94 protein-coding genes, 2 tRNA genes, 1 other RNA gene and 2 pseudogenes (1 of these 99 running past the window's edge) are annotated in these 115,343 nt (G+C 60.7%); 35 read left to right on the top strand and 64 right to left on the bottom strand.

All coding sequences use genetic code 11. The annotated features are described in order from the left end of the window. On the top strand, positions 1 to 355 hold a 355-nt coding region (locus tag N5D53_RS12620; protein WP_279840394.1), incomplete at its 5' end, for a hypothetical protein. Positions 356 to 717: 362 nt separating this feature from the next. Here N5D53_RS12620 and msrQ read toward each other — a convergent pair. From msrQ to mrcB, 9 genes are all read right to left on the bottom strand, one after another. After that, on the bottom strand, positions 718 to 1,329 hold the full coding sequence (gene msrQ / locus N5D53_RS12625; RefSeq protein ID WP_064491452.1) for a protein-methionine-sulfoxide reductase heme-binding subunit MsrQ: 612 nt from the start codon (positions 1,327 to 1,329) through the stop codon (positions 718 to 720). After that, the gene (gene msrP / locus N5D53_RS12630) at positions 1,329 to 2,342 is read right to left on the bottom strand and encodes a protein-methionine-sulfoxide reductase catalytic subunit MsrP (RefSeq protein WP_003250049.1); all 1,014 of its coding nucleotides are present in this window, start codon (positions 2,340 to 2,342) and stop codon (positions 1,329 to 1,331) included. The genes msrQ and msrP overlap by 1 nt, the downstream gene beginning before the upstream one ends. 79 nt (positions 2,343 to 2,421) lie before the next feature. Beyond that, positions 2,422 to 3,273 (bottom strand): CDP-diacylglycerol--serine O-phosphatidyltransferase, encoded by an 852-nt coding sequence (gene pssA / locus N5D53_RS12635; protein ID WP_003250045.1) that lies wholly within the window; start codon positions 3,271 to 3,273, stop codon positions 2,422 to 2,424. Between the two features lie 150 nt (positions 3,274 to 3,423). Then, complete coding sequence (gene ilvC, locus N5D53_RS12640) at positions 3,424 to 4,440, bottom strand: ketol-acid reductoisomerase (protein ID WP_003250043.1); 1,017 nt, start codon at positions 4,438 to 4,440, stop codon at positions 3,424 to 3,426. A 56-nt stretch (positions 4,441 to 4,496) separates the two neighbouring features. Continuing rightward, complete coding sequence (gene ilvN, locus N5D53_RS12645; RefSeq protein WP_003250040.1) at positions 4,497 to 4,988, bottom strand: acetolactate synthase small subunit; 492 nt, start codon at positions 4,986 to 4,988, stop codon at positions 4,497 to 4,499. 1 nt (position 4,989) lies between these two features. Continuing rightward, a complete protein-coding gene (locus tag N5D53_RS12650; RefSeq protein WP_064491454.1) occupies positions 4,990 to 6,714 on the bottom strand; it encodes an acetolactate synthase 3 large subunit in 1,725 nt (574 codons plus the stop codon). Between the two features lie 408 nt (positions 6,715 to 7,122). Further along, positions 7,123 to 7,455: a YqcC family protein gene (locus N5D53_RS12655; protein WP_003250034.1), complete on the bottom strand. Its 333-nt coding sequence runs from the start codon at positions 7,453 to 7,455 to the stop codon at positions 7,123 to 7,125. After that, the gene (locus N5D53_RS12660) at positions 7,455 to 8,255 is read right to left on the bottom strand and encodes a tetratricopeptide repeat protein (protein ID WP_010955334.1); all 801 of its coding nucleotides are present in this window, start codon (positions 8,253 to 8,255) and stop codon (positions 7,455 to 7,457) included. Before N5D53_RS12660 ends, N5D53_RS12655 begins: the two co-directional genes overlap by 1 nt. A gap of 15 nt (positions 8,256 to 8,270) precedes the next feature. Then, on the bottom strand, positions 8,271 to 10,592 hold the full coding sequence (gene mrcB, locus N5D53_RS12665; protein WP_010955335.1) for a penicillin-binding protein 1B: 2,322 nt from the start codon (positions 10,590 to 10,592) through the stop codon (positions 8,271 to 8,273). Positions 10,593 to 10,707: 115 nt separating this feature from the next. Between mrcB and N5D53_RS12670 the strand changes: the two genes are divergently transcribed. Together N5D53_RS12670 and N5D53_RS12675 are read left to right on the top strand one after the other, a co-directional pair. Beyond that, the gene (locus N5D53_RS12670) at positions 10,708 to 12,270 is read left to right on the top strand and encodes a bifunctional aminoglycoside phosphotransferase/ATP-binding protein (protein WP_190869977.1); all 1,563 of its coding nucleotides are present in this window, start codon (positions 10,708 to 10,710) and stop codon (positions 12,268 to 12,270) included. Positions 12,271 to 12,428: 158 nt separating this feature from the next. Then, positions 12,429 to 12,707 (top strand): TfoX/Sxy family protein, encoded by a 279-nt coding sequence (locus N5D53_RS12675; RefSeq protein ID WP_010955337.1) that lies wholly within the window; start codon positions 12,429 to 12,431, stop codon positions 12,705 to 12,707. Positions 12,708 to 12,887: 180 nt separating this feature from the next. Here N5D53_RS12675 and N5D53_RS12680 read toward each other — a convergent pair whose 3' ends face one another. The 4 genes from N5D53_RS12680 to N5D53_RS12695 all read right to left on the bottom strand — a co-directional run bounded on the left by N5D53_RS12680 (position 12,888) and on the right by N5D53_RS12695 (position 16,560). Next, positions 12,888 to 13,772, bottom strand: coding sequence for a ChaN family lipoprotein (locus tag N5D53_RS12680; protein WP_190869976.1), 885 nt, complete (start codon positions 13,770 to 13,772; stop codon positions 12,888 to 12,890). Between the two features lie 102 nt (positions 13,773 to 13,874). After that, positions 13,875 to 14,642, bottom strand: a complete 768-nt coding sequence (locus tag N5D53_RS12685; RefSeq protein WP_010955339.1) for a heme ABC transporter ATP-binding protein — start codon at positions 14,640 to 14,642, stop codon at positions 13,875 to 13,877. Continuing rightward, positions 14,642 to 15,625, bottom strand: coding sequence for an iron ABC transporter permease (locus tag N5D53_RS12690; protein WP_162490572.1), 984 nt, complete (start codon positions 15,623 to 15,625; stop codon positions 14,642 to 14,644). Before N5D53_RS12690 ends, N5D53_RS12685 begins: the two co-directional genes overlap by 1 nt. A 50-nt stretch (positions 15,626 to 15,675) precedes the next feature. Beyond that, on the bottom strand, positions 15,676 to 16,560 hold the full coding sequence (locus N5D53_RS12695) for an ABC transporter substrate-binding protein (protein ID WP_104962580.1): 885 nt from the start codon (positions 16,558 to 16,560) through the stop codon (positions 15,676 to 15,678). Positions 16,561 to 16,708: 148 nt separating this feature from the next. On the opposite strand from N5D53_RS12695, the gene N5D53_RS12700 reads away from it, so the two are divergent. After that, positions 16,709 to 17,026 (top strand): Rieske (2Fe-2S) protein, encoded by a 318-nt coding sequence (locus N5D53_RS12700; protein ID WP_190869975.1) that lies wholly within the window; start codon positions 16,709 to 16,711, stop codon positions 17,024 to 17,026. On the opposite strand, the gene sfsA is transcribed toward N5D53_RS12700, so the two are convergent. Both sfsA and N5D53_RS12710 read right to left on the bottom strand, forming a co-directional pair. Beyond that, positions 17,016 to 17,729 (bottom strand): DNA/RNA nuclease SfsA, encoded by a 714-nt coding sequence (gene sfsA, locus N5D53_RS12705; RefSeq protein WP_004575787.1) that lies wholly within the window; start codon positions 17,727 to 17,729, stop codon positions 17,016 to 17,018. The genes N5D53_RS12700 and sfsA overlap by 11 nt on opposite strands. After that, a complete protein-coding gene (locus N5D53_RS12710) occupies positions 17,729 to 18,901 on the bottom strand; it encodes a pyridoxal phosphate-dependent aminotransferase (RefSeq protein WP_010955343.1) in 1,173 nt (390 codons plus the stop codon). Before N5D53_RS12710 ends, sfsA begins: the two co-directional genes overlap by 1 nt. 210 nt (positions 18,902 to 19,111) lie before the next feature. Here N5D53_RS12710 and dksA point away from each other — a divergent pair, with 210 nt between their 5' ends. The 13 genes from dksA (at position 19,112) to N5D53_RS12775 (ending at position 38,000) form a co-directional block, all read left to right on the top strand. Next, positions 19,112 to 19,558 carry an RNA polymerase-binding protein DksA gene (gene dksA / locus N5D53_RS12715; RefSeq protein WP_003250009.1) on the top strand — a complete coding sequence of 149 codons (447 nt, stop codon included), beginning with the start codon at positions 19,112 to 19,114 and terminating at the stop codon, positions 19,556 to 19,558. A 63-nt stretch (positions 19,559 to 19,621) separates the two neighbouring features. Next, complete coding sequence (gene gluQRS / locus N5D53_RS12720; protein ID WP_266024993.1) at positions 19,622 to 20,509, top strand: tRNA glutamyl-Q(34) synthetase GluQRS; 888 nt, start codon at positions 19,622 to 19,624, stop codon at positions 20,507 to 20,509. Between the two features lie 245 nt (positions 20,510 to 20,754). Beyond that, a complete protein-coding gene (locus N5D53_RS12725) occupies positions 20,755 to 20,931 on the top strand; it encodes a hypothetical protein (RefSeq protein WP_003250005.1) in 177 nt (58 codons plus the stop codon). Next, positions 20,915 to 23,890: a sensor histidine kinase gene (locus N5D53_RS12730; protein ID WP_010955345.1), complete on the top strand. Its 2,976-nt coding sequence runs from the start codon at positions 20,915 to 20,917 to the stop codon at positions 23,888 to 23,890. The genes N5D53_RS12725 and N5D53_RS12730 overlap by 17 nt, the downstream gene beginning before the upstream one ends. 4 nt (positions 23,891 to 23,894) lie before the next feature. Continuing rightward, entirely contained in the window at positions 23,895 to 25,337 is a 1,443-nt protein-coding gene (locus N5D53_RS12735; RefSeq protein ID WP_003249998.1) for a sigma-54 dependent transcriptional regulator, read from the top strand. A 968-nt stretch (positions 25,338 to 26,305) separates the two neighbouring features. Then, positions 26,306 to 27,688, top strand: a complete 1,383-nt coding sequence (locus N5D53_RS12740; RefSeq protein ID WP_020191715.1) for a polynucleotide adenylyltransferase PcnB — start codon at positions 26,306 to 26,308, stop codon at positions 27,686 to 27,688. Next, positions 27,685 to 28,164: a 2-amino-4-hydroxy-6-hydroxymethyldihydropteridine diphosphokinase gene (gene folK / locus N5D53_RS12745; protein WP_104887044.1), complete on the top strand. Its 480-nt coding sequence runs from the start codon at positions 27,685 to 27,687 to the stop codon at positions 28,162 to 28,164. Before N5D53_RS12740 ends, folK begins: the two co-directional genes overlap by 4 nt. 262 nt (positions 28,165 to 28,426) lie before the next feature. Continuing rightward, a complete protein-coding gene (gene panB / locus N5D53_RS12750) occupies positions 28,427 to 29,227 on the top strand; it encodes a 3-methyl-2-oxobutanoate hydroxymethyltransferase (RefSeq protein WP_003249992.1) in 801 nt (266 codons plus the stop codon). Continuing rightward, entirely contained in the window at positions 29,224 to 30,087 is an 864-nt protein-coding gene (gene panC / locus N5D53_RS12755; RefSeq protein WP_104962583.1) for a pantoate--beta-alanine ligase, read from the top strand. Before panB ends, panC begins: the two co-directional genes overlap by 4 nt. 208 nt (positions 30,088 to 30,295) lie before the next feature. Continuing rightward, complete coding sequence (gene pgi, locus N5D53_RS12760) at positions 30,296 to 31,960, top strand: glucose-6-phosphate isomerase (protein WP_104887043.1); 1,665 nt, start codon at positions 30,296 to 30,298, stop codon at positions 31,958 to 31,960. A 178-nt stretch (positions 31,961 to 32,138) separates the two neighbouring features. Further along, positions 32,139 to 34,073 (top strand): acetate--CoA ligase, encoded by a 1,935-nt coding sequence (acs, locus tag N5D53_RS12765; protein ID WP_104887042.1) that lies wholly within the window; start codon positions 32,139 to 32,141, stop codon positions 34,071 to 34,073. A gap of 42 nt (positions 34,074 to 34,115) precedes the next feature. Continuing rightward, entirely contained in the window at positions 34,116 to 34,985 is an 870-nt protein-coding gene (locus N5D53_RS12770) for an oxygenase MpaB family protein (RefSeq protein WP_010955352.1), read from the top strand. 78 nt (positions 34,986 to 35,063) lie between these two features. Next, positions 35,064 to 38,000: a DUF748 domain-containing protein gene (locus tag N5D53_RS12775; RefSeq protein ID WP_279840395.1), complete on the top strand. Its 2,937-nt coding sequence runs from the start codon at positions 35,064 to 35,066 to the stop codon at positions 37,998 to 38,000. A 102-nt stretch (positions 38,001 to 38,102) separates the two neighbouring features. On the opposite strand, the gene N5D53_RS12780 is transcribed toward N5D53_RS12775, so the two are convergent. Continuing rightward, on the bottom strand, positions 38,103 to 38,516 hold the full coding sequence (locus N5D53_RS12780) for a VOC family protein (protein ID WP_010955354.1): 414 nt from the start codon (positions 38,514 to 38,516) through the stop codon (positions 38,103 to 38,105). A 60-nt stretch (positions 38,517 to 38,576) separates the two neighbouring features. Between N5D53_RS12780 and N5D53_RS12785 the strand changes: the two genes are divergently transcribed. Beyond that, entirely contained in the window at positions 38,577 to 38,879 is a 303-nt protein-coding gene (locus N5D53_RS12785; RefSeq protein ID WP_279840396.1) for a putative quinol monooxygenase, read from the top strand. 75 nt (positions 38,880 to 38,954) lie between these two features. On the opposite strand, the gene N5D53_RS12790 is transcribed toward N5D53_RS12785, so the two are convergent. From N5D53_RS12790 to rlmE, 16 genes are all read right to left on the bottom strand, one after another. Next, positions 38,955 to 39,305 (bottom strand): BON domain-containing protein, encoded by a 351-nt coding sequence (locus tag N5D53_RS12790; protein WP_003249976.1) that lies wholly within the window; start codon positions 39,303 to 39,305, stop codon positions 38,955 to 38,957. A 261-nt stretch (positions 39,306 to 39,566) separates the two neighbouring features. Then, positions 39,567 to 41,672, bottom strand: a complete 2,106-nt coding sequence (pnp, locus tag N5D53_RS12795; protein WP_064493341.1) for a polyribonucleotide nucleotidyltransferase — start codon at positions 41,670 to 41,672, stop codon at positions 39,567 to 39,569. A 250-nt stretch (positions 41,673 to 41,922) separates the two neighbouring features. After that, entirely contained in the window at positions 41,923 to 42,192 is a 270-nt protein-coding gene (gene rpsO / locus N5D53_RS12800; RefSeq protein WP_003249971.1) for a 30S ribosomal protein S15, read from the bottom strand. A gap of 147 nt (positions 42,193 to 42,339) precedes the next feature. Further along, positions 42,340 to 43,257, bottom strand: a complete 918-nt coding sequence (gene truB / locus N5D53_RS12805) for a tRNA pseudouridine(55) synthase TruB (RefSeq protein ID WP_104962587.1) — start codon at positions 43,255 to 43,257, stop codon at positions 42,340 to 42,342. A 3-nt stretch (positions 43,258 to 43,260) separates the two neighbouring features. Next, positions 43,261 to 43,659, bottom strand: a complete 399-nt coding sequence (gene rbfA / locus N5D53_RS12810; protein WP_003249967.1) for a 30S ribosome-binding factor RbfA — start codon at positions 43,657 to 43,659, stop codon at positions 43,261 to 43,263. Between the two features lie 116 nt (positions 43,660 to 43,775). Beyond that, positions 43,776 to 46,316: a translation initiation factor IF-2 gene (infB, locus tag N5D53_RS12815; RefSeq protein WP_003249965.1), complete on the bottom strand. Its 2,541-nt coding sequence runs from the start codon at positions 46,314 to 46,316 to the stop codon at positions 43,776 to 43,778. A gap of 27 nt (positions 46,317 to 46,343) precedes the next feature. Next, entirely contained in the window at positions 46,344 to 47,825 is a 1,482-nt protein-coding gene (nusA, locus tag N5D53_RS12820) for a transcription termination factor NusA (protein ID WP_003249963.1), read from the bottom strand. A 59-nt stretch (positions 47,826 to 47,884) separates the two neighbouring features. Continuing rightward, positions 47,885 to 48,343, bottom strand: a complete 459-nt coding sequence (gene rimP, locus N5D53_RS12825; RefSeq protein ID WP_003249960.1) for a ribosome maturation factor RimP — start codon at positions 48,341 to 48,343, stop codon at positions 47,885 to 47,887. A 129-nt stretch (positions 48,344 to 48,472) separates the two neighbouring features. Next, positions 48,473 to 48,549: transfer RNA gene (locus N5D53_RS12830), tRNA-Met, on the bottom strand. A 100-nt stretch (positions 48,550 to 48,649) separates the two neighbouring features. Then, positions 48,650 to 48,735: transfer RNA gene (locus N5D53_RS12835), tRNA-Leu, on the bottom strand. Between the two features lie 21 nt (positions 48,736 to 48,756). Further along, complete coding sequence (gene secG / locus N5D53_RS12840; protein ID WP_020193781.1) at positions 48,757 to 49,155, bottom strand: preprotein translocase subunit SecG; 399 nt, start codon at positions 49,153 to 49,155, stop codon at positions 48,757 to 48,759. 4 nt (positions 49,156 to 49,159) lie between these two features. After that, positions 49,160 to 49,915 carry a triose-phosphate isomerase gene (gene tpiA / locus N5D53_RS12845; RefSeq protein ID WP_003249956.1) on the bottom strand — a complete coding sequence of 252 codons (756 nt, stop codon included), beginning with the start codon at positions 49,913 to 49,915 and terminating at the stop codon, positions 49,160 to 49,162. A gap of 65 nt (positions 49,916 to 49,980) precedes the next feature. Then, the gene (gene glmM, locus N5D53_RS12850; RefSeq protein WP_014592408.1) at positions 49,981 to 51,321 is read right to left on the bottom strand and encodes a phosphoglucosamine mutase; all 1,341 of its coding nucleotides are present in this window, start codon (positions 51,319 to 51,321) and stop codon (positions 49,981 to 49,983) included. A gap of 16 nt (positions 51,322 to 51,337) precedes the next feature. Next, complete coding sequence (folP, locus tag N5D53_RS12855; protein ID WP_010955359.1) at positions 51,338 to 52,189, bottom strand: dihydropteroate synthase; 852 nt, start codon at positions 52,187 to 52,189, stop codon at positions 51,338 to 51,340. Positions 52,190 to 52,197: 8 nt separating this feature from the next. Further along, positions 52,198 to 54,102, bottom strand: coding sequence for an ATP-dependent zinc metalloprotease FtsH (gene ftsH, locus N5D53_RS12860; protein ID WP_012053749.1), 1,905 nt, complete (start codon positions 54,100 to 54,102; stop codon positions 52,198 to 52,200). A gap of 206 nt (positions 54,103 to 54,308) precedes the next feature. Further along, on the bottom strand, positions 54,309 to 54,932 hold the full coding sequence (rlmE, locus tag N5D53_RS12865) for a 23S rRNA (uridine(2552)-2'-O)-methyltransferase RlmE (protein ID WP_003249947.1): 624 nt from the start codon (positions 54,930 to 54,932) through the stop codon (positions 54,309 to 54,311). Between the two features lie 102 nt (positions 54,933 to 55,034). Here rlmE and yhbY point away from each other — a divergent pair, with 102 nt between their 5' ends. Beyond that, a complete protein-coding gene (yhbY, locus tag N5D53_RS12870) occupies positions 55,035 to 55,343 on the top strand; it encodes a ribosome assembly RNA-binding protein YhbY (protein ID WP_003249945.1) in 309 nt (102 codons plus the stop codon). 12 nt (positions 55,344 to 55,355) lie between these two features. On the opposite strand, the gene N5D53_RS12875 is transcribed toward yhbY, so the two are convergent. From N5D53_RS12875 to grpE, 8 genes are all read right to left on the bottom strand, one after another. Next, positions 55,356 to 55,805 carry a hypothetical protein gene (locus N5D53_RS12875; protein ID WP_012053750.1) on the bottom strand — a complete coding sequence of 150 codons (450 nt, stop codon included), beginning with the start codon at positions 55,803 to 55,805 and terminating at the stop codon, positions 55,356 to 55,358. Beyond that, the gene (greA, locus tag N5D53_RS12880) at positions 55,783 to 56,265 is read right to left on the bottom strand and encodes a transcription elongation factor GreA (protein WP_003249939.1); all 483 of its coding nucleotides are present in this window, start codon (positions 56,263 to 56,265) and stop codon (positions 55,783 to 55,785) included. Before greA ends, N5D53_RS12875 begins: the two co-directional genes overlap by 23 nt. Further along, positions 56,262 to 59,483 (bottom strand): carbamoyl-phosphate synthase large subunit, encoded by a 3,222-nt coding sequence (gene carB / locus N5D53_RS12885; protein ID WP_010955363.1) that lies wholly within the window; start codon positions 59,481 to 59,483, stop codon positions 56,262 to 56,264. Before carB ends, greA begins: the two co-directional genes overlap by 4 nt. A 105-nt stretch (positions 59,484 to 59,588) precedes the next feature. After that, positions 59,589 to 60,725 (bottom strand): glutamine-hydrolyzing carbamoyl-phosphate synthase small subunit, encoded by a 1,137-nt coding sequence (gene carA / locus N5D53_RS12890; protein WP_003249935.1) that lies wholly within the window; start codon positions 60,723 to 60,725, stop codon positions 59,589 to 59,591. Positions 60,726 to 61,051: 326 nt separating this feature from the next. Continuing rightward, a complete protein-coding gene (gene dapB / locus N5D53_RS12895; RefSeq protein WP_003249933.1) occupies positions 61,052 to 61,855 on the bottom strand; it encodes a 4-hydroxy-tetrahydrodipicolinate reductase in 804 nt (267 codons plus the stop codon). A 13-nt stretch (positions 61,856 to 61,868) separates the two neighbouring features. After that, entirely contained in the window at positions 61,869 to 62,996 is a 1,128-nt protein-coding gene (dnaJ, locus tag N5D53_RS12900; RefSeq protein WP_010955365.1) for a molecular chaperone DnaJ, read from the bottom strand. 198 nt (positions 62,997 to 63,194) lie between these two features. Next, positions 63,195 to 65,120, bottom strand: coding sequence for a molecular chaperone DnaK (dnaK, locus tag N5D53_RS12905; RefSeq protein WP_010955366.1), 1,926 nt, complete (start codon positions 65,118 to 65,120; stop codon positions 63,195 to 63,197). 101 nt (positions 65,121 to 65,221) lie between these two features. Next, on the bottom strand, positions 65,222 to 65,779 hold the full coding sequence (gene grpE / locus N5D53_RS12910; RefSeq protein WP_010955367.1) for a nucleotide exchange factor GrpE: 558 nt from the start codon (positions 65,777 to 65,779) through the stop codon (positions 65,222 to 65,224). A gap of 192 nt (positions 65,780 to 65,971) precedes the next feature. Between grpE and recN the strand changes: the two genes are divergently transcribed. Continuing rightward, positions 65,972 to 67,645: a DNA repair protein RecN gene (gene recN / locus N5D53_RS12915; RefSeq protein ID WP_190869972.1), complete on the top strand. Its 1,674-nt coding sequence runs from the start codon at positions 65,972 to 65,974 to the stop codon at positions 67,643 to 67,645. Positions 67,646 to 67,834: 189 nt separating this feature from the next. On the opposite strand, the gene fur is transcribed toward recN, so the two are convergent. Continuing rightward, a complete protein-coding gene (gene fur, locus N5D53_RS12920) occupies positions 67,835 to 68,239 on the bottom strand; it encodes a ferric iron uptake transcriptional regulator (protein ID WP_003249922.1) in 405 nt (134 codons plus the stop codon). 97 nt (positions 68,240 to 68,336) lie between these two features. Between fur and bamE the strand changes: the two genes are divergently transcribed. Continuing rightward, positions 68,337 to 68,873 carry an outer membrane protein assembly factor BamE gene (gene bamE / locus N5D53_RS12925; RefSeq protein ID WP_010955369.1) on the top strand — a complete coding sequence of 179 codons (537 nt, stop codon included), beginning with the start codon at positions 68,337 to 68,339 and terminating at the stop codon, positions 68,871 to 68,873. A gap of 63 nt (positions 68,874 to 68,936) precedes the next feature. On the opposite strand, the gene N5D53_RS12930 is transcribed toward bamE, so the two are convergent. Then, complete coding sequence (locus tag N5D53_RS12930) at positions 68,937 to 69,371, bottom strand: type II toxin-antitoxin system RatA family toxin (RefSeq protein WP_014592414.1); 435 nt, start codon at positions 69,369 to 69,371, stop codon at positions 68,937 to 68,939. A 163-nt stretch (positions 69,372 to 69,534) separates the two neighbouring features. On the opposite strand from N5D53_RS12930, the gene smpB reads away from it, so the two are divergent. Continuing rightward, positions 69,535 to 70,017: an SsrA-binding protein SmpB gene (gene smpB, locus N5D53_RS12935; protein ID WP_003249914.1), complete on the top strand. Its 483-nt coding sequence runs from the start codon at positions 69,535 to 69,537 to the stop codon at positions 70,015 to 70,017. A gap of 204 nt (positions 70,018 to 70,221) precedes the next feature. Here the strand turns inward: smpB and N5D53_RS12940 are convergent, their stop codons facing one another. Then, positions 70,222 to 70,989, bottom strand: a complete 768-nt coding sequence (locus tag N5D53_RS12940; RefSeq protein WP_010955371.1) for an FCD domain-containing protein — start codon at positions 70,987 to 70,989, stop codon at positions 70,222 to 70,224. Positions 70,990 to 71,245: 256 nt separating this feature from the next. Between N5D53_RS12940 and N5D53_RS12945 the strand changes: the two genes are divergently transcribed. The 9 genes and pseudogenes from N5D53_RS12945 to N5D53_RS12985 form a co-directional block, all read left to right on the top strand. Further along, on the top strand, positions 71,246 to 72,916 hold the full coding sequence (locus N5D53_RS12945) for a lactate permease LctP family transporter (RefSeq protein ID WP_003249910.1): 1,671 nt from the start codon (positions 71,246 to 71,248) through the stop codon (positions 72,914 to 72,916). A gap of 62 nt (positions 72,917 to 72,978) precedes the next feature. Continuing rightward, a complete protein-coding gene (gene lldD, locus N5D53_RS12950; RefSeq protein WP_021784340.1) occupies positions 72,979 to 74,124 on the top strand; it encodes an FMN-dependent L-lactate dehydrogenase LldD in 1,146 nt (381 codons plus the stop codon). A gap of 75 nt (positions 74,125 to 74,199) precedes the next feature. Next, positions 74,200 to 77,010 (top strand): FAD-binding and (Fe-S)-binding domain-containing protein, encoded by a 2,811-nt coding sequence (locus N5D53_RS12955; RefSeq protein ID WP_014754484.1) that lies wholly within the window; start codon positions 74,200 to 74,202, stop codon positions 77,008 to 77,010. 473 nt (positions 77,011 to 77,483) lie between these two features. After that, positions 77,484 to 77,771, top strand: coding sequence for a hypothetical protein (locus N5D53_RS12960; protein ID WP_279840407.1), 288 nt, complete (start codon positions 77,484 to 77,486; stop codon positions 77,769 to 77,771). A gap of 99 nt (positions 77,772 to 77,870) precedes the next feature. Beyond that, positions 77,871 to 78,262: a transfer-messenger RNA gene (gene ssrA / locus N5D53_RS12965) on the top strand. A gap of 188 nt (positions 78,263 to 78,450) precedes the next feature. Further along, the gene (locus N5D53_RS12970; protein ID WP_019438965.1) at positions 78,451 to 79,707 is read left to right on the top strand and encodes an integrase domain-containing protein; all 1,257 of its coding nucleotides are present in this window, start codon (positions 78,451 to 78,453) and stop codon (positions 79,705 to 79,707) included. A 945-nt stretch (positions 79,708 to 80,652) separates the two neighbouring features. After that, positions 80,653 to 81,633, top strand: a complete 981-nt coding sequence (locus N5D53_RS12975) for an integrase domain-containing protein (protein ID WP_019438964.1) — start codon at positions 80,653 to 80,655, stop codon at positions 81,631 to 81,633. Next, positions 81,630 to 81,904 (top strand): annotated as a pseudogene (locus tag N5D53_RS12980) (hypothetical protein). Before N5D53_RS12975 ends, N5D53_RS12980 begins: the two are co-directional and overlap by 4 nt. Before the next feature lie 173 nt (positions 81,905 to 82,077). Further along, positions 82,078 to 82,323, top strand: a pseudogene (locus tag N5D53_RS12985) (hypothetical protein); the annotation flags it as partial. Here the strand turns inward: N5D53_RS12985 and N5D53_RS12990 are convergent. Next, complete coding sequence (locus tag N5D53_RS12990; protein WP_279840408.1) at positions 82,259 to 83,365, bottom strand: endonuclease NucS domain-containing protein; 1,107 nt, start codon at positions 83,363 to 83,365, stop codon at positions 82,259 to 82,261. The pseudogene N5D53_RS12985 and the gene N5D53_RS12990 sit on opposite strands and share 65 nt — an antisense overlap. A gap of 357 nt (positions 83,366 to 83,722) precedes the next feature. Between N5D53_RS12990 and N5D53_RS12995 the strand changes: the two genes are divergently transcribed. Continuing rightward, positions 83,723 to 84,292, top strand: a complete 570-nt coding sequence (locus N5D53_RS12995) for a hypothetical protein (RefSeq protein WP_279840409.1) — start codon at positions 83,723 to 83,725, stop codon at positions 84,290 to 84,292. A gap of 211 nt (positions 84,293 to 84,503) precedes the next feature. Here N5D53_RS12995 and N5D53_RS13000 read toward each other — a convergent pair whose 3' ends face one another. The 12 genes from N5D53_RS13000 to N5D53_RS13055 all read right to left on the bottom strand — a co-directional run bounded on the left by N5D53_RS13000 (position 84,504) and on the right by N5D53_RS13055 (position 101,399). Further along, on the bottom strand, positions 84,504 to 85,382 hold the full coding sequence (locus tag N5D53_RS13000) for a hypothetical protein (protein WP_174369812.1): 879 nt from the start codon (positions 85,380 to 85,382) through the stop codon (positions 84,504 to 84,506). Then, positions 85,379 to 87,130, bottom strand: coding sequence for an AAA family ATPase (locus tag N5D53_RS13005; protein ID WP_019438959.1), 1,752 nt, complete (start codon positions 87,128 to 87,130; stop codon positions 85,379 to 85,381). The genes N5D53_RS13000 and N5D53_RS13005 overlap by 4 nt, the downstream gene beginning before the upstream one ends. Position 87,131: 1 nt before the next feature. Further along, on the bottom strand, positions 87,132 to 89,087 hold the full coding sequence (locus tag N5D53_RS13010) for a restriction endonuclease subunit S (protein ID WP_279840410.1): 1,956 nt from the start codon (positions 89,085 to 89,087) through the stop codon (positions 87,132 to 87,134). Next, entirely contained in the window at positions 89,087 to 90,865 is a 1,779-nt protein-coding gene (locus N5D53_RS13015; RefSeq protein WP_019438957.1) for a type I restriction-modification system subunit M, read from the bottom strand. The genes N5D53_RS13010 and N5D53_RS13015 overlap by 1 nt, the downstream gene beginning before the upstream one ends. A 34-nt stretch (positions 90,866 to 90,899) precedes the next feature. Next, complete coding sequence (locus N5D53_RS13020; protein ID WP_019438956.1) at positions 90,900 to 93,308, bottom strand: DEAD/DEAH box helicase family protein; 2,409 nt, start codon at positions 93,306 to 93,308, stop codon at positions 90,900 to 90,902. A gap of 443 nt (positions 93,309 to 93,751) precedes the next feature. After that, positions 93,752 to 94,789: an Ldh family oxidoreductase gene (locus N5D53_RS13025; RefSeq protein WP_279840411.1), complete on the bottom strand. Its 1,038-nt coding sequence runs from the start codon at positions 94,787 to 94,789 to the stop codon at positions 93,752 to 93,754. 153 nt (positions 94,790 to 94,942) lie between these two features. Next, entirely contained in the window at positions 94,943 to 95,776 is an 834-nt protein-coding gene (locus tag N5D53_RS13030; protein ID WP_004576158.1) for a transporter substrate-binding domain-containing protein, read from the bottom strand. A 57-nt stretch (positions 95,777 to 95,833) separates the two neighbouring features. After that, positions 95,834 to 96,493, bottom strand: a complete 660-nt coding sequence (locus N5D53_RS13035; protein ID WP_004576157.1) for an amino acid ABC transporter permease — start codon at positions 96,491 to 96,493, stop codon at positions 95,834 to 95,836. Further along, complete coding sequence (locus tag N5D53_RS13040) at positions 96,490 to 97,131, bottom strand: amino acid ABC transporter permease (RefSeq protein ID WP_004576156.1); 642 nt, start codon at positions 97,129 to 97,131, stop codon at positions 96,490 to 96,492. The genes N5D53_RS13035 and N5D53_RS13040 overlap by 4 nt, the downstream gene beginning before the upstream one ends. Continuing rightward, positions 97,131 to 97,940: an amino acid ABC transporter ATP-binding protein gene (locus N5D53_RS13045; RefSeq protein ID WP_192907650.1), complete on the bottom strand. Its 810-nt coding sequence runs from the start codon at positions 97,938 to 97,940 to the stop codon at positions 97,131 to 97,133. The genes N5D53_RS13040 and N5D53_RS13045 overlap by 1 nt, the downstream gene beginning before the upstream one ends. A 13-nt stretch (positions 97,941 to 97,953) precedes the next feature. Then, the gene (locus N5D53_RS13050) at positions 97,954 to 99,261 is read right to left on the bottom strand and encodes a Xaa-Pro peptidase family protein (RefSeq protein WP_279840413.1); all 1,308 of its coding nucleotides are present in this window, start codon (positions 99,259 to 99,261) and stop codon (positions 97,954 to 97,956) included. A 101-nt stretch (positions 99,262 to 99,362) separates the two neighbouring features. Beyond that, complete coding sequence (locus N5D53_RS13055) at positions 99,363 to 101,399, bottom strand: NADH:flavin oxidoreductase (protein WP_279840414.1); 2,037 nt, start codon at positions 101,397 to 101,399, stop codon at positions 99,363 to 99,365. A gap of 123 nt (positions 101,400 to 101,522) precedes the next feature. On the opposite strand from N5D53_RS13055, the gene N5D53_RS13060 reads away from it, so the two are divergent. After that, on the top strand, positions 101,523 to 102,170 hold the full coding sequence (locus N5D53_RS13060) for a TetR/AcrR family transcriptional regulator (protein WP_004576152.1): 648 nt from the start codon (positions 101,523 to 101,525) through the stop codon (positions 102,168 to 102,170). Positions 102,171 to 102,298: 128 nt separating this feature from the next. On the opposite strand, the gene N5D53_RS13065 is transcribed toward N5D53_RS13060, so the two are convergent. From N5D53_RS13065 to N5D53_RS13075, 3 genes are all read right to left on the bottom strand, one after another. Next, positions 102,299 to 104,692, bottom strand: coding sequence for a TonB-dependent siderophore receptor (locus N5D53_RS13065; RefSeq protein WP_279840417.1), 2,394 nt, complete (start codon positions 104,690 to 104,692; stop codon positions 102,299 to 102,301). A 138-nt stretch (positions 104,693 to 104,830) separates the two neighbouring features. Next, on the bottom strand, positions 104,831 to 105,316 hold the full coding sequence (locus N5D53_RS13070; RefSeq protein WP_279840419.1) for a hypothetical protein: 486 nt from the start codon (positions 105,314 to 105,316) through the stop codon (positions 104,831 to 104,833). 189 nt (positions 105,317 to 105,505) lie between these two features. Next, a complete protein-coding gene (locus tag N5D53_RS13075) occupies positions 105,506 to 107,047 on the bottom strand; it encodes an MFS transporter (protein ID WP_190869957.1) in 1,542 nt (513 codons plus the stop codon). A 239-nt stretch (positions 107,048 to 107,286) separates the two neighbouring features. On the opposite strand from N5D53_RS13075, the gene N5D53_RS13080 reads away from it, so the two are divergent. Further along, on the top strand, positions 107,287 to 108,156 hold the full coding sequence (locus N5D53_RS13080; RefSeq protein WP_104962597.1) for a LysR family transcriptional regulator: 870 nt from the start codon (positions 107,287 to 107,289) through the stop codon (positions 108,154 to 108,156). A 200-nt stretch (positions 108,157 to 108,356) separates the two neighbouring features. Here N5D53_RS13080 and N5D53_RS13085 read toward each other — a convergent pair whose 3' ends face one another. The 3 genes from N5D53_RS13085 to N5D53_RS13095 all read right to left on the bottom strand — a co-directional run bounded on the left by N5D53_RS13085 (position 108,357) and on the right by N5D53_RS13095 (position 112,993). Next, positions 108,357 to 109,748: an amino acid permease gene (locus N5D53_RS13085; protein WP_014592477.1), complete on the bottom strand. Its 1,392-nt coding sequence runs from the start codon at positions 109,746 to 109,748 to the stop codon at positions 108,357 to 108,359. Between the two features lie 526 nt (positions 109,749 to 110,274). Next, positions 110,275 to 111,621: a glucarate dehydratase gene (gudD, locus tag N5D53_RS13090; protein ID WP_279840420.1), complete on the bottom strand. Its 1,347-nt coding sequence runs from the start codon at positions 111,619 to 111,621 to the stop codon at positions 110,275 to 110,277. A 19-nt stretch (positions 111,622 to 111,640) separates the two neighbouring features. Further along, complete coding sequence (locus N5D53_RS13095; RefSeq protein ID WP_104962599.1) at positions 111,641 to 112,993, bottom strand: MFS transporter; 1,353 nt, start codon at positions 112,991 to 112,993, stop codon at positions 111,641 to 111,643. Positions 112,994 to 113,252: 259 nt separating this feature from the next. Between N5D53_RS13095 and N5D53_RS13100 the strand changes: the two genes are divergently transcribed. Further along, positions 113,253 to 113,954 (top strand): FadR/GntR family transcriptional regulator, encoded by a 702-nt coding sequence (locus N5D53_RS13100; protein ID WP_047603370.1) that lies wholly within the window; start codon positions 113,253 to 113,255, stop codon positions 113,952 to 113,954. A 71-nt stretch (positions 113,955 to 114,025) separates the two neighbouring features. Here N5D53_RS13100 and N5D53_RS13105 read toward each other — a convergent pair whose 3' ends face one another. Then, positions 114,026 to 115,036 (bottom strand): NAD(P)-dependent alcohol dehydrogenase, encoded by a 1,011-nt coding sequence (locus tag N5D53_RS13105; protein ID WP_064491234.1) that lies wholly within the window; start codon positions 115,034 to 115,036, stop codon positions 114,026 to 114,028. A 158-nt stretch (positions 115,037 to 115,194) separates the two neighbouring features. Further along, positions 115,195 to 115,343: the 3' portion of an HAD family hydrolase gene (locus tag N5D53_RS13110; RefSeq protein ID WP_021784364.1), read on the bottom strand. 442 nt of this gene lie beyond the right edge of the window; 149 of the gene's 591 nt are visible here — the last part of the coding sequence; its start codon lies beyond the right edge, outside the window; it ends in the stop codon at positions 115,195 to 115,197.

Here is a 115,343-nt window from a genome sequence, read left to right on the forward strand (position 1 = left end):
GCGAGAAACTCGTTTAGCTTCAAACACTTGGCTCGCTGCGATCTCTCGTAGCGGGAGGCGAATCATACAGCACTTGGAAGCGCTGTCAACCATCATCTCAACCGCTTTCGATCATTTGATCGTAGCCCTTACAGCACCTTCAGGATTGTCTAACTCATTGAATTTCAAGGAGTTTGTCGTTCCGTTGTCGCTGGAAGTGGGGCGCATTATAAGGGGATTCGAGAGGGCGTCAACCTTTAATTTCAAGAAAGTGAAATATAAGGGGGAAAGACCGTATCAGGGCTGCCAAGTGTTCGCCACAACAGTTTCAGCGCCTGTGAGATCGAGCGCCGCCCGCGCGGCGCTTCGCGGGTAAACCCGCTCCTACGTTTGTTTCGGGCCAATTATGCCTGTGGGATTCGCGCGCGAACGCCTTGGTGCCTGTCTCGATATCGCGTCGTACCAACAAGGCGGTCGCGCGCGCCAGGCACAGGAGGGACTGGCCCGAAACAAACGTAGGAGCGGGTTTACCCGCGAAGCGCCGCGCGGGCGGCGCTCGGTCTCATAGGCGGTGAATGTCTCAAGCCGGACGCGGGCGGCGCTCGGTCTCACAGGCGATGGATGTCTCGAGCCGGACGCGCGCGGCGCTCGATCTCACAGACGCCAGAGAAACAAAGGCGGGCCCTCTCCACAGCCATTGCTATCTCAAGGCAGACCCTTGGCAGCCCCACCCCACTCTCAAACCGCCCTACCCTGCTTCCTGGCAACCCTGGGAAGAGCCCGCGCAACAGCAGGTATCCGCAATACCATCAACACAGCCCCAATAAACGCATAGATGGCCCATTCCCGAAGGTCCGAGCGCACGATCCAAAGGAAATGCAACAAGCCCAACCCAAGCACCGCATACACCAACCTGTGCAGCTTCTTCCACCGCGCCCCAAGCCGCCGTTGGCTATACCGGTTCGAAGTGACCGCCAACACCAGCAAACCCAGGAACCCCAGCGCCCCCACGATAATGTAGGGCCGCTTGCGCAGCTCCACCGCCAACTGCCCCCAATCCAGCCCAAGAATAAAGAACAGGTAACAGAGGATGTGCAGCACTATATAAGCGAACACCCACAACCCCAGCTGCCGGCGAACCACGATCCAGCCAGACCAGCCCGTCAGCTTCTGCAGTGGGGTCATGCTCAAGGTCACCAACAAGAAGGTAAGCGCCCCAAGCCCAAGGCGATCCATCATGATCTTCCCGGGATCAGGCCCCAGCAGGTTCATCGCCGCTTCATATAGCCACCACACCGGGAACAGGCAGCCTACGATGAAGATGGCCAAGCGAAACCAGGGGTAACGCATCAGTAGTTCTTCCGCAGATCGAGCCCGGTATACAGCGACGCCACTTCATCGGCATAGCCATTGAACATCTGTGTCTCCCGCACGTTGGGGCTGAACAACCCGCTGGGCAAACGACGTTCGCGCGCCTGGCTCCAGCGCGGGTGGTCGACTGTCGGGTTCACATTGGCATAGAAACCATATTCATCCGGCGCCAGCCCTTCCCAGGTAGTGCCGGGCTGCTCCGCTACCAGGCTGATGCGCACAATCGACTTGATGCTCTTGAAGCCATACTTCCAAGGCACCACCAAACGCAACGGCGCACCGTTCTGGTTGGGCAGTTCCCGGCCGTACATACCCACCGCGAGAATTGCCAACGGATGCATCGCCTCATCCAGGCGCAACCCTTCTCTATAAGGCCAGTCGATCAAGGCGAAGCCAGAACGCTGCCCAGGCATATGCTGCGGATCCTTCAGCGTTTCGAAACGCACATAACGCGCACTGGAAGTCGGCTCGACCTGCTTGAGCACCTGAGCCAAAGGGAACCCCAGCCACGGAATGACCATCGACCACGCCTCTACGCAGCGCAGCCGATAGATCCGCTCCTCAAGCTGATAGGGTTTGACGAAGTCCTCCAGTGCATAGCGTCCGGGCTTGCCCACCTCACCATCCACCACAATGGACCACGGTTCGGTCTTCAGGCTGTCGCCATTGGCCGCCGGGTCGCCCTTGTCGGGCCCGAACTCGTAGAAGTTGTTGTAGTGAGTGGCATCCTTGAACGGCGTGATCGCCTCGTCCTTCACCGTCACCGCCTGCCAGCGCGTGGCCGCGAGCTTGTCAGTGAACCAGGCCGGCGCGGCCCCAGCCTGCACATCGGCATAACGCGACATTTGCGCCGCGCCCACCCCGCCCGGCAATGCGCCTAGCGCCAAGCCAGCCAATGAGCCACCCAGCAGGGTACGACGGGAAAGGTAAATGCCTTCGGGGGTGATCTCCGACGCTTTGCACTCGGAAGACCTGGGAAGCTTGATAAGCATGAACGGCTCCATAGCACTGAGTAACGGATGTACCAGTAAGACTATGGAGCCGTGAGGTTATTCCAGCGTTAAGTGATTTTCACGCTTTGCGACGGCGCGCCTTCAGCAGGAACTGGATCGGCCCCGATGCTGCATAGGCGAGGAAGATCAACAGAAGGATACGCGGTGGGTCGCTGAACACGACGGCAAATACCAGCACCACCGCCAGGATCGCCACGAACGGCACGCGCCCCTTGAGGTCCAGCTCCTTGAAACTGTTGTACTTGATGTTGCTGACCATCAGCATGCCAGCAGCAGCCACCAGCAGCGCGACCAGGAACGACAGCTTGGAGCCCTGGATGCCATAGTCACTGAACGCCCATACGGTGCCCGCCACCACACCTGCGGCAGCCGGGCTGGCCAGGCCGATGAAGTAGCGCTTGTCGGCGGTACCGACCTGGGTATTGAAGCGCGCCAGGCGCAACGCGGCACCGGCCACATAGATGAAGGCAACCATCCAGCCGACCTTGCCCATGTCACCCAGCGCCCAGCCGAAGGCCAGCAAAGCCGGGGCCACGCCGAAGGCGACCATATCCGACAGCGAGTCATACTCGGCACCGAAGGCACTCTGGGTATTGGTCATGCGCGCAACGCGGCCGTCCAGGCCGTCGAGCACCATGGCCACGAAGATGGCGATAGCGGCAAAAGCGAAGTACTTGCTCGCCTCGCGCGGGTCGCCGGCACTCAGGGCGCTCTGTGCGCTCATCGAGCTGATGATGGAATAGAAACCGGCAAACAGGTTGGCGGTGGTAAACAGGTTGGGCAACAGGTAGATGCCGCGGTGGCGCACCTTGCGGCCTTCGGCGTCATGCCCTTCTTCAACGTGCTCATCGACAGGTAGCAGGCTTTCGGCGTCGGAGGGCTTGTTCGGCTCTTCGGGACGTTCGCTCATGGAGGGTACCTTGCAACAGGATGGAAAATGTTCGACACGGGCCCGCGAAACAGGTTCTGACAGCGAGCCACTGGTCTGCTTTATACCAGAAGCTGGATGCCAGAACGAAAAAACGCGGCCGAAGCCGCGTTTTTCATCTATCGATAAGACTTAGTTCTTGGTCTTGTCGACGATTTTGTTAGCCGAGATCCACGGCATCATCGAGCGCAGCTGCTCGCCGATGATTTCGATGCCGTGAGCGGCGTTGTTGCGACGCTTGGCGGTCATCGATGGGTAGTTGGTAGCACCTTCGGAGATGAACATCTTCGCGTACTCGCCGTCCTGGATGCGCTTCAGGGCATTGCGCATGGCCTTGCGGGATTCTTCGTTGATGACTTCCGGGCCAGTGACGTACTCACCGTATTCGGCGTTGTTGGAGATCGAGTAGTTCATGTTGGCGATGCCGCCTTCGTACATGAGGTCGACGATCAGCTTCAGCTCGTGCAGGCACTCGAAGTAGGCCATTTCCGGCGCGTAGCCAGCTTCGACCAGGGTTTCGAAACCGGCTTTGACCAGCTCGACGGTACCGCCACACAGAACAGCCTGCTCACCGAACAGGTCGGTTTCGGTTTCGTCCTTGAAGGTGGTTTCGATGATACCGGTACGGCCACCACCTACGCCCGAAGCGTAGGACAGTGCGACGTTCTTGGCGTTGCCGGAAGCGTCCTGGTAGATAGCGATCAGGTCAGGGATGCCGCCGCCTTTGACGAACTCGGAGCGAACGGTGTGGCCCGGGGCTTTCGGCGCGATCATGATCACGTCGAGGTCGGCACGCGGAACAACCTGGTTGTAGTGGATCGAGAAACCGTGAGAGAAGGCCAGGGTAGCGCCCTTCTTGATGTTCGGCTCGATTTCGTTCTTGTACAGAGCGCCCTGGAACTCGTCCGGGGTCAGGATCATGACCAGGTCAGCCGCAGCGACAGCGGTAGCAACGTCGGCAACTTTCAGGCCGTGGGCTTCAGCCTTGGCAACGGTAGCCGAACCTTTACGCAGACCGACGGTAACGTCTACACCGGAGTCTTTCAGGTTGCACGCCTGAGCGTGGCCCTGGGAGCCGTAACCGATGATGGCGACTTTCTTACCCTGGATGATGGAAAGGTCGCAGTCTTTATCGTAGAAAACTTTCATGAAAATACCCCTGGTTATATCTCGGCCCCTGCGGAGCCATCGCTAATTTTTTGGATTTAGATGCTGAGCACTTTGTCGCCACGGGCAATGCCGGTAACGCCGCTGCGCACGGTTTCCAGAATCGATGCAGTGCCGATCGCCTGGATGAAGCTGTCCAGTTTGTCGCTGGTACCGCTCAGCTGCACGGTGTACACGCTGGCGGTCACGTCGACGATCTGGCCACGGAAGATATCCGTGGTGCGCTTGATCTCGGCACGCTGGGCACCGGTGGCCTTGACCTTGACCAACATCAGTTCACGCTCGATGTGAGCGCTTTCCGACAGGTCGACAAGCTTGACCACTTCGACCAGCTTGTTCAGGTTCTTGGTGATCTGTTCGATCACTTCGTCATGGCCAACGGTGGTCAGCGTCAGACGCGACAGGGTCGGGTCTTCGGTTGGCGCTACAGTCAGGCTTTCAATGTTGTAGTTGCGCTGGGAGAACAGGCCGACCACGCGGGACAACGCACCTGGTTCGTTTTCCAGCAGCAGGGAAATGATGTGCCGCATATCAGGTACGCTCCGTCTTGCTCAGCCACATGTCACGCATCGAGCCATCCTTGATCTGCATCGGATAGACGTGCTCACTGCGGTCAACCGCGATGTCGATGAACACCAGACGGTCCTTCATCGCAAACGCTTCTTCCAGCTTCGGCTTGAGGTCCTTCAGGCTGGTAATGCGGATACCCACATGGCCATAGGCCTCGGCCAGCTTGATGAAGTCAGGCAGCGACTCGACGTACGAGTGCGAGTGACGACCGTTGTAGGCCATGTCCTGCCACTGGCGGACCATGCCCAACACACCGTTGTTCAGGTTGACGATCTTCACCGGCAGGCCGTATTGCATGCAGGTGGACAGCTCCTGGATGTTCATCTGGATGCTGCCTTCGCCGGTCACACAGGCCACGTCCTGATCCGGGAAGTTGAGCTTGACGCCCATCGCCGCCGGGAAGCCGAAGCCCATGGTGCCCAGGCCACCGGAGTTGATCCAGCGGTTTGGCTTGTTGAAGCGGTAGTACTGCGCGGCAAACATCTGGTGCTGGCCCACATCGGAAGTGACGAAGGCGTCGCCATTGGTCACTTCACACAGTGTCTCGATCACTTTTTGCGGTTTGATGACGTTGCCATCGCCCTTGTCGTAAGGGAACAACTCGCCATTGCCACGCCATTCGTCAATCTGCTTCCACCAGGCATCCAGCGCCGCCTTGTCAGGCTGCTCGCCGATTTCCTTGAGGATGCCGAGCATTTCGTTGAGCACGCTGTCGACCGGGCCGACGATTGGCACGTCGGCCTTGATCATCTTCGAGATCGACGCCGGGTCGATGTCGATGTGAATGATCTTGGCGTTCGGGCAGAACTTGGCCGGGCCGTTTACAACGCGGTCGTCGAAACGCGCACCGACGGCAAAGATGACATCGGCATGATGCATGGCCATGTTGGCGGTGTAGCTGCCATGCATGCCGAGCATGCCGAGGAACTGGCGGTCGGTACCCGGGAAGCCACCCAACCCCATCAGGGTATTGGTGACCGGCAGGTTCAGCGACTTGGCGATTTCAGTCAGGGCTTCGGAGCCACCGCCGAGGATCACACCGCCACCGGAGTAGACGACCGGCCGCTTGGCCGCCAGAAGCATCTCGGCAGCCTTGCGGATCTGGCCGGAGTGACCGCGGACCGCCGGGCTGTAGGAGCGCAGCTTGACCTTTTTCGGGTAGACGTACTCGAACTTCTCAGCCGGGTTGGTCATGTCTTTTGGAATGTCGACCACGACTGGACCTGGACGACCGGATTGCGCCAGGTAGAAAGCTTTTTTCAGAACTTCAGGGATCTCGGTCGGATTCTTGATCATGAAGCTGTGCTTCACGATCGGCCGCGAGATACCGATCATGTCGGTTTCCTGGAAGGCATCGGTGCCCACCATGGTGCTAGGCACCTGGCCGGACAGGATGACCATCGGAATCGAGTCCATGTAGGCGGTGGCAATGCCGGTAATGGCATTGGTCGCGCCAGGACCGGAGGTTACCAGCACCACACCGGCCTTGCCGGTGGCGCGAGCGTAGCCGTCCGCCATATGGGTGGCCGCCTGCTCGTGACGAACCAGGATGTGTTCCACTTCCGGTTCTTTGAACAGTGCGTCGTAAACATGCAGGAGAGCACCACCAGGGTACCCGTAGATGTGCTTAACGCCTTCGTCACGCAAGAAGCGGACGACCATCTCAGCGCCAGATAAAAGCTCCACGTTGTTCACCTCTAAAACGCCAGAATACCGCCCTCACTGGACGGGTCTTAATAGGTTTACTGCCAAGCAGAGCATGAGCGAACGTCAGCACTGACTGAGCAAGTATTGGGAGATCCCCAGAGTGTTGCGGGGGTTTCCCACCCAGCGCGAGGTAACGCGTTGCGGGGTGTAACAGGTCGGCGCGGGTGTGCACCTCATGATCTGCTTAGCGGGTCTGCTTCTGGCAGTCCCTCTACAGCGGAAGTTGGATTCTTGTGATTCGGCGCCAACAAGTCAAGAAAAATTATTGCCAATTTTTCCTCAAGATGAATTCCTGCCGCCACTAAAAATCGCTTCAGCAGCAGAATTAAGAAGATTTCCAAAAAAAAGGGCCACAATCTGCGGCCCTTGACGGAAAAACTGAAGAAATCAGGCGGAAGGAGCGATCAATTGATCAAAAGCTGCCAACAGGCGGCGTAGCTCACGACTTTGCTCCGGCCGGTCGGTAAACACCGTTTCGGCCATGACAAGGATGCTCGATGCATTGGGCAGCGGGTGGCCCAGCTCGATGATGATCTTCATGCGGGGCAGGAAGATCCATTGCAGCCACTGCTCAAAACTGAGGGTATCCACGGCGAACGGCACCGTACTGGCCAGTGCCTCGTCGCTTGGCGGCTCGTCATCCCACCAGCCTTGCACCTGCAGCTCGCGCTCGATCAAGAGCAGGTGGTCGGCAATATCCAGCACGCGTTGCTCGATCATCACGAATTGACCCGCGCCTTTTGCCGGGCCAGCGCAGCCCCAGCGCTGTCACCCTGCTTTTCACGGGCCTGGGCGATCGTGTTCCAAAGCTCTGCCTGCAGGCTTGGGCGGCCGTTGGCGTAGGTCAGGGCGCGGCGCGCCAACTGCTCGGCCTGCGCCGCATCACCTTGCGAAAGGCGCACCTGGGCCAGGCGATACAGCACCTGAGGCTCACGCGGAGCAATACGCTGGGCACGCTCCAGGCTCGAAGCGGCACCGTTGAAGTCGCCGCTGCCCTGCTGCGTCTGCGCAGTGGTCAACAGTGCCAGCACAGGACCGTCCAGCTGCTCGTCGGCCGACAGGCCACCGGCGGCGGCGCTGCGCGGAATACCGGTTGGCGCACTGGCGCTTTGCGGGGTGCTGTTCATCGCAGCAATGTCGAAGGGTTCATCGGCAATCGGGTTGGGATTGGTGGTCATCGGCGCCGAACTGACAGGCCCTGTACTGATCGGCCCTGGCGTGATCGGCGAGGTACTGATCGGCGCGGCGCCATTGGACGCCGGGAACGTCTGGATGCCCGATGCGCCTGCGCCCTGCGGGATCATCACGGTGACACCGGAATCCTCCGGCAGCGTCTGCGCCTGGGCGGTGCCGGCGTTATAGCCACCCGCCGAGCGGTTGGCCGTCACGCGTTCGCTGTTGGACACGCGGGTGCTCGAATCGACCACCGGAATATTGCCACGCGGGACGCTGGAGCACCCCTGGAGCACAGCCAACGCCGTCACGGCAGGAAACAGCCACTTGTTCACATCACACCTCATCAATGCAGCCTGTGCTTAATTCATCCAGCCTTTGACCCAGTCCATTACCGATTCTACTGGGTCCTGCTCGCCGCCACAGGCTGCGCCGGCCGGCGGCTCACTCCCGCGAATATACGGCATCTGCACCGCTCCCGGACAGCTGGCATCAGACCCATGGCCACTGTAGGGGTCGATCCAGGCCTGCACCACGTTGTCCGGTTGCGGCATGTCCAGCGGCAGCGGGTCGGCCTTCTTCATGAAGCTGGTCCACACCTGCAAGGCGCCGGTGGCGCCGGTAAACGGTGTCTTGCCGTTATCGTCACGCCCCATCCACACCACGGCCAGCAGATCCTGACTGAAGCCGGAGAACCAGCTGTCACGCGAGTCGTTACTGGTACCGGTCTTGCCCGCCAGGGTCAGCGAGCGTGGCAAGGTGTTGTACACCGAGCGCCCTGTACCTTCGCGCATTACGCGCTGCATGGCGTTCTGCACCAGGTAAATGGCACCTGGGTCGAAGGTTTGCTGGATCTGGAACGGGTAGCGCTTGAGCGGCTCGCCCTCGGCGGTGAGCACACTGCGGATGCCGCGCATCGGCGTGTTGAAGCCGCCGTTGGCGATGGTCTGATACATGGTTGCCACCTGCATCGGCGACATGCCACCTGCCCCCAGCAACATGGCCGGGAATGCAGGCCAGTCGACATTCACGCCCAAGCGACCAATGGTCTTGATCACGTTCGGCACACCCACTTCCAGGCCGAGCTTGGCGGTCGACAGGTTGTAGGAGTTGGCCAGCCCCTGGTACAGGTAGATAGTGCCATGCGGGCGGCGGTCATAGTTTTGCGGGCGCCAGACTTGGCCGTCAGCCCCCTTGACCGAAAATGGCTCGTCCTGCACCCAACTGGTCAGGGTGTACTTGCTCGGCTGCTCCAGCGCAGTCAGGTATACCGACGGCTTGACCAACGAGCCGATCGGCCGCACAGCATCGATGGCCCGGTTGAAGCCGGCGAAGCCTGCCTGGCGGCTACCGATCAGCGCCTGTACTTCACCGGTCTCAGGGTTGGTCACGACCATCGCCGCTTCCACATCGTCTGCCCCCTTGCGGCCCGCCAGGCGCTTGAAGGTCTCGCTCATCGAGGTTTCGGCCTTCATCTGCAGGATCGGGTCGAAGCTGGTAAAGATGCGCAGGCCTTCTTCGGTCAAGTCTTCGTCGCGGTAATCCTGGCGCAACTGTCGCTTGACCAGGTCGAGGAAGGCCGGGAACGAGCTGTCCGCCAGGCTGCCACGCTTGGTCACGCCCAACGGCATTTTCTTCGCCGCATCGACTTCTGCCTGGCTGGCCACGCCCTGTTCGGCCACCAGGTCGAGCACCAGGTTGCGGCGAGCCAGGGCCCGCTCGGGATGACGCCGCGGGTTGTAGTAGGACGGGCCTTTGACCATGCCCACCAGCAGGGCGATCTGATGCAGTTTCAGCTCGGACAGCGGCTGGCTGAAGAAGAACTGGCTAGCCAGACCAAAGCCGTGCACCGCGCGCTGACCGTCCTGGCCGACGAACACCTCGTTGAGGTAGGCCTCAAGGATTTCGCGTTTGTCGTAGTGCAGTTCGAGCAGGACCGCCATCATCGCCTCGGTCAGCTTGCGGCTGAGGCTGCGCTCGCTGCTGAGGTAGAAGTTCTTCACCAACTGCTGGGTCAGGGTACTGCCACCCTGGCGCATCGAGCCGGACGACGTGTTGACCCACATGGCCCGGACGATGGACTTTGGCGACACGCCGAAGTGGCTGTAGAACTCGCGGTCCTCCGTTGCCACCAGGGTTTCGAGCAGATATTTGGGTACCTGATCAATCTTGATCAGGATGCGGTCTTCGAGATTTTTCGGATAGATGCCGCCGATCATCAGCGGCTCCAGCCGCACCACGTCAAGCGCCTTGCCGTTGGCACCGGAAAGGCCCGCAACGTAATCGCCAGAGAAGCGCACGCGGACGAACTGCGCCGGTTCCATGCCCTCGTAGAACTGGAAGCCACGGGTATTGAGGTCGACGGTATTGCCGTTGACGGACGCAGCGCCCGGGCCGTTGGCCGCGCTTTCGCGACGGTAGCCGAGCGCATCGAGCTCGGTGAGGAAGTCGTTCTTGCTCAACTTCTGGCCGGTGAACAGCTCCAGCGGTCGGGCATACACTTTGGCCGGGATGGTCCAGCGCTTGCCGGAGAACTTTTCCTGGACGACGGCATCGAGGTAAACCGCGAAGCCGGCAACGATCACCAGGCCAACCAGGCTGAGCTTCAAAGCCCAGCCCAGCCAGGCGCGGGAGCGGCCGGTCGGGCGTTTCTGAGGGGTGCGGGGATTTCGGGTTCGGGTCATGGCGGCGGATTATACGCACTTTATAAAGGCTGGGCAGACGGCCCGGCGGTAGGCAGGGACGGCACCATTGACCATAATGGCGCATTCGAATTCCCTTGCCCCGGAAGGATTTGCCGTGAGCCAAGCTCTTATTACTGCGTTGCAGAACCCTGCCCTGTACCCTCACCCCGTGGAGGGGTTTCAGCTCATCGAGACGCATATCTCCTGGGTCCTGCTCACTGGCGAATACGCCTACAAGATCAAGAAACCGATGAATTTCGGCTTCCTGGACTTCACCGGACTGGACCAGCGCCAGCATTTCTGTAACGAAGAATTGCGCCTGAACCAACGCCTGACCGAAGGCCTGTACCTGGAAGTGTTGCCGATCACCGGTAGCGTCGACGCACCGCAGATCGGTGGCGAAGGTGAAGCCATCGAGTATGTGCTGAAGATGCGCCAGTTCCCCCAGGGCCAGATGCTCAACACCCTGCAGGCCAATGGCGAACTGAACGCCACGCACATCGACCAGATGGCCCGGCAGATTGCCGAGTTTCATCTGCAGGCCCCACGTGTGCCGATGGAACACCCGCTGGGCACGCCAGACAGCGTGATGGCCCCGGTGGAGCAGAACTTCGAGCAGATTCGCCCATTCCTCAGCGACAAAGCCGATCTGCAGCAAGTCGACGCCCTGCAGGCCTGGGCCCGCAGCAGCTTCGAGCGCCTGCATGGCCTGCTGGAAAAGCGCAAGGCCAAGGGCTTCATCCGTGAGTGCCACGGTGACATCCACCTGGGCAATGCCACCTTGATCGATGGCAAGGTGGTGATCTTCGATTGCATCGAGTTCAACGAGCCTTTCCGACTGACCGACGTCTACGCCGACACCGCCTTCCTGGCCATGGACCTGGAAGACCGCGGCCTGAAGTGCCTGGCCCGACGCTTCATCAGCCAGTACCTGGAACTGACAGGGGACTACGAAGGCCTGGAACTGCTCAACTTCTACAAAGCCTACCGCGCGCTGGTGCGGGCCAAGGTCGCACTGTTCAGCATGCCGGCCGACGCTGATGGCGTTCAGCGTGCCACCACCCTGCGCACCTACCGCAACTACGCCAACCTGGCCGAAAGCTACAGCGCCATCCCGTCGCGCCTGCTGGCCATCACCCATGGCGTTTCGGCGGTGGGCAAAAGTCACGTGGCCATGCGCCTGGTCGAGGCCCTGGGTGCAGTGCGCGTGCGTTCGGACGTAGAGCGTAAGCGCCTGTTCGGCGAACAACCGCAGGCCGACGCCGGCCAGCTGAGTACCGGCATATACGACCAGGACGCCAGCGCAGCGACCTATCAGCGCCTGCACGAGGTAGCAGCGACCGTGCTGCGCGCCGGCTTCCCGGTGGTGCTGGACGCCACCTACCTCAAGCGTGAACAACGCCAGGCTGCGGCAGACGTTGCCAGCCAGACCGGCGTGCCGTTCCTCATCCTCGACTGCCACGCGCCAGAGGCGGTCATCGCCAGTTGGCTGGAGCAGCGCCAGGCCGAAAACAGCGACCCGTCGGATGCCACGCTGGAGGTGATCAAGGCCCAACAGGCCAGCCGTGAGGCGCTGGATGCGCAGGAGCTGGTGCACAGCACCCGCGTCGATACCCAGGCTGCCGGCAGCATGGATCAGGTGATCGAGCAGATTCGCCAGCGGTTGCCTGGCCTGTAAGTTCGTCACCTTCCTGTGCCTGCCCGCCAAGGGGCAGGCACAGGCCGCTCACCCTCCGATGGCAAAAAGCCGCATATTTCCCAACGCCCGCTACACTCCTCTCAGACCTGCTCGCGATTTATCCCCCCATTCCCGTTCAGCCATCGCAAGGAGGCTCGATGAACGATGAATTGCAGCATCTGAAGAACCTTGGCAAGACTTCTGCGCAGTGGCTGCATGCGGCCGGCATCCACAGTGCATCGGATTTGCGCCGCCTGGGCGCGGTGGGTGCGTACCAGGCCGTGAAGACACGAGGGTTCCGTGCATCGAAGGTGCTGTTGTATGCCATTGAAGGCGCCCTGCTGGACATGCACTGGAACGATTTGCCGCTCGAACGCAAGGAAGCACTCAACCAACAATTGGACGCGAAAAACCCTACGCAAAAAAAACCCAAATAATCGGGGTAAAGGGATTGACGGCTAAATGAGAATTGTTATGATTATCGCAACTGGTCGCGAGACTGGTTGGATAAGCTAAGAGCCCCTGGTTCGGACTCTCAGATTATCTCCTCATCAGGCTAATCACGGTTATTGACCCGGCAATTTGCCGGGTCTTTTTTTGCCTGTGCCTTTTCAGGATCAGCGCCGCAGCTGCGCACAATAATCCTGCTCCGGCATCGCTGCCGTGTACCACACATAATCAGCCTCGCCAGGCTCGATTCGCTCGCCCACCTCAGCCAGCAGCAATACCTTGCTCTCCCCCGATGCCCCCAGGTCAGCCAGATGCAAGGGTATGCCCAGGTCCTTGCGCACATGGTAAGCCCCGGCAAACAGCAGTGCCGGTTGCGGTGCCGCCTGCAAGCGCTCGGCCATGCGCCGGTCGCGCTGCTGCTGAACGGCCAGCATCGCCGGTAACCGGTTTTCTGGCAGCATCCCGCAATGCCCGGCGCGCACGTGTTCCAGCAAGGCAGCCTTTACCGCAGGTGCATTGGACTTTTCGCCCTGCACCGGAGCCGGCTGTCGATAGGCCTGACGCATCTCGGCGGGCGAAAGGTTGGCGGCCAGCAACGTCACCCGATGTTGCAAGGCTTCGGTGACAATCGGCCCGTACAACTGCCAATCCCAGCCCTCCTGCCAGGCCAGCGCCTTGGGCAAGTCTTCCGGCAAAGGCTGCCCCGCCAGCTTGTCCACCCGTGATTGCTGTTCGGGCTGCAGCATCTCCAGCAGCAGGCTGCCCTGCGTACGCTGGCCTTGCAGAGCGCGCAACAGCCACAGTTGCAGCGCGTGATGGTCAGGGTTGTCGTGCTTCTCGCCGACAAGCACTCGGGGTGCGTCAGCCAGGCGCTCCACCAGCGTTTCAGGGCTTATGATCTGCTCACTGGCCAGGTCGACAATCGTTCCCAGCTCGGCGTGCGTGCGACCGTTACTGCTCTGCCAGGCGGGCAACGGCGGCAGGCTGGCCTGACAGCCGCCTATCGCCAGTACCAGGCACAGCGAGAAACCGGACAGCAGCGGGTGTCGCATCGTCAGTTACTCCATGTCATCCACAATTTGAATGGCCTGCCCCGGGGGCGGACCTGTCGCGAGACAAGGTCGCTTCCACAAAGGCCGTGCACGGTTCGAGAATCAACGGGTGATGATCAGCGGATGCCCACGCTCGGGGTGCGCCTGCACCAGTACGTCGATACCGTACACCGCCTTCAGGGCCGCTGGGGTCAGTGCCGCTTCGGGCGTGGCAAACGCATGGCAGCGCCCCTGCTCCAGCAACAGGATACGGTCACAGTAACGCGCCGCCAGGTTCAGGTCATGCAGGATCACCAACACTGCAGCACCGCAGTCGGCGAAACGGCGTACGGCTTCCAGGGTGGTGTGCTGATGCAGCGGGTCGAGCATCGAAGTCGGTTCGTCGAGCAGCAACGTGCTGCCCTCCTCGCCCGGCCATAGCTGCGCCAGCACGCGGGCCAGGTGCACCCGTTGCCGCTCGCCACCGGAAAGCGCCAGGTAACTGCGCGCCACCAGGTGCCAGGCATCTGCCGCCCGCAACGCTGCTTCGACAATTTCCGCATCGCGCCGCTGACCGGTGCCATGAGGCATGCGCCCCATGCCCACCACTTCCTCCACCCGAAACGAGAAACCCAAACTGGACACCTGTGGCAACACTGCCAGGCGCCTTGCCCGTTCCTGCCCGGCCCAATCGGCCAGGGGGCGGCCCTGCAGCGTTACCCGCCCGCGGTCGGGCGCCAGTTCACCGCACAGCACACTCAGCAGGCTGCTCTTGCCGGCACCGTTTGGGCCAAGCACACCCACGACCTGCCCCGGAGGCAACTGCAGGTGAATGTCGTGCAGCACCTCATTGCTGCCCCTGCACAGATACAGGCCCTCGACTTGCAACATCAGCCGCGCCCTCGCATCAGCAGGAACAGGAAGAACGGCGCACCGATGAAGGCCGTGACGATACCAATCGGCAGCTCGGCAGGCGCCAGCAGCAGCCGCGCCGCCAGGTCGGCGAACAACATCAGCACACCGCCGGCAAGCAGCGAGGCTGGCAGCACCACACGGTGATCGGGCCCGGCCAGCAGGCGAACCAGGTGCGGCACTACCAGGCCGATGAAGCCGATCAACCCGGCTGCTGCCACTGCCGCCCCCACCCCCAGCGCCGTGCAGAACACCAATTCACGCTTGAGCCGCTCCACGTCAACGCCCAGGTGGCGCGCCTCCGACTCCCCCAGCAACAGGGCATTCAGTGCCTTGGCCCGGCGCGGCAACCACACCGCTACCCCTGTCGCCACCAGCAATAATGGCCACAGCCGCTCATAGCTGGCGCCATTGAGGCTGCCAAGGTTCCAGAACGTTAGCGTGCGCAAGGTGGCATCATCGGCCAGGTAAGAGAACAGCCCCACGGCCGCGCCACCTAGCGCGGTCATGGCCACGCCAGCCAATAGCATCGTGGCGACGTTGGTCTGGCCATCGCGGCGCCCCAGGCGGTAGACCAGCGCAGTTACCCCAAGCCCGCCGACAAAAGCGCAGAACGACAGCAGATAAGGTGCGAAAGCATCCGGCATGCCGCCAAACCAGGCGCCGCCGACAATGGCAACCGCCGCCCCCACTGCGGCGCCAGCGGCAACCCCTACCAGCCCGGGGTCGGCCAGCGGGTTGCGGAACAGCCCCTGCATGGCCACCCCGGACAGCGCCAGCACCGCGCCCACCGCCAACCCCAACAGGGTGCGCGGCAGGCGGATCTGACCAAGGATCATCTCGGCCTGCTGCAGGCCATCCTCGGAAACGGGCAGCCCCAACAGGCGCAGGCCAGCGCGCAGCGTATCGAACATCGGCAGGCTGACTGGCCCCAGCGCCAGTGACAGCCAGATTGCCAACAGGCACAGCAGGCTCAGGCTAATGAACAACGTACGTGACTGGACCCGTTGTTTCATTGTGCGAAGCTGGCCTGAGCAGCCGGGTAGAAGGTGGCTGCCAGCGACTGCAAGGTCGCCGGTAGCCGAGGCCCGAGCCCGCCGACCAGCAGCGTTGGGTCCAGTGAGACCAGGCGTTTCTCACGCACGGCCCGCGAGGCAGCCAGCGCGGGGTTTTCTTTCAACAGCGCCTGCAAGGCCTGCTCATCGGCCAGCGCCCGGTCGGAAAACACGATCACATCCGGGTCAAGCGCCGCCAAGGCTTCGTTGGAGAAGTTCTTGTAGCCTGGGTGCGCGGCCAGGTTACGCCCACCCGCATGTTCCAGCAGCCAGTCACCGGCAGTGCCTTGCCCGGCGATCAGCGGCTTGGCCCCGGCATGGCCGACCAGCAGCAACACCCCAGGAGCCTGCTGCCCGGCCTGGGCCAGCTTGACGTTGGCATGCAACGCATCGAGCCGCTGGCGGTAGTCCGCTGCAAGCGCGGACGCTTGCTGCTCTGCACCGAGCAACTGCCCCAGGTGCCTGAGGTTTTCATCCACTGCCGGCAGCTCGGCCTTGCTGGAGAACAACTCGACCCGCACGCCGGCCTTGCGGATTTGCGCCAGTACCGGTGGCGGCCCCATTTCCTCGGTGCCCACCAGCACATCCGGGCGCAGGCTGAGGATGCCTTCGGCCGACAGTTGCCGCTGATACCCCACACTGGGCAAGGCTTTCAACGAGGCCGGGTGCTGACTGGTAGTGTCCACACCGACCAGGCGCGCTTCACCTCCCAATGCGGTTATCCACTCACTCAAGGCGCCACCCGCGCTGACCCAGCGTTGCGGCAGCTCGGCTGCCAAGGCTTGGGTAGAGAGCACAAGGCTTGCACACAGAGCGAGAAAAGCAGCTGGACGGCGCATCATCGGGTTCCTTCTGAAGACGGGCTACACGCCTTGTGGCGAGCGGCGGAACTGCGCACCATAGGCAGCCGGGCGCAGCGAATACGATCAATTTGATAATTATTCGCATTGGAGCGTCAAGCCATCACGTGTCTCACGAGCCATCCTTGCCATGCACTTCCTTTGTACATCCCTCAGCCTGGCCGAGGGCCAAAGCCGCGCCTTCAGCGTAGACGGCCTCGAACTGTTCGGCGTGCGTCGCCAAGGCCAGGTGTACCTGTACCGCAACCGCTGCCCGCACCGGGACATCCCGCTGAACTGGGCAGAGGACGCGTTTCTGGATGACAGCGCCAGCCTCATCCACTGCGCCCATCACGGAGCCCTGTTCCTGATAGAAAGCGGCGAATGCGTGGCAGGCCCCTGTGAGGGTGAGCAGCTGCAGCCCCTGGGCTGCCACGAAGACAGCCAGGGCATCTGGTTCAAGGGGTAAGCAGCACCGGCAAGCGGCGATCGATGACGATACCCTCGGCGTCCAGCCGAGTGCCATAGGCCAGCACCTCCACCCCGTCCGCTACGGCAGCGCGCAGCGCTTGGGCGTAGGCCGTATCGATTTCTTCAGCCGGGCGCACAGCGTCGATACCGGTCAGGTTCACGCAATACAGCTGCACGGCCCGCACGCCCTGCCGGGCCAGCTTTGCCAGCTCACGCAGGTGTTTCGCACCGCGTTGAGTCACCGCATCAGGGAAGGCCGCAACTGCAGTGTCGGGGTAGCCCAGCGTCACACTCTTGACCTCGACATAGGCCGGGGCACCCTCGAATTCCAGGCGAAAGTCGATACGGCTGCCTTCCTCGCCATAGGCCACTTCGCGCTTGAGTGCAGTGAAACCGGCCAGTTCAGTGATTGTGCCGGCGCGCAGGGCCTCTTCGACCAACGCATTGGCCCGCCCGGTATTCACGCAGGCCAACCGCCCCTGGGGGGTTTCGCTGATTTCCCAGGTCCCTGGCAGCTTGCGCTTGGGGTCGTTGGAGCGGCTGAACCACACCTGCCCACCTTCACGCATGCAGTTGAGCATGGAGCCGGTATTCGGGCAGTGGATAGTCATCTGCTCGCCGCTGGCCAGTTCGATATCGGCCAGAAAGCGCTTGTAGCGACGCAACAGGCGCCCCTGCTCGAGTGAAGGAGAGAAACGCATCAGCCTTGCCAGCTCTGCAGGCCACGGGCAATACGCTGCACCGCTTCTTCCAGGCGCGGCAGGCTCTGGGTGTAAGCGAAGCGCACATGGTGCCCGGCCAGGTGGCGACCGAAGTCCAGGCCCGGCGTGAACGCCACGTGCTGGGTTTCCAGGAAGTGCCGGCAGAATGCGAACGCGTCCCCGCCAAAAGCGCTGATATCGGCATACAGGTAGAACGCACCTTGCGGCTCGACGGCAATGCGGAAGCCCAGTTCACGCAGGGCGGGCAGCAGGTAGTCGCGACGGCGGGCGAATTCGGCGCGGCGCTCCTCGAAAATGGCCAGCGCCTCGGGCTGGAAACAGGCCAGCGCGGCATGCTGCGCCATGCTCGGCGCACTGATGTACAGGTTCTGCGCCAGTTTCTCCAGGTCGGCGACCGCGCCGGGCGGGGCCACCAGCCAGCCAAGGCGCCAACCGGTCATGCCGAAATACTTGGAAAAACTATTCAGGACGAATGCCGAGTCGTCGACTTCCAGCACGCTCGGCGCGTCCATGCCATAGGTGAGGCCGTGGTAGATCTCGTCCACCACCAGATGGCCATGCCGCTCGTGGGTGGTTCTGGCCAGGCAGGCCAACGCCTCGCGCCCCAGCACGGTACCGGTCGGGTTGGCCGGCGAAGCGACCAGGGCTCCGACGGTGTCCTTGTCCCAGTAGCGCTCAACCAGATCGGCAGTCAGCTGATAGTTCACATCCGGGCCCACCGGCACCAATTGGGCCCCGCCCTCGACCAGGCGCAGGAAGTGGCGATTGCACGGGTAACCCGGATCGGCCAGCAGCCAATGCTTGCCCGGGTCCACCAGCAGGCTGCTGGCCAGCAGCAGCGCGCCGGAGCCACCTGGGGTAATAAGGATGCGTTCCGGGTCGATGTTCAGGCCATAGCGCTGCCCATAAAAACCGGCAATTGCCTCACGCAGGGCCGGCAGACCGCGTGCGGCGGTGTAGCGAGTGTGCCCGGCGGCCAGCGCGGCCTGGCCAGCCGCGACGATGGGTGCGGCCGTGGTGAAGTCCGGCTCGCCGATTTCCAGGTGGATCACGTCGTGCCCGGCCGCCTGCAGCTCGTTGGCCCGGGCCAGCAGCGCCATGACGTGGAAAGGTTCGATGGCGCGGCTGCGCGCACTGTAGGGTTGGGCCATGACCTTCTCTCAATTGGGTCTAAACTGGAGATTCTACCTCTGCACACCACCGAACGTACCGCTCAGGCCGGTGTCAACTAGCAGGATCGGGCGGGGTAGCGCACCCCCGATCTATCTGGTAAGTTCGGCGGCTCGCAGTCGCAGGGCCGGCGGTCGCCGGAGATGGAGCATCCTGCGCATTGGATCAGATGAGTGAGAGGCGGTCTATTCATGTCCACCCTAGAAAAGCAAAAAGCCAACCAGAATCTTTATGGGGTTGCACCCTATCAGGAGACCAAGGGTGAGGAGTACATGGGTGAGCCCATGCGCAAGCACTTCACCAAGATCCTCACTGGCTGGAAGCAAGAGCTGATGGTCGGCGTCGACAAGACCGTTGACCATATGAAAGAAGAAGCAGCCAACTTTGCAGATCCCGCAGACCGCGCATCCCAGGAAGAGGAATTCGCCCTCGAACTGCGCAACCGCGACCGCGAGCGCAAGTTGATCAAGAAAATCGATAAAACCCTGCAGAAGATTCAGGACGAAGAGTACGGCTGGTGCGAGTCGTGCGGCATCGAGATCGGCCTGCGCCGCCTGGAAGCCCGCCCTACCGCCGACCTGTGCTTCGACTGCAAGGAAATTGCCGAGAAAAAGGAAAAAACGGTCGGCAAAGGCTGATCTTTCTTCCACCTGAACGGGGCGCATCATGCGCCCCGTTTCATTTATATGCCCAGCCTGACCATGACCGACTCCAGCTACATCGGGCGCTTCGCCCCCACCCCCAGCGGCTTCCTGCACTTCGGCTCGCTGGTCGCCGCCCTCGCCTCCTGGCTCGATGCCCGCGCCGTCAACGGCCGCTGGCTGCTGCGAATGGAAGACACCGACCCGCCCCGGGAGATGCCCGGCGCCCGCGATGCCATCCTTCAGACGCTGGAACGTTACGGCCTGCACTGGGATGGCGAGGTGGTATTCCAGAGCCAGCGCCACGATGCCTATGCTGCCGTGGTAGACCGCCTGTTCAACATGGGCCTGGCGTACGCATGCACCTGCTCGCGCAAGCAGCTGGAAAGCTACAACGGCATCTACCCAGGCTTTTGCCGCAACGCCGGGCATGCCCGTGAAGGGGCAGCCATCCGCTTGCGGGTGCCGGAGCTGATCTACCGCTTTACCGACCGAGTGCAGGGTGAGTACCAGCAACACCTGGGGCGTGAGGTGGGCGACTTCGTCATCCAGCGTCGTGACGGGCTGTACGCCTACCAGCTGGCCGTGGTGCTGGACGATGCCTGGCAGGGTGTTACCGACATCGTGCGTGGTGCCGACCTGCTCGACAACACCCCGCGCCAGCTGTACCTGCAGGAACTGCTGGGCTTCTCACAGCCGCGTTACCTGCATATTCCGCTGATCGTGCAGCCGGATGGGCACAAGCTGGGCAAGTCTTACCGTTCGCCGCCACTGCAGGCGGAGCATGCTACCCCTCTGCTGCTGCGGGCATTGCGGGCGCTGGGGCAGGAGACAGACCCGGAACTGCTGTTGGCGACGCCGGCAGAGGTGCTGGCAGTCGCGCGCAGGCAATGGCGGCCGGAAGCGATCGCGCAGCGGACCACCGTGCCAGAGGCTGATCTGCGCTGAAACTTTACCGGTCTCTTCGCGGGCGCGCCCGCTCCCACAGGGTCCTCAATAAACCTAGAGGCAACGCTTTACCTGTAGGAGCGGGTTCACCCGCGAAGAGGCCGGCACATTCATTCCACCTCTCAAAAACAAAAGCCCAGTAAATTCAAACCCTTGGCGAACGCTGTGGATTCCCGCTAGCATCCCCCCTGCCATTTGCGCCAATAATAAGTTCAAGCCCGTAGCGCCCAACCATCGAGGCCAGCATGTACATCTATCGTTTGGTCCTGCTTCTGGTCGTGGGGATCTACCTGTTCTCCCCGGCCATCATGGACTGGTGGATCGAACCGACCGGAGCCTGGTACCGCCCCTACCTGCTCTGGCTGATCCTGATCGTCGTCACCTTCATCCTGCAGAGCCAACGAGATGCCGATGAGCTTTAGCCTGACCCAGATGATCCTGATCAGCGCCGGGTACCTCATGGTGCTTTTCGGCGTGGCCTGGATCAGCGAGCGCGGGCTGATCCCGCGTTCGATCATTCGCCACCCACTTACCTACACCCTGTCGCTGGGCGTTTACGCCAGTGCCTGGGCCTTCTATGGCTCGGTTGGCCTGGCCTACCAGTACGGCTACGGTTTCCTTGCCTGTTACCTGGGGGTGTCTGGCGCATTCCTGCTAGCGCCGGTGCTGCTCTACCCGATCCTCAAGATCACCCGCACCTATCAGCTGTCATCGCTGGCCGACCTGCTGGCCTTCCGCTTCCGCAGTACCTGGGCCGGGGCCTTGACCACCATCATCATGCTGATTGGCGTGCTGCCATTGCTGGCCTTGCAGATCCAGGCGGTGGCCGATTCGATCAGCATCCTTACCGGTGAACCGGTCAAGGCCCGGGTGGCCTTTGCCTTTTGCACGCTGATCATTCTGTTCACCATCTTCTTCGGCTCGCGGCACATCGCCACGCGCGAGAAACATGAGGGGTTGGTATTCGCCATCGCCTTCGAGTCGGTGATCAAGCTGCTGGCCCTGGGCGGTATCGGCCTGTATGCCTTGTATGGCGTATTCGGCGGCCCGCACGAGCTGGAAGTCTGGCTGCTGCAGAACCAGACCGCCCTCGCCGCCCTGCACACCCCACTGCAGGAAGGCCCATGGCGCACCCTGCTGCTGGTGTTCTTCGCCTCGGCCATCGTCATGCCGCACATGTACCACATGGCCTTTACCGAAAACCTCAACCCGCGCTCGCTGGTCAGCGCCAGCTGGGGCCTGCCGCTGTTCCTGCTGCTGATGAGTCTTGCCGTGCCGCTGGTGCTGTGGGCCGGCCTGCGCCTGGGCGCCAGCACCAACCCCGAGTACTTCACCCTGGGCCTGGGCATCGCCGCCAACAACCAGGCATTGGCACTGCTGGCCTACATTGGCGGCCTGTCGGCAGCCAGCGGCCTGATCATCGTCACCACCCTGGCGCTGTCGGGCATGGCCCTGAACCACCTGGTGCTGCCGCTTTACCAGCCGCCGGCCGAGGGCAACATCTACCGTTGGCTGAAGTGGACCCGCCGTGCACTGATCGTCGCCATCATCACCGCCGGCTTCATGTTCTACCTGAGCCAGAACTACCACCAGAGCCTGGCCAACCTGGGCATCGTCGCCTTCGTCGCCACCTTGCAGTTCCTGCCCGGGGTGCTGTCGGTACTCTACTGGCCGACCGCCAACCGCCGCGGTTTCATCGCCGGGCTGCTGGCCGGCACCCTGGTGTGGATGGTGACCATGCTGCTGCCGCTTCTCGGCAACTTGCAGGGCTTCTACATCCCGCTGCTGGACATGATCTATGTGCTGGACGATACCAGCTGGCACATGGCAGCCATCGCCTCGCTGGCGGCCAACGTGCTGCTGTTCACCCTGATCTCACTGTTCACCAACGCCAGCACCGAAGAAGTCAGCGCGGCAGAAGCCTGTGCCGTGGATAACGTGCGCCGCCCACAGCGCCGCGAGCTGCACGCCGCCTCGCCGCAGGAATTCGCCACCCAGCTGGCCAAGCCGCTGGGCGCCAAGGCCGCGCAAAAGGAAGTCGAGCAAGCGCTGCGCGACCTCTACCTGCCGTTCGACGAACGCCGCCCCTATGCCCTGCGCCGCCTGCGCGACCGCATCGAAGCCAACCTGTCCGGCCTGATGGGGCCGAGCGTGGCCCAGGACATGGTCGAGACTTTCCTGCCGTACAAGTCCGGTAACGAAAACTACGTGACCGAAGACATCCACTTCATCGAAAGCCGCCTGGAAGACTACCACTCGCGCCTGACCGGGCTGGCCGCCGAACTCGATGCCTTGCGCCGCTACCATCGCCAGACCCTGCAGGAATTGCCCATGGGCGTCTGCTCACTGGCCAAGGACCAGGAAATCCTGATGTGGAACAAGGCCATGGAAGAGCTCACCGGCATCGCCGCCAAGCATGTGGTCGGCTCGCGCCTGGTCACCATCGACGAGCCTTGGCGCGGCCTGCTGCAAGGCTTCATCAACGTGCCCGACGAGCACCTGCACAAGCAGCGCCTGGCGCTGGACGGCCAGCCGCGCTGGCTGAACCTGCACAAGGCAGCCATCGACGAGCCACTGGCCCCCGGTAACAGCGGGCTGGTACTGCTGGTGGAAGACCTTACCGAAACCCAGGCACTGGAAGACAAGCTGGTGCACTCCGAGCGCCTGGCCAGCATCGGCCGCCTGGCCGCCGGCGTGGCCCACGAGATCGGCAACCCGATCACCGGCATCGCCTGCCTGGCGCAAAACCTGCGCGAGGAACGCGAAGACGATGGCGAAATCATCGAGTTGTCCAGCCAGATCCTTGACCAGACCAAGCGCGTATCGCGCATCGTCCAGTCGCTGATGAGCTTCGCCCATGCCGGCGGCAGCCACCAGAACAGCGAGGAGCCCGTGTGCCTGGCTGAAGTGGCACAAGATGCCATCGGTCTGCTGGCGTTGAACCGGCGCAATTTCGAAGTACAGTTCTTCAACCTTTGCGACCCGGACCATTGGGCCGAAGGTGACCCGCAGCGCCTGGCCCAGGTGCTGATCAACCTGCTCTCCAACGCCCGCGATGCCTCGCCGCCCGGCAGCGCCGTGCGCGTGCGCAGCGAGGTTAACGAGCACACCGTCGACCTGATCGTCGAAGACGAAGGCAGCGGGATTCCGAAGAACATCATGGACCGCCTGTTCGAACCCTTCTTCACCACCAAGGACCCGGGCGAAGGAACCGGACTGGGGCTCGCTCTGGTCTATTCCATCGTGGAAGAGCATTATGGGCAAATCACCATCGACAGCCCGGCCGATATCGAACGGCAACGTGGCACCCGGATCCGCGTGACCCTGCCCCGGCATGTCGTAGCGACGTCCCCTGAAATTCGAGACCGTCGAGAGAATTGAATCAATGCCGCACATTCTGATCGTCGAAGACGAAACCATCATCCGCTCGGCCCTGCGTCGCCTGCTTGAGCGGAACCAGTACCAGGTCAGCGAGGCCGGCTCGGTGCAGGAAGCCCAGGAACGCTTCAGCATTGCCACTTTCGACCTCATTGTCAGCGACCTGCGCCTGCCAGGCGCGCCCGGCACCGAGCTGATCAAGCTCGGCCAGGGCACCCCGGTGCTGATCATGACCAGTTACGCCAGCCTGCGCTCAGCGGTGGACTCGATGAAAATGGGCGCGGTGGACTACATCGCCAAGCCCTTCGACCACGACGAGATGCTGCAGGCAGTAGCGCGTATTCTGCGTGACCGGCAGAACGCCCCCGCTGCTGCACCGCCTGCCGAGCCACGCGCCAGCAATGGCAAGGCTACAGCGCCCGACAAAGGCAGCGCGGCAACGGCCAATGGCGAGATCGGCATCATCGGCTCGTGCCAGCCCATGCAGGACATGTACAGCAAGATCCGCAAGGTCGCGCCTACCGACTCCAATGTGCTGATCCAGGGCGAGTCGGGCACCGGTAAAGAGCTGGTGGCCCGCGCCCTGCACAACCTGTCTCGCCGGGCCAAGGCACCGATGATCTCGGTGAACTGCGCGGCCATCCCCGAAACGCTGATCGAATCCGAACTGTTCGGCCACGAAAAAGGCGCGTTCACCGGCGCCAGCGCCGGGCGCGCCGGCTTGGTGGAGGCCGCCGATGGCGGTACGCTGTTCCTCGATGAAATTGGCGAACTGCCGCTCGAAGCCCAGGCTCGCCTGCTGCGTGTGCTGCAGGAAGGCGAGATACGCCGGGTAGGTTCGGTGCAGTCGCAAAAGGTCGATGTGCGCCTGATCGCCGCGACCCACCGCGACCTGAAAAACCTGGCCAAGGCCGGCCAGTTCCGTGAAGACTTGTATTACCGACTGCACGTCATCGCCCTGAAGCTGCCGGCTCTGCGCGAGCGTGGCAGCGACGTCAACGAGATCGCCAACGTCTTCCTCGCCCGCCAGAGCGCTCGCATCGGCCGCGACGACCTGCACTTCTCGGCCGAGGCCGAGCAAGCCATTCGTCACTACAGCTGGCCCGGTAACGTGCGTGAACTGGAAAACGCCGTGGAGCGCGCGGTGATTCTCAGCGAGAGCGCAGAAATTTCCGCCGAGCTGCTGGGCATCGACATCGAGCTGAGCGACCTGGAAGAGGATGACATCCTCGACAATGCCCTGGTGGTGGCCAACGCGGGCAATGCCAGCCACGAGCCGACCGAAGACCTGTCGCTGGAAGACTACTTCCAGCACTTCGTGCTTGAACACCAGGACCACATGACCGAGACCGAACTGGCACGCAAGCTCGGCGTCAGCCGCAAGTGCCTGTGGGAACGCCGTCAGCGCCTGGGCATCCCACGGCGCAAGAGCAACGCTACCAGCGAATAACCCACCTGCGCACCGCACGCCGCAGCCTATGCGGCGTCGGTGAGATCGAGCGCCGCCCGCGCGGCGCTTCGCGGCTAAAGCCGCTCCTACATTTGTTTCGGGCCAGTCCCTCCTGCGCCACACGCGCGCGACCGCCTTGTTGTACGACGCAATCTCGAGCCATGCGCCAAGGCGCTCGCGCGCAAATCCCACAGAAAAAATTGGCCCGAACAAATGTAGGAGCGGCTTTAGCCGCGAAGCGCCGCGCGGGCGGCGCTCGGTCTCACAGGCGCTGAACGTGTCACGGCGCGCCCCCCAGGTAACACCTCACCTCCCGTAAAAATCTGTTACCCAAGCTTTCCGCCGTAACAGTCCCCGAGGCGTACGGTAACGAAATTGCGACATTTTCGACCTGCCAAAAACTGCAGAACCCGCTCAACCCCTTGATTTTATTGAGTTTTGAAAAGTTGGCACGGCACCTGCTATATGTTTGGTACAAGAACAATAACAAGCACTGCAACTCAGAATAAGAACAAGACGAAACGGCTCACGCACAATAAAAACAAGATGGCGGAGGCGCAGCTAACTGATTCTTTTGGAGAGGATGCGTGTTTGGGGCTTGCCCCACAACCAGGCAGAGAACAACAAAAACTGCACTAAAAGCAGCGCCTGAACTGGTTGGATCGACAGATCAACGTGTCATCAGCGGCCAAAGCAATCCGTTTGCTCTTTACCCCCGGTTTGGGGGTCGTCCACAAGTTTCGAGATTTGTGGGCAGGGCACTCAACAAAAACAAGAAGCCCAGCAAAAAAACAATAAGAGCACGCAACGACTTCTTGGGGAGCTTAGGCTCCCCTTGTCGTTTCTACCCTTCTGGCAGGCATCCTGCTACCCGCCTACACCATTCCCCGAGTAAATGCTAGAATCCCCGCCCATCATGCGGCCATTCTCCTATTCTTGGCCGAACATTCCTTCACACAGTGCATCCCATGCTGAAGAAGCTGTTCCAGTCTTTCCGCCCGCCCGTACCGGGCCCGCACCACAGGCGCACCACGCCCGAGGTGATCAACAAGAGCCAGCACTCGCTGCAGCGCCACCAGTTCAGCCGTCATGCGGTGAACATCGTGGAGCGGCTGCAAAGCGCCGGCTACCAGGCTTACCTGGTCGGTGGCTGTGTCCGCGACCTGATGCTGGGCATCACGCCCAAGGACTTCGACGTCGCCACCAGCGCCACCCCCGAACAGGTCCGTGCCGAGTTCCGCAACGCCCGCATCATTGGTCGTCGCTTCAAATTGGTCCATGTGCATTTCGGCCGTGAGATCATTGAAGTCGCCACCTTCCGCGCCCACCACTCCGAGGACGACCAGGGCGATGCCCACCGTTCGTCGCATAACGCCAGTGGCCGCATTCTGCGAGACAACGTGTACGGCACCCTGGAAGAGGACGCGCAACGCCGCGACTTCACCATCAACGCCCTGTACTACGATCCGGTCAGCGAGCGCATTCTCGATTACGCCAACGGTGTGCACGACGTGCGCAATCGCCTGCTGCGGCTGATCGGAGACCCGACCCACCGCTACCAGGAAGACCCGGTGCGCATGCTGCGCGCGGTGCGCTTTGCCGCCAAGCTCGACTTTGGCATCGAAAAGCACACTTACCTGCCGATTCGCGGCCTGGCCCCGATGCTGCGCGAGATTCCACCCGCGCGCCTGTTCGAGGAATGCCTCAAGCTGTTCCTCAGCGGCCAAGGTGCCATCGCCTTCGAAATGCTGGTTGACCTGGAGTTGTTCGAACCGCTGTTCCCGGCCAGTGCCCACGCGCTGGACGAGCGGCCGACCTACACCCACACGCTGATCAGCCAGGCATTGAACAACACCGACCTGCGCGTGAAGCAGGGCAAGCCGGTGACGCCAGCCTTCCTGTTTGCTGCTTTGCTCTGGCCAGCCCTGCCGGCCCGTGTGCTGCACCTGCAGAACCAGGGCGTGCCGCCGATCCCGGCCATGAACGGTGCGGCCCACGACCTGATCGCCGAGCAGTGCGCGCGCATTGCCATCCCCAAGCGTTTTACCCTGCCGATCCGCGAGATCTGGGACATGCAGGAGCGCCTGCCGCGCCGCAGCGGCAAGCGCGCCGACATGCTGCTGGACAACCCGCGTTTCCGCGCCGGTTACGACTTCCTGCTGCTGCGTGAAAGCGCCGGGGAAGAAACCGACGACCTGGGCCAGTGGTGGACCGATTACCAGGACGCAAACGACAGCGAGCGCCGCGAGATGATCCGCGAGCTTGGCAGCCGTGATGAAAGCGCCGGCCCGCGCAAGCGCAAGCGCAGCAGCAGCAAACGCAAGCGCAGTGGCGACGAGGCGTTCGAGTGACCATTCGCGCCTACGTAGGTCTGGGCAGCAACCTGGACGCACCTGCCGAGCAGCTGCGTAGCGCCTTTCAGGCGCTGGACCAGGTCGAAGCCACGCGCCTGGTAGCCGCCTCGGCCCTGTACACCAGCGATTCGCTGCTGCCCGGCCAACCGCGCTACACCAATGCTGTCGCCGCCCTGGACACCGCCTTGGCACCACTGGCACTGCTCGATGCGCTGCAGGCCATCGAAAACGACCAGGGCCGCGTGCGCAAAGAGCGCTGGGGCCCACGCACGCTGGACCTGGACATCCTGCTGTTCGGTGACCAGGTACTCGACCAGCCACGCCTGAAAGTGCCGCATTACCACATGCATGCCCGCCCGTTCGTGCTGTATCCGTTGGCCGAACTGGTACCGGGGGATTTCCGCCTGGCCGATGGCCGCGCCCTCGCGCAACTGCTCGACGAATGCCCGTTCGTCGGCCTGGAACGCCTGTAGACCGGGCGTTCCAGCCTGCATCGCCACCTCGGTAACGCCAGTAACACCCTGATCGTAACAATGCGGTAACAGGGTGATTGACTTCCCACACCTCGCTCACGACTATAGGCGTCCCGTGTGGCACCAAAGTGCCGCATACCCGTATTTAGGCCCGGACGGACCTGTGCCCGAACATCACGCGCGATGATGTGCCGCTCCGGAAGATGACTACACGCGTTGAATGCAGTCGTTTTTTACAGCGCCTGAACGAGGAATTTCCTACATGCCTGAAGTAACCCTTACCACCCTTAACGGCCTCAAGGCCAAGGGTGAAAAAATCACCATGCTGACCTGCTACGACGCGACCTTCGCCAAGGCCGCCAGCCAGGCCGGCGTTGAAGTGTTGCTGGTGGGCGACTCGCTGGGGATGGTCCTGCAGGGCCACGACAGCACCTTGCCGGTCACCACGGCGGAGATGGCCTACCACACCGCCAGCGTCAAACGCGGCAACGACGGCGCGCTGATCCTCACCGACCTGCCGTTCATGGCCCACGCCACCCCCGAGCAGGCCTTTGCCAACAGCGCCACACTGATGCAGGCCGGCGCCCACATGGTCAAGATCGAAGGCGCAGCCTGGCTGGCCGAAACCATCCGCTTGCTGGCCGAACGTGGTGTGCCGGTGTGCGCGCACATGGGCCTGACCCCGCAAACCGTCAACGTGTTGGGCGGCTACAAAGTGCAGGGCCGCCAGGAGGCCCAGGCCCGGCAGATGCGCGCCGACGCCATTGCCCTGGAACAGGCCGGTGCGGCCATGCTGCTGCTCGAGTGCGTACCCAGCGAACTGGCGGCGGAAATCACCAATGCCGTTGGCATCCCGGTAATCGGCATTGGCGCCGGCAGCGCCACCGATGGCCAGGTACTGGTACTGCACGACATGCTCGGCCTGTCGCTGAGCGGCCGGGTACCGAAGTTCGTGAAGAACTTCATGCAGGGCCAGCCGGATATCCATAGCGCCCTCGTCGCTTACGTCGAGGCGGTCAAGCAAGTCAGTTTCCCAGGCAGCGAACACGGGTTCAGTGCATGAATACAGTCAAGACCGTCCGCGAACTGCGCGCGGCAGTGGCCCGCGCGCGCGGTGAGGGCAAACGCATCGGTTTCGTGCCGACCATGGGCAACCTGCACAGCGGCCATGCGGCCTTGGTGGCCAAGGCTGCCCAGCGCGCCGATTTCGTGGTCGCCAGTATCTTCGTCAACCCGCTGCAGTTCGGCGCCAACGAAGACCTCGACAAATACCCACGCACCCTGGCAGCCGACCAGGAGCGCCTGGTGCAGGCCGGCTGCAACCTGCTGTTCGCGCCCACGGTGGAAGAGATGTACCCCGACGGCATGAGCGTGCAAACCCGCGTCAGCGTGCCCCAGCTTTCCGAAGGCCTGTGCGGCGCCAGCCGGCCTGGGCATTTCGAGGGTGTGGCCACCGTGGTGAACAAGCTGTTCAACATGGTCCAGCCAGACCTTGCCGTGTTCGGCGAGAAGGATTATCAGCAGTTGGCGGTGATCCGCGCCATGGTGCGCGACCTGAACATGCCGATCCAGATCATCGGCGAACCCACCGTGCGTGCCGAAGATGGCTTGGCGCTGTCGTCGCGCAATGGCTACCTCACGCCAGAGCAGCGTACTGCTGCGCCAGCGCTGTACCGCACACTGCAGCACATTGCAGCGGGCATCGGCCGTGGCCAGCGGGATTTTGCCGCGCTGGTCGCTGAAGGCCAGGCGCAACTGAGCGCAGCGGGTTTCCGTCCGGATTACCTGGAAGTACGCCATGCCGTAAGTTTGCGCCCGGCAGTGATCGATGATCGAGACCTGGTGGTGATTGCGGCGGCTTACCTGGGTAACACACGGTTGATCGACAATCTCTACCTGCATTTGGAAGAGAAGACCGCATAACGGTCTTGGGCTGCCTTGCAGCCCATTCGCGGGCAAGCCCGCTCCTGCGCGTTTATCTGTAGGGGCGGGCTTGCTTGCAATGCCCCACCAAAATCCCCCTGCCATACCCATTCCCAGCACGTGGCCTTTGCCTATAATGGTGCCAGCCTGAACCCGGCATCGACTGCCGTGTCCAAGCCCTCACCACGCACCAAGGGAACCCCGCGCAATGGCGTATTACCGTACACCCCACGATGTGACGGCCCTGCCCGCCTGGCAGGCGCTTCAGAAACACCGCGACGCCATGCAAAGCTTCAGCATGCGCGAAGCCTTCGCCGCCGATGCCAAGCGCTTCGACCAGTTTTCCCTCAGCGCTTGCGGCCTGTTCCTCGACTACTCGAAAAACCTGATCACCGAGCAAAGCCGCGATCTGCTGGTCAACCTGGCCAATGAAGTGGGCCTGCAGGACGCCATCAAGTCGATGTTCGGTGGTGAGATCATCAATGCCTCCGAAGGCCGCCCGGTGCTGCACACCGCCTTGCGCCGGCCTGTAGGTGACAAACTCAGTGTCAACGGCGTGAACGTCATGCCGGAAGTGCACAAGGTGCTCAACCAGATTACCGAACTGGTTGGTCGCATTCACGATGGCCTGTGGCGCGGCTACAGCGAAAAGCCGATCACCGACGTGGTCAACATTGGCATTGGCGGTTCGTTCCTCGGCCCCGAGCTGGTTTCCGAAGCGCTGCTACCCTACGCCCAGCGCGGCGTGCGCTGCCACTACCTGGCCAATATCGACGGCAGCGAGTTCCACGAGCTGTCGGCCAACCTGCGCGCCGAAACCACCCTGTTCATCGTCTCGTCGAAGTCGTTCAACACCCTCGAGACACTGAAAAACGCCATGGCCGCGCGGACCTGGTACCTGGCCCAAGGCGGCTCGGAAGCCGAGCTGTACCGCCATTTCATTGCCGTATCCAGCAACAAGGCCGCTGCTGTAGCGTTCGGTATCCGCGAAGAAAACATCTTCCCGATGTGGGACTGGGTAGGTGGGCGCTACTCGCTGTGGTCGGCGATCGGCCTGCCAATCGCCCTGGCCATCGGCACTGCCAACTTCAAGGAACTGCTGTCCGGTGCCTACACCATGGACCAGCACTTCCAGACCGCACCGTTCGACAAGAACATGCCGGTGCTACTGGCCCTGCTGGGCGTGTGGTATGGCAACTTCTGGGACGCGAACAGCCACGCGATCCTGCCGTACGACCACTACCTGCGCAACATCACCAAGCACCTGCAGCAGCTGGACATGGAATCCAACGGCAAGAGCGTGCTGCAAGACGGTACCCCGGTGAAGACCGACACCGGGCCGGTGATCTGGGGCGGCGTGGGCTGCAACGGCCAGCATGCCTACCACCAGTTGCTGCACCAGGGCACCCAGTTGATTCCGGCCGATTTCATCGTGCCGGTGGTGAGCTTCAACCCGGTGGCCGACCACCACCAGTGGCTGTACGCCAACTGCCTGTCGCAGAGCCAGGCGCTGATGCTGGGCAAAACCCGCGAGGAAGCCGAAGCCGAATTGCGCGCTAAAGGCCTCAACGAAGCAGACATCGAAAAGCTGGCCCCGCACAAGGTGATCCCGGGTAACCGCCCGAGCAACACGTTGGTGGTCGAGCGCATCAGCCCGCGCCGCCTGGGCGCGTTGGTGGCGATGTACGAGCACAAGGTGTTCGTACAGAGCGTTATCTGGGGTATCAACGCCTTCGACCAGTGGGGCGTCGAGCTGGGCAAGGAACTGGGCAAGGGCGTTTACCAGCGCTTGGTCGGCAGCCTGGAAGACAGTGCCGAAGATGGCTCTACCCAAGGCCTGATCAACTACTTCCGCGGCCGCCACCGCGGTTGATCCGAAGCTTGTGCCGGCCTCTTCGCGGGTAAACCCGCCTACCAGGCAACGCGTTACCTCGTAGGAGCGGGTTTACCCGCGAAGAGGCCGGCCCAGGTTGAACACCGCTCCCAGCTACACTGTCCTATCGAATAGCCGTTGCAGTCCATCGCCCCTTACAAGAGCAGGACCACCCGCCATGTTCGATATCCGCAAATACCCCCAGGCCCTGGCCGTCAGCCAGTCCGCAGCCCTCACCCCCGAAGACTACCGCCGCCTCTACCGCCAGTCGGTCGAAGACCCAGACACCTTCTGGGCCGAACAGGCCAAACGCCTGGACTGGATCAAACCGTGGTCAAGCGTGCAGCAATGCGACCTGCATACCGGCAAGGCCCGCTGGTTCGACGGTGCGCAACTCAACGTCAGCTACAACTGCATCGACCGTCACCTGGCCCAGCGCGGCGAGCAAACGGCCCTGCTGTGGGAAGGCGACGATCCCAAGGACTCCAAGGCCATCACCTACCGCGAACTGCACCGTCAGGTCTGCCGCCTGGCCAATGCAATGAAAGCGCGCGGCGTGAAGAAAGGCGACCGGGTGTGCATCTACATGCCAATGATTCCCGAGGCCGCCTTCGCCATGCTCGCCTGCACCCGCATCGGCGCCATCCACTCGGTGGTGTTCGGCGGTTTCTCCCCCGATGCCTTGCGAGACCGCATTCTCGATGCCGACTGCCGCACCGTGATCACCGCCGATGAAGGCGTGCGTGGCGGCAAACGCATCCCGCTGAAACAGAACGTCGACAAGGCCCTGGCCAGCTGCCCAGCGGTCAGTAGCGTGTTGGTGGTGCGCCGCACTGGCGGCGATGTTGCCTGGACCGAGGGCCGCGACCTCTGGTATCACGAAGCGACGAAGGATGCCGGCGACGACTGCCCCCCAGAACCGATGGAGGCCGAAGACCCGTTGTTCATCCTCTACACCTCCGGCAGCACCGGCAAACCCAAAGGAGTGCTGCATACCACCGGCGGCTACCTGCTGCAGGCAACGATGACCTTCAAGGTGGTGTTCGATTATCGTGACGGCGAGGTGTTCTGGTGCACCGCCGATGTCGGCTGGGTGACCGGCCACAGCTACATCGTCTATGGCCCGCTGGCCAATGGTGCAATCTCGCTGATGTTCGAAGGCGTGCCCAACTACCCCGACACCTCGCGCTTCTGGCAGGTGGTGGACAAGCACCAGGTGAACATCTTCTACACCGCCCCGACCGCCCTGCGCGCACTGATGCGTGAGGGCTCCGCGCCACTGCAGAGCACCTCACGCAAAAGCCTGCGTCTGCTGGGCAGCGTCGGCGAGCCGATCAACCCGGAAGCCTGGGAATGGTACTTCGAGGAGGTCGGGCAAAAGCGCTGCCCGATTGTGGATACCTGGTGGCAGACCGAAACCGGCGGCATCATGCTCACCCCACTGCCCGGCACACAGTCACTCAAACCCGGCTGCGCCACCCAGCCGATGTTCGGCGTGCAACCGGTGCTGCTGGACGAAAAAGGCAAACTGATCGAAGGCCCCGGCGCCGGCGTGCTGGCGATCAAAGCCAGCTGGCCCGGGCAGATCCGCAGCGTCTACGGCGACCACCAACGGATGGTCGACACCTACTTCAAGCCCTTGCCCGGCTACTACTTCACTGGCGACGGTGCCCGTCGCGATGCCGATGGCGACTACTGGATCACCGGGCGCATCGACGATGTGATCAACGTGTCCGGGCACCGCATCGGCACCGCTGAAGTGGAAAGCGCACTGGTGCTGCATGACAGCGTGGCCGAAGCCGCGGTGGTCGGCTACCCCCACGACCTCAAGGGCCAAGGCGTCTACGCCTTCGTCACGACCATGAATGGCGTGACACCAGATGACACGCTCAAGGCCGAGCTGCTGGCCCTGGTCAGCAAGGAAATCGGCAGCTTCGCCAAGCCTGAGCTGATTCAGTGGGCGCCAGCGCTACCCAAGACGCGCTCAGGCAAGATCATGCGGCGTATACTGCGCAAAATCGCCTGCAATGAGCTGGAAAACCTGGGCGATACCTCGACCCTGGCCGACCCAAGCGTGGTACAGGGCCTGATCGACAAACGCCTCAACCAGTAACCGGCGGCCAGCAATCATGGCCGCCCTGCACAGCAGGTCGCCATGGAAGCCCTTCGTCGCCGCATCGAAACCCAGGTCATGAGCCTCACCGGGCTGGCCCTCGGCCAGCTCGACCTGGAATCGCCCAAGGGCGACCCCGGCCTGTTCGGCCCGCACAGCATCAGCTGGCGCGTCCATGGCGACTTCCCGAGCATGCTGGTCGGTGGCATCAGCGCGCTGATGCTGCAGTTGTTGCATCCCCTGGCCCTGGCCGGTGTGTGGGACCACTCCAACTTTCGTGAAGACCTGCTCGGCCGCTTGCGCCGCACCAGCCAGTTCATTTCCGGCACCACCTTCGGCGCCACGGGCGATGCCGAGTGGCTGATCGACAAAGTGCGCACCATTCACCTGCAGGTCACCGGCACGGCACCAGATGGCCGCCCCTATGCGGCCAGCGACCCGGATCTGTTGACCTGGGTGCATGTAGCGGAGGTCAGCCGTTTCCTCGCTGCCCACCTGCGTTACCGCAACCCACGCCTGCCACGCGCCGAGCAGGATGCCTATTACAACGAAATCGCCCTGATCGCCGAGCGCCTTGGCGCCCGTGACGTGCCGCGCTCGTGTCAGCAAGTTGAAGACTATCTGCAACACATACGCCCGCAGCTGCATTGTGATGCGCGCAGCCATGAGGTGATACGAATCCTGCTCGACGCCCCTGCCCCCAGCCGCCTGGCACAGCCGGTTGGCAAACTGATGCTGCACGCGGGTATCGACTTGCTGCCCGGCTGGGCCCAGGCCCTGCTCGGCCTGCAGCACGGGCCTCTGCAACAGCGCCTGATTCGCCTGGGCCTGCGACGCACCGCGCCGGTACTGCGCTGGGCAATGCGCGACGGCTCGGCACACCGGGCCAAACGGCGCATGGGCATTGATTGAGCGCAAAGGGTGGCCCCTGCGGAACTGATTTAACGTGCCATACTCCAAGCACTCCTGCTTAGACTGACGAAGCGACACATGTACAAAGGATTGACTCGCGCCGCTGGCGCAATCGTGGCCTTGGTAGCCCTGTATAGCCTGCTTGGCTTTCTCATTCTTCCTGGTGTCGCACTGCGCATTGCCAACCAGCAGTTGGCCCAATACGCCACCGTGCCGGCTCACCTCGAACGGATCGAACTCAACCCCTTCAGCCTCGAGCTGACGCTGTGGGGCCTGCAGATCGGCGAGCCGGGCAAGGAGCAGGTCGGCTTCGAGCGTCTTTACGCTAACGCCTCGCTCGACAGCCTGTGGACCAAAGCCCTGCATCTGGAAGCGGTGGAACTCGACAAGCCGCGCAACGAAGTGCTGTTCGCCAAGGACGGTACCCTCAACCTGACCGGGTTGTTCAAACTACCGGCCAGCGAAGCCAAACCCGAAGAGCCGCCCAGCGACCCGTTCCCGCTGCGTATTGGCAGCATCAAACTCGTCGACGGCTACCTGCACTTCGAAGACCTGCGCCCCAGCGAGCCGATCGAATTCCTCTACGACAACATGAATCTGGAGCTGAAAAACCTCAGCACCCTGCCCAACGACAATGCCGACATGACCTTGGTGGCCAGCGGCCCGCACGGCGGACGCATCGACTGGAAGGGCACCCTGAGCCTGTCGCCGATCGCCTCCGAAGGCACACTGAAGGTCACTGACGGCAAGATGAAGCTGTTCTGGCCCTACGTGCGCGATGCCGTGCCACTGGTGCTGGAAGACGGCGTGGTAAGCCTCGATACGCATTACAAGCTCAACCTCGCCAAACAGACCGAGCTGCTGCTGGATAACCTCTCCGTGCGCATCGCGCCATTCGCCATCAAGGCGCCGGATGGCCGACCGTTGGCACGTCTGGCCAGCCTGGAGGTTAGCGAAACCTCCATCGATCTGGTCAAGCAGCAGGTCACCGTGGGCAAGGTCCGCAGCGAAAAGCTCGAAACCTGGGCGGCGCTGGAAAAAGATGGCCAGCTCGACTGGCAGAAGCTGTTCGCCAGCCAACCCGCCAAGGCCACGCCGAAGGAAAAGGCCGAGCCGGCTGCCGCGGAACCTACGCCTGAAGAGAAAGCTGCCAAAGAGCCAAGCAAGCCTTGGCAAGTGCTGCTCAAGGACGTGCAGTTGCGCAACTACCTGGTGCATCTGGCAGATCGCAGCCAGAAGGAACCGGTAGCCTTGGACATTGGCCCTCTCAACGCCGACCTGCAAGGTTTCGACAGCCTCAACCAGTCGCCCTTCACCCTCAAACTCGATACCGGTGTGGGCAAGCAAGGCAAGCTGCAGGCCGCAGGCCAGGTCAACCTGGCACCGATATGGGCAAAGCTGGATGTGAGCACCCGCGACATCGACCTGCGTGTGGCCCAGGCCTACATCAGCCCGTTCATCCTGCTGGAGCTGCGCAGCGGCATGCTCTCGAGCGACCTCAAGGTCGATTTGAAGAACACCGCGCCGCTGGCCTTCAATGTGACCGGCAAGGCGCAGGTCAGCCAGTTGCACACCCTCGACACCATCAAGAGCCGCGACTTCGTCAAATGGCAGCAGGTGAACGTCGACGGCTTGTCCTACGTGTACGGCGATGCTCTGTCGATCGACAAGGTGACCCTGCTGCAGCCCTATGCACGCTTCATCATCAACGAAGACCGCACCACCAATGTCAATGACCTGCTGATCCCGCAACCGGCCGACGCCCCGGCGAGCAGCCAGCCCAAGCCGACCACGGCCAGCAGCAACAAGCCGCTTGGCATCCATATCGGGCAGATCGACATCAACGACGGCTCGGCCAACTTTGCCGACCTGTCGCTTACCCCCAACTTCGCCACGGCCATCCAGCAACTCAACGGCCAGATCGGCACCATCGACAACCGCAAGCCACAGCCGGCCAAGGTCGACGTCAAGGGCAAGGTAGACCGCTACGCACCGGTCACCATCAAGGGCGCACTCAACCCGTTCAACCCACTGGCCAGCCTGGACATTGCCACCAGCTTCAAGCGCGTCGAACTGACCACGCTGACGCCCTACTCCGGCAAGTTCGCCGGTTTCCGCATCCGCAAAGGGCGGCTGAACCTGGACCTGCACTACTTGATCACCAACGGCCAGCTCAAGGCCGAGAACAAGGTAGTAGTGGAGCAACTGCAGCTGGGCGAGAAAGTCGACAGCCCGGATGCGGTCGACCTGCCGATCCGCCTGGCGGTGGCATTGCTGAAGGATACCGAGGGCAAGATCTCGATCGAGCTGCCGGTGTCTGGCGACCTCAACAACCCGCAATTCAGCGTGATGCCGATTGTTTGGCAAACCCTGCGCAACCTGGTGCTGCGCGCGGCGCAGGCGCCATTCAAATTCATTGGCGGGCTGATCAGCGGCGGCAGCTCGGAAGACCTTGGCAACGTGCCGTTCGCCCCCGGCTCCAGCGAACTCAGCAGCGAGGCCCAGTCGTCCCTGGACAAGCTGGCATCCGCGCTGAAAGAGCGCCCGGAACTGCGCCTGGAAATCGAAGGCACCAGCGCCCAGGCCAGCGATGGCCCGCTGATTGCCCAACAGCGCCTTGAGCGTGAGTACCAGGCCACCTGGTACAAGATCCTGCAGCGACGGGGTGACAAGGTGCCGGCCAATGCCTCGATGCTGGTGGTGGACGACAGCGACAAGCCCGCGATGCTCGAAGGCATTTACCGCACCCGCCTGAAACAGCAGCCGCCAGCAGAATGGGAGCAACTGAGCCGTGACGAGCGTACCGCCAAGCTGCGCGCCGCGGTGATCAAGTCTTGGGCTGAGAGTACCGCCTTGCTGCGTACATTGGGCCAGGAGCGGGCCAGCAGCATCAAGGACTACCTCGTGGACAAGGGCAAGCTTGAAGATGACCGGGTGTACTTCATCGACACCAGCCTGGGGCAGCCTGAAAGCGATGGGCGGGTGATTACGCCGATGCATCTGGATGCCGAGTAATCCCCTCCGGCAGGCCTGGCCTCTTCGCAAGCACGCCCGCCCCCACAGGCCTGCGCAATACCTGTGGGAACGAGCGGGCCCGCGAAGAGGCCAGTACGGGCTTCAAACCAACCGTTGCCCCGACACCGCCGGGTGATACAGCGGTTGAACCTTGTTCCCGGCCGGGTCCAGCAGGTGGAAGCTGCGTGCGCCGTCACCATGGTTGAACGGCCGGTCGAGCAAGGTCACGCCATGAGCCTTGAAGTACTGGTACCAGGCTTCCAACTCCTCCACGCTGTCGACAATGAACCCGTAGTGATCCAGGGTCTGCAACCCGTTGGCCGCCCCTGCCCCACGCCCCAATGACAGGTTGTCGTTACCGCAGGTGAGGTACACCAGGTCCTCATTGGCGCGGTTCAGCACTTCCATGCCCAGCACATCGACGTAGAAACGCTCACATTCCTCAAGGTTGGGCACCAGCAGGGCGATATGGCGCAGGCCGTTCAGGCGGCCAGGACGGGCGGGCAATTCGGACATTGGCGAAGCTCCATTTTTGTATACAATTCATTATTGAATTTAAAACAAAAGGAGAGATTTGTGTATGGCCTGTTCATCAAGACCCGAGTGAAGCCTGGATGCGCCGAAGCTTTCCTCAGTGCAATCAAGGACAATGCTGCAGCCTCCGTGGCGAGTGAGCCAGGCTGCCTGGTGTTCGATGTGTCGCAGGACCGGGTCGACCCGGAGGTGATCTACCTGTACGAAATCTACCGCGATGATGCGGCGTATGACGCGCATACCCAGACCGCGCATTTTCGCGACAGCCGCCCATTGGTGGAGCCTCTGATCCTTGAGCAGGAATGCTTCGAAAGCGATGTGATCGCGCGCAACCCGGTGTATTGAGCGCAAGAAAAAGCCCTGGCACGGGCCAGGGCTTCGATGAAAGTGGCCAAATCCATTTGGCCGACGGGACATTCCTTATTCGGCTTTCAGGCCGTCAGACATTACACTCTTGACGCCTTTGATGTTCTTGGTAATGCGCACCGCTTCTGCTTTCTGCGATTCGGTAACCTTCACATCAGAAGACAGCGAAACAACACCTTGGCTGGTCTCGACTTTGATGTCGCTGCCTGGGATGCCTTTTTCAGTCAGCAGATCAGCTTTGACCTTGGTAGTGATCCAAGTGTCGGAGCCTTCTTGCTTGGCGTTGTCGACGGTGTTGGCCGCCAACATGACTGGAGCCTGGGTTGGCTCAGCGGCGAATGCACCGTTAGCCATGGTCAGGGTCAGAGCGGTAGCAGTAGCGGCAGCAATGGCGAACTTCTTCATGTGGGTCACTCCTGTTTTTCGAAAGGTCTGCGCCGTATGTCCTGGCGTCAGGTATGAAGGTAGTTGCACGGGCTGTGCCAGCTTTGCTGCTTCTGTTATTTCCTTTTAAATCAATAATTTAGCAAATATCCATCACTTCGGTGGTCGTGCATTTTGCAATCAGCGCGGTAAACCTGCATGCAAGATGCAAGTCCGCAAAAGGTTCCCGTCCCCATGAAAAAAGGGCCCCGAAGGGCCCTTTCTCTATAGCGTGACGGTCGCTTAGACGCCCGAGGCCTTGGCCGCAGCGACGTCCTTGATCGACAGCTTGATACGGCCGCGGTTGTCCACGTCCAGTACCAGCACTTCAACTTCCTGGCCTTCCTTGAGGATGTCGGTGACTTTCTCGACGCGAGCATCGCTCAGCATGGAGATGTGCACCAAACCGTCCTTGCCAGGCAGGATGTTGACGAAGGCGCCGAAGTCGACAATGCGCTCAACCTTGCCGACGTAGATCTTGCCGATCTCGGCCTCGGCGGTGATGCCCAGGATGCGCTGCTTGGCAGCATCTGCCGCTTCCTTGGTTTCGCCGAAGATCTTGATCGAGCCGTCGTCTTCGATGTCGATCGAAGCCTTGGTCTCTTCGCAGATGGCGCGAATGGTGGCGCCGCCTTTACCGATGACGTCGCGGATCTTGTCGGTGTCGATCTTCATCGCGATCATGGTCGGGGCGTTGGCCGACAGTTCGGTACGCGACTGGCCAATGACCTGGTTCATCTGGCCGAGGATGTTCAGGCGCGCTTCCAGGGCTTGGCCCAGGGCGATTTCCATGATCTCTTCGGTGATGCCGTTGATCTTGATGTCCATCTGCAGCGCGGTGACGCCCTTGGCGGTACCGGCTACCTTGAAGTCCATGTCGCCCAGGTGGTCTTCGTCACCCAGGATGTCAGTCAGGACTGCGAACTTGTCGCCTTCCTTGACCAGGCCCATGGCGATACCGGCAACCGGCGCCTTCATCGGCACACCGGCGTCCATCAGGGCCAGGGATGCACCGCAGACCGAAGCCATGGAACTGGAACCGTTGGATTCGGTGATTTCCGAAACCACGCGGATGGTGTACGGGAACACGTCAGCAGCAGGCAGCATGGCCTGAACCGAACGGCGGGCCAGACGGCCGTGGCCGATTTCGCGACGGCCAGCACCGCCCATGCGGCCACACTCACCTACCGAGAACGGTGGGAAGTTGTAGTGCAGCATGAAGGGGTCTTTCTTCTCGCCTTCGAGGGTGTCCAGCAGCTGGGCATCACGGGCAGTACCCAGGGTCGCAACGACCAGGGCCTGGGTTTCGCCACGGGTGAACAGTGCCGAACCGTGAGTTTTCGGCAGCACACCTACTTCGATGTTCAGCGGGCGTACAGTCTTGGTGTCGCGGCCGTCGATACGTGGCTTGCCGTTGACGATGTTTTCGCGAACGGTGCGGTATTCGATTTCGCCGAAGATCTCTTTTACTTCGGAAGCCGAAGGCTGGCCTTCTTCACCGGAGAACTTGGCAACCGCCTGGTCACGCAGCTCACCCAGACGCGCGTAGCGGTCGGCTTTGACGGTGATGGTGTAACCCTGCGAAACCGCTTCGCCGAACTCGGCGCGGATAGCATTGAACAGCTCGGTGTTGGCAACGGCAGGTTTCCAGTCCCAAGTCGGCTTGCCAGCTTCGGCAGCCAGCTCTTTGACAGCCTGGATAACAGCCTGGAATTCGTCGTGGGCGAACAGTACGGCACCCAGCATCTGGTCTTCGGTCAGCTCTTGAGCTTCCGATTCAACCATCAGTACAGCGTCGGAGGTACCGGCAACGACCATGTCCAGGCTCGAGGCAGCCAGTTGCTCGTAGGTCGGGTTCAGCAGGTAGCCAGTGCTTTCGTGGAAGGCAACGCGGGCAGCGCCGATCGGGCCTTCGAACGGAATGCCGGAAATGGCCAGGGCAGCCGAGGTACCGATCATCGCAGCGATGTCCGGGTCGGTCTTCTTGCTGGTGGAAACCACGGTGCAGACGACCTGCACTTCGTTCATGAAGCCTTCCGGGAACAGCGGACGGATCGGACGGTCGATCAGGCGCGAGGTCAGCGTCTCTTTCTCGGAAGGACGGCCTTCACGCTTGAAGAAGCCACCTGGGATCTTGCCAGCGGCGTAGGTCTTTTCCTGGTAGTGAACCGACAGCGGGAAGAAACCCTTGCCTGGATCAGCCTGTTTGGCGCCTACCACAGTCACCAGCACGGTGACGTCGTTGTCGACGGTAACCAGCACGGCGCCGGTTGCCTGACGGGCAATACGGCCCGTTTCGAGAGTGACGGTCGATTGACCGAACTGGAAAGTCTTGATTACCGGGTTCACGGTTTCCTACCTTTTTCAGTGGCTCTTGGGGGAACTGGTTTCTTGCGAATTCTTGGGCAGAACGGGGAATCGGCCCCATTGACCGTCCAGATACAACACGAGGCTGGGAGCCTGGCACCAAGCGGAAAAACCGCTCAGCATTGCCAGGCTGCCAACCTCGGAGATACGCGTGAAGTGCCCAACGGCAGCGCTGCAAAACAGCCCTGCCGAAGCCTGCGACACCCCACGCACACCACTGACCAGGCCGCTATTAGCGACGCAGGCCCAGGCGACCGATCAGGGCGCTGTAACGAGTGGTGTCTTTGCCCTTCAGGTAATCCAGCAGCTTACGACGCTGGTTGACCATACGGATCAGACCACGACGGGAGTGGTGGTCTTTGTCGTTGGCCTTGAAGTGGCCTTGCAGCTTGTTGATGTTGGCGGTCAGCAGAGCAACCTGCACTTCCGGGCTACCGGTATCGCCGGCGGCTTGCTGATATTCGGCAACGATCTGAGCTTTTTCTTCAACGCTGAGGGCCATGTGGCTTCTCCTGATAACGGATCCCGCATGCGGGGTCCAATAGGCCAGGGACAAATCCCTGTATTAATAAAAAAGGTGTGACCGTGCCTACTGACAGCCACCCTTGATGCCGTGGGGCTCGGCAACTGCCTGACCCCGCGGTTTCGGTCATTCCGACCGAATCAGCCGACGCGGCGCAATGCGCCCGTCTTCGCTCACTTCACCGATACCGATGAAGCGTGCATTGTGATCCTGTACCCGAACCATGCCAAATTGTGGCGCGTCCGGCGCGCGTACCGCCTGGCCATGCAGCCAGTAGAACGCACTGTGTTCCGACAGGCTGACCAACGGCCAGTCCTGCAGCCCGCTGTCCGATGGCATCAGGAAGCGGTCGAGCGCTTCGTTGCCACCTTCGGCATGGGCCTGTTCGAGTTCCTCGAGGGTGACCGTCTGTGCCAGCGCAAAGGGCCCTGCCTGGGTCCTGCGCAGCTCGGCGACATAGGCGCCGCAACCAAGGGCTTCACCGATATCCTCCACCAGCGTGCGGATATAGGTGCCTTTGCTGCATCCTACGCTCAGCCGTGCACGGGTGCCTTCGCACTCGAGCAACTCCAAGCGGTTAATAGTAACAGAACGCGCCTCGCGCTCCACTACCTCTCCTGCACGTGCCAGCTTGTACAACGGCTGGCCGTCACGCTTGAGCGCCGAGTACATAGGCGGTATCTGGCTGATCGGGCCGCGAAAACGTGGCAGCAGTGCCTCGATGTCGGCGCGACCAACGGTCACCTCGCGGGTCTGCAGCACCTCACCCTCGGCATCGCCGGTGTTGGTAGTCTGCCCCATCTGCATGACGGTTTCGTAGCCCTTGTCGGAATCCAGCAAGTACTGCGAAAACTTGGTCGCTTCACCGAAGCACAGCGGCAACACGCCGGTCGCCAGCGGGTCGAGGCTACCGGTATGGCCGGCCTTTTCCGCGTTCAGCAGCCAACGCACTTTCTGCAAGGCGGCATTGGAAGTGAAGCCCAGCGGCTTGTCGAGCAGGATGATGCCGCTGACATTGCGGCGGATACGTTTGACCTGGGCCACCGCTTACTCCTTGGTGTCCGACTCGTCGGCATCCTTGTGCAGGCGGTCTTCGGCCACTGCACGCTCGATCAGCGCCGACAGGTGCACACCACGGCTGACACTTTCATCGAAATGGAAGTGCAGCTGCGGCACGCTGCGCAGTTGCATCGAACGCCCCAGGTGCAGACGCAGGAAGCTGGCGGCGCTATTCAATGCCTTGAGCGACTGCTGCACGGCATCCGGGGTTTCCTCGCCCATGACAGTGATGAACACCTTGGCATGGCCCAGGTCACGGCTCACGTCCACGGCGGTGATAGTCACCAGACCGACACGCGGATCCTTGACTTCGCGACGGATCAGCTCGGCCAGCTCGCGCTGCATCTGATCGCCAATACGTTGGGTACGGCTATATTCTTTGGCCATTCTTGCTACCTGTAACTTAAAGCGGCAAACGCCCGGACAGACGAATGCCTGACCGGGCGCTACCTGAAGAGGTACCGCAAGCCGCCCTGTAGCAGGCGCTTGCGGCTCGCTCGCCCTTAAAGGGTACGAGCCACCTGGACTTTCTCGAAGACTTCGATCTTGTCGCCGACCTTGACGTCGTTGTAGCTCTTGACGCCAATACCGCACTCCATGCCCGAACGGACTTCGGAAGCATCGTCCTTGAAGCGACGCAGCGATTCCAGCTCGCCTTCGAAGATCACAACGTCATCACGCAGTACGCGAATCGGACGGTTGCGGTACACGGTACCCTCGATGACCATACAGCCAGCGATGGCGCCGAACTTCGGCGAACGGAACACGTCACGCACTTCGGCGACACCCAGGATGTTCTCGCGAACATCGCTGCCGAGCATGCCGGTCAGGGCCTTCTTGACGTCTTCGATGATGTCGTAGATCACGTTGTAATAACGCATATCCAGACCTTCCTGCTCGACGATCTTGCGCGCACCGGCATCGGCACGCACGTTGAAGCCGAACAGTACTGCATTCGAAGCCAGCGCCAGGTTGGCGTCGCTCTCGGTGATACCACCGACGCCACCACCAATCACGCGCACTTGCACTTCGTCGTTGCCCAGGCCGCCGAGCGAACCCTGCAGCGCTTCCAGAGAACCACGCACATCGGTCTTGAGAACGATGTTGAGGGTTTTCTTCTCTTCCTGACCCATGGTCTCGAAGATGTTTTCCAGCTTGCCGGCGTGAGCACGGGCCAGCTTGACCTCGCGATATTTGCCTTGACGGAACAGGGCAACTTCACGGGCTTTCTTCTCGTCGGCAACCACGGACAGCTCGTCACCGGCTTCCGGAGTACCGTCCAGGCCGAGGATCTCGACCGGGATCGACGGGCCAGCTTCCTTCACAGGCTTGCCGTTCTCGTCGAGCATGGCGCGAACGCGGCCATAGTTGGAACCGCACAGGACCATGTCGCCCTGACGCAGGGTACCGTCCTGAACCAGGATGGTCGCCACCGGGCCACGGCCCTTGTCCAGGCGCGATTCGACGACCACACCACGACCTGGCGCGGTTGGGGTAGCGGTCAGTTCGAGGATCTCGGCCTGCAGCAGAACGGCTTCGAGCAGCTCGTCGACACCGGTACCCATCTTCGCCGAAACCTTGACGAACGGCGTGTCACCACCCCAGTCCTCAGAGGTAACGCCTTCGACGGACAGCTCGTTACGGATGCGATCGAGGTCAGCACCTGGCTTGTCGATCTTGTTCACCGCAACGACCAGCGGAACACCGGCTGCCTTGGCATGCTGAACGGCTTCGCGGGTTTGTGGCATCACACCGTCGTCCGCCGCCACCACCAGGATGACAATGTCGGTTGCCTTGGCACCACGGGCACGCATCTGGGTAAACGCAGCGTGACCTGGGGTATCGAGGAAGGTGACCATGCCGCGGTCGGTTTCCACGTGGTAGGCACCGATGTGCTGGGTGATACCACCGGCCTCGCCAGCGGCAACCTTGGCACGACGGATGTAGTCGAGCAGCGAGGTCTTACCATGGTCAACGTGACCCATGACGGTAACCACCGGCGCACGCGACTCGGTCTGGCCTTCGAACTTCAGCGATTCGGCCAGGGAGTCTTCCAGGGCGGTATCGCTGACCAGAGTGACCTTGTGGCCCAGCTCTTCGGCGATCAGCTGAGCGGTTTCCTGGTCGAGCACCTGGTTGATGGTAACCGGGGTCCCCATCTTGAACATGAACTTGACCACTTCAGCGCCCTTGACGGACATCTGGTTGGCCAGCTCGGAGACCGTGATGGTCTCGCCGATGGTCACGTCACGGATGACGGGGCCAGTCGGGTTCTGGAAGCCGTGCTGATTACGCTTTTTCAGCTTGCTCTTGCCACCACGACCACGACGAGCGCCATCGCTCTCTTCGTCGGTAGTACGCGGAGCGGCACGCGGAGTCGGCGCCTTTTCCTTCTCCTTGACCTTGACCTTGATCGACACGCGAGGTGCCTCGCCACGACGACGGTCGTCATCACGGGTACGGCTTTCGTTGCGACGGGTCTCGTCTTTCTTGCGCTCGGCAGCACGGGCTGCGGCGTCTTCAGAGGCCGGGGCGTCTGCGACTACCGGGGCCGGAGCAGCGACCGGAGCAGCGGCAGGAGCCGGCTCTGGCTTGGCAGCAGGCGCAGGGGCGGCGGCTGCGGAGCCGGCGGCCTGACGGCGAGCCTGCTCTTCGTTGCGCTGGCGAACTTCGGCCTCGACCTTGTCGCGAGCGGCATTTTCAGCCGCGCGGCGCTCATCCAGCTCACGCTTCTGCTCAGCCTGGATTTCTTCAGGGCTGCGCTGAACGAAAACTTTCTTCTTGCGTACTTCTACGCTGATGCTCTTGCTACCGGCGACACGCAGGGTGCTGGTGGTTTTGCGCTGCAAGGTAATCTTGCGCGGCTCTTCCGCCTTGCTCTTGTGGCTGCTTTTCAAATGAGTCAGCAAGGTCTGCTTCTCATTGTCGGTCACTACCTGACCGGCGTCGGTGTGCGGCAGACCTGCCTCACGCATCTGCTGCAGCAGGCGCTCTACCGGTGCCTCGACCTCTTGGGCCAGTTCTTTCACCGTGACTTGCGTCATGCACTTCTCTCCTCAGGCCGCGCCTAATTACTCGAACCAGTGGGCTCGGGCGGCCATGATCAACTTGCCGGCACGCTCTTCGTCGATGCCGTCGATGTCGAGCAGATCGTCGATCGACTGCTCGGCCAGGTCTTCGCGGTTAACCACGCCGCGCACCGCCAGTTCAGCCGCCAGGTCTTTGTCCATGCCCTCAAGGGAGAGCAGGTCTTCGGCCGGGTGGGCGTCTGCCAGTTTTTCTTCGGTAGCGATGGCCTTGGTCAACAAACGGTCCTTGGCTCGAGCGCGGAGCTCATTGACGATGTCTTCGTCAAAGCCATCGATGTTGAGCATTTCTTCCAACGGTACGTAGGCAATTTCTTCAAGGCTGGTGAAGCCTTCGTCGACCAGCACTTGGGCCAGCTCCTCGTCGACTTCCAGTTCCTCGATGAAATTGCGCAGGATGTCACCGGTTTCGGCCTGTTGCTTGGCCTGGATGTCCTTCTCGGTCATCACGTTCAGGGTCCAGCCGGTCAACTGACTGGCCAGGCGAACGTTCTGACCGCCACGGCCAATGGCCTGGGCCAGGTTGTCCTCGGCGACGGCGATGTCCATGGCATGGGCATCTTCATCAACGATGATCGCCGCGACTTCAGCCGGCGACATGGCGTTGATGACGAACTGCGCCGGGTTATCGTCCCACAGGACGATATCCACACGCTCACCACCCAACTCCCCGGATACGGCCTGGACGCGCGAACCACGCATGCCGATACAGGCACCTTGCGGATCGATACGCTTGTCCTTGGAGCGGACGGCAATCTTGGCTCGCGAACCCGGATCACGGGAAGCAGCCATGACTTCGATGAGGCCCTCGGCAATTTCCGGCACTTCAATGCGGAAAAGCTCGATCAGCATCTGCGGCGCGGTGCGCGACAGAATCAGCTGTGGGCCACGGTTTTCGGTGCGAATTTCCTTGAGCAGCGCACGCAGGCGCACGCCAACACGGAAGGTTTCGCGCGGAATGATGTCTTCGCGAGCCAACAAGGCCTCGGCGTTGTTGCCCAGGTCAACGATGACGTTGTCGCGGGTAACCTTTTTCACGGTACCGGAGATGATCTCGCCAACGCGCTCACGGTAGGCATCGACCACCTGGGCACGCTCGGCCTCACGGACCTTCTGCACGATGACCTGCTTGGCGGTCTGGGCGGCAATACGACCGAACTCGATGGACTCGATCTTCTCTTCGATCACGTCACCAACCTTGGCTTCAGGGTGGGTGTCCTTGATCTTGTCCAGCCAGGTCTCGATCGCCGGATCATCAAGATCGGCTTCGTCGACCACGGTCCAGCGACGGAAAGTCTCGTAGCTACCGGTGTGGCGGTTGATTTCCACACGTAGGTCGACTTCGTCTTCAAAACGTTTTTTGGTTGCAGTGGCCAGGGCCACTTCCAGCGCTTCGAAAATGACGCCGGGCGGTACACCTTTTTCGTTGGATACCGATTCAACAACCAGCAGTACTTCTTTGCTCATCGTACGCCTCGCCTTGCGCAAGCCATTGGGCCCGGATAGTCCGCCGGGCCCGGCACGTCTCAGTCAAAACTGGGAATAATATTGGCCTTGTCGATCGAGTCGATCGGTAACAGGAACTCCTGGTTGTCCACTTGGACCACCACATCCTGCTCCTCCACACCGCGGAGAAGGCCCTGGAAGTTACGACGACCCTCGAAGGGTGAGCGCAGCTTGATCTTCACTTGTTCGCCGGCATGCGAGGCAAACTGTTCCAGCGTGAACAGTGGGCGATCCATGCCTGGAGAAGACACCTCGAGGGTGTACTCACTGCTGATTGGATCTTCCACATCGAGGATTGCGCTGGCCTGACGGCTGACTGCTTCGCAGTCGTCCACCAGAATACCGCCTTCCTTGTCGATGTAGATGCGCAGTACCGAATGCTTACCCTGGGAAACGTATTCGATCCCCCAGCACTGATAGCCCAGACCCTCGACAACCGGGGCCAACAAGGCCTGCAACTGTTCTAGCTTGCTCGACACCTGAACCCCCTCGTGCATGCTGTGCAAATAAAAAATGGGCGAAGCGCCCATCCCTGAAAGCGCCGTAGGACAACGACGCCGAAACTGTTCGGTTAGCAAAAAGCCCCTGAAAAGGGGCTCCGCTGAAGCTGGTTGCGGGGGCTGGATTTGAACCAACGACCTTCGGGTTATGAGCCCGACGAGCTACCAAGCTGCTCCACCCCGCGACAAAGCTGGGGCAAAAGTATAAGACCGAACCCTGTTGAGGGTCAAATCCAAACATTCACCTACAAGAAAGCCCGCTAAAGCGGGCTCTCAAGCTTTAATTGGTACCGAGAAGGGGACTCGAACCCCTACACCCTATGGGCACAACCACCTCAAGGTTGCGTGTCTACCAATTCCACCACCTCGGCAATACTACTACTTGAAACCCGTTACTTCTGCTCTTGAGCCGGAGGAGGTACATCACCCGTATTATTGGTGGTTTCGCTCTTCTGCTGTTGGAGCACCGGTACATCATCATTAACTGCCGGTTTTTGCGGCTCTTTCACTTCTAGCACTGCTGGATCTGGAAGACCTGCTTGGCTAAGCTGGTGAGCTTGTTGCTTCGCGAAGTATCCTAACCCAAGTGCTGTCAAAAAGAAAGTGGCAGCGAGTATAGCAGTTAATTTACTTAGGAACGTTGCAGAGCCTTGGCTCCCGAACACGGTGTTTGAGGCCCCCGCGCCGAAAGATGCACCTGCTTCAGCACCTTTACCCTGTTGCAACAGAACCAGCACTACAAGCGACAGCGCTGCCAACAGATGAAAAACAACGATGACTGTTTCCAGCATTTGTTCAGTTTCCTGCGGCGCGACAAATTGCACCGAATTCGTCTGCGTTCAGGGAAGCCCCACCAATGAGACCCCCATCGATATCCGGCATGCCGAACAGTTCGGCCGCATTGGCCGCCTTCACGCTGCCGCCGTATAGCAACTGCACCTTCGCAGCCACTTCAGCATCTTCTGCCGCCAACTGGCCGCGGATGGCGGCGTGCACATCCTGGGCCTGCTGTGGCGTGGCCGTAAGGCCCGTACCGATGGCCCATACAGGCTCATAGGCAATTACTGCATCGGCAAAAGCCTTAACACCGAATGCTTCGATGATACTGCTTAGTTGACGCCCGACAACTTCGAGCGTCTTGCCAGCCTCGCGCTCCTCAAGGGTTTCCCCTATGCAAAGCACTGGCTTCAAGCCTTTGGCCTGGGCTGCTGCAAACTTGCGATTGAGCACTTCGTCGGTTTCACCAATAATCTGGCGACGCTCCGAATGGCCAATCAACACCAACTTGCAACCTGCTTCAACCAGCTGCTCGGGAGCAACTTCCCCGGTCAGCGCACCCTGTTCGGGTTGTACAGCAGAATTCTGTGCGCCGACAGTAATTTCTTTACCTGCCAGGCCATCAATCACCTGATTGATGAACAAGGCCGGTGGAAATACGGCGACTTCCACTCCGCTCGGCAAGGCGAGATTACTCAAGCCTTTGGTCAGCTCAGCGACGCTAGCGCGGGTACCGTGCATTTTCCAGTTACCAGCTACCATAGGGCGACGCATGCTTTACCTCGTCGGTCAAAGTGGGCGCAGATCTTACCCAACCAGATCTGCGCTGGCAAGCGCCTTCAGACACAAACTTCGCCGACCAGTTTGGCCAGCGCTTCAGCATGGGCCCGCACCTGGCTTTCGTCCTCGCCCTCAACCATGACCCGCACCAACGGCTCGGTACCGGACTTGCGCAACAGCACACGACCCCGCCCCGCCAGCGCTTCGGTAACCTTGGCACTGGCTTCCTTGACGGCGGGGTGCTCCAGCGGGTCGACCTTGCTGGCGCCAAAGCGCACATTGATCAGCACCTGCGGGCACTTGCGCAGGGCCTGACGGGCCTGGGCCAGGGTTTCGCCCCGGCGCTTGAGCGCCATCAACACCTGCAGCGCGGCAATGATCGCGTCGCCCGTTGTGGTGTGGTTGCAGCACACGACGTGACCGGAGTTTTCACCGCCGACCAGCCATTCACGCTCCAACAGCTCGGCCATGACGTAACGGTCGCCGACCTTGGCCCGCACAAACGGGATGTCCAGGTCCTTGAGCGCCAGCTCCAGGCCCAGGTTACTCATCAGCGTACCGACCACCCCGCCTTGCAGCTTGCCATGTTCCTGCAGGTCGCGAGCAATGATGAACAGCAGCTCGTCACCGTCGACGATGGCGCCCGTGTGGTCGACCATCAGCACGCGATCGCCGTCACCGTCAAAGGCAATGCCGAGATCGGCATGCCCGACCAGTACAGCGGCCTGCAGTGATTCGATGTGTGTCGAGCCGCAACCTTCGTTGATGTTCAGGCCGTCCGGTTGCGCATGCAGCACGGTCACGTCGGCACCCAGCTCACGGAATACGCTGGGCGCAACCTTGTAGGTAGCACCATGGGCGCAGTCGACCACCAGCTTGAGGCCGTCGAAGCTGGTGCTGCTCGGCACGCTGCTCTTGCAGAATTCGATGTAGCGGCCGGCGGCATCGTTGATACGCGAAACCTTGCCCAGCTTGCCCGACTCGACAACGGTCATCGGTTGGTCGAGCAGCTCTTCGATCATCAGCTCGACCTCGTCCGGCAGCTTGGTGCCCTGGCCCGAGAAGAACTTGATGCCGTTGTCATCGTGCGGGTTGTGCGAGGCACTGATGACGATGCCGGCTTCGGCGTGGAAGGTACGCGTGAGGTAGGCGATGGCCGGTGTCGGCATCGGCCCGAGCAGCATCACATCGGCACCTGCCGCGGAAAGCCCGGCTTCCAGTGCGGACTCGAACATGTAGCCGGAGATACGCGTGTCCTTGCCCACCAGCACGCGGCAATGGCCCTGCTTGCGGAAGGCCATGCCGGCCGCCCAGCCAAGCTTCAGCATGAAGTCAGGCGTGATCGGGTATTCGCCGACGCGGCCACGAATGCCGTCGGTACCAAAGTATTTTCTGCTCATAGGGACTCCAATGTTCTTATTCGGCGTTTTGCACCGCAGCGATCATGCGTACCACATCAACGGTTTCGGCCACGTCATGTACCCGAAGGATGCTCGCCCCTTTGGTCATGGCCAACGCCGCCAGCGCAAGGCTGCCGTACAAGCGCTCGCCGACCGGACGTTCCAGCGTCAGGCCGATCATGCTCTTTCGTGAAACGCCCACCAGCAGTGGGCGCCCAAGGCGATAGAGCGCTTCCATGTGCTTGAACAGGCTCAGATTGTGCGCCAGTGTCTTGGCGAAACCGAAGCCTGGGTCAAGGATGATTCTATCAGCGTCGATGCCCGCTGCTGCGCAGGCGGCCATCCGCTGTTCAAGATAACGGGTGACGTCGGCGGTCACGTCCTGGTACTGCGGATCGTCCTGCATGTTGCCTGGCTCGCCACGCATGTGCATGAGGCACACCGGCAGACCGGTATCCGCCGCAGCGTCCAGGGCGCCATCGCGCTCCAGGGCCCGTACGTCGTTGATCAGCCCGGCCCCCAGGCGCGCGGCTTCACGCATGACAGCAGGCGTGGAGGTATCGACCGAAATGACCACGTCGAGGCGACTGTTGATGGCCTCGACCATTGGCGCCACACGCTCCAGCTCCTCGGTCACCGAGACTGCACGCGCACCCGGGCGCGTGGACTCGCCACCGATATCGATCAGCGTTGCGCCGGCGGCAACCATCGCTTCGGCGTGGCGCAGGGCCTCGTCGCGCTGACTGAAGCGACCGCCATCGGAGAAGGAATCGGGGGTGATATTGAGAATACCCATGACATGGGTATGCGACAAATCAAGAACCCGGCTGCCGCAAGGCAACCGGGTGGGGTACTGCACTGAGCTCATAGATGCCCTTAGTGTTCAGCCGCTGGGCCGCCGATTGGCGATTCCGGACGCTCATCCTGGGCCGCAGGCGTGCCCGAGTGCTTGTCATCGTCCCAATCACGTGGCTCACGTGGTGTGCGCCCAGCCATGATGTCGTCAATCTGATCGGCATCGATGGTCTCGTACTTCATCAGCGCTTCGGTCATCGCCTCGAGCTTGTCGCGGTTGTCGATCAGCAACTGCTTGGCAGTGGCATAGCACTGATCGATGATGCTGCGCACCTCGGAGTCGATCAATTTGGCAGTCTCGCCGGACACGCTGGCATGCTGGCTACCGGCACTGCGGCCGAGGAACACCTCGCCCTCTTCCTCTGCATACATCAGCGGGCCGAGCTTCTCGGACAGGCCCCATTTGGTCACCATGTTACGAGCGAGCTGGCTGGCGCGCATGATGTCGTTGGACGCGCCGGTGGTCACGCCATCGAAGCCCAAGGTCATCTCCTCGGCGATACGGCCGCCATACAGCGAGCAGATCTGGCTGATCAGCGCACGCTTGGAGAGGCTGTAGCGGTCTTCTTCCGGCAGGAACATGGTCACACCCAAGGCACGACCACGCGGGATGATCGAAACCTTGTAGACCGGGTCGTGCTCAGGCACCAGGCGACCGACAATGGCGTGGCCAGCCTCGTGATAGGCCGTGTTTCTCTTTTCCTTTTCGGACATGACCATGGTCTTGCGCTCAGCGCCCATCATGATCTTGTCCTTGGCCAGCTCGAACTCTTTCATTTCGACCAGGCGCTTGTTGGAACGCGCGGCAAACAGCGAAGCCTCGTTGACCAGGTTGGCCAGGTCGGCGCCGGAGAAGCCTGGGGTACCCCGCGCGATGACCGCCGGGTTGACGTTCTCGCCGATCGGCACCTTGCGCATGTGCACCTTGAGGATCTGCTCACGACCACGAATGTCCGGCAGGCCAACCACCACCTGGCGGTCGAAGCGGCCGGGGCGCAGCAGCGCAGGGTCGAGCACATCCGGACGGTTGGTGGCGGCGATGACGATGATGCCATCGTTCATCTCGAAGCCGTCCATCTCCACCAGCAACTGGTTGAGGGTTTGCTCACGCTCGTCGTGACCGCCGCCCATGCCGGCGCCACGATGGCGACCAACGGCGTCGATTTCGTCGATGAAGATGATGCACGGGGCGTGCTTCTTGGCCTGCTCGAACATGTCGCGCACACGGCTGGCACCGACACCCACGAACATTTCCACGAAGTCCGAACCGGAAATGGTGAAGAACGGTACTTTCGCCTCGCCCGCGATAGCCTTGGCCAGCAGGGTCTTACCGGTACCGGGTGGGCCGACCATCAGCACACCGCGCGGGATACGGCCACCCAGGCGCTGGAACTTGCCCGGATCGCGCAGGAACTCGACCAGCTCGCCAACCTCTTCCTTGGCCTCGTCGCAGCCCGCAACGTCAGCCAGCGTGGTCTTGACCTGGTCTTCGGACAGCAGGCGCGCCTTGCTCTTGCCGAAGCTCATCGGCCCGCCCTTGCCGCCCGCGCCCCCTTGCATCTGGCGCATGAAGAACATGAACACGGCAATGATCACCAGGATCGGGAAGCTCGCCACCAGCAACTGCGTCCAGATGCTCTGTTGCTCAGGCTGCTTGCCTTCGACGACCACGTGGTTGTCGACCAGATCGCCGATCAGACCATTGTCGGTGATGGCCGGGCGCACAGTCTTGAAGTTGTCGCCATCGGTGCGCTTGCCAGTAATGATGTAGCCATCGACGGTCACACGCTCGACCTTGCCATCCTTGACCTGCTGGATGAAGTCGGAGTAGTTGAGGGTCTGCGGCTCGTTAGGGCTGGAGAAGTTGTTCATCACTGTCACCAGGACAGCTGCGATGATCAACCACAGGATCAGATTCTTTGCCATGTCGTTCAATTAGCTACCCTCTGAGGCCGGCGCACGACGCAGCCGTGCCTCGCATGATATTCATCGCCCTAACTTACTACATTACCTACGCAGCCGCAGGCACCGTCTGTAACCCTTTGTGAAAGCTAGACTACACGAAGTTCGGACGATCCTGACGCAGTGGCCGATTGGAATTAACTATCGACCACCCCGCTTCACACCTTTCATTACCCTTTGAAGCCCCTGCCCAACAGGTATTGCTCGCGGGAACGGTCCCGTGACGACGATGGCTTGCGCATTTGCACCTTGTCGAACTTGCTGCGCACGTCCTTCAGGTACACGTCAAAACCTTCGCCCTGGAAAATCTTGATCAGGAAGTCGCCCCCGGGCTTGAGTACGCGGGTCGCCAGATCGAGGGCCAGCTCGCAGAGGAACATGGCACGCGGAATGTCCACCGCGGGCGTACCACTCATATTGGGGGCCATGTCGGAAATCACAAGGTCTACATGCGAATCGCCCACCGCTTCGAGAATGCGCTGCAGCACTTCGTCGTGGGTGAAGTCACCCTGAATGAAGGTCACGTCGGCGATCGAGTCCATTTCCAGAATGTCGGAAGCGATCAGGCGACCCTGGCCACCAATCAGACGACTGGTCACCTGAGACCAGCCACCAGGGGCCGCGCCGAGGTCGATCACGCTCATGCCTGGGCGGATCAGGCGGTCCTTCTCCTGGATCTCCAGCAGTTTGTAGCTCGCACGCGAGCGATACCCATCCTTCTGCGCCTGCTTCACAAAAGGGTCGTTGAAATGCTCTCGCAGCCAGTTTGCGCTGCTTTTGGAACGTTGTACCACGGGGCACCTCGATGATATGCGTCGTGATTGACTGGGCGGAGCCGGTGGCCCTCGGGTAAAATGCCGGTCAATTTTACAGAATCAGACGGAAAGGGTCAGATTATGCCGCTCAATAACGAGCAGAAGAAGCAATACAAGTCCATTGGTCATGACCTGAAGCCGGTCCTGATCGTTGCTGGCAACGGTTTGAATGAAGGCGTGATCGCCGAATTGGAGCGCGCTCTGGTCGACCATGAGCTGATCAAGGTCGAAATTCGCTCGGAAGACCGCGAAGAACGCGCCGAGACCATCGCCGAGCTGTGCAAGGCCGGCCGTGCCGAGCTGGTGCAGACCATCGGCAAGAAAGCCCTGATCTACCGCAAGAACCCACAGCCGAACAAGCAGCTGTCCAACATCCACCGTTACAAGTAACGGTAGCTCCGATCAGTGGCGCGGTGAACGCGCCCTGACCGGTACCGGCTGGGCCACCAGCACGATGCCGGAAAAGCCCAGCACCAGGAAGCAGAACATCTGCCAGCGCTCGCCCACGGAAATACCGTAGCGCAAGGTGTAATACCCCACGCAGGCACCGAAGCCGAGCAACAGCATCTGGCCGCGGAACTGCCGCCACCAGGCCGCCAGGCCGTCCACCCTCGCCAGCACTGCCAGCTGGGTCAACAAGCCAAGCAACGCCACGCCGATCAACCAGCGGTCGATCTGCCCGGCGATATCCTGTACCAGCAGCGGGGCCAGGCCACTGACCTTGAGCGCAGGCACCAGCCCGACATGGAACACCCACAGGCCACCGACCCAGAAAACCTGGGCCAGTTGCCAGAGGATCCCCTCGAGGGATGGCGCCCGCAGGCGTCGGTCAGATGTGCTTGACTTCGACAATCTCGTACTCGACCGTGCCACTAGGCGTCTTGACGACGACAGTATCACCTTCTTCCTTGCCGATGATGGCACGGGCAATGGGTGCGCCGCTCGACAGCTTGCCCTGCTTCACGTCAGCTTCATCCTCGCCAACGATCTGGTAGGTCACCTCTTCATCGGTTTCGGTGTTGGCCAGTACCACGGTGGTACCGAAAATCACCTTGCCGGTGTGAGGGATGGTGGTCACATCGATGACCACCGAATTCTGCAGACGGCCTTCGATATCACGGATACGCGCTTCGACCATGCCCTGCTCCTCACGGGCGGCATGGTATTCGGCGTTTTCCTTGAGGTCACCCAGCTCACGCGCTTCACCAATGGCCTGACTCAGGCGCGGGCGCTCGGTCTTGCTCAGGAACAGGTGCTCTTCTTCCAGGGCGCGAGCGCCCTGGACGGTCATCGGGTATTTGGTAATGCTCATGCTTTCAGTCCTGCATGCAGATCCTGCAAGCGACGAACGGTCTTTTCGGGACCGAATTTCAGCGCTTCGCAGATGGCTTCACCAGCCGCAATGGTAGTGGTGCAGTAAATCTTGTGCTGCAGCGCATTGCGACGAATCGAGTAGGAGTCGGCGATCGACTGGCGACCTTCGGTGGTGTTGATGATCAGCGACACTTCGTCGTTCTTGATCATGTCGACCACGTGAGGGCGACCTTCGGTCACTTTGTTCACACGGCGCACTTTCAGGCCAGCCGCCTCGATAACCTTGGCGGTGCCGGCAGTGGCAACCACTTCGAAGCCCAGGGCGATCAGGTCGCGGGCAACGCCGGCCACTTGTGGCTTGTCGTCGTCGCGCACGCTGATGAACGCGGTACCGCCAGTCGGCAGCACTTCGCTGGCCCCCATCTGGGCTTTGGCGAAGGCTTCACCGAAGCTGTCACCGACACCCATGACTTCACCGGTCGATTTCATCTCAGGGCCGAGGATCGGGTCAACCCCTGGGAACTTGGCGAACGGGAAGACGGCTTCCTTCACGCTGTAGAAGTTCGGGATGATTTCCTGGGTGAAGCCCAGCTCTTTCAGGGTTTTACCCGCCATGACACGGGCTGCGATCATCGCCAGGGACGTGCCGATGCACTTGGACACGAACGGTACGGTACGCGAGGCACGCGGGTTGACTTCGATCACGTAGATCTTGTCGCCCTGCAGGGCCAGCTGCACGTTCATCAGGCCGACTACGCCCAGCTCCAGCGCCATTTTCTTGACCTGAACGCGGACTTCGTCCTGCACTTCCTTGCTCAGCGAGTAAGGTGGCAGCGAGCACGCCGAGTCGCCGGAGTGTACGCCGGCCTGCTCGATGTGCTGCATGATCGCGCCGATGACCACGTCGGTGCCGTCGCACACCGCATCCACGTCCATCTCGATGGCGCAGTTGAGGAAGTGGTCGAGCAGTACCGGGCTGTCGTTCGACACTTGTACCGCTTCACGCAGGTAGCGCTTGAGCTCGTCCAGCTCGTAGACGATCTCCATGGCACGGCCGCCCAGCACGTAGGACGGACGCACGACCAGCGGGTAGCCAATGCTGCCGGCAGCACGGATGGCTTCTTCTTCGCTGCGCACAGTGGCGTTTGGCGGCTGCAGCAGGCTCAGGCGCTGAACCATCTGCTGGAAGCGCTCACGGTCTTCGGCGCGGTCGATGGCGTCAGGGCTGGTACCGATGATCGGCACGCCAGCTTCTTCCAGAGCGCGGGCCAGCTTCAGCGGGGTCTGGCCGCCGTAGTGAACGATCACGCCCTTCGGCTTCTCGACGCGGCAGACTTCCAGCACGTCTTCCAGGGTCAACGGCTCGAAGTACAGGCGGTCGGAAGTGTCGTAGTCGGTGGAGACGGTTTCCGGGTTGCAGTTGACCATGATGGTCTCGTAACCGTCTTCACGCAGCGCCAGGGCGGCGTGTACGCAGCAGTAGTCGAACTCGATACCTTGGCCGATACGGTTCGGGCCGCCACCCAGGATCATGATCTTGTCGCGGGTCGACGGATTGGCCTCGCACTCTTCCTCGTAGGTGGAGTACAGGTAGGCGGTGTCGGTGGCGAACTCGGCGGCGCAGGTGTCGACGCGCTTGTACACCGGGAACACTTCCAGCTTGTGGCGGTGGCGACGCAGGTTCTTGTCGGTGATACCCAGCAGTACTGCCAGGCGCTGGTCCGAGAAGCCCTTGCGCTTGAGGCGCAGCATGTAGTCCTTGTCGATTGCCGACAGGGCCAAGGTCTTGACCTTCTCTTCTTCCTTGATCAGGTCTTCCATCTGCACCAGGAACCACATGTCGATGCCGGTCAGATTGAAGATTTCTTCGCAGGTCATACCCGAACGCATGGCGTCAGCCACATACCAGATACGCTCGGCACCCGGCACGGTCAGTTCGCGCTTGAGGATGCTGGCGGCTTCCGGGCTGGCCAGGTCGACTTTCGGGTCGAGGCCGCAGGCGCCGACTTCCAGGCCGCGCAGGGCTTTCTGCAGGGACTCCTGGAAAGTACGGCCGATGGCCATGACTTCACCGACGGATTTCATCTGGGTGGTCAGGCGGGCGTCGGCTTTCGGGAATTTCTCGAAGGCGAAGCGTGGCAGCTTGGTGACGACGTAGTCGATCGACGGCTCGAAGGACGCCGGGGTGCGACCGCCAGTGATGTCGTTCTGCAGCTCGTCGAGGGTGTAACCAATGGCCAGCTTGGCGGCGATCTTGGCGATCGGGAAGCCGGTGGCCTTGGAGGCCAGGGCGGACGAACGCGACACGCGCGGGTTCATCTCGATGACGACCATGCGGCCGGTGTTCGGGCAAATGCCGAACTGGACGTTGGAACCGCCGGTTTCCACACCGATTTCACGCAGCACCGCCAGCGAGGCGTTGCGCATGATCTGGTATTCCTTGTCGGTCAGGGTCTGTGCCGGGGCAACAGTGATCGAGTCACCGGTGTGCACACCCATCGGGTCGAAGTTTTCGATCGAGCAGACGATGATGCAGTTGTCCTTCTTGTCGCGGACCACCTCCATCTCGTATTCCTTCCAGCCGATCAGCGATTCGTCGATCAGCAGCTCTTTGGTCGGCGACAGGTCCAGACCACGGGTGCAGATTTCTTCGAACTCTTCACGGTTGTAAGCGATACCGCCGCCGGTGCCGCCCATGGTGAACGACGGGCGAATGATGCATGGGAAGCCGAGCTTCTCGAGGACCGCATTGGCCTCTTCCATGCTGTGGGCGATACCGGAGCGCGGGCACTCCAGGCCGATGTCCTTCATGGCCTTGTCGAAGCGCGAACGGTCTTCGGCCTTGTCGATGGTGTCAGCGTTGGCACCGATCATCTCCACGCCGAACTTCTCCAGAACGCCGTGGCGCTCCAGGTCCAGGGCGCAGTTCAGGGCGGTCTGGCCACCCATGGTCGGCAGCACGGCGTCCGGGCGCTCTTTCTCGATGATCTTGGCCACCGATTGCCACTTGATCGGCTCGATGTAGGTGGCGTCGGCCATGGCCGGGTCGGTCATGATGGTGGCTGGGTTGGAGTTCACCAGGATGACGCGGAAACCTTCCTCGCGCAGGGCTTTACAGGCCTGGGCGCCGGAGTAGTCGAATTCGCAGGCCTGGCCGATCACGATCGGGCCAGCGCCGAGAATCAGGATGCTTTTGATGTCTGTACGTTTTGGCATGGTGGTCACTCAAATCCGGGGTCAGTCGGCAAGCCGCTTTGAACAATCTGGGTCAGGCGCTGCCGGGCGCGGCGTGTGCCGGCCCGGGGCCTTGAAGCAGGATGCTCAGCGGCGCTTGGCCATGGCATCGGTGAAACGATCGAACAGAGGCGCGACGTCGGTCGGGCCCGGGCTCGCTTCAGGGTGGCCCTGGAAGCTGAACGCGCTCTTGTCGGTACGCTCGATACCCTGCAGGGTGCCGTCGAACAGCGACTTGTGAATGGCGCGAACGTTACCCGGCAGGGTCGCCTCGTCAACGGCGAAGCCGTGGTTCTGGCTGGTGATCATGACCACACCGGTATCCAGGTCCTGGACCGGGTGGTTGGCACCGTGGTGGCCGTGGCCCATTTTCACGGTCTTGGCGCCGGAAGCCAGGGCCAGCAGCTGGTGGCCGAGGCAGATGCCGAATACCGGAATCTCGGTTTCGAGGATTTCCTTGATCGCCTGGATCGCGTAGTCGCACGGTTCGGGGTCACCAGGGCCGTTGGACAGGAACACGCCGTCCGGGTTGAGTGCCAGCACTTCGCTGGCCGGGGTCTGGGCTGGTACCACGGTCACGCGGCAGCCGCGGGCCACCAGCATGCGCAGGATGTTCAGCTTGACGCCATAGTCGAAGGCAACCACGTGGTACGGCAGGTCGGCAGCGTCGATGGTCGGGTGGCTGTCGGTTTTCAGCTCCCACACACTGGAGCGCCACTCGTAACGTTCCTTGGTGGAGACGACCTTGGCCAGGTCCATGCCCTTCAGGCCCGGGAAGCCGCGGGCAGCAGCGATGGCAGCTTCTTCGCTGATGTTGTCACCCGCCAGAATGCAGCCGTTCTGGGCGCCCTTTTCACGCAGGATACGGGTCAGGCGACGGGTGTCGATGCCGGCGATGGCGACGACGTTGTTGGCCTTGAGGTACTCAGGCAGCGACTGGGTGTTACGCCAGTTGCTGGCCAGCAGCGGCAGGTCACGGATGACCAGGCCTGCGGACCAGACGCGGTTCGACTCGGCGTCTTCCGGGGTAGTACCGGTGTTGCCGATGTGCGGGTAGGTCAGGGTAACGATTTGCTGCGCGTAGGAAGGGTCTGTAAGGATTTCCTGGTAGCCGGTCATAGCGGTGTTGAATACCACCTCACCAACGGTCTGACCGTCGGCACCGATGGCTTCACCGCGGAAAATACTGCCGTCGGCAAGGGCGAGTATGGCTGGCTTTGTCAAGAAGACCTCCCGTAAATCAAGCATGAAAGGGCGATCGCAGGTTGCAAAAAAGCGGAGTGACGTATGGACACGTCACCCCGCTTTCATGTGCTGAATTCAATTCGCTGCGCGCTTTTAGTGGACACACTAAAGCTGTAGCTTACAGAAAAGTGTGTTTTCGGTCTACCGCGGATGTGTCTCTAAAACACATCAATGCGACAGACTGACATCTGTGTTGGCTTCTACGCGGGCTGGCGCGCTCCCCCAGGGAGCGCACCAGCCCAAGAGCAACGCTGTACCTGTGGGAGCGGGCAAGCCCGCGAAGAAGCCCACACCACACTCACGGCTTAACGCAGCTCAAGCACATCCTGCATGTCGTACAGCCCCGGCTCACGCCCGTCCAGCCACAGCGCCGCACGCACGGCACCCTTGGCGAAGGTCATGCGGCTGGAGGCCTTGTGGGTGATTTCCAGGCGCTCGCCTTCAGCAGCGAACAACACGGTGTGATCGCCCACCACATCGCCGGCACGCACGGTGGCGAAACCGATGGTTTTGCGATCACGCGCGCCGGTTTGCCCTTCACGGCCATACACGGCCACTTCCTGCAGATCACGGCCCAGCGCATTGGCAACCACTTCACCCATGCGCAGTGCAGTACCCGACGGCGCATCGACCTTGTGCCGGTGGTGCGCCTCGATGATTTCGATATCGACATCATCGCCCAGCACCCGCGCAGCCATATCCAGCAGCTTGAGGCTAAGGTTGACACCCACGCTGAAGTTGGCGGCGAACACGATTGGAATGTCCTTGCCAGCCTCAGCCAACAACTGCTTCTCTTCGACTGTAAAACCGGTCGTGCCGATGATCATCGCCTTGCCATGCTTGCGGCAGAACGCGAGGTTTTTCAGGGTCACCGAGGGATGAGTGAAATCGATCAGCACATCGAACTCGTCGGCAACCTTGGCCAGGTCGTCGGACAACAGCACGCCAATTCGGCCAAGTGCCGCCAGCTCTCCGGCATCAGCCCCGACCAACGAGCTGTCAGGGCGATCGATCGCCGCAGTCAGCCCCGCGCCCGGGGTTTGTTGCACGGCTTCGATGAGGGTTTTGCCCATCCGACCCGCCGCGCCCATCACTGCAATACGTCGCATAACCTGTTCCTTGTCAGAGATCGCCGAAGAAGCGCTTCACACCATCGAACCAGCCGCTGGCCTTGGGCGAGTGGGAACTGTCACCTTCCAGCGAATCACGCAGCTCTTCGAGCAGCTCGCGCTGACGGCGACTGAGATTGACCGGGGTTTCTACGGCCACACGGCACAGCAGGTCACCCGCACCACCACCACGCACCGGGGCAACACCCTTGCCACGCAGACGGAACTGCTTACCGGTCTGGGTGCCTTCCGGAATCTTCAGCTTCACGCGACCATCCAGGGTCGGCACTTCCAGCTCGCCACCCAGGGCAGCATCGGTGTAGCTGATCGGTACCTCACAGTACAAATGCTTGCCATCGCGCTGGAAAATCTCGTGCTCACGCACGCTGATCACCACGTACAGGTCGCCAGTCGGGCCACCATGAGTACCGGCCTCGCCCTCACCCGACAGACGAATGCGGTCGCCGGTATCGACACCTGCCGGCACCTTGACCGACAGCGTCTTGTATTCCTCGACACGCCCTTCACCATGGCACGAAGTGCACGGGTCGGTAATGATCTTGCCTTGGCCATGGCAGCGCGGGCAGGTCTGCTGCACCGAGAAGAAGCCTTGCTGCATGCGCACCTGGCCGATGCCGCCACAGGTCGGGCAGGTCGACGGGGTCGAACCCTTCTTGGCACCGGAACCGTCGCAAGGCTGGCAGTTGACCAGGGTGGGCACGCGGATACTGACCGTGGTGCCACGCACCGCTTCTTCCAGGTTCAGCTCCAGGGTGTAGCGCAGGTCGCTGCCGCGCTGGGCACCGCCTCGACCACCACCGCGACCACCGCCGCCGAAGAAGTCGCTGAACACATCGCCGAAGATGTCGGAGAAGTTGGCACCACCAAAGCCGGCACCACCGCCACCCATGCTTGGGTCGACACCTGCATGGCCATACTGGTCGAAGGCCGCACGCTTGCTCGCGTCTGACAGCACTTCGTAGGCCTCGTTGGCCTCCTTGAACTTGTCTTCCGATTCTTTATCGCCCGGGTTGCGGTCCGGGTGATATTTCATCGCCAAACGGCGGTAAGCCTTCTTGAGGTCCGCTTCAGTGGCGCCGCGCTCGACACCCAGGACCTCATAATAATCACGCTTGGACATAGGTCATTTGCACCTTGTTGGGCGTGTGGCATCTGCGCCACGCCATCAGCACCCGCCTGCTACCCATTAAGAGCCACTGACAGATGCTGTAAAAATTCTCGAATTCCAGATACGCCAACGCGGGAGCAAGCCCCCGCGCGGCGACATCCTACCAGCTCACCGGCAAACGACGGTGAACCGGCCGACAACATGCAGGGATTACTGCTTGTTGTTGTCTTTCACTTCTTCGAACTCGGCGTCAACCACGTCATCGTGCTTGGCTTCCGGCTCGGCCTGCTGCGCGCCACCCTGAGGTTGTTCAGCCGACTGCTCGGCGTACATCTTCTGGGCAACCGGGGCAGAGACCTTGGACAGCTCTTCAACCTTGGCGTCGATGGCAGCCTTGTCGTCGCCTTTGACAGCGGCTTCCAGGGCAACAACGGCGGCCTCGATGGCGGTTTTCTCTTCAGCGGTAACCTTGTCACCTGCATCAGCGACCATCTTGCGGGTCGAGTGTACCAGCGCGTCACCCTGGTTACGGGCAGCAGCCAGCTCTTCGAACTTGCGGTCTTCCTCGGCGTTGGCCTCGGCGTCACGCACCATGCGCTCGATCTCTTCGTCCGACAGGCCGGAGTTGGCCTTGATCACGATCGACTGAGTCTTGCCGGTGGCCTTGTCTTTCGCACCTACGTGCAGGATGCCGTTGGCGTCGATGTCGAAGGTCACTTCGATTTGCGGCACGCCGCGCGGTGCTGGCGGAATGTCAGCCAGGTCGAACTTGCCCAGCGACTTGTTCTGCGCAGCCTGCTTACGCTCACCTTGCAGCACGTGAATGGTCACGGCGCTCTGGTTGTCGTCGGCAGTCGAGAACACCTGCGACTTCTTGGTCGGGATGGTGGTGTTCTTCTCGATCAGCGCGGTCATCACGCCGCCCATGGTTTCGATACCCAGGGTCAGCGGGCTGACGTCCAGCAGCAGTACGTCTTTCACGTCACCGGCCAGTACCGCACCCTGGATGGCAGCACCCATGGCAACCGCTTCGTCCGGGTTGACGTCCTTGCGCGCTTCTTTACCGAAGAAGTCGGCCACTTCTTTCTGCACCAGCGGCATGCGGGTCTGACCACCGACCAGGATCACGTCGTCGATCTTGCTGGCGTCGATGCCGGCGTCTTTCAGGGCGATGCGGCAAGGCTCGATAGTACGCTTGACCAGGTCTTCGACCAGCGACTCCAGCTTGGCGCGGGAGATCTTCACGTTCAGGTGCTTAGGACCGGTGGCATCTGCAGTGATGTACGGCAGGTTGACGTCGGTCGACTGAGCGGACGACAGCTCGATCTTGGCTTTTTCTGCGGCTTCTTTCAGACGCTGCAGGGCCAGAGGATCGTTCTTCAGGTCCATGCCCGACTCTTTCTTGAACTCGTCGACAAGGTAGTCGATCAGGCGCATGTCGAAGTCTTCGCCACCCAGGAAGGTGTCGCCGTTGGTAGCCAGTACTTCGAACTGGTGCTCACCGTCGACTTCGGCGATTTCGATGACCGAAACGTCGAAGGTACCACCACCCAGGTCATAAACGATGACGGTGTGGTCGCCCTTGGCCTTGTCCATACCGTAAGCCAGTGCAGCGGCAGTCGGCTCGTTGATGATGCGTTTTACGTCCAGGCCAGCGATGCGGCCGGCGTCTTTGGTCGCCTGACGCTGGCTGTCGTTGAAGTAGGCCGGAACGGTGATGACCGCTTCGGTGACTGGCTCGCCGAGGTAGTCTTCGGCGGTCTTTTTCATTTTCTTCAGGACTTCGGCGCTGATCTGCGGCGGAGCCATTTCCTTGCCAGCAGCCTCGACCCAGGCGTCACCGTTGTTCGCCTTGACGATCTTGTACGGCACCAGCTTGATGTCTTTCTGCACGACATCTTCTTCGAAGCGGCGGCCAATCAGGCGCTTCACTGCGAACAGGGTGTTGTGCGGGTTGGTGACCGCCTGGCGCTTGGCCGACTGGCCAACCAGGATTTCGCCATCGTTGGCGTAGGCCACGATCGAAGGGGTAGTACGCGCACCTTCGGCGTTTTCGATGACTTTGACGTTACCGTTTTCCAGAATGGAGACGCACGAGTTGGTGGTCCCCAGGTCGATACCGATGATTTTACCCATGTTAACTCTCCCGAAACTTGAATTTGGTAGCAGCGACTACTTTGGCCAACTGCGGTAATACTTGAAGGCTTGACACCTAGATGGGGATGCCCCGAAGGATTTCAAGCCTTTTCATTGATCGAGGGTTGCGCCGCGCTCGGCGCTTTGCTGACCACCACCATGGCGGGGCGCAGCAGGCGGCCGTTCAGCAGGTAACCCTTCTGGAACACGTTCAACACGCTGTTTGGCTCGACCTCGGCGTTTTCCTGCATGGCCATGGCCTGGTGGTGCTCAGGGTTGAACGGCTGGCCGTGCGGGTCAACGGCTTCAAGGTTGTAGCGCTTGAGGGTGTCCTGGAACATCTTCAGGGTCAGTTCGACACCCTCGCGGATCTGCTTGACGTGCTCATCGTCGGCACTGGAGTGAGCCAGGGCCAGTTCCAGGCTGTCGATCACCGGCAGCAAGTCGCTGGAGAACTTCTCCAGGGCGAACTTGTGGGCTTTCTCCACATCCTGCTCGGCACGACGGCGTACGTTCTGCAGGTCGGCAACGGCGCGCAGCGCCTGGTCCTTGGCTGCGGCCAGCTGTTCCTCGAGCTCCAGAACACGGGTATCAGCTGCATTGCCTGCACCGGTTTCTTCCACGTTAAGGTCTTTCTCGTTCAGCTGCTCATCAGCCATGGGGTCTCTCCTGCGCAATTTTGTGGACTGCGAGCCAGGCTCGCCTTGGATGTCGGCTATATGGGGCCGGAAAAACCAGGTTCAAGGGGCAAGGTGGTTTTCAAGGCTGCAACAGAATCTGCGAAGGGGCATTGGCAGGCCCGAAAAAAGTACTGTATAAATAACCAGACCTGATTTCCGGGAGCCGACCCCATGCTGGTGCACCTGTCCATTCACAACTACGCCATCGTCGAGCACCTCGACCTCGAAATCGCCCGTGGCATGTCCGTCATCACTGGCGAGACCGGCGCCGGCAAATCGATCATGCTCGACGCCCTCGGCCTTGCCCTGGGCGACCGTGCCGACAGCGGCGTGGTGCGCCCCGGCACCGACAAGGCGGACATACTGGCCACCTTCGACCTGGTGGACATTCCCGAAGCGCACGCCTGGCTGGCCGAGCGCGACCTGGACAACGAAGGCCTGTGCATCTTGCGCCGGGTGATTACCGCCGAAGGCCGCAGCCGCGGCTACATCAACGGCACGCCCTGCCCGCTCGGCGACCTCAAGGCGCTGGGCGAACTGCTGATCGATATCCACAGCCAGCACGAGCACCAGTCCCTGCTCAAGACCGACACCCACCGCCGCCTGCTTGACGAGTATGCCGGCGCCGTCGACCTGGCCCGCCAGGTACAGCTTGCAGCCAAGCGCTGGAACCAGACCCGCCTGGAGCTGGAGCGCCTGTCCAACTCGGGCGACGAGCAGCGCGCCCGCCACCAGTTGCTCAGTTACCAGCTGGAAGAACTGGACAACCTCGGCCTGGGCGAGCACGAACTGGAGCAGCTGGAACAGGAACACAAGAACCTGACCAGCGCCGAAGCCCTGTTCGGCATCTGCCGCCAGGTCATCGACCAGTGCAGCGAGAGTGATTCGGGCAATGTGCTCAGCGCCCTCACCTCCAGCCTCAACCGCCTGGGTGCCGCCACCAACTCGCCCAAGGCGCTGAGCGAAGCGGCCAACCTGATCGCCAGCGCGCAGATTCAGGTCGAGGAAGCCGTGGGCGAACTCAACCGCTTCCTCGACAACTTCGACGCCGACCCGATGCGCCTGCAAGCCCTGGAAGAGCGCCTGGACACCATCTACACCCTGGCGCGCAAACACCGGGTGCACCCCACCGAACTGCCCCACCTGCAACAGCAACTGATGGAGGAGCTGGAAGGCCTTAACGCCAGTGACGAGTCGATCGAGCGGCTGGGCGAAGAGCTTGCCGCCTACGCCCAGCACTATAAAGAGAAGGCACGCGAACTCAGCGGCCTGCGCCAGCAAGCAGCGCAGCAGCTGGCAGGCGCGGTGGAGCAGGAAATCCAGCGCCTGGGCATGCCTGGCGGGCGCTTCTGCATCGAACTGACAGAGAACGAAGGCGCCGAACTGTCACCCCATGGCCTGGAGCAGATCGAACTGCTGGTCAGTGCCAACCCTGGCCAGCCGCTCAAGGCCCTGGCGAAGGTGGCGTCGGGTGGCGAACTGTCGCGTATCAGCCTGGCGATCCAGGTCATTACCGCGCAAACCTCGCGCATTCCTACCCTGGTGTTCGACGAAGTCGACGTGGGCATTGGCGGGCCAACGGCAGAAATCGTCGGCCAACTGCTGCGGCGCCTGGGCGAACGCGGCCAGGTACTGACCGTGACCCACCTGCCGCAGGTGGCGGCGCAGGGGCATCACCATTTGTTCGTGCACAAGGTGCGCAACAGCGACACTACCCACACCGCCGTGGCTAGCCTTGGCAAGCGTGAGCGCGTGGAAGAAGTGGCGCGGATGCTCGGCGGGATCGACCTGACCAAGGAATCTTTGGCGCATGCGCGCAAGATGGTGGTGAGCGGCAAGGCCTGAGCCTTGCTTTTCCAGGACGATTCGCGGGCACGCCCGCTCCCACAGGGTGATCACAGGATCTGAAACCTGAGGTGTACCTGTGGGAGCGGGCGCGCCCGCGAAGAGGCCGGCACGGACAACAAATCTTTTAGCCCCAGAAAGCACAAAGGCGACCCGAAGGTCGCCTTTGCTATCCATAACGAAAAATCGTTACTTCTTCTTACGCACGTACAGGACCAGATTGTGGTCCACCAGCTCGAAGCCATGCTCGGCCACGATTTCGCGCTGGCGCTTCTCGATTTCGGCATCCATGAATTCGATGACTTCACTGGTATCCACGTTCACCATGTGGTCGTGGTGACCGCCATCGGCCAGTTCGAATACTGCATGACCGCCGTCGAAGTTGTGGCGAACCACCAGACCCGCCGCCTCGAACTGGGTCAGCACGCGATAGACGGTGGCCAGGCCTACATCCTCGCCAGCCTCCATCAGCGCCTTGTAGACATCCTCTGCACTCATGTGACGCTGCTCGGTAGAGTCGAGCATCTGAAGGATCTTGACTCGAGGCAGGGTCACCTTGAGACCGGCTTTGCGCAATTCGCTATTTTCAACCATGGTCAGCTTTCTCGCCGATGCTGCTTCGCAGCTTCTCTTAATACGGGTATGATCGGGGTTTACGTTGTCCAGCCAAGATAGTGGAAGTCGCCCACCGATGCAAAACACCAAGCTCTTGCTAACCAGCCTCACCCTAGTGGGACTGCTCGCACTCGCCGGTTGCTCGTTTCCCGGGGTTTACAAAATCGACATCCAGCAGGGCAATGTCGTCACGCAAGACATGATAGACCAATTACGCCCGGGAATGACCCGCCGGCAAGTAAGGTTTATCATGGGCAACCCGCTTATTCAGGACACCTTCAACACCAATCGTTGGGATTACCTGTACAGCCTGCAGCCTGGTGGCGGTAAGCGCCAGCAGGAACGCATGAGTGTATTTTTCAACGAAAGCGATCAACTGGTCAGCCTGTCTGGCGACTTCATGCCAGGCGTAAGCCGCGATCAGGAAATCCTCGGCGGCAGCAGCGATACCACCGTCAGCCCGGCCACCGAGCCAGGCCAGACCGAGCAGCCGGCAGCGCAACCTGAAGAAAAACCGGCCAAGCCTGGTTCGACCGAAGAGTCCATCCAGCGCGAGATCGACACCATCGAGACCACCCCGGTCCCGACCCCGGCACCGCTGGAAACCCGCTAAGCGGGAACAGCAGATGCAAAAAAGCCCGGACCTGGTCCGGGCTTTTTGTTTGTGCCTTATCCGTCAGGCATTCAATTGCTTGGCACGCTGGCAGAACGCATCGACCAGTGTGTTGGCCGCCTGATTGAACAGCGGGCCCAACGTGGCGCGCACAATCGGCCCAGCGTAATCGAAGGACAGGTCCAGGCTGATCTTGCAGGCTTTTTCACCCAGCGCCTTGAACACCCAAACACCATGCAGCTGGGTGAACGGCCCTTCTTCGAGGTTCATCTCGATGGACTGCCCCGGCACCAGCACGTTACGCGTCACGAAGTGCTGGCTCATGCCCCCCTTGGCCACTTCGAGCTTGGCACGCATGTGTGTATCGCTGGTTTCGATCACCGTCGAGGCCGAGCACCACGGCAAAAATTCAGGGTAGCTGGCCACATCGTTGACCAGATCGTAAAGCGCCTGGGCGGGGTATGGCAGCAGGGCGGAGCGTTGAATATGGGTAGTCATCCAGGCGTCACTTCCAAGGCTGGGTGGCGGCGCTTCGCAGCGTGCCGAAAACAGGTTCTGTGCGTATGACAGGGTTTGTATTGTCCGGTATTCATTCCAGTGGCTCAAGCACACCGAAATCCCATAGCGGATGACGCGCGGACTTGCCTATAATGCCGCCCCTATGGCTAAGCAAAAAAAACATCCGACCGGGACCATCGCGCAAAACAAGAAAGCGCGACACGATTACTTCATCGAACACAAGTTCGAGGCCGGGCTGGTCCTGTCCGGCTGGGAAGTAAAAAGCCTGCGAGCCGGCAAGGCGCACCTGACTGACAGCTACGTGCTGCTCAAGGACGGTGAGGCCTGGCTGTTCGGCAGCCACATCACCCCGCTGACCACGGCCAGCACCCACGTCATCGCCGACCCTACACGCACCCGCAAGCTGCTGCTGAACAAGCGCGAGCTCGAGCGCGTGGAAGCGGCTGTGGCGCAAAAAGGCTACACCTGTGTGGCTTTGGCGCTGTACTGGAGCAAGCACCTGATCAAGTGCGAAATCGCACTGGGCAAGGGCAAGAAGGAATTCGACAAGCGCGACACCATGCGCGAACGCGATTCCAACCGCGAGCTGCAGCGGGCTGTGCGGAACAAGGGCAAGGAAGAGTAACGACTCTTCAGCCTGTTCCGGCCTCTTCGCGGGCAAGCCCGCTCCCACAGGAATGGCACCAGATTCAAGCCCGGCGCCTATCCTGTGGGAGCGGCCTCTTCGCGGGCACGCCCGCCCCACAGGAATGGCACCAGATTCAAGCCCGGCGCCTATCCTGTGGGAGCGGGCTTGCCCGCGAAGAGGCCGGTACTGCCCATAAAAGTTTCAGCGCCCGCTGCGCCGCTCTGCCCGCGCCACCCGCTGCGCTTCTTCGTGCGCCTCATGCAGCACCTCCTGCACATACAAAATGTGCCGGCTGGACACCTCTCGCGCATCCTCCGCCCTGCCCTCGACAATCGCCAGGTACAGCTCCCGGTGCTGACTGATCAGCATGTCCCGGGTTTCGGTACGCTGCTGGTACATGCCGCCGATGTTGGTCACCACGTTACGCTTGAGCAGGTCGAACAGCCCCCGGATGGTGTGCAGCAACACCGCGTTATGACTGGCCTCGGCGATCGCCAGGTGGAAGCGCGCATCAGCCGCGCCCTCTTCCGCACGGGTCACCTCATCGACCCTGGCATAGCAGTCCTGCAGCGCATCGAAGGCCGCCTTCAACCGTGCCCGGTCCGGCTCGGTGGCACGCTGGGCAGCGTAATAGGCGCAGGACGCCTCCAGGGTATGGCGGAACTCGAGCAGGTCACGCTGCGCTTCGGCACTGTGCTCGAGCAACTGCAGCAACGGGTCGCTGAAGGTGGACCCCAACGACTCCGCCACAAAATTGCCCCCGCCCTGCCGGCTGACCAGCAGCCCCTTGGCCACCAGCTTCTGGATCGCCTCACGCAGTGACGGGCGGGACACACCAAACTGCTCGGCCAGGACGCGCTCGGCCGGCAGCCGCTGCCCCGAGGTCAGCGTGCCTTCCAGAATCATCCCTTCCAGCCGATCGACAATGTCGTCGGACAGGCGCCGTTGGCGTACCTGATCAAAAACCATCACATGCTCTCCACAAACCCCCGGCAAATTTCAGGGGGTGTCTATTCTCGCCGATCCAGGCCACGCAAACACCCATCAAGCCGCGATTTTCCCAGCACATCAGATGCCCGCTCATCGGTACGCGACCAAAGTTTTGCACAGGACAAATTGACACACCCACGGCAGCGCTTTTAACCTAGCGTCCAGCCATTGTAAATTGGTCTTACCAATTATCCAATGCCAGTGCCTGACCAACAACAATTAGGGGCCACCCCATATGCAAACCTGGCAACAACTCTATAGCCCGCTTGGTAGTCTCGGCCTGTCCGCACTGGCGGCGGTCATCCCCATCGTGTTCTTCTTCCTGGCCCTCGCCGTGTTCCGCCTCAAGGGCCACGTAGCGGGCAGCATCACCCTCGCGCTGTCGATCCTGGTGGCGATCTTCGCCTTCCAGATGCCTGTCGACATGGCCCTCGCCGCCGCGGGTTACGGCTTCCTCTATGGCCTCTGGCCAATTGCCTGGATCATCGTTGCCGCGGTGTTCCTGTACAAACTCACGGTCAAGAGCGGCCAGTTCGAAGTGATCCGCAGCTCGGTGCTGTCGATTACCGACGACCAGCGCCTGCAAGTGCTGCTGATCGGCTTCTGCTTCGGCGCCTTCCTCGAAGGTGCGGCAGGCTTTGGCGCACCGGTGGCCATCACTGCCGCACTGCTGGTGGGCCTGGGCTTCAACCCGCTGTACGCTGCCGGCCTGTGCCTGATCGCCAACACCGCGCCAGTGGCCTTCGGCGCCCTGGGCATCCCGATCATCGTGGCCGGCCAGGTCACCGGTATCGACGCCTTCCACATCGGCGCCATGACCGGCCGCCAGCTGCCGCTGCTGTCGCTGTTCGTGCCGTTCTGGCTGGTGTTCATGATGGACGGCCTGCGTGGCGTGAAGGAAACCTGGCCTGCCGCCCTGGTTGCCGGCCTGAGCTTTGCCGTCACCCAGTACTTCACCTCGAACTTCATCGGCCCGGAACTGCCAGACATCACCTCGGCACTGGCCAGCCTGATCTGCCTTACCCTGTTCCTGAAAGTCTGGCAGCCCAAGCGTGCGTTCAGCGAGGCCAAAGGCAGTGTCGGCGCAGCCGTTGTGCAGCCAAGCGGCAGCCAGCCTAGCCCGTACAGCTTTGGCGAGATCTTCAAGGCCTGGTCGCCGTTCCTGATCCTCACCGTGCTGGTCACCATCTGGACCCTGAAGCCGTTCAAGGCGGCTTTCGCTCCGGGCGGCGCGATGTACAACTTCGTGTTCAACTTCGCCATCCCGCACCTCGACCAGCTGGTGATCAAGACCGCACCGATCGTTGCCGCGCCGACCGCCATGCCGGCGGTGTTCAAGCTGGACCCGATCTCCGCCACCGGCACCGCGATCTTCCTCTCGGCGCTGATCTCGATGGCGGTGTTGAAGATCAACTTCAAAACTGGTCTTACCACTTTCAAAGAAACCTTCTGGGAACTGCGCTGGCCGATTCTGTCGATCGGCATGGTGTTGGCCTTCGCCTTCGTCACCAACTACTCGGGCATGTCCTCGACCATGGCCCTGGTGCTGGCCGGTACCGGCGCCGCGTTCCCGTTCTTCTCGCCGTTCCTCGGCTGGCTGGGCGTGTTCCTGACCGGCTCGGACACCTCGTCCAACGCCCTGTTCAGCTCGCTGCAGGCCACCACCGCGCACCAGATCGGGGTCAACGACACCCTGCTGGTGGCGGCCAACACCAGCGGCGGCGTAACCGGCAAGATGATCTCGCCGCAATCGATCGCCGTGGCCTGCGCCGCTACCGGCCTGGTCGGCAAGGAATCCGACCTGTTCCGCTTCACCGTCAAGCACAGCCTGTTCTTCGCCACCATCGTCGGCCTGATCACCCTGATCCAGGCTTACTGGCTGACCGGCATGCTGGTTCATCACTAAAGTGAAAGGGGCCGGGCGCCGTCGCGCGCCCGGCACTCCCACAAGCAACGCTGCGAGAATCCATGATCATTTCTGCCTCTACCGACTATCGCGCCGCGGCCCAACGCAAGCTGCCCCCCTTCCTGTTCCACTACGCTGACGGCGGCGCCTACGCCGAGCACACCCTGCGCCACAACGTCTCGGACCTGGCCGGCATCGCCCTGCGCCAGCGCGTGCTGAACAACATGTCCGAGCTCAGCCTGGAAACCAAGCTGTTCGACGAAACCCTGAGCATGCCGGTGGCCCTGGCCCCGGTCGGCCTCACCGGCATGTACGCCCGCCGTGGCGAAGTGCAGGCCGCACGCGCAGCGGCGGCCCATGGCATCCCGTTCACCATGTCTACCGTGTCGGTGTGCCCGATCGAAGAAGTGGCGCCCGCCATCGACCGGCCGATGTGGTTCCAGCTGTATGTGCTCAAGGACCGCGGCTTCATGCGTAATGCCCTGGAGCGGGCCAAGGCCGCCGGCGTCAAAACCCTGGTGTTCACCGTGGACATGCCCGTACCCGGCGCTCGCTACCGCGACGCCCACTCTGGCATGAGCGGCAAGAACGGCCCGCTGCGCCGCGTGCTGCAAGCCATGACCCACCCCGAGTGGGCATGGGACGTGGGCGTGATGGGCCGCCCGCATGACCTGGGCAACATCTCCAAATACCGTGGCAACCCCACCGGCCTTGCCGACTACATCGGCTGGCTGGGCAACAACTTCGACCCGTCCATTTCCTGGAAAGACCTGGAGTGGATCCGCGAGTTCTGGGACGGCCCGATGATCATCAAAGGCATTCTCGATGCCGATGACGCCCGCGATGCGGTCAAGTTCGGTGCCGACGGTATCGTGGTGTCCAACCACGGCGGCCGCCAGCTCGACGGCGTGCTGTCCAGTGCCCGCGCCCTGCCGGCCATTGCCGACGCGGTCAAAGGCGACCTGAAGATTCTGGCCGACTCGGGCATTCGCAGTGGCCTGGACGTGGTGCGCATGATCGCCCTGGGTGCCGACACCGTACTGATCGGCCGCGCCTTCCTCTATGCCCTTGCCGTGCATGGCCAGGCCGGCGTGAAAAACCTGCTTGAGCTGTTCGAAAAGGAAATGCGCGTGGCCATGGTGCTGACCGGTGCCAAGTCGATCAGCGAGATCACCCGCGACTCGCTGGTACGCGAACTGGGCGCCTGAACGCCTGCAAGAACCACCGCCTGAATGACCCGGGGCATGTAGCGCACAGACGCCACAGCCCCGCGAGGAGACTGCATGAGCCTGCCCGCCGCGTTCCTGCGTGATGCCGAGCGCCTGATCCCCGCCGAACGCCGCTTCGACGACCCCACCTCCACCCTGGCCTTCGGCACCGACGCCAGCTTCTACCGCTTGATCCCCAAGCTGGTGGTGCGCGTCGAGTCCGAGGACGAGGTGGTCGGCCTGATCAAACTGGCCCAGCGCGAGCGGGTGCCGGTCACCTTCCGCGCTGCCGGCACCAGCCTGTCTGGCCAGGCCATCAGCGACTCGGTGCTGATCGTGCTCGGCGATAACTGGAACGGCCGCGAAATCCGTCGCCAGGGCGAGCAGATTCGCCTGCAACCCGGCGTGATCGGCGCCCAGGCCAACGCCTGGCTGGCCCCCTTCGGGCGCAAGATCGGCCCCGACCCGGCCTCGATCAACGCCTGCAAGATCGGCGGCATCGTCGCCAACAACGCCAGTGGCATGTGCTGCGGCACCGCTCAGAACACCTACCACACCCTGGCGGGCCTGCGCCTGGTGCTGGCCGACGGCACCCGCCTGGACAGCGAAGACCCGGCCAGCGTCGCCGCCTTCGAAAGCAGCCACGCCGAGCTGCTGGAGGCACTGGCCCGCCTGGGCCGCGAAACCCGCGCCAACACCGCGCTGGCCGAGCGCATCCGGCACAAATACCGGCTGAAGAACACCACAGGCCTGTCACTGAACGCACTGGTGGACTACGACCAGCCGCTGGACATCCTGCAGCACCTGCTGGTCGGCTCCGAAGGCACCCTGGGCTTCATCAGCGCCGTCACGTACGACACCGTGCCCGACCACCCGCACAAGGCCAGCGCCCTGCTGGTGTTCCCCAGCGTCGAAAGCTGCTGCCGCGCGGTACCCGTGCTCAAGCAGCAGCCGGTCTCGGCCGTGGAACTGCTCGACCGCCGCAGCCTGCGCTCGGTGCAGAACATGCCCGGCATGCCGCTGTGGGTAAAAGGCCTGTCGGACAATGCCTGCGCCCTGCTCATCGAATCCCGCGCCGCCAGCCAGAGCCTGCTGCACGAGCAACTGCAGCAGATCATGGCCTCGATCGCCGACTTCCCGCTGGAACAGCAGGTGGACTTCAGCGAAGACCCGGCCGTGTACAACCAGCTGTGGAAAATCCGCAAGGACACCTTCCCCGCCGTCGGTGCCGTGCGCCAGACCGGCACCACGGTCATCATCGAAGACGTGACCTTCCCCGTCGAGCAACTGGCCGAAGGCGTCAACCGCCTGATCCAGCTGTTCGACAAGCATCACTATGACGAAGCGATCATTTTCGGCCACGCGCTGGAAGGCAACCTGCACTTCGTCTTTACCCAAGGTTTCAACAGCGCCGAAGAAGTCGCCCGTTACCAGGCGTTCATGGACGACGTGGCGCAACTGGTGGCGGTGGAGTTTGGCGGCTCGCTCAAGGCCGAGCACGGCACCGGGCGCAACATGGCGCCCTTCGTGGAGCTGGAGTGGGGGCACGACGCCTACCAGCTGATGTGGAAGCTCAAGCGCCTGCTCGACCCCAACGGCATCCTCAACCCCGACGTGGTATTGAGCGACGACCCGGACATCCACCTGAAAAACCTCAAGCCGCTGCCTGCCGCCGACGAAATCGTCGACAAGTGCATCGAGTGCGGCTTTTGCGAACCGGTGTGCCCGTCCAAGGGCCTGACCCTCAGCCCGCGCCAGCGCATCGTCATGTGGCGTGACATCCAGGCCAAGCAACGCGCCGGCATCGATACCCGTGAACTGATGCAAAGCTACCAGTACCAGGGCATCGACACCTGCGCCGCTACCGGCCTGTGCGCCCAGCGCTGCCCGGTCGGCATCAACACCGGCGAGCTGGTGAAGAAACTGCGCAGCCAGGCCGCCGACCACGCTAAAACCGCCGACTGGCTGGCCGAGCATTTCCACACCGCCCTAAGCGGTGCGCGCCTGACCCTGACCGCCGCCAATACCGCACGCAAGCTGCTAGGCGCCCCGCGCCTGGGCCGCCTGAGCGCTTCGCTGAGTAAAGCCAGCAAAGGCCGCCTGCCCCAATGGACCCCGGCCATGCCGCAACCGCTGCGCCCGCTGGCCTTCGGCGCGACCAGCAACGACGCCCGCCCCCGCGTGGTGTACCTGGCCGCCTGCGTTTCCCGGGTAATGGGCCCGGCCTATGCCGACCGCGAGCAAAGCTCGCTGCTGGACAAAACCCGCGCCCTGCTGGAAAAGGCCGGTTACCAGGTGGTGTTCCCCGACAACGCCGACAGCCTGTGCTGCGGCCAACCGTTCGCCTCCAAGGGCTACCCCGAGCAGGCCGAACACAAACGCCAGGAGCTGATCACCGCCCTGCTGCACGCCAGCCGCGGCGGCCTCGACCCGATCTATTGCGACACCAGCCCCTGCACCCTGCGCCTGGTGCAGGACTTGGGCGACACCCGGCTGGACCTGTACGACCCGGTGCGCTTCATCCGCACCCACCTGCTTGACCGACTGGAGTTCACCCCCCAGGACGAACCGGTAGCCGTGCACGTGACCTGCAGCACCCAGCACCTGGGCGAAAGCCAGGCCTTGATCGACCTGGCGCGGCGTTGCAGCAAACAAGTGGTGATCCCGGAAGGCATTCACTGCTGCGGGTTTGCCGGTGACAAAGGCTTTACCACCCCCGAGTTGAACGCCCACTCGCTGCGCAGCCTGAAGGACGCCGTGCAGTATTGCAGCGAAGGTATTTCCACCAGCCGCACCTGCGAGATTGGCCTGTCGAGCCACAGCGGCATCGACTACCACGGCCTGGTTTACCTGGTAGACCGCGTCACCCGGCCACGCAGCCTCTAACGCGTTGATATAGGTGGGGAGCGCTGTGTAGGAGCGGGTTTACCCGCGAAGAGGCCGGCCCTGCTGGCCAATCCCCACCCGCCGCTCACCGTCGCAGCCACCACCGTATTCGCGGGTAAACCCGCTCCTACGCAGATTGGTGGTGCCCACACATCAGTGGTTGTACACAGCCCCCCCCGTAGGAGCGGGTTCACCCGCGAAGAGGCCGGCCCTGCTGGCCAATCTCTACCCGTCGTCCACCGTCGCAGCCACCACCGCATTCGCGGGTAAACCCGCCCCTACACCGATTGGTGGCGCCCACACATCGGTGGTTTTACACAGCCCGCCGTATCCGCGGGTTCACCCGCGAACACCGGCAACGCCGGTGCCATCCCCACCTCAATATCGCCCCGCCACATCCCGATTGAACCCCCGCCAATCCCCCGCAGTCCACCTTACAGGCCCACCTTCCAGAGGCCCCAGAGGAGACACCCATGAAAGGTACCGCACTTTCGGCCCTGTTCGCGGCCGCCACCCTGCTGGCTTCGCCGGTGTTCGCCGCCGATGACCTCTGCACCGCCAACCTGCAAAAGATCGACGACAGCATGGCCACCGCCGGCGCCACCTCCGAGGGCCTGGACAAAGCCATCACCGAGCACGTCGACAAAGCCAAGGCCGCCCAGGCCTCGGGCGACACCAAGGAATGCATTGCCATTACCAGCAAAGTCCTGGAACGCCTGGAAAAAACCGAGAAAGGCAGCAGCAGCGGCGGCGGCGCGTGAGCCCAAAAGCGGGCGACTGGACCGGCTGTCGACGTCGCCCGCGCAATGGCGTATACTCCGTCCTACGCGCCGCAAGGTGCGTTAGCCAAGAGCTAGTGCGGGGCCGATTAGGATTCGACGCCGGTAGCGAAACTCTAGGTGCATGCCGAGTTGGTAACAGAACTCGTAAATCCACTGTTGCAACTTCTATAGTTGCCAATGACGAAACCTACGGCGAGGAATCCTACGCTCTCGCAGCGTAAGTGACCTTTGCTTCTGGTAGCTTCGGCTCCAGCAATCACTAGGGGATGCCTGTAAACCCGAAATGATTGTCATACAGAACAGGATCGTCGCGTAGCACGTTGTGGGCGAAGTGACTAAAACTTACACAACTCATCCAAAGCACCCTGCCCGTCGGGCGGCTGCGGATTAAATCAGTAGACACGGCTAAGCATGTAGTACCGACAGCGGAGTACTGGCGGACGGGGGTTCAAATCCCCCCGGCTCCACCAAATGATCAATCAAAGACGTCCACGGACGTCTTTTTTTGTGCCTGGAAGGCAGTGAAATCAAGGGTTTACTGCTCTTTTGAAGACCACAACGGTTTTTTGAGTTCCAGCCATCCCGGTATTCCCGGTGGTATTCCAGTCTACCTGGAGCTAATCTTGGGAATACCAAAAGGTGTCATGGAGCTTCTCCCATGTGCGCTCAAACAGCTCGCCTCTCCGACCGCCAGCTCAAGGCGGTCAAGCCCAAAGACAAGGACTATGTCCTCACGGATGGCGACGGCCTCCAGCTCCGAGTCCGGGTCAATCGCTCGATGCAGTGGAATTTCAACTACAGGCATCCGGTCACCAAGAATCGAATCAACATGGCGCTCGGCTCCTATCCAGAGGTCTCTCTGGCGCAAGCTCGGCGGAAAGCGGTTGAAGCAAGGGAAGTACTTGCACAGGGGATCGATCCCAAAGCTCAGCGCAATGATCTCGCACAGGCCAAGCTAGCCGAAACGGAACATACGTTCGAGAAAGTAGCTACCGCCTGGTTCGAGCTGAAAAAGGACTCGGTCACGCCGGCCTATGCTGAGGACATCTGGCGCTCACTCACGCTGCACGTTTTCCCAAGCATGAAATCGACTCCGATCTCGGAAGTGAGCGCACCGATGGTGATCAAGATCCTTCGACCCATCGAAGCCAAAGGCAGCTTGGAAACCGTGAAGCGGCTTAGCCAGCGCCTCAACGAGATCATGACCTATGGGGTCAATTCGGGAATGATTTTCGCGAACCCGCTCAGCGGGATTCGGGCGGTATTCAAGAAGCCGAAGAAAGAAAACATGGCGGCGCTACCACCCGAGGAGCTTCCTGAACTCATGCTGGAAATAGCGAACGCCAGCATCAAGCGCACGACCCGCTGCCTGATCGAATGGCAGTTGCACACCATGACTCGCCCAGCCGAGGCGGCGACTACTCGTTGGGCAGACATCGATTTTGAAAGGCGTGTCTGGACCATTCCATCTGAGAGGATGAAGAAGCGCCGCCCGCACAGCATCCCGTTGAGCGATCAAGCCATGTCATTGCTGGAGATACTGAAGTCTCACAGTGGCCATCGGGAATACGTCTTCCCGGCAGACAGAAATCCGCGCACCCACGCCAATAGCCAAACGGCCAACATGGCGTTGAAGCGCATGGGCTTCCAGGATCGGTTGGTCAGCCACGGCATGCGTTCGATGGCCAGCACCATCTTGAATGAACATGGGTGGGACCCGGAACTCATTGAGGTCGCACTGGCGCATGTCGACAAGGATGAGGTGCGCAGCGCCTACAACCGAGCCGATTACATTGAGCGTCGGCGACCGATGATGGCTTGGTGGAGTGAGTATATCCAGAAAGCCGCGACCGGCAGCCTGCTCGCCTCTGCATACGGCCAAGTCAGAGACAAGAACGTGGTGCCGATCCGCTAGCTCTGTACAGCGCAAGAACGGCAGCAGCAACCTTTGAGCGCTCAAGATTCGGGGCAGGCAGCTTCGCTTATCCGTTTTTTAACACGGGTCCATCCAAACAGGGCTGCAAAGCCGCCCTGTTTGGATGGACCTCACTTTGAAGAGCTAAAAGCCACGACTTTGTCCGGGATTTACCACAGAACTCCACCGATGGATAACCGCTTTTCACGCCCCCAAGAGCGCTGAATTTCGGCCGTTGACCGGGTTTATCCACAGGCGTAGAACTGACCGTGCAAGCGCTGTCGATGACAGCACCCCAGGTGACCCGAACCTTGAAGGTCACGCCGCTCACGCGGTGGTTCTTCCCAAGGGCGATTCGCATCCGGCAGCTCGCCCGGTCACTACCCACGTGATGGATGCTCTTACACATATGGCGCTGGTGCGCCAGTTACACCGTACCTCGCTGCCCTGCAGCAACCTATCCGCTTGGCCGAATATTGCGCCAACCTGTGCCCGTCTCTTTCTCTTGGAAAGAGACGGGCACTTCTACCACTGCTGCAGCCCTGATCGCACATGGCTTTGCGGCGTTCCCCCTCGTGACAATCGGCGTGACAAACGCCGATGTCACCAGCAACAGCGCTGTAGATGATGGTGCCGCAGACCACGGAATGGACTGCACCTGACTGACAGTCAGGCATGCCCCGGTCATCGCATTGCTGCTTGCACCTGGCTCAGGATCTCGCGGCACTGGTCTCGTCAGCCAATGCAGCCTCCACCCGCCCACCGGTAACGGTGTTCAGGAGGCCAGATCATGAGATGCCCTTGCTCCCGGACGTAAGGAGCCGCCAGTCCCGCGCTAGAGGACATCCCCACAGGTCGCAGGGGCCTTGATCCCTGATAACACTCAGCATTCTTGGCGGGATGACGTGGGGCGTGGATCGTAGAACGGCAGATGAGGTGACCGACATGGCATTGGTGGGTAGACGCGATGGCCGTAATTTCGGCTACGGCAGGCAATTGAGCTACGCAGGTCCGCAGGCGCTGAAAGACACATTCGGCGGCGGTCATTACGGGACCGTCAAGGCGCACAGCGATCGGTGGCAAGCATTCGTCAAATGGTGCCGCTCTGAACAGGGGCCTGGTATCAATGATGCGCGGCAGATTGATCGGAAGGTACTGGCCGACTATGCGGCGTATCTGCGCGACGTGGTTGGGCGCGGTGCCCTCGCAATCAGCACCGCACAAAACCGGCTCTCCAGCGTTAACAGAACCATGGCAGCGCTTCGCGGTGATCAGTGCGTGAAATTGCCAAGTCCAAGCAAGGCGTTGGGTATGCAGCGCACCGGGGTTCGACACTCGGTGCCGCAGGGCGAAGACCGCGAACAGGTGAAGCAGATCGTCGATGCGCTTTGCGACCAACAACAACTACGGGCCGCCGCGATTGTTCTTTTGGCTCGTGCTACCGGCATGCGCTTGCGTGAAGCCGTCTTGGCTGACCTGCCACGGTTAAGTCGTGAGGCTCGAGACATTGGCAAGATCAACATCCAGGACGGCACTAAAGGCGGCCGCGCCGGCGCCTCGGCGCCACGTTGGATTGCGGTGGACGACCATATTCGAGGTGCGCTTGCGTTTGCACGGCAGGTGTCGCCTGTGGGCAGCCGCAACCTGATCGCGCCACACGAAAGCTACCTGAGTCTGCTGCAAAAAATCATCCGCCCTGCACGGGACATCCTACATTCACACAACCTCAAAGGCTTTCACGAGCTACGAGCGGCCTATGCATGTGAGCGCTACGAGCAGATCACCCAACACCCCGCGCCAATCAGTGGTGGCAATCGTTGCCAGGTAGATAGGCACCTTGATCGTGAGGCCCGGAGGCAAATCAGTTATGCACTGGGGCACGGCCGGATCGACGTGGTCGCCACCTACATTGGAGGGCGCACATGAGTAAGCCATTCGATATGGAACTGTTCTTGGCTGGCGTGTTGACCGGATCACACGTCACGAGGCAACGTCATTTGCGGCAGGCGAGAATCATCCAAACTGAAATCTCGGAGCGCTGGCAGCGACAGACGCCTTGGACATGGCAGAAAAACACGTGGCTTGGTTTCTTGAGCATCGCCTAAATCGACGCAGCAATGCGACGCGGTATTATTATTTGCTGACCGTGCGGCTTATCGTTCTTCGTTTACAAAAAACATGGGGGTTCAATCGCTGAGTGAGACCGGTTGAATCCACAACCCATCGCTGCACTCCGTGGCGAGCAGAAATCGTCATCAGCGGACATAGCTCCGAGGCTCAGACGGCAGGCCTACGTCAGCATATATCCCTTACCTGCTCATGGAGTAGATCACGGCGGCGTTCGGCGTGGGCACCATGGTCCGAATTCCGCCACCGGAGCGGGCTCGGGAACAGTCCTCTGAGCTTGTGGGGTACGCTCAAGACCTGACCATAGAGGGGTTGATGGAGACTAATCCAGTGATTATCTGGGCTGGGCAACCTCTCTGCGCGCTGGGTAAAGCTCTGCTGGATGATGCGCTGAGCTCGAGTCGAGCCCAAAGCTTGGCCGCCACTACACGACCTCACCAGCGGCCATATCATCGAAATGAGGGAAGCGCTCCTTCAACCGCTCGATAGTTGCTCTCCATTTCGGCGTCTTGGGCCGGCAAACCGTATTCTGATTCCCGAACATTCCAATCTCACGAACGGCCAGGCTAACCGGAACGGTTTGTAGCCACCGGATCGGGACGAAATATTCGCAGTGCTCAGGGTCATCAATGAATTCGGCGTGGTAGTTGGCGCGGACCGCGACCTGCATTACCGGCCGCTCCTCGCCATCCTTCATCACCCTGAATTCTTTTGCTGCGACAGCAGGGCCAAGCACGCGACCAACCCCCACATAACCTTGCTGGGGAATATTGATCCACACACGATCCTCCGCGGACAACAGCTGGAGCGTCTTGCTGTACCAGGAGCCTCCACCGCCTGATATGAACCCGAACTCCATAGCATCGGCCCATGAGCGTGAATCCGAGTCTCCAAACGAGCAGTAAAACTCACCATTCCAAGGCTCACTCAGCCCATGGCTGACAGACGCGGCATTCACTTGGGTCTGCACTGGATCGAGCAACCAGGACCTACTCAGCAATTGTTGCTCGCCTACTTGAAAGACTTGGAAGCAGAGCACGTTGATCGGAATGTCTCGCTTGCTGAGGTATTGCACGATTCGCTCGCTACTCGCATCCAACTCAGTGGCGACGATTATCAACTGATGGCTGGCATTCAGCTCATCGTCATCCAGCACACGGCCAAAACGTGTCTGGAAGTCAACAGAGAGGCTTTGCCCTGGACGGAAACGTTGATAAATCGCAGCGATATCGCTTTCCGTCAGGCCATCTACCCAGGCAGCGTAATCGAGTGTTTGAGCAACCACCTCGCGCGGCGTACGGTCTCGTTTGAGCTCAATCAGGACAAGGCTGCCGTCAGGGGCGACAGCGAGCAGGTCAATACGGCCACCCGCATCTGTAAGCTCCTGCCGTCCTATGAGCATCCATTCTTCAGACAGAATGCTCGGCGAGTTGACGATCATTTCCTCTAAAAGCTGCTCACTTGGCAATTGGCTTTGGTACAGCTTTTTTGGTGCAGATCCAACGGTCCAAACGTCGGTTTTGATGGGCACGGAGCATTCCTTGAGCGCTATGGTGGGCGGTAGTGAAGCATGGATCGGAGAGACTTTGAAGCTGCTGTTCGGGCTCGTCAGAGCCGGGTCATCGTGGAGAACTACGCCCCCTGGCTCACGACGTTATCGACGGTATCATCAAGGAAGCCAAAGCCGGGCTGGACAAAATCTTGAGGGGTAAGCCCAACGCTCGTATTTCTCTCCGTGCGCAGACCTGCGGTGGGATGAAGCCGATTTTCCAAGCCTATAAGAAACCATTGACAAGGTTGAAGAAAAAGAATTTTAATTGATCTCGATTACGCCGCTCTCGAAAGGAGCAGCGTTGTAACTGACCCTTACTAAAATTGGTGCCTTATGATGCGCTTTAGCTCTCGCGTTGCTCTTCCGCAATATTCCGAATTCTTCCGCACTGAGTACGACCAGCAACAGAATGTTGGTGCGCTCGGCGCTCACTACTCCATTCTCTCCCTCCCCTTGATCTCCACGCCTGATAGCCCTGTAGAGCTGCAGCGCCTGGCTGTAATTTGGGATCAAGACCACGATGAGCGTATCATCACTTTGCTGGAAGCTGCCTATTTCAAAGGCCTGCTTGCACCTGGAATCCTCTATCTCGCTGAGCACAAGGGTCACGTAGCAGTGATTACCAATAGAGATTTCGACAAGGCTGAAAGGAAACGCCAGTCCCGCTTCTGGCAGCGCGTCAGCGATGAGGTCATTACGGGCGATCAGTTCAAAGTAGAGCTAATGCTTGAAGAGGATTACCTCTTCGACCTTCAGGAAGAGCTGCGCCCGTTGTTCAAGACTTATCTTGAGCATATCGATCACGCCTGGACACTTGGCCCGAACGCCTATCATCGTCGCAATGACTCGGATCGACCGCGCGGAGACCTTTTCAACACAGTTAATTTGAGTAAGCGCTCCTGGTAAGTAATGCGGTGCCAAATCATCAGATTCAACCCTAAAATTATTACTGCCCTTTGATTCGAATACACGGCCCTTACGCTCAAGCGTAAGGGCCTTTACTTTCCAGTAAATAACCCCATCGCTGTAAGCGTTCTTGCGCTACTCTCCTGCCTCGATGATTCACATTGAAGCTCTTGTCCAGTTAAATCAGAATCCAACTGGAAACTGTGCATGGCTAACTCACTAGCTTGGTAAGAAGCGGTTCATTACGAAAAATCACGCACCAGCGAGCCACGGCTGATAACTCAGCGGTCCGACTGGTCATTTCTCGAATTCGAGCGCGTACTTCTAATAGCTTTGCTTTGGCGGCTGGATTATTACCACCACACCGTGCTTTAGCTGTCCTGAAATCTTCAATCAGGCCATCTACTTTCTGCCAAATCTTTCTACGTTCTTCAGCTAGTGGAACATGATCATTAAGCTTCAGTCGACTAACTGTTTCTTGAACACGCTTTTGATCCCACTCAGATGTACCAGGCATAGGAATAACTTTTCCCTCTTCGTCGAATGCAATCAAATCAACATCGTCGTCGTCAATTGGATCGAGCAAGTAGCGGGTTTCAGACTCCTCACATGGATCAGCGAAGGATGAACACAAGGACCCATCCCTGAGCGGAAACCAGCCACCTTTTTTTCGGTTACCTACATTGCCGCAGGCGCGGAAATTCATGTAATCGAAAGCCAGCCACCAGTAGCCGTCACGCACAGAGGCATCAAGCGCCTTCGCCTCTTTTTTAGGGCGAAAATGCTCAACGTCATAGTGCGAATACAACTCACGGACCTCTGAGAACCAGCACTTCCCAGCTGACAAAGCCAGTAACCATTCTTTCAGTGCTCCCCAGTGCCCGCTGTTTGCATCGATCAGAGCATTTCGCTCTTCACGTCTACCCGCTGAGTCCAGCTCTGCCAACTCAGCAACCAATCGTATTGACTTGGTTAACCATGCATCCCACCTTTCCTGTGTCCAGGGAATCCACTGCTGAGTGGTGGCGCTTGGGTCCCAATTCGGGATACTTGTAGTAGGCAGTCGGCCTTTGAGGTCGATCCAAATCACTGGGACGCCTCCTCGCGCAAAATCTCGTCGATAATCGAGTCAGCAATTGCGTCTTTTTCAGCGAGCTCTTCCGGTGTTAACACAGGTTTCCGGAATCGACGATGTTGCGCCATCTTGCGAACGAATAACGCATAATCCGGATCACGGAAATCAGCAGTGGAAAAGCCCAAATCAGCCAGCTCGGCGGACAACCTGCTCAACTCAGCTTCTTCTGCCGATGTGCGTGGCGACCTCACAAACAGCTCATTACGACGGAACAGGCGACGCTCCGTTTCAATGTCCAGCGTGGATGACAAGCCAAATAATTCGCTTTTGAGCAGCCCTGTTACGCCCATGCCCTGTGGGTGTTCATCAGGGATATCCACCACCGTGCGATTAGCATTGCGACGCAGGATGTGCACCTGTTCACGTTTGAGGCTACCCACCATCATCGGATCGTGGGTGGTGATGAGTATTTGCGATTCACCTTGCATGAGCGCTCCATCGTCTGAAGTCAGCACGCCCTCAATATCGTCGAAGTAGCGCAACTTCCAAATCGGATTAAGGTGTGTGTCCGGCTCATCAAGTAGGAATAGGCAATGGTCCTCCCGGGTGATGCGCATTAAGCCCAGCACGGTGAGCATTTGCAGTTCACCTTCGGAGAGCTGGGTGAAGCTAACTTTTCCGCCGTGTTCGTCGCGTTTCTTGACGGTAATGCGCACTTCGTCGATCAGGTCACCGATGTAGGCACCCTCGGCATAGCGGAAAAAGCTGTCCGTGCTGCCGACCAATTCGCCCAGTTCTTTGAGTTTTTCCTGGCACGGCACAAACAAATAAAGCTGCTTTTGATTCTCCGTTCGACCCCGGAAGTCAATCTGTTTTATAGCCTCTTGCTCAATCGGCGCCCATGCCACTTGCCAGAGCTTATCGAGAAACTCACTCACGACATTTCCACGCGCATACCAGAAGCGCGGGTCGCCTTCGCTCAATTCATGTTCGTCGAACTTTCCGCCACGGCGTTTTTCGCGCAAGCGATGCGGTTCTTTCAAAACGAACAGCGCAGACTCAAGTGATTCGATATGCAGGTTCTTGAGAACCTTCTGAAACACCGGGTCGTCGGACAGCAAACACGCAAGCAAAACCAACTGGCTGTGACCACCACGACAGTAGAACAAGCGGCGCAGACGGTCATCACCTGCCTGCTTCAATCGAGACTCACGGCGGCGTTTGGCGTCTTCCACCGCTCGGATATCCGCCTCGGAGCCGGTAAAGTTATCCAATAGCTGTTCCGACAGAACTTCGTCAGTAGTGATTTCCTGACGCTGGTTAAAGCGGCGCTGATGCTCCTGAAACAAGGCTTCGATTCGCTCATTACGGCCCGAATAATAAGCAAAGATATGTGCTGGCAGCAGTCCGCGGTTTTTTAGCAGGTAGCCCTGCGTTTCCGCTTCATCATCCACCCACACAAAGGGGCGCTTCTGCTTGGTAATATTGGCCATGATGCGCACGGCATGACCACGGATGCGGTATTCCAACGTGTAATCAAACGCCGCGTCACGATCCAGATCAACATCGCGGAAGATGGTGATCAGCGCCTCGATCAAGTTGGACTTTCCGGTGCCATTTTGACCGATCAGTGCGTGGCTGCGGATGAGTTTTAGTGGCGCATCCTCAGCCACATCCACAGCAGGCTGCAAGTGCGAGTCGAAGGCGATATCAAGATCGCGCAGATTGCGAAAAACCGGGATACGAATGCGCTGCAGTTGCATATCAGACGCTCCCCGCATCGGCTAGGTTTTCGCGCATTTCGGCGGGCGCAGGTTCCAGAATCCAGCCGTGAGCCACCTCGGTTTTCAACTGCGCGTAAAAGGCATCAACCTCACCACCGAAGCGCTGCCATAAATCCTTGGCACTCATTTCGCCATCGTGGCGGACCAGAATGGTCGCAAGGGGAGCTTGAGCTTTGATATCGGGTACCGTGCCCAATCGCAGCGGGGCGATCAACTCGGTTTGCGGAGCTTTCATGGGGTCCTCCTGTTCTTCGATGGCGATACCGGTGAAGGCTGCCACAGTTGCACCTGAGAGCGATGAAGCCAGGCGCTGCTTTCTCTCCAACTGCTCTCGCCACACGACTGCTTTGTCCGTAAGCACCTCAAGCGTGGCCAAAACTGCTCGCTGCTCATCAAGCGGAGGAATGGGCATTGGGAAGCTTCGAAGCTGCGTCATATTGATCGACGCCAGATTGGTAGTTTGCTTTGAAGCTCCGGCGAAGTAGTCGCGACCGACACCGGAATTGAATACGAGCTCGACCCATTCATTGAGCAATGACAATGACGGCACGCGGGCCTTAAAAACATGGTTCTGGTGAATACAATTTTCCAACCCACCTGGCCAGATGGCAGTGCGACCAACCTTGTCCCAGTCTCCCCCCTCAGTGACCAGTAAATCCCCCTCTTTCACGAGATATTTATTCAGCTCTTCTTTTCCAATCTGGATTGTCTTCAGCGCAGAGAGCTTAAAAAATCCACGCTGGACGTTTGCAACCGATAAATAAGGGCATGTCACCACATCACGGCCGCGCAAGTTACGGCCTTTAGTCACACCCCCAATTACTACTGCTGTCTTATCAAATGGCGCGATAGCCCAGTGCTCTGGATACACAACATCCGAGTCTGCAACTGAAATGAGTTTCTGGCGCCGCATCAAACCTGACGCAATGTATTGCTCCCGCAAGCTATCGCAATCCGCTACGACTCTATCCACAGGCGAAGGCGATGTTGATGGCAAGGAAAGCAAACCACGGACAGCCATGTTTTTAAGTTCCGCCAGGAACTCATCCACATCTTCCGGCGCATGAAATAGCTGTTCAAATATTTCGACCAGTCGCGTCCAGGAGGTTTGTAGTTCGTGCGGGCTGGCGGCGTTGGCAACGGCTTGCAGAGTGGACTGGCGCAGATTGTGTTGTAGTTTAAGGCGCGCTCGATGTTGCGTTTCCAGCGTACAGCACAAAGCCATCAACTCATCGACTTTAGCGACGATTCGGATTTGTTCATCCAAAGGTGGCAAAACGGCGGGCAGCGCCAACAGTTGATCCTGCTTGATTCCAGCAACAGTAGTACCAGTCCCCTTGACCTCACGGGTTTTATAGAGAATCAGGAAAAAATCAGCATCAACCTCCTTCGGCAGTTCTAGTGCCTTGAGGTCTTGATTAATGGCTAGCGCAACACGGTTGATTGCAATTTTTCCAAGCCCCATACGCGTGCAAACTATGACTCGACCAGGAGGAATCAAGCTTGAGGAACTATTGTTTAGGCCCTCTTCAGTAATATGGTCTTCAGAATCATCCAAGAACTTCAGTTCTTTCATGTCCTTCACGCTTACCCACGGGATATTACCTCCCCAATAGGCAGGCTGACTTTTGGATGGCGTTCCACCACCCGTAATGGTGAGTGCCAAGTCACCTAGTCGACAAACTGCCCAATGAGATGGGGCTCTGACAGCTGCACGTGAAATCGAGGATTGCTTACGTACTACTTTCTTTTTTTCAGTGTGCTCTCGCTTTTGATGGTCAATGGCAGCAAGTAATGGTAATGCGTCGACCGGAGATTCAGAGGCTACCAAGTCACCTGATACGGCGAGATGTAATATAAGATCTTTAAGCTGCGAAATACCGCCCGGCGCATTGGCAATATGCCCAAACTCTGCCAAAAACTGCTGCGAATTCATCAGACGTCCTCGCCTACAAAGTGATGAGCCAGTGCGGCGGCGAGTTCGCTCTTGAGTTGGTTTTCGGTTTCTTCGATTTCACCCAGCAGTTTTTTGTACTTATCCAGCAGTAAGTCCGGGTCGTGCGTTTCTTCTTCCGGCGCATTGGGGTTTTTGATGTCGAGGTTAAAAATCGGCCAGTAGATGCGGTCGGCTGTTGCTTGCGCATCACGCGCTTGCAGGCGTAACGGTTCGGCCTTGGCGCGCAACTCAGCTATCTGTGCGTCGATCTTTTCGCGGTAGGCGGCGTCGGTGGTACCAACGAGGCTCTTGCGCAATTCACCAGCTTCGCCTTCCAGCGCAGAGGCCTGGTTGTTCAGTTCATCAGCGCGTTTCCAGTAAGGTTGCGCAGCCGCATCAGCTTGCTCGCGCTTAGTTTTGAAATCCACCTTCCAGGCGAACTCGTTCTCCACGCGGTCAGCAAAATCGTTATGCTCGCTACCCCACCATTCCTGCACGGGTTTGAACTCTTCTAACCGGATAGGCTTGGTTTTGGAATAGCTCTTGTAACCTGCCGGGTAGGGGTGCTCGTAGAACCAAATAGTGTCAGTGTGAAAGTGTTCGGTGCCATCATTCACCGTGACGCCCTTGGTGAAGAACAGCAGATTGGTCTTGATAGTGGTGTAAGGGGCAAATACACCCTTGGGCAGACGGATGATAGTGTGTAGTTTACAGTCTCGCAGCATCAACTTTTTAAGCGCGCCTTTAATGCCATCGCCAAACAGAAAGCCATCAGGTAGCACCACTGCGGCGCGGCCGTTCTCTTTCAACAGCTTTTTGATGATGAGTGCCATGAACATATCGGCGGTTTCGCGGGTGCGCAGATCGGCTGGGTAGTCGCTGCCGACGCCGTCATCTTCATAGCCCCCAAAGGGCGGGTTGGTGACGATGCAATCGACCTTTTTGTTTGCATTCCAATCGTTCCAGCCAATACCCAGTGTGTTTTTATGCTCAATCTGGCTGGGTACGTCGATACCATGCAGCAGCATGTTGGTAGTACACAACAGGTGGGGCAGCTGCTTTTTTTCGATGCCGTGGATCAGCTCTTCAATGGCGCGTTTGTCTTCGGCGCTGGATTTGGCGGTGAGCTGGTTACGGAAGTGGTCGATAGCAGCGGTCAAGAAGCCGCCCGTACCGCAGGCTGGGTCCATCACCGTTTCTCGCTTGTCCAGACGCGGGTTTACGCGGTCTGCCATGAAGGCAGTGATGGCGCGCGGAGTGTAGAATTCGCCCGCGTTGCCTGCACCGCGCAGGTCGTTGAGCATTTGCTCGTAGACATCTCCCAGGCTGGCGCGGGTTTTGAAGTCGTGGAAGTTGATCGCGTCTTCCAACTTTTCGATCACGGCCAGCATCTGCGAGCCGGATTTCATATAGTTGTTGGCGTCGCGGAAAACTTCGCGAATGACTTTATGCTGGGGGCTGCTATCTGCGTCGATCTTGTCCTTTAGAGAAGGAAACAGTTCGTTGTTAACGAAACTAATCACCTCGCTGCCAGCGGTCTGCGGCTTCTTCTTGCCTTCACCATCGTCCTTATAAGCCGCCCAGTTACGCCAGCGGAAGCGCTCCGGGATGGGTGACTGGTAGCCTGGGATGTCGTCCTCCCACTCCTCTTCGCGCTGATCGAACACTTTGAGGAAGAGCATCCAGGTGAGCTGACCGAGACGCTGGGCATCGCCGTCGACGCCGTCGTCCTTGCGCATGATGTCCTGAATGGACTTGATGGTACTGCTCAGATTCATTAAGTTTTCTCAAATCGTTCGGCCTGAGCGATGCTCAAGCCTGCTTTTGTTCGGGTATGTCGTAGAGTGCTTGCTCAAGCTCTTGCACAGCTTGAGTGTATTTCTCGACGCTACCGAAAATGCCACGTCGGATTTGGGTTTTGCTGCCAAACTGGTCGAACGGGGGCAATTCCAGCACCTTGGTGTCTTCGATATCCTGCACTCCGTGGTCGGCGAACTTCTCGAGCAGGGCCTCCAACACGAGACGAGCTCGCTCACCGTATTTCCCGAAAATGTCTCGCTTTTTCACGTTGTTGGCTCGCTCGCGACGAGTGAGTGGTTCTTGGTCAAAGGCGACATGTGAAACCAGATCGAAGACATCCAGCTCACTGCCATTGACGACGGCCTGCCTTAAGATTTCCAGAGGTATTCCATGCTCGACAAGCTCTTCAAGCACAGCGCGCTTGCGCTCCGCACCGCTCCAGCGGCGCAGAAAATCGGCGAGAGTCCCGAATTCAGCTTGCAATGCTTTCTTGATGTCGCCCCTGAGTAGGACCCGATAGTCCTCGGTGATGAGATGACCGTCGCAATCGAGGTATTGGGAGCGCTCAACAGCCAAGCACACATTTACATCGTCAAGCACGTACTTGACGCGGCCCTCGCTACCACCTCCGAGCAGTATACCTTCGCCAGCGTGATAGGGTGGCAGATCGACCTCGTCGATACCAGGCGGATTACCTTCATCTGGAGGCATCACGGGATCGTCGGGCCCAGGCTCATAGATCGAAGCTGGATCACCGTCAAAATCTGGGTCGGCGAACAAGCGGGTGGAGCCCTTGAAGTCCATGATCGTGAAATAGAGTTTTTGGTAGTCTTCGCGCAGACGAGTACCACGCCCGATAATCTGTTTAAATTCAGTCATCGAGGTGATGTTCTGGTCAAGCACAATCAGTTTGCAGGACTTCGCGTCTACCCCGGTAGTGAGTAGTTTCGACGTGGTAGCGATGACAGGGAATGGCTCGTCGTTGTCAATGAAGTAGGAGAGCTGTGCTTTGCCTTCATTGTCGTCGCCAGTGATTCGCATGACATAGCGGCGATTGCTGGCGGCGGCCGGAATTAGCTTCACCAGCTCCTGACGCATGCGCTCGGCATGGTCCTGATCATCACAAAAAACGATGGTTTTAGCCATTGGGTCAGTGGCTTTTAGGTATTCCCAAACTCTGCCTGCCACAAGCTTGGTGCGATTTTCAATCACGATGGCGCGGTCGAAATCCTTGGTGTTGTATTGACGGTGCTCAACGGCCTGGCCTAGTTTGTCGCGTTTACCATTTTCCGGTGTGTAACCTACCGCGTCTAGATCAGTGGCGATACGGATTACCTTGTATGGAGCGAGAAACCCATCTTCGATGCCTTGCTTAAGCGAATAGGTGTAAATTGGGTCGCCAAAGTAGTTGACATTGCTGACTTCCTTGGTTTCTTTGGGGGTCGCTGTCATCCCTAGATGGGTAGCGTCGCTGAAGTAATCAAGAACAACCCGCCACGCTGAATCTTCAGCCGCACTGCCACGATGGCATTCGTCAATTACGATCAAGTCAAAGAAGTCTGCTGGAAACTGCCGGTAGATCTGCTTCCATTCCTCCTTTCCGGTTACTGCCTGGTACAAGGCAAGATAGATCTCGTAGTTCCGTTTGATCTCGCGGTTAGTGACCTTGTGCATTACCTCGCCGAATGGGGCGAAGTCCTGCTGCATGGCCTGGTCGACCAGGATGTTGCGGTCGGCTAAAAATAATATGCGTTTCTTGGATTTAGCTTTCCACAGCCGCCAGATGATCTGGAAAGCAGTGTAGGTTTTCCCTGTGCCTGTGGCCATGACCAACAACACTCGCTGCTGACCCTTAGCAACAGCTTCGACAGCTCGGTTTATGGCCACGCGTTGGTAGTAGCGCGGTTCGCGTCCGCTGCCATCGGTGTAAAACGGTTGCTCGATCAGCTTGACCGCTTCGGGTGCTACCAGACCTTTCCACTGTTGATACAGCGGCCAAAGATCTTCCTGTGAGGGAAACTCGCTGAGCGGAAGCTCGCGCTCGATGGGCTGTGTGAGGCCTGTGCGGTCGTGGATCAGGAAACCATTGCCGTTACTACTAATGGCGAACGGGACGTCCAGCATCTCGGCATAGGCTAATGCCTGCTGCATGCCGTGACCGACAGAGAATTTAGCCTGCTTAACCTCAACGATGGCAATCGGAACATTGGGACGAGCGTAGAGCACAAAATCGGCGCGTTTGGGACCGCCTTTGGCTTCGGGATTCTTAATACGCGACGCGAGCTTGCCACGCACCATCACGCGGCCATCAGTGAGATTCACTTCCTCACGGAAATGATGCTGTTGCCAGCCAGCCTGCTGAATTGCTGGAGTGATGAATTTTGTGCATATATCCCGCTCAGACAGCTGCTTCTTGTCCATGACGCATACCTAGAGAACGGCCCAGTTAAAATCCGAAACTATCGTGTAGCCAGTCTCAGTTGGCAATCAGAAATGATACATCAGAATGATTATCACGTACGCAAAGGGTGACCCGGGGGCTAATGGCGGGACAGCAAGCTCATTGCTCGAAGCACCCAATCGACATTGACAAATGTGAAAATATACCGCCATTCACACGCTTGGCTGGCGTAGAATCCAATGGTGATATCGAGATGAATTTCTTTGACAAAGAGCAAACGTTCGGAGATCAAGCAGAATCCCATCGGACGATTCGATCGCGACTTTACGCATTTCAGATCAAATAGGTACTCCAAAAAGCATTCCAAGCAATTACCAGAACCAGAAAAGTGCATAACAATCAAGAACTTAAACCAACAGTTCAGATTACCCCGGCTCAGCTACAGCCCTCCCGATCCGGTAGGCTACCGCAGCCGGCGATGGCAAAGGATGTAACTACCCCAACTGCCCCTAAACGCATCGTACGCCGCTAACGGCAAGCTGATGCCCTCACGAACCGCTCGAGCATAAGCTTCCTCTTTCCCCTTCCCCGGCAAGTAAACCCCCAAGGCTTCAAGCCGAGCCATCTGCTCATCCAACCGTGAAGCAAAGCACTCATCCAGCAACCTGGGAGCAATACCAACCACCAGCATCCCAGCCCCAGGCGATTCACTACCAGCACGGAAATCCGCTGCATCCAACGACCAATTGGCCCCCGTCACCCCCGCCGCAAGCACCTCAACCATCAACGCAATATTAGCCCCACGACCGCCCCCAAATGCCAGCAATGTCCCATGCAGTGCCTCCCGCGCGCTGCGCGTTTCATTCCCTTGTGCATCAACCGCCCAGCCTGCCGGTATCGCCTCCTCTGCTTCAGCGGCCCGCAGCAGGTTTACGTAAGCCGTGGCGCTGCTAGCTTGGTCAATCGCCAGTAACCGCCCCGTGTCACTGGCGGCGGCAAATGCGATGGGGTTGGTGGAGTACAGCGGCCGGCTCTGGCCGGCCACGGTGAGCAGCGGTGAGCCATTGGTGAACGCCAACGCGACCAGCCCCTCCCGCGCCAGGCGACGGGTGTAATAGCCCAACTCGCCGCAGGTGAACGCGTTGTACTGCGCAAACAGGGCGATACCCAGTTGATGCGCATTGCTGCACAGCGCTGGGAAGGCGCGATCGAACCCCAGTTGCGCAATGCCTCGGGCGGCGTCGCAGCGGATCATGGCCGGCGCGACCTGGGTCACGATGGGCTCGGCAGCCTTGGCGATTCGGCCGGTGGCAAAGCCGCTGAGGTAGTCAGGCAAATGGCCGAAACCGAGTTCGTGTTGGCCATGGGCCTGGGCTGATACGGTGGCGTTGGCAAGCGCCGAGGCCACGGCGTAGCTGGTGCCGTGGGCGAGGCAGAGCTGTTGTGCGAAGGTGGTGGCATCGGTCAGCGACAGGCGCTTTTCGGGTTTGTGGTCGTCCATGGGGGCTTCGGTGCTCTCGGGTTGAAGGTGTGCCGCAGCCTGAGACCCCGCAAGGGGCGGCGGTAGCCGCGAATGAACGATAACGCGTCATTCCTGAGAGCTCGCGGTGCGTTCATTCGCGGCTAAAGCCGCTCCTACGGGATTTGATTGTCTTTACTGAATCATCCTCGGCTCACCCACTTTTGCAGCCTCGCGGTCCAGGCCAAACGAGGCGAGGATTTCTGCGATTTCGCCCGAGGCGTGCAAGGCCTGGATGTTCTTGCCCAGTGCCTCGCCCAGGGCGGCGTTGGCCTTGGTGTACGGGAAGGCGCTCTGCCCGGGCTCAAGCGTGGCCTTGACCCGTTGATCGGGCTCGGACACCTTGATGCTCTTGCCGGGGTAGCCGCCCTTCTGCTGCGAAGAAACGGCCACCGCGAAGCTGTCCGCGCCAACCTGGATGCGCCTGGACGCCAGGTCCTGGGCCATGGCCACGGGGTTCGGGTAGAGCACCAGGTTATCGCCAAAGGCTTTCTTCAAATCGTCCACCCACAGGTAGCCTTGCACGGTGCCGATACGCTTGCCATCCAGTTCGGAAATCTTCGTGTAACCCTCATCCGAAATGATGCCCATCACGTCCAGGTACAAGGGTGCCGACAAGCCCAACGCCTTGCTGCGCTCTGCCGTGCGATACCAATCACCGATGCCGACATCGGCGCGCTTTGCCACCACTGCCTGGACGACGGCTGCCGTGTCCACCACCATGGTTTTGACTTTGAGGCATTCGCGCTCGGCGATGCGCTTGATGATCTCGCCATCCACGCCGCTCAACTGGTTGTTCGGCCCCGGTATCGAGTATGGCGGGAAGACATACGCCGCCACGGTCAGCACACCCGGGGTGATGGTTTCAAACTGGTTCGCGGGGGTGCATTCGGCCAGGGCGTACGGGGCGCCGGCCAAGGTCGAGCACAAGAACATCCAACGGGTAAAACGCTTGAATGAGCGAGTCATGACGTCACCTTTGCAATAAGAGAGCAGCAGCCGAAATCGGCGCGAGTGGATTTGTTGTTATGGCTGGCTGGGGGCCAGTCTTTTTTCCAGCGCTGCCACACCCAGGGTCGCCGGGGCGCAGACAGCGGCATACATCAAACCGGCCAGTATCAGCACCGGCATGTACTCGAACGTGGAAGAGCCAATGGAGGACGCCCGGCTGACAATTTCTGGCAGGGCGATGGTGAAACACAGCGACGAGGCCTGGAACATCATGATCGAGAACCCCAGCAGCGATGGCAGCGCCACCCGCAAGGCCTGAGGCAGGATCACAAAGCGCAGCGCGTCGAACCGGTTGAGGCCGATCACTTCAGCGGCCTCGGTTTGCCCTGCGGCCACCGACTCGATGCCACCGCGAATGATTTCACTGGTGTAGGCCGCCGTGCAGTACGCCATGGCCAGCGCAGCAGCCCAGAACGAGGTCAGGGTGAGGTTGACGCTGGGCAGGCCAAAGTAGAAATACTGCAGCAGGATCAACGCCGGTGCGCCACGCCCCAGTTCCACCACAACCAGGGAGGGGTAACGCAACCAGCGGCTCGGCGACGAAACGCCCAGTGCCAGCAACAGCCCCAGCACAACGCCCAGGCCCAGGCTCACGGCCGTGACCTGCATGGACAGCACAAAGCCCTTCCACAACTCCGGCAACCATTGCATCCACATCGTCAGCAGTTCGCTCATCGGGCAATCCTCTGTTTCAACGTGGCCGACAGCCAACGAGAGAACAAGGCCACTGGCACGCTGAGCACCAGGTACACCACCGCCGCCGCGCTGTAGACGCTCAGGCCCTGAAAGGTTTGCTGTGAAACCTGGTAAGCCTGAAAGCTGATTTCACCAACGCCAATCGTCGAGGCCACGGCCGAGTCCTTGAGCAGGCCAATGGCGTAGGTGGCTGAGGTGGGAATGGCGATACGCACCAACTGCGGCAACACCACATCGAAAAACCGTTGCGGCGCCGACAGGTTAAGCACATAGGCGGCTTCGAACTGGCCGGCGGGAATTGCCGCGAACGCACCGCGGTACACCTCGGACATATGCGCCGCCGTAATCAGTCCCAGGCCAACCACCGCTGCGGTAAACGGCGACAGGCTGATATAGCCGCCACCGATGCCGAAGAAGATGAAGAACAGCCAGACAATCGGGGGGATTGAGCGCAGGGTCAACACCAGCATGGCAGCCAGAATGCTCAGCACCTTGAACCTGGACATGCGCAGGGCACAGATGGGAAACCCCAGCACTACGCCGACACAGAATGCGAGCACGGTAACGGCAATGGTCCAAGGTATGCCGTTCAACAGCATCATCAGGATGTCTTTCATCAGCGATTCCTCACTGCCTGAAGGAACTGGATCACCCGTTCATGCTCGGGCTCGCGCATCACTCGCTGGCTCGGCCCGTGTTCGATGATGCGCCCGTCAGCCATGACCACCACCCGGTCGGACACGGTTTCGGCGAAGTGCATCTCGTGAGTCACGACAATCATCGACATGCCTTCGCCGGCCAGCTCTTTCATCACCGCCAGCACCTCCAGGCCCAGCTCGGGGTCCAGCGCCGAGGTCGGCTCATCGAACAGCATCAGCTCAGGGTCCAGTGCCAGGGCGCGGGCGATGGCGATCCGTTGCTGCTGGCCACCGGAGCAGCGCGCCGGATAATGCTGGGCCTTGTCAGCCAGCCCAACGCGTTCGAGCAGTTGCATGGAGCGGGCGTCGGCTTCTTTGGCGCTGCGGCCCAAGGTGCGGATTTGCGCCAGGCTGACGTTGCGCAGCACCGTCAGGTGCGGGAACAGGTTGAACGACTGGAACACCATGCCAATGCGCCGGCGCAACTTCAGCAGCTCTGTACGGGGCAACGCCTTGCCAGCTTCGATGTGCACGCCATCCATGCTGACCCGCCCCTTGGTCGGCGGCTCCAGTTGGTTGATGCAGCGCAGCAAGGTACTTTTGCCCGACCCACTGGGGCCGATAATGGCCACCACCTCGCCCTTGTTCATTTCAAAACACACGTCGTGCAAGACGGGGTAAGGGCCAAACTGTTTATGAATGCCTTCCAGGCGCAAGAACGGTTCGGCGCTGGCCACCGGGCGCGGCGCCAAGGTGGGTGCGGTTTCGATCACAGTCATGCTGCTCATGGTTTTGCTCCAGCTATCGATCGCCGTCGACCAAGGGTGTGCGCGAGAGTTTGATCGGCCCGTTGGCGCTGATCAGCACCTGCTCTTCGAGCTTCACCCCTTCCCCACCGCCTTGCTCACCGATGTAACTTTCCACCGACACCACCATGTTTTCCTCGAACAGGCCGTCGTACCCCCACTCGGTGAAATCCACGGCGTAGGCGACGCTGGGGTACTCGTCCACCAGCCCGACGCCGTGCAGCATCATCATGTAGCGGTTGTGCTCAAAGCGCTGGGGCACCGGCCAGCAGCGTTCGGCGAACTCGCGAAAGGACAGGCCCGGGCGCAGCAGTTCGACGTTGTGGTTGATCTGCTGCGAGGCGATGTCCAGCAAGTCGCGTTGGGCCATGGTCGGTGCCTTGCCGGGGCAGATGAAGCTGCGCGAGATGTCTGAAAGGTAACCGCCGGGCCCGACCATGTCGGTGTCGAAACAGACCATCTCACCGGCCTTGATGACCTTGTCGGTGGCGTCCTGAAACCACGGATTGGTGCGCGGCCCGGAGCTGAGCAGGCGGCTTTCGGCCCACTCTCCGCCGTGCGCGACGTTGGTGCCGTGCATGATGCTCCACAGCTGGTTTTCAGTAACCCCCGGCACCAGGCTTGTGCGCATCCGGGCAATGGCCAGGTCGCAAACGCCCATGGACACCCGGTGGCTGGCCACTTCTTCAGCCGATTTGATCAAGCGTGCCTGCTCCATCAATGGCTGCGCATCGAACAGCTCAATGCCCTGGTGTGTCAGGCGCTGCGCGCCCCAAGGGTCGCAGCGGTCGACCGCCAAGCGGCGATTGCCGCCACCGTGACGGGCCATCAGGTCCGCCACCTCCTGTGCCCAGCGCTCGGCTTTTTCCTGCACGCGGGGGCCGGCGAGGAAGTACAGCCAGGGAATCGCCGGGCGAATTTCATCGATGGTTTCAACGTGCTCGCTGTTGTGCCGGCTGCTGGTGAACTCGAACAGCACCACCGGGCCGTCGGTGGCGACGAACACATAGCGGCTGGGCGAGTGCATCACCCACAAACCAAGGTTATTGGTGTCGGTGGCATAGCGAATATTGATCGGATCGGCCAACAGAATGCCGGCGTAATCCTGGGCGCGCAGTTGCTCGCGAATGCGCTCCAGTCGGTAATGGCGCAAGGCTTTGCGATCGATGGCGGCATACGCATCGAGTAACGCCGTGTCGACCGGCGCGATGGCATGTTCAGTGACCTTGGCATCGCTGCGAAAGCGCAGGTCGCGTTCGGTTAACGCCGTGAGCAGCTCAATGGAATCAGAACCCGTTTGCATGCAACAACCTCCGCTGAGTCAGACCAACTTTCGGGGCAGTAACTAAAAGGTTTCTAAATCTGGTGACGGCTGTCTTTATTGTTGTGGGCGACGCAGGGCGGCTAGAGGTCCTTGACCAGCCGCAGGGCATCGTAGATGGCCGCATGGGTATTGCGCGACGCCACTGCATCACCAATGCGGAACAGCTGGAAGCGCCCTTCGGGGTTGCTGACAACGGTTTGCGGCTTGCCGACAATCAGGTCCATGTACTCCAAGGCACCTTCGTTGCTGGCCAGGGGTTTGAGGTCGAAATACAGCTCGTCCAGCGGCCGGGTGCCGTGGTTGACCACCACCTGATCCACCAGGCGCGTTTTGGTCAGGTCGCTGTAATCGGTGCCGATCGTGGCCAGCAATTGGTCGCCTTGTTTCTCCACGGCCTTGAGCCGGTAGGTGACGGTAAAGGTGGTGTCCAGGTGCTGTAACGCGCGCATGTAGGGAACCAGGTTCATGCCCATGACTTCTGGCGCGAACGAGCGGTCGGGGGTCATGATTTCAGTCTTGGCGCCACTGCGGGCTATGAATTCGGCGGCTTGCAGGCCGGCGTGGTCGCCCGCATCGTCGTACACCAGCACATTGCGCCCAGGCTTCACGTCGCCGGAAATGATGTCCCAGCTTGAAACCAGGAACTGATTGCCGTGCTCCAGCACTTCGGTGTGCGGCATGCCCCCAGTCGCCACGATCACCACGTCGGCGTTTTCATCGAGCACAATCGCGGTGTCTGCCCAGGTGTTGAAGTGGAACCTCACGCCAAGGCGCTCGCATTGCGCCATGCGCCAGTCGATGATGCTGATCATTTCCTTGCGCCGCTCGGACTGTGCGGTCAGGCGAATCTGCCCACCGGGTTTGTCCGCCAGCTCGTACACCACCACCTCGTGGCCGCGCTCGCCTGCCACGCGTGCCGCCTCCAGGCCACCAGGGCCGGCGCCGATTATCACCACTTTGCGCTTCTGCACAGCCTTGGGTATTTCATGAGGCATGGTGGTTTCACGCCCGGTCGCGGCGTTGTGGATGCAGTAGGCCGCGCCTGCGTTGTAAATGCGGTCCAGGCAATAGTTGGCGCCTACGCAAGGGCGGATATCGTCTTCACGGCCTTCGATGATCTTGCGCACGATGTGCGGGTCGGTCATGTGCGCGCGGGTCATGCCGACCATGTCCACCAACCCCGAGGCAATGGCATGACGCGCCGTGGCCACGTCGGGAATTTTTGCTGCATGGAAGGTCGGGAAGCCGGTCAGTGTCTTGATTTCGCCGGCAAAGTCCAGGTGCGGGGCATTGCGCATGCCCTGGATCGGGATGATGTCGGTCAGCCCGGCGTCGGTGGCGATATTGCCGCGAATCACATTGAGGAAGTCGATCATGCCACTGTCTTTCAACAGTTGAGAGATCAGCAAGCCCTCTTCTTTTTGCAGGCCACCGGCGAGCACTTCGTCCCCGGTGTAGCGAATGCCGACAATAAACTCCGGGCCCACGCGTTTGCGAATGGCCGTGAGCACATCGAAGGTGAAGCGCAGGCGGTTTTGCAGCGAGCCGCCGTACGGCCCTTCCAGTTCGTTGGTCAGTGGCGACCAGAACTGGTCCATCAAGTGGCCGTAGGCTTGCAGCTCGATACCATCCAGGCCGGCGGCCTTCATGCGTTCGGCGGCATCGGCATAGTCGCGAATGATGCGGTCGATGTCCCACTGTTCAAGCTGCTTGGGGAAGGCGCGGTGTGCGGGTTCCTGATTGTGGGAGGGCGACACCACCGGTAGCCAGTCGCCTTTGTCCCAGCGGGTACGCCGGCCCAGGTGAGTGAGCTGGATCATCACCGCTGCACCATGTTCGTGGCACTCGTCGGTCAGGTCTTTCATCCAGCCGACCACTTCGTCCTTGTAGGCCAGAATGTTGTTGAACACGGGTGGGCTGTCACGGGAGATCGCGGCGGAGCCTGCGGTCATGGTCATGGCTACGCCGGCTTTGGCACGTTCAACGTGGTAGGCACGGTAGAGCTTTTTCGGCATCCCGTCTTCCGGGTAGGCCGGTTCGTGGGAAGTGGTGATGATGCGGTTGCGCAGGGTCAAATGCTTGAGGCGATAAGGCTGAAGTAGCGGATCGTTTTTCATATCGGTCTCGCAAACAGGTCATCAGGCACGCCGACAATATGCCCCTGTGTACACAGGTGTCAATACTCTTGACGATGGTGTACAGTTGCCACGAAGCGCACATTGAAAAGGGAAGAAATGCCCATGAAAGAAACCACCTCAAAGGCGGAAGCAGCAGGCCGAGGCTCACTGGAAGGCTGGCTTAATGCGGCCTATGAAAGCCTGACCGAGTCAGGTGTGGATGCCGTGCGCGTGATGCCGCTGGCCAAAAAACTGAATTTGTCGCGCACCAGCTTCTACTGGTTTTTCGAAGACCGCGATGCCTTGCTCGTGGCCTTGATCGAGCAATGGAAAAACAAGAACACCTTCAACCTGGTGACCAAATCCCAGGCCTATGCCGAGTCCATCACCGAGGCGATTCTCAACGTCTTCGACTGCTGGCTGAACAGCGAATTGTTCGACTCGCAATTCGAGTTCGCCATGCGCAGTTGGGCGCTGCAGTCGCCGGAAGTGGCGCAGGAAATCGGCCAGGCAGACGCGCAACGCGTCGAGGCATTGCGGCAGATGTTCGACCGTTTCGGTTTTGAACACGATGCTGCGATTACCCGCGCCCGTTCCATCTACCTGACGCAAATCGGCTACATCAGCATGAAAACCCGGGAGCCCCTGGCCCAGCGCATGCGCTACATCCCCGAGTACCTGAAGATATTCACCGGCAGGGAACCGGAAGCCCGTGAGCTGGAGCGCTTTTATCAGCGCAACGGTTTTAGCGGCGCCGATTTGAAGGTCTAAAAACACCGGCTCAACAGTCAGTCTCTTTGAAGATACGGGGGTTCATTGCAAGCTTCAGGATCTTGCGCACCTGTGGGCACGGGTTTACCCGCGAACAGGGGCGCAACCCGTGCCATCCCCTGGCCGCCTTACCAGCTATAACTCACCTTCGCCGTCACCTCACGCCCCGGGTTGTAGTAATTCGCCGTCCCCGACCCCACCACATGCTGCTCGTCAAACAGGTTGCTCACATTCAGCGCCAGGTCGGTCCCTTTGGCGATCTTGTAGTTCAGCGCCGCATCGAACAACGTGGTCCCATCGCTCTTCTTGGTATTGGCAGCATCCATGTAGTACGCCCCCACATACCGCGCGCCCAGGCCGACACTCACGTCAGTGCCAGGTATGTCGTAATAGCTCCACAGCGATGCGGTGTGTTTGGGCGCAGTGGTGAATTCATTGCCCTTCAAGGAAGAGCCGTCATACAGCGACCCGCGCAGCACCTCGGACTCCATGTAGGAGTAAGCACCAATCACGCTGATGTCTTGCGTGACTTGTGCCTTGGCTTCCAGGTCAAGGCCACGCACGCGTGACTCGCCCACCGTCTGCTGCTCGATGATGCCGCTTGGCAACACCACGGCAATGGTGACGTTCTCCTGGGTCAGGTCGTAAACAGCGGCGGAGAAGAGTGCGTCCATGCCCATGGGCGAATACTTGATGCCCACTTCGTATTGCTTGCCGGTCTGCGGTGTAACGCCAACCTGCGGGGGCGAGACGGACTCCACCATGCTCACGTAGGTCGACACTTCATCGTTGACGATATAGGTCAGTGCCGCGCGGTAGGAGGTTTCGGAGAAGTTGTCCTTTTCGGTCTGCTCGCCACCGATGTATTCCTTGCTCGACAGGTCCATCGAGTCATTGCGCACGCCTGCGGTCGCGATGACGCGGTCAAAGAACGACAGGTTCTGCTGCAGGAAAACCGCCTTGGTGGTGGCGTCATTCTTTTTGCGGGTATAGGGCGTGATGCCGCCAGGCACGCCGGTGAATACCGGGTTGGCGATGTCGATGGAAGGCGCCAGGCCGTAGACCGAGCTCTGTTTGGTCGTCGAGTCGAGGTACTCGACGCCCACCAGCGTGCTGCTGTCGATGTGCTCGAACTGCGCATCGTACTGCAGCATCAAGTTGCCATTGAGCTGGTCGGCATCGCTGTCGGTGCCGAAGACGTAGCGTGGAATGGTGGTACCAACACGCGAGGCGTTGTCGCTCAGGTAGGCGTAGCCAAAGTCATCGGTCAGCTCGCTGTAGCGCAGGTTGCTGCGCAGGGTGAAGCCGTTGTCGAAGTCGTGGGTAATGTTGCCGCTCAGGCTGGTGCGCTCGACATCGTGGAAGTTGTAGCCGGGCTCGCCGTAGAAGTCGCTGCGGTCGTACTCCTTGTCCAGCGGGTAGCCACCGCTGTTCGGCGAGCTGTTGGTCTTCAGGTAATCCAGCACCACCGTGGCCGAGGTGAAGTCGGTCGGCGCCCAGGTCAGGCCGCCCATGACGAAGCGGTTGTCGTCCTGCGAATGGTCGTACTCGCGGTCGCTGTTCTGCATCTTGGCCGTGAAGCGGCCGGCCAGGGTTTGTTCGTCGTTCAGCGCATCGCCTACATCAATCCCGGTTTCGGCATGGTCATAGGAGCCATAGGTCACGTAGCCTTGGCCAAACTTCTCGAAGCGCGGTTGCTTGGTCACGAAGTTCACGGAGCCACCCGGGTCTGCCGGGCCGAACAGGGTGGAGTTGGCACCCCGCAGAATTTCGATACGCTCGTAGGCGTAAGGGTCTTCGCGCACACCGCGCATCGAGCTGAGGGTCAGGCCGTCTCGGTAGGTGGTGGCCTGGAAGCCGCGGATCAGGAAGTAGTCGTTGCGGTCGTCCGAACCGTAGTAGTCGCTGACCACGCCGGGGGTGTACTGCAGCGCCTCTTCGGTGGTGCTGACGCTGCGCTGCTGCATTTCCTTGTTGGTCACCACCGACACGGACGCGGGCGTGTTGAGGATGCTGGTCGCCACCTTGCCCCCTACCCACAACTCCTTGGCAACCACCGAGTTGGCGTCATCGTCGGCACTGGCCTTGACCTTGGCATTGATGATGACAGGCGCCAGGCGGTAGTCCTCGGTCGCGCCCAGTTCCAGCGGGCCGGCAGGCTTTGGTTGTGGAATCACCAGGTAGGCGTTGGGGCCTTGCTGCTCGACTTGTAATTCGGTGCCTTGCAACAGCGACGACAACGCTGCCGACGTTTCCAGGTTGCCCTGTACGCCCTGGGTGCTGCGGTTAGCGACGTTTTGGGCATCGAAGGACAGGCTGATACCCGCCTGGCGAGCAAAGCGGTCGAGCGCCGGTTCCAAAGGGCCACCCGGAATGTTCCACTGCTGCAGCGGGTTGGTGTGCTCAGCGTTTACGGGTTGTGCAAGCGATGGCAGCGCGTAGCTGCTGACAACCATACCCAAAAACGCGCCGCGCACGGCACGGCTCAATGGATGGCGCTGTGGAACCGGGGTCAAACTCATTTTCTCGCTCCGTAGAGTGTCGGCGGGCTGGCCTGTATTCCGGCCTTCTCTACAAGCCGAACGAGAATGAGAAAACACCTCATTTATTTTTCGGGTAGCTGGAGGCACCACATCGCGGGCGCCTCCAGCACTTAAACCTTATTCACTTTCGCGGCTCGCAAACGGGTCAAACTCGGGGTCGTTCAACTTCAGGATGTGGTTCTTGATGGCACAACCGGCCAGTTCGATGTATTCCGCAAAGAAGTCTTTACCCAGTTGCCGCAGCGGTGAGCCCTCCAATGAGTCAGCGACAGCTTCTATCGTTATGATCCCGAATTGTTCAGCGATGATTTCCACACTGCGCACACGCATTTCAGGGTGGTCATAGGGCTTCTGGTACCAGGTCGCGATCTGATACTGGATATCGTCTCTTTCCAGCGCCTGATACAGATGGCTGGCAAACGCGATGCTGGTTTCGCGAATCAGGCCCGGGTCGATATCGAGCTTTTCAAGTAGGGTTTCAGTGGGTTGGTAGGCAACATTAAGCAGGTCGGCGATGGTATAGCCCGGCATCGGCGGGAAAACGCCTGGCGGTAGTTGGTCCGCCGGGATTGATAGCGGGTCGGAATAGTCGTCGTTGTGCACGGGAAGCTCCTTGCCTCGGTATAGTTTTACTGGCCAGCGCCAGCATCATCCACGCGCCATTGCTGGCGCGCAGTGAAATGACATTTTCCGGTTGTATTAGTTGCGCGCAAGGGTGAAATAACTGCGGTCAGCTACCTATTCATCCGAGTGCGGCTCCAAAGCGGTTTTGCCGGTGTGGATACATGCCTTTTACAGGGGTGGGCTTTGCGCCAGTAACGTTTCCTGCGTAGCGGGCAGCGGGCGGCTCAGCAGCACGCCAACCACCACCGCGAACACCAGCGCTGCAAGGCCCGCAACCTGCAACACGGCCTCGAAGCCACCCATGAACGCCTGGCGGGCCAAGGGTGCCACCGCTTCACGCAAGCCCGGATCAAGCAGGGCCAGGGCCGCCTGCAGGTCGCCCGCCGCTACCCGCGTGGCCATCGCAGCAACCTGGCCCACTTGCGATGGCGCTACGGCGACCAGGGCTTCGTGAAGCAATTGCCCGCTGCGGGCGGCCAGTACGCCGCCCAGTAAACCGATAGCCAGGACGATGGCCCCGAAGCGCGTAGTTGTACTCAACCCGGAAGCCATCCCGGTACGCTGGCGTGGCACACAAGCCATGATGTTTTTCTGGGTGTCGCCATTTAGCAGCCCGGCACCCGCCCCCAGCACCAGGCTGGCCAGGGCAAAGGCTGCATAGCCGCCAAACCCGGCGGCCCAGGCACACAGCAGGTTGCCCACCCCCACCAGCACTAGGCCAAGGGCGAATACCTGCGCCGGGCTCAAGTGCGCCGCCAGGCGCATGCCCAAGCGCGGTGCCAGCAACATGGCCACGGCAAACGGCAGCATGCCGGCCCCGGCTGCCAATGCGGACAGTTGCAGGCCGTTTTGCAGGTACAGCGGCAGCAAAGTCATCATCACCTGGGCGCAGGCGGCGTAGGCGAACATGCCCAGCAAAGCACCCACGAACCGCCCGCTGCGCATCAGCTGAAGGTCGATCATCGGCCGTTCCTGGTTGCGTTCGACCATGATAAACAGGCCAAACAGGAAGGCACTGATTAGCAGCCGGCCCAGGGTTTGAGCACTGCCCCAGCCCACCTGGTTGGCATCGATCATCGCCCAGATCAGATAGCCCAGGGCACCCGCAAACGTCAGGCTGCCCCATGGGTCAAGCCGGGCCGCCGCGCTGTCGCGGGACTCTTCTACACTGCGCAGCACCATCACTGCCAGCAACGCCACCAACGGCAGGTTGATGTAGAAGATCCAGCGCCAGCCCAGGGTACTGGCGATCACCCCGCCGAGCAGCGGCGCAAAGGTCATGGTGGCGCCCATGCAGGCACCCCAGAAGGCCCAGGCGCGCATGCGCTCCTGCGGCTGGTGGAAGCGGTTGCCGATGGCGGCCAGTGCCGAGGTCAACAACAGGGACGCGCCGATGCCCTTGGCGGCCCTGGCCAGGTCGAGCAATAGCAGGCTGGGCGCCGCGCCGCAGGCTAGCGAGGCAAGGCCGAACAGGGCCAGGCCGAGCAGCAGCATGCGCCGGCGGCCAAAGCGGTCGGCGAGGCCGCCGGCGGGCAGCAGGCAAGCGGCGAAGGCCAGCAGGTAGGCACTGACCACCCATTCGATATCGGCGAACGAGCCAGACAGGTCGCGGGCGATATTGGGCAGGCTGACCGCGACAATGTTGGTGTCGAGGATGATCAGGGCGCAGACCAGGGAGGCGGTAAGCAGGGTGAAGCGTGCAGAGGGCATGGTGGGGCTCCAGAAGCTGAGCTGGTTGGTTTGAAGTGCCTTTAACCTGCAGGATCGCCGGGACCGCTGCGCGCTCCAGATAATGCATAGCCCTCGAATGTTGTGCGGTCCCTGCAATTGCACAGGCAGGCTTTGCCGCCAAGCCACCAGCCTTGTAGTGTTGGCCTTACCATACCGCCGCCTGCGCCAAGGCTTGTTAGCCCCGGCGCCCCGCGTCATTACCCTGCAGGTAACACCTGATGGAAATCCGCCATTTCCGCTATTTTCTCTGCGTCGCCCGCCACGGCCATTTCACCCGGGCCGCCGAGCAGTTGGGCATCGCCCCGCCCACCCTCAGCCGGCAGATCCAGGACATGGAACGCGAGCTGGGTGTGCGCTTGTTCGAGCGCAGCCAGCGCGAGGTCAACCTCACCGCCGCCGGCCAGGCGCTGTTGATTGAGGCCGAACAGGCCGTGCGCCAGTTCGACGCCGCACAGCTGGGTGCACAACGCGCAGCCCGTGGCGAAAGCGGGCGTATCGAACTGGGCTACGTGGCTTCGGCCGCCTACTCGGGCATGCTCCAGCAGCAAGTCAGCCGCTACAGCGAAACCTGCCCTGGCGTGCGCCTGAATATCCGTGAACTGCCCATGGCCGAACTCCCCGGCATGGTCCGCGACGGCTTACTTGACCTTGCCTACGTGCGCTCACCGATGGAGCTTCCTGACCAGCTGGAAGCCATCGCCTTGCACCAGGAAGGTTTCGTTCTCGCCCTGCCCGCCAGCTCGCGGATCAACGAAGTGCCGCAGATCCCGGCCTCGCGCCTGGCCAATGAAACCTTCATTCTGCCCGAGCAGATTTCCGGCACGCTGGAAGTGGCGGCGCAAGGTGGCTTCGTCCCGATGCTTGGCCCACAACCCGGCAGCCTGGTGGCCGTGATTACCTTGGTATCACTTGGGCAAGGCATTGCAGTAGTCCCGGAATCGGTGGTGCAGCGCATCAACCTGCCGCAGGTGAATTACCGGCGGGTCGTCGATTGCCAGGCTAGCTCGTGGCTGAGCCTGGTCCACCGGCGCTTCGAGAAAGCGCCGGCTGTGATGCGATATGTGCAAAGCGTGATGGGCGGCACTTGATGGCCGCTCAAGTACGCTGATCTTCTGTAGGAACTGTTTGAGCATATCTATCAGTGCACGTTGCAGATCCGCTTCGACATGGCCACCCGGTAGGCCCTGGAATTCGACCACCTAGGCATCTTCCGCCAGACAAGTGTTTCAAAAAAAACAAAGGGCACCCATCCTCGGGTGCCCTTTGCCTTACAGCCAGGTGAACTAAATCACCCCATCGATCGCGCGCCCACCGGTTGCGCATGGCCCCTCGACGTCACGATCCCCAGGAAGGAAATCACGATCGCCAGGCCCAATGTCGAGCTCACTTCCGCCCGATGCTCAGGCGTGTACATCATCACCGCCAGCGCCCCGGCAATGAAGATGATCACCGCCCAGGTCAGGTACGGGAACAGCCACATGCGGAACTTCAGTTCGGTGTTCTCGCGCTCCAGACGGCGGCGCATGCGCAGCTGGGAGATGGCGATAACCATGTACACCAACAGGGCGATGGCGCCGGAGCTGGCCAGCAGGAACTCGAACACACCCTTCGGTGCGAAGTAGTTGAGGACCGCGATGGCCGCACCGATCAGGGTGCTGCCGAATACTGCAGCACGCGGTACACCGACCTTGGAGGTCTTGTTGAGGAAGGCCGGGGCGTCACCGCGCTTGGCCAGCGAAAACATCATCCGCGAAGCGATGTAAATCGACGAGTTCATGCAACTGGTAACGGCTACCAGAACCACCAGGTCGACCATGAATGCCGCGTTGGGGATGTTCATGATTTCCAGCGCACGCTGGTACGAACCCACCACCGCCAGCTGCGGGTCGTTCCACGGCACCACCGAAATAATCACGAAGATCGACAGGATGTAGAAGGTGCTGATACGCCAGATCACCGAGCGAGTGGCCTTGGCGATGTTGCGCGACGGGTCGCTGGACTCGGATGCGGCAATGGTCACTGCCTCGGTACCGATGAAGCTGAACATCACGGTGATGAACGCACCCACCACTGCCGACCAGCCTTTCGGTGCAAAGCCGCCGTACTCGGCCATCAGCCCGCTCAGCCCACTGACCTCGCGGTTGGGCAGCCAGCCCATCAGCGCGGCGAAGCCCAGGCCGATGAAGCCCAGGATGGCGGTGACCTTGAGGATGGCGAACCAGAACTCGAACTCGCCGTACTTGGCCACGCTGAACAGGTTGGTACCGGCCAGCAGCAACACCGAAGCCAGGGCGAAGATCCAGCTGTCCACCTGCGGGAACCAGGCGTTCAGCACATGCCCGGCGGCCAATGCTTCGATAGGAATGACCAGTACCCAGAACCACCAGTACAACCAGCCGATGGTATAGCCGGCCCAGCGGCCAATGGCCTGGTCGGCATAGGTGGAAAACGATCCGGTGTCGGGGTGTGCCACGGCCATTTCGCCGAGCATGCGCATGACCAGTACCACCAGGGTCCCGGCCACGAAATAGGAAATTATGGTTGCTGGCCCGGCTGCCGCGATGGCATGGCCAGAACCTACGAAAAGTCCGGCGCCGATGATGCCGGCGATGGACAGCATCGTTACGTGACGTGGCTTGAAACCTTGTGCAAGGTTGCCATCAGATCCCACGGTGTTCATTGATGTTGTTCTCTTTTTGCTGACACAAGGAAGGACGGGCAGGCGTAGGCGAAAAATATCTCCTTTGAAATCAATAAGTCGACACGTTGTTCGCGCGCTGTTGTTGATATTTGGCACGCGTCACAGAGCAAGGTGTCAGTGCGGTTCGGGGTTCATTTAATCCCCGCATGGCTGTGGGGAATTACACGAGAACGCCACGGAACTGTTCGATCACGACAGGGCATTTCCATCAACGCCAGATGTCGCGAATGGCATATCCGATCGCGCCACAGGCCCAAATGGAGCTTTTGTTTTTCATTTGAATGTGTGTTGCCTGTACCGGCCCTTTCGCGGGTGAACCCGCTCCTACGATGGTGCGTGGCGACGGTACCGATTGGTGGATGCGGTGGGGGCTGCGGCGGTGAATGACTGGGGGGATTGGCCGGCAGGTCTGGCCTATTCGCGGGTGAACCCGCTCCTACGACGGTGCGGGGCGACACCACCGGTTGATGTAGGAGCGGGCTTGCCCGCGAAGAGGCCCGCAGCCTCAACGCACCAGGCAGGGCCGTTTGTTATCGAAGCTCCAACCCGGAATCAGAAACTGCATCGCCACGCTGTCATCCCGCGCACCCAGCCCCATGTTGCGGTAGCACTCATGGGCCTTGGCCAACTGGTCTTCATCCAGTTCCACGCCCAGGCCCGGTCGCGCCGGCACTCGCACATGCCCGTCGACAATGCGCAGCGGCTCACGGGTCAGGCGCTGGCCATCCTGCCAGATCCAGTGGGTGTCGATCGCCGTGATTTCACCCGGCGCCGCAGCCGCCACCTGGGTGAACATCGCCAGCGAAATGTCGAAGTGGTTATTGGAATGAGAACCCCAGGTCAGCCCCCAGTCGTTGCACATCTGCGCCACCCGTACCGAACCCTGCAACGTCCAGAAGTGAGGGTCGGCCAGCGGAATGTCCACCGACTGCAACTGAATGGCATGGCCCATCTGTCGCCAGTCGGTGGCAATCATGTTGGTCGCGGTAGGCAGGCCGGTGGCGCGGCGGAATTCGGCCATCACCTCGCGGCCCGAGTAACCATTCTCGGCGCCGCACGGGTCTTCGGCGTACGCCAGTACATCGTGCTTGTCGCGGCACAGGGCGATGGCCTCCTTTAGCGACCACGCGCCATTGGGGTCGAGCGTGATGCGCGCTTCGGGGAAGCGTTCGGCCAGCGCTGTCACGGCCTCCATCTCTTGTTCACCGCGCAGCACGCCGCCCTTGAGCTTGAAGTCGCTGAAGCCATAGCGCGCCTTGGCGGCCTCGGCCAGCCGCACCACTGCTTCCGGGGTCAGGGCCTTTTCATGGCGCAGGCGGAACCAGTCGTCATCGCTGTCGGCTTCGTTGCGGTAGGCCAGGTCGGTCTGCTGACGGTCGCCGATGTAGAACAGATAGCCGAGCATCTTCACCGCATCGCGTTGTTGGCCCTCGCCCAGCAATGCTGCCATCGGCACATTCAGGTGCTGGCCGAGCAGGTCGAGCAACGCCGACTCGATGGCCGTTACCGCATGTACGGTAATGCGCAGGTCGAAGGTCTGCAGGCCGCGGCCTGCCGAGTCGCGGTTGGCGAAGGTCTGGCGCATGGCATTGAGCACACGCTGGTAATGGCCGATCGGCTGGCCGACCACCAGGCTGCGGGCGTCCTCCAGGGTCTGGCGAATCTTCTCGCCGCCGGGCACTTCGCCCAGGCCGGTGTTGCCGGCGCTGTCGCGCAGCACCACCACGTTGCGGGTGAAGTACGGGCCATGGGCGCCACTGAGGTTGAGCAGCATGCTGTCATGGCCGGCCACGGGGACCACGCGCAGGTCGGTGACCACCGGGGTGCTGGTGTGAAGGGTCTGCATATTCATGAGGGTTGTCTCGCAGTCATCAGTGGGTCTGGCCCAGGGCCGAAGGGGCCTTGAGGTCATCGGAAGGGACGCCCTTGGGGCGAATGCGTACGAAGAAGATGGCAATCGCCGCCAGCACCGAGGTCACCGCCAGGCCGTACAGCCCGCCCTGGATCGAGCCAGTCTGCTGCTCCAGCAAGCCGAAGGTGGTGGGGGCAACGAAGCCGCCGAGGTTGCCGACCGAGTTGATCAGGGCAATCACCGCCGCAGCGATGCGGGCGTCCAGATAGCCCTGGGGGATTGGCCAGAACAGTGACGACGCTGACTTGAAGCCGATCGCGGCGAAGCACACGGCGACGAAGGCGAACACCGGCCCACCCGTGGTGGACATGAACATGCCCGTGGCAGCGACCAGCAGGGCGCCCGCCACCCACGCCTGCTGGAACTTCCAGCGAGCGGAACCGGCGGCGAAGGCGTACATGGCCAGGATCGAGATCAACCAAGGGATCGAGTTGAAGAAGCCGACCTGCATGTCACTGAGGTCGCCCATACGCTTGATGATGCTAGGCAGCCAGAAGGTCGCAGCGTAGATGGTCAGCTGGATACAGAAGTAGATCAGGCAGAACAGCACGATCTGGCGGTCCTTGAGCAGGCTCCAGGCTGACGGCCTGACAGCGCCGATGGCCTCACGCGCTTGCTGCTCGCGGTCGATGGTGGCGACCAGCGCGTCCTGCTCGACCTTGCTCAGCCACTTGGCGTCCTGCGGCTTGGAGTCGAGCCAGAAGAACACGAAGAAGCACAGCGCCACTGAGGCCATGCCTTCGATGAACAGCATCCACTGCCAACCATGCAGGCCCAGGCCCTGGATCTGCATCAACGCCCCGGCCAGCGGCCCGGAAATCAACGAAGCCAGCGCCGAGCCACTGAGGAAGATGGCAATCGCCTTGCCGCGCTCTGCCGCCGGCAGCCAGCGGGTGAAGTAGTAGATCACGCCAGGAAAGAAGCCTGCTTCGGCCACCCCGAGCAGAAAACGCAACACGTAGAACTGGGTTTCGTTCTGCACGAAGGCCATGGCCGTGGCCACCAGCCCCCAGGTGAACATGATACGGGTCAGCCACAGCCGGGCACCTACCTTTTGCAGCAGCATGTTCGAAGGGACTTCGAACAGCGCATAACCGATGAAGAACAGCCCGGCACCAAAGCCAAAGGCCGCAGCGCTGATGCCCAGGTCGCTTTCCAGGTGCGGGCGGACGAAGCCAATGTTGACGCGGTCGAGGTAGTTGACGATGAACATGATGACGAAAAGCGGCAGGACGTGGCGCTTGACCTTGGCCACGGCGCTGGCCAACGCGTCGCCTTCATGCCGGGCAGACGGAGCGAGGGTGTCGTTCACTTGCGGATCTCCCACTAATTGTTTTTGTGCGGGTCGGGTTGTCTGACATGGCAGTGGGGAGGAGCTTATGCGCAGCGAGGTTGTACGACAAGATCACAAACGTCGGCAAAACAGCAAAATACAAGCTGCCATAATGCCAATTTGATCCTAACGTGCAAAAACAGCTCAACTACATGCTGAATTGGATGCGCGAAAAATCGGCAAAAAATATTTCTATCGATTAACTTGTCGTACAAGTAAATCAAGAAGCGGATCACACATGGAACCCGAACACGCGCGCAAACGCGGCCATAGCCGTGCCCACGACCTGGTTTCCAGCCTGACCCAGCAGATTCTGCTGGGCACCTTCAAACCAGGCGACAAACTGCCTTCGGAAAACACCTTGGTGCGCGAGCACGGGGTCAGCCGCACGGTGGTTCGCGAAGCCTTGTCGAAGCTGCAGGCCTCTGGGCTGGTGGAGCCGCGCCACGGGATCGGTACGTTCGTGATGGAGCGCCAGGCCCAGGCCGGCCTGCGCGTTGCGGCGGAGAGCGCGGCGAATGTGCGCGATCTGCTGGAACTGCGTATTGGCCTTGAGGGCCAGGCTGCCGCGCTGGCCGCACTGCGTCGTGACGAGGGGCATCTGGCGCGCATGCGCCAGGCGCTGGATGACTATCAGGACCTGGCCGCTGCCGGCGACAGCTGCATCGAAGCCGACCGGCGCTTTCACCTGCTGATTGCCGAGGCCACCGGCAATCTGTATTTCACCGAGATGCTGCTGCAACTGGGTAACGGCCTGATACCGCGCAACCGCATGGCCCTGGCCGAGCGCGCGGGGGCCAAGCTGGCGCGGCAAGCGTACCTGGCCAACCTGGAGCATGAGGCAATCCTCAATGCCATCCGCCGACAAGACCCGGATGCGGCACGGGCGGCGGTATGCCTGCACCTGTCCAACAGCCGCGACCGGCTACTGCCAGACTGACTGTCAGGCAGTGCAAGACGAGTATATTGGCGTGCAGGGTGGCCGTTACATCCAGCTACCCTGCCCTCACTTCACCAGGTCAGGCAGATCTTGCCGAAATGCCGGTTGCTCTCCTGGTAACGGAACGCCTCAACGATCTGCTCCAGTTCGAAATGCTTGTCCACCACCGGCCGCAGGCCGTTGGCATCGATCGCTCGCACCATCGCCTGCTGCTGCGCTCGGCTGCCAACCAGCACCCCTTGCAGCCGAATCTGCCGCACCAGCGCCTGCACCAGCGGCAACTGCCCGGCCACCCCGGTAAGGATGCCGATCAGCGAAACATGCCCGCCAATGCGCGCGGCAATCATCGACTGCTCCAGCGTGGCCGGGCCGCCCACTTCAATCACATGATCGACACCACGGTTGCCAGTCAGCTCGCGCACTTTCTCACCCCAGGCCGGGGTGCTCTTGTAGTTGATCAGGTGGTCGGCACCCAAGGCCTTCAGGCGCTCCAGCTTGGCATCGCTGGACGAGGTGGCGATCACGGTCGCGCCCGCCAGCTTGGCGAACTGCAGGGCGAAAATCGACACACCGCCGGTACCCTGCACCAGCACCGTGTCGCCGGGCTTGAGGTGATCATCGCTCATCAGCGCGCGCCAGGCGGTAAGGCCGGCGGTGGTCAGGGTGGCAGCCTCGGCATGGCTGAAACCCTGGGGTGCCAGGGTGAAGGCGGTGGCGCGGGCAGTCACCTGCTCACGGGCGTAGCCATCGATGCCGTCGCCGGGCACCCTGGCGAAGCCCTCGACATTGGCCTGGCCATCGAGCCAGTCGGGGAAGAAGGTGCTGACCACATTGTCGCCGACCTGGAACTCAGTGACGCCAGGCCCCACCGCAACCACCTCGCCGGCGCCATCGGCCATGGGGATGCGTCGCTCGCTTGGGCCCCACATGCCGCTGACCACGGCGAAATCGTGGTAGTTGAGGGAACTGGCGTGCAGGCGCACGGTAATCTCGCCGGCCTGGGGGGCCTGGGCCTCGCAGGTGCCGACCTCGACCTTGTCGTAGCCGCCGCCGGGTTGTACGTAGATGGCCTTGCTGCTCATGGGTGGGTCTCCGTATCAGAGCAAAGAATGGGGTTGAGCATAGACAGATCCGGCCCTTTCGCGGGCACGCCCGCTCCCACAGGGGCACCAAAGGACCCGAGACTTGCGCAATACCTGTGGGCATGCCCGCGAAGAGGCCCGCATTGCCAACACAAGCGTCAGCCCAGCATCACCTTCAACGCCCGGCAATCCGCTGCATGCCAATCCACCAGTTCCGGCCAGGGATTGTCCGGCAGGTTCACCAGCACCGTGCGCGCCCCCGCCGCCCGCCCGCAGTCCAGGTCAAAGCGGTAATCCCCCACCATCA

The organism is Pseudomonas sp. GD03862 (assembly GCF_029840855.1).
GTDB classification, from domain to species: domain Bacteria; phylum Pseudomonadota; class Gammaproteobacteria; order Pseudomonadales; family Pseudomonadaceae; genus Aquipseudomonas; species Aquipseudomonas alloputida.

Coding starts and splice junctions, on each gene's coding strand:
- dnaK (WP_010955366.1), bottom strand. CDS start 65,120: ATGGGTAAAATCATCGGTATCGACCTGGGGACCACCAACTCGTGCGTC.
- N5D53_RS12655 (WP_003250034.1), bottom strand. CDS start 7,455: ATGATCGAGCAACGCGTGCTGGATATTGCCGACCACCTGCTCTTGATC.
- msrQ (WP_064491452.1), bottom strand. CDS start 1,329: ATGCGTTACCCCTGGTTTCGCTTGGCCATCTTCATCGTAGGCTGCCTG.
- N5D53_RS12945 (WP_003249910.1), top strand. CDS start 71,246: ATGCAAACCTGGCAACAACTCTATAGCCCGCTTGGTAGTCTCGGCCTG.
- N5D53_RS13015 (WP_019438957.1), bottom strand. CDS start 90,865: ATGAATCTGAGCAGTACCATCAAGTCCATTCAGGACATCATGCGCAAG.
- N5D53_RS12955 (WP_014754484.1), top strand. CDS start 74,200: ATGAGCCTGCCCGCCGCGTTCCTGCGTGATGCCGAGCGCCTGATCCCC.
- pgi (WP_104887043.1), top strand. CDS start 30,296: ATGGCGTATTACCGTACACCCCACGATGTGACGGCCCTGCCCGCCTGG.
- N5D53_RS12770 (WP_010955352.1), top strand. CDS start 34,116: ATGGAAGCCCTTCGTCGCCGCATCGAAACCCAGGTCATGAGCCTCACC.
- N5D53_RS12780 (WP_010955354.1), bottom strand. CDS start 38,516: ATGTCCGAATTGCCCGCCCGTCCTGGCCGCCTGAACGGCCTGCGCCAT.
- N5D53_RS12710 (WP_010955343.1), bottom strand. CDS start 18,901: ATGGCCCAACCCTACAGTGCGCGCAGCCGCGCCATCGAACCTTTCCAC.
- rpsO (WP_003249971.1), bottom strand. CDS start 42,192: ATGGCCCTCAGCGTTGAAGAAAAAGCTCAGATCGTTGCCGAATATCAG.
- fur (WP_003249922.1), bottom strand. CDS start 68,239: ATGGTTGAAAATAGCGAATTGCGCAAAGCCGGTCTCAAGGTGACCCTG.
- msrP (WP_003250049.1), bottom strand. CDS start 2,342: ATGCTTATCAAGCTTCCCAGGTCTTCCGAGTGCAAAGCGTCGGAGATC.
- N5D53_RS12995 (WP_279840409.1), top strand. CDS start 83,723: ATGCGCTTTAGCTCTCGCGTTGCTCTTCCGCAATATTCCGAATTCTTC.
- dnaJ (WP_010955365.1), bottom strand. CDS start 62,996: ATGTCCAAGCGTGATTATTATGAGGTCCTGGGTGTCGAGCGCGGCGCC.
- N5D53_RS12930 (WP_014592414.1), bottom strand. CDS start 69,371: ATGACTACCCATATTCAACGCTCCGCCCTGCTGCCATACCCCGCCCAG.
- ilvC (WP_003250043.1), bottom strand. CDS start 4,440: ATGAAAGTTTTCTACGATAAAGACTGCGACCTTTCCATCATCCAGGGT.
- N5D53_RS13050 (WP_279840413.1), bottom strand. CDS start 99,261: ATGCAAACGGGTTCTGATTCCATTGAGCTGCTCACGGCGTTAACCGAA.
- rbfA (WP_003249967.1), bottom strand. CDS start 43,659: ATGGCCAAAGAATATAGCCGTACCCAACGTATTGGCGATCAGATGCAG.
- yhbY (WP_003249945.1), top strand. CDS start 55,035: ATGCCGCTCAATAACGAGCAGAAGAAGCAATACAAGTCCATTGGTCAT.
- N5D53_RS12975 (WP_019438964.1), top strand. CDS start 80,653: ATGGCATTGGTGGGTAGACGCGATGGCCGTAATTTCGGCTACGGCAGG.
- gudD (WP_279840420.1), bottom strand. CDS start 111,621: ATGAATATGCAGACCCTTCACACCAGCACCCCGGTGGTCACCGACCTG.
- dapB (WP_003249933.1), bottom strand. CDS start 61,855: ATGCGACGTATTGCAGTGATGGGCGCGGCGGGTCGGATGGGCAAAACC.
- N5D53_RS12790 (WP_003249976.1), bottom strand. CDS start 39,305: ATGAAGAAGTTCGCCATTGCTGCCGCTACTGCTACCGCTCTGACCCTG.
- N5D53_RS13020 (WP_019438956.1), bottom strand. CDS start 93,308: ATGGACAAGAAGCAGCTGTCTGAGCGGGATATATGCACAAAATTCATC.
- mrcB (WP_010955335.1), bottom strand. CDS start 10,592: ATGACCCGAACCCGAAATCCCCGCACCCCTCAGAAACGCCCGACCGGC.
- N5D53_RS13045 (WP_192907650.1), bottom strand. CDS start 97,940: ATGAGCAGCATGACTGTGATCGAAACCGCACCCACCTTGGCGCCGCGC.
- grpE (WP_010955367.1), bottom strand. CDS start 65,779: ATGGCTGATGAGCAGCTGAACGAGAAAGACCTTAACGTGGAAGAAACC.
- N5D53_RS12970 (WP_019438965.1), top strand. CDS start 78,451: ATGTGCGCTCAAACAGCTCGCCTCTCCGACCGCCAGCTCAAGGCGGTC.
- N5D53_RS13060 (WP_004576152.1), top strand. CDS start 101,523: ATGAAAGAAACCACCTCAAAGGCGGAAGCAGCAGGCCGAGGCTCACTG.
- N5D53_RS12960 (WP_279840407.1), top strand. CDS start 77,484: ATGAAAGGTACCGCACTTTCGGCCCTGTTCGCGGCCGCCACCCTGCTG.
- glmM (WP_014592408.1), bottom strand. CDS start 51,321: ATGAGCAGAAAATACTTTGGTACCGACGGCATTCGTGGCCGCGTCGGC.
- N5D53_RS12695 (WP_104962580.1), bottom strand. CDS start 16,560: ATGATGCGCCGTCCAGCTGCTTTTCTCGCTCTGTGTGCAAGCCTTGTG.
- panC (WP_104962583.1), top strand. CDS start 29,224: ATGAATACAGTCAAGACCGTCCGCGAACTGCGCGCGGCAGTGGCCCGC.
- N5D53_RS13025 (WP_279840411.1), bottom strand. CDS start 94,789: ATGGACGACCACAAACCCGAAAAGCGCCTGTCGCTGACCGATGCCACC.
- lldD (WP_021784340.1), top strand. CDS start 72,979: ATGATCATTTCTGCCTCTACCGACTATCGCGCCGCGGCCCAACGCAAG.
- bamE (WP_010955369.1), top strand. CDS start 68,337: ATGCAAAACACCAAGCTCTTGCTAACCAGCCTCACCCTAGTGGGACTG.
- ftsH (WP_012053749.1), bottom strand. CDS start 54,102: ATGGCAAAGAATCTGATCCTGTGGTTGATCATCGCAGCTGTCCTGGTG.
- carB (WP_010955363.1), bottom strand. CDS start 59,483: ATGCCAAAACGTACAGACATCAAAAGCATCCTGATTCTCGGCGCTGGC.
- N5D53_RS13030 (WP_004576158.1), bottom strand. CDS start 95,776: ATGACTCGCTCATTCAAGCGTTTTACCCGTTGGATGTTCTTGTGCTCG.
- N5D53_RS13035 (WP_004576157.1), bottom strand. CDS start 96,493: ATGAGCGAACTGCTGACGATGTGGATGCAATGGTTGCCGGAGTTGTGG.
- tpiA (WP_003249956.1), bottom strand. CDS start 49,915: ATGCGTCGCCCTATGGTAGCTGGTAACTGGAAAATGCACGGTACCCGC.
- N5D53_RS13105 (WP_064491234.1), bottom strand. CDS start 115,036: ATGAGCAGCAAGGCCATCTACGTACAACCCGGCGGCGGCTACGACAAG.
- N5D53_RS12740 (WP_020191715.1), top strand. CDS start 26,306: ATGCTGAAGAAGCTGTTCCAGTCTTTCCGCCCGCCCGTACCGGGCCCG.
- N5D53_RS12940 (WP_010955371.1), bottom strand. CDS start 70,989: ATGGTTTTTGATCAGGTACGCCAACGGCGCCTGTCCGACGACATTGTC.
- folP (WP_010955359.1), bottom strand. CDS start 52,189: ATGAGCTCAGTGCAGTACCCCACCCGGTTGCCTTGCGGCAGCCGGGTT.
- sfsA (WP_004575787.1), bottom strand. CDS start 17,729: ATGCGTTTCTCTCCTTCACTCGAGCAGGGGCGCCTGTTGCGTCGCTAC.
- secG (WP_020193781.1), bottom strand. CDS start 49,155: ATGCTGGAAACAGTCATCGTTGTTTTTCATCTGTTGGCAGCGCTGTCG.
- N5D53_RS12700 (WP_190869975.1), top strand. CDS start 16,709: ATGCACTTCCTTTGTACATCCCTCAGCCTGGCCGAGGGCCAAAGCCGC.
- N5D53_RS13080 (WP_104962597.1), top strand. CDS start 107,287: ATGGAAATCCGCCATTTCCGCTATTTTCTCTGCGTCGCCCGCCACGGC.
- N5D53_RS12660 (WP_010955334.1), bottom strand. CDS start 8,255: ATGAGGTGTGATGTGAACAAGTGGCTGTTTCCTGCCGTGACGGCGTTG.
- N5D53_RS13075 (WP_190869957.1), bottom strand. CDS start 107,047: ATGCCCTCTGCACGCTTCACCCTGCTTACCGCCTCCCTGGTCTGCGCC.
- N5D53_RS13040 (WP_004576156.1), bottom strand. CDS start 97,131: ATGAAAGACATCCTGATGATGCTGTTGAACGGCATACCTTGGACCATT.
- N5D53_RS12735 (WP_003249998.1), top strand. CDS start 23,895: ATGCCGCACATTCTGATCGTCGAAGACGAAACCATCATCCGCTCGGCC.
- N5D53_RS12775 (WP_279840395.1), top strand. CDS start 35,064: ATGTACAAAGGATTGACTCGCGCCGCTGGCGCAATCGTGGCCTTGGTA.
- N5D53_RS12680 (WP_190869976.1), bottom strand. CDS start 13,772: ATGCGACACCCGCTGCTGTCCGGTTTCTCGCTGTGCCTGGTACTGGCG.
- N5D53_RS12730 (WP_010955345.1), top strand. CDS start 20,915: ATGCCGATGAGCTTTAGCCTGACCCAGATGATCCTGATCAGCGCCGGG.
- gluQRS (WP_266024993.1), top strand. CDS start 19,622: ATGACCGACTCCAGCTACATCGGGCGCTTCGCCCCCACCCCCAGCGGC.
- N5D53_RS13065 (WP_279840417.1), bottom strand. CDS start 104,692: ATGAGTTTGACCCCGGTTCCACAGCGCCATCCATTGAGCCGTGCCGTG.
- N5D53_RS13010 (WP_279840410.1), bottom strand. CDS start 89,087: ATGAATTCGCAGCAGTTTTTGGCAGAGTTTGGGCATATTGCCAATGCG.
- dksA (WP_003250009.1), top strand. CDS start 19,112: ATGTCCACCCTAGAAAAGCAAAAAGCCAACCAGAATCTTTATGGGGTT.
- N5D53_RS12725 (WP_003250005.1), top strand. CDS start 20,755: ATGTACATCTATCGTTTGGTCCTGCTTCTGGTCGTGGGGATCTACCTG.
- panB (WP_003249992.1), top strand. CDS start 28,427: ATGCCTGAAGTAACCCTTACCACCCTTAACGGCCTCAAGGCCAAGGGT.
- N5D53_RS13085 (WP_014592477.1), bottom strand. CDS start 109,748: ATGAACACCGTGGGATCTGATGGCAACCTTGCACAAGGTTTCAAGCCA.
- pssA (WP_003250045.1), bottom strand. CDS start 3,273: ATGAGCGAACGTCCCGAAGAGCCGAACAAGCCCTCCGACGCCGAAAGC.
- greA (WP_003249939.1), bottom strand. CDS start 56,265: ATGAGCATTACCAAATACCCGATGACCGTCCAGGGCGCTCGCGCCCTG.
- N5D53_RS12685 (WP_010955339.1), bottom strand. CDS start 14,642: ATGTTGCAAGTCGAGGGCCTGTATCTGTGCAGGGGCAGCAATGAGGTG.
- N5D53_RS12675 (WP_010955337.1), top strand. CDS start 12,429: ATGAACGATGAATTGCAGCATCTGAAGAACCTTGGCAAGACTTCTGCG.
- recN (WP_190869972.1), top strand. CDS start 65,972: ATGCTGGTGCACCTGTCCATTCACAACTACGCCATCGTCGAGCACCTC.
- N5D53_RS13100 (WP_047603370.1), top strand. CDS start 113,253: ATGGAACCCGAACACGCGCGCAAACGCGGCCATAGCCGTGCCCACGAC.
- nusA (WP_003249963.1), bottom strand. CDS start 47,825: ATGAGCAAAGAAGTACTGCTGGTTGTTGAATCGGTATCCAACGAAAAA.
- acs (WP_104887042.1), top strand. CDS start 32,139: ATGTTCGATATCCGCAAATACCCCCAGGCCCTGGCCGTCAGCCAGTCC.
- ilvN (WP_003250040.1), bottom strand. CDS start 4,988: ATGCGGCACATCATTTCCCTGCTGCTGGAAAACGAACCAGGTGCGTTG.
- N5D53_RS13055 (WP_279840414.1), bottom strand. CDS start 101,399: ATGAAAAACGATCCGCTACTTCAGCCTTATCGCCTCAAGCATTTGACC.
- N5D53_RS13005 (WP_019438959.1), bottom strand. CDS start 87,130: ATGCAACTGCAGCGCATTCGTATCCCGGTTTTTCGCAATCTGCGCGAT.
- infB (WP_003249965.1), bottom strand. CDS start 46,316: ATGACGCAAGTCACGGTGAAAGAACTGGCCCAAGAGGTCGAGGCACCG.
- smpB (WP_003249914.1), top strand. CDS start 69,535: ATGGCTAAGCAAAAAAAACATCCGACCGGGACCATCGCGCAAAACAAG.